The 113,370-nt window shown below is 69.9% G+C and carries 97 protein-coding genes and 1 tRNA gene (1 of these 98 cut by a window edge); 57 read left to right on the forward strand and 41 right to left on the reverse strand.

The genetic code is table 11. The annotated features are described in order from the left end of the window. The coding region (locus ACFOGJ_RS09150; protein ID WP_379899563.1) for an ATP-binding protein at positions 1 to 1,867 on the forward strand (1,867 nt) is incomplete at its 5' end. Between the two features lie 165 nt (positions 1,868 to 2,032). Next, positions 2,033 to 3,118, forward strand: a complete 1,086-nt coding sequence (recA, locus tag ACFOGJ_RS09155; protein WP_379899564.1) for a recombinase RecA — start codon at positions 2,033 to 2,035, stop codon at positions 3,116 to 3,118. Positions 3,119 to 3,238: 120 nt separating this feature from the next. Here recA and ACFOGJ_RS09160 read toward each other — a convergent pair whose 3' ends face one another. Further along, complete coding sequence (locus ACFOGJ_RS09160) at positions 3,239 to 4,195, reverse strand: LysR family transcriptional regulator (protein ID WP_379899565.1); 957 nt, start codon at positions 4,193 to 4,195, stop codon at positions 3,239 to 3,241. A 148-nt stretch (positions 4,196 to 4,343) separates the two neighbouring features. Between ACFOGJ_RS09160 and ACFOGJ_RS09165 the strand changes: the two genes are divergently transcribed. The 4 genes from ACFOGJ_RS09165 (at position 4,344) to ACFOGJ_RS09180 (ending at position 9,732) form a co-directional block, all read left to right on the forward strand. Continuing rightward, the gene (locus ACFOGJ_RS09165; protein ID WP_379899566.1) at positions 4,344 to 5,618 is read left to right on the forward strand and encodes an aromatic ring-hydroxylating oxygenase subunit alpha; all 1,275 of its coding nucleotides are present in this window, start codon (positions 4,344 to 4,346) and stop codon (positions 5,616 to 5,618) included. A 249-nt stretch (positions 5,619 to 5,867) separates the two neighbouring features. Further along, the gene (alaS, locus tag ACFOGJ_RS09170) at positions 5,868 to 8,519 is read left to right on the forward strand and encodes an alanine--tRNA ligase (protein WP_379899567.1); all 2,652 of its coding nucleotides are present in this window, start codon (positions 5,868 to 5,870) and stop codon (positions 8,517 to 8,519) included. Positions 8,520 to 8,551: 32 nt separating this feature from the next. Next, positions 8,552 to 9,010, forward strand: coding sequence for a DUF411 domain-containing protein (locus ACFOGJ_RS09175; RefSeq protein WP_379899568.1), 459 nt, complete (start codon positions 8,552 to 8,554; stop codon positions 9,008 to 9,010). 53 nt (positions 9,011 to 9,063) lie between these two features. After that, positions 9,064 to 9,732, forward strand: a complete 669-nt coding sequence (locus tag ACFOGJ_RS09180) for a class I SAM-dependent methyltransferase (RefSeq protein WP_379899569.1) — start codon at positions 9,064 to 9,066, stop codon at positions 9,730 to 9,732. On the opposite strand, the gene ACFOGJ_RS09185 is transcribed toward ACFOGJ_RS09180, so the two are convergent. The 4 genes from ACFOGJ_RS09185 to ACFOGJ_RS09200 form a co-directional block, all read right to left on the reverse strand. Next, complete coding sequence (locus ACFOGJ_RS09185; RefSeq protein ID WP_379899570.1) at positions 9,696 to 10,484, reverse strand: AraC family transcriptional regulator; 789 nt, start codon at positions 10,482 to 10,484, stop codon at positions 9,696 to 9,698. The genes ACFOGJ_RS09180 and ACFOGJ_RS09185 overlap by 37 nt on opposite strands. Before the next feature lie 119 nt (positions 10,485 to 10,603). Beyond that, positions 10,604 to 11,050 carry a DUF2000 domain-containing protein gene (locus tag ACFOGJ_RS09190; RefSeq protein ID WP_379899571.1) on the reverse strand — a complete coding sequence of 149 codons (447 nt, stop codon included), beginning with the start codon at positions 11,048 to 11,050 and terminating at the stop codon, positions 10,604 to 10,606. 150 nt (positions 11,051 to 11,200) lie between these two features. After that, a complete protein-coding gene (locus ACFOGJ_RS09195) occupies positions 11,201 to 12,415 on the reverse strand; it encodes an NADP-dependent isocitrate dehydrogenase (RefSeq protein ID WP_379899572.1) in 1,215 nt (404 codons plus the stop codon). Between the two features lie 182 nt (positions 12,416 to 12,597). Further along, a complete protein-coding gene (locus ACFOGJ_RS09200; protein WP_379899573.1) occupies positions 12,598 to 13,152 on the reverse strand; it encodes an LOG family protein in 555 nt (184 codons plus the stop codon). A gap of 238 nt (positions 13,153 to 13,390) precedes the next feature. Between ACFOGJ_RS09200 and ACFOGJ_RS09205 the strand changes: the two genes are divergently transcribed. Continuing rightward, the gene (locus tag ACFOGJ_RS09205; RefSeq protein WP_379899574.1) at positions 13,391 to 13,837 is read left to right on the forward strand and encodes a c-type cytochrome; all 447 of its coding nucleotides are present in this window, start codon (positions 13,391 to 13,393) and stop codon (positions 13,835 to 13,837) included. Positions 13,838 to 13,928: 91 nt separating this feature from the next. Here the strand turns inward: ACFOGJ_RS09205 and ACFOGJ_RS09210 are convergent, their stop codons facing one another. Continuing rightward, complete coding sequence (locus ACFOGJ_RS09210) at positions 13,929 to 14,615, reverse strand: cytochrome b/b6 domain-containing protein (RefSeq protein WP_379899575.1); 687 nt, start codon at positions 14,613 to 14,615, stop codon at positions 13,929 to 13,931. Positions 14,616 to 14,791: 176 nt separating this feature from the next. On the opposite strand from ACFOGJ_RS09210, the gene ACFOGJ_RS09215 reads away from it, so the two are divergent. After that, a complete protein-coding gene (locus ACFOGJ_RS09215) occupies positions 14,792 to 16,735 on the forward strand; it encodes a LysM peptidoglycan-binding domain-containing protein (RefSeq protein ID WP_379899576.1) in 1,944 nt (647 codons plus the stop codon). Positions 16,736 to 16,754: 19 nt separating this feature from the next. On the opposite strand, the gene ACFOGJ_RS09220 is transcribed toward ACFOGJ_RS09215, so the two are convergent. Further along, on the reverse strand, positions 16,755 to 17,159 hold the full coding sequence (locus ACFOGJ_RS09220) for a hypothetical protein (RefSeq protein WP_379899577.1): 405 nt from the start codon (positions 17,157 to 17,159) through the stop codon (positions 16,755 to 16,757). 349 nt (positions 17,160 to 17,508) lie between these two features. On the opposite strand from ACFOGJ_RS09220, the gene ACFOGJ_RS09225 reads away from it, so the two are divergent. Continuing rightward, positions 17,509 to 19,323, forward strand: coding sequence for an ABCB family ABC transporter ATP-binding protein/permease (locus ACFOGJ_RS09225; protein ID WP_379899578.1), 1,815 nt, complete (start codon positions 17,509 to 17,511; stop codon positions 19,321 to 19,323). 7 nt (positions 19,324 to 19,330) lie between these two features. Here ACFOGJ_RS09225 and ACFOGJ_RS09230 read toward each other — a convergent pair whose 3' ends face one another. The 3 genes from ACFOGJ_RS09230 to ACFOGJ_RS09240 form a co-directional block, all read right to left on the reverse strand. Then, positions 19,331 to 22,510, reverse strand: a complete 3,180-nt coding sequence (locus ACFOGJ_RS09230) for an efflux RND transporter permease subunit (RefSeq protein ID WP_379899579.1) — start codon at positions 22,508 to 22,510, stop codon at positions 19,331 to 19,333. Positions 22,511 to 22,625: 115 nt separating this feature from the next. Further along, positions 22,626 to 23,726 carry an efflux RND transporter periplasmic adaptor subunit gene (locus ACFOGJ_RS09235; protein ID WP_379899580.1) on the reverse strand — a complete coding sequence of 367 codons (1,101 nt, stop codon included), beginning with the start codon at positions 23,724 to 23,726 and terminating at the stop codon, positions 22,626 to 22,628. Between the two features lie 45 nt (positions 23,727 to 23,771). Next, a complete protein-coding gene (locus tag ACFOGJ_RS09240; protein ID WP_379899581.1) occupies positions 23,772 to 24,311 on the reverse strand; it encodes a PadR family transcriptional regulator in 540 nt (179 codons plus the stop codon). A gap of 276 nt (positions 24,312 to 24,587) precedes the next feature. Here ACFOGJ_RS09240 and ACFOGJ_RS09245 point away from each other — a divergent pair, with 276 nt between their 5' ends. The 8 genes from ACFOGJ_RS09245 to ACFOGJ_RS09280 all read left to right on the forward strand — a co-directional run bounded on the left by ACFOGJ_RS09245 (position 24,588) and on the right by ACFOGJ_RS09280 (position 33,233). Continuing rightward, positions 24,588 to 25,226, forward strand: coding sequence for a DUF938 domain-containing protein (locus tag ACFOGJ_RS09245; protein WP_379899582.1), 639 nt, complete (start codon positions 24,588 to 24,590; stop codon positions 25,224 to 25,226). Beyond that, on the forward strand, positions 25,223 to 26,092 hold the full coding sequence (locus tag ACFOGJ_RS09250; RefSeq protein WP_379899583.1) for a methyltransferase domain-containing protein: 870 nt from the start codon (positions 25,223 to 25,225) through the stop codon (positions 26,090 to 26,092). Before ACFOGJ_RS09245 ends, ACFOGJ_RS09250 begins: the two co-directional genes overlap by 4 nt. A gap of 5 nt (positions 26,093 to 26,097) precedes the next feature. Continuing rightward, positions 26,098 to 27,483 (forward strand): hypothetical protein, encoded by a 1,386-nt coding sequence (locus ACFOGJ_RS09255; RefSeq protein WP_379899584.1) that lies wholly within the window; start codon positions 26,098 to 26,100, stop codon positions 27,481 to 27,483. Beyond that, positions 27,480 to 29,036 carry an acyl-CoA synthetase gene (locus tag ACFOGJ_RS09260; protein ID WP_379899585.1) on the forward strand — a complete coding sequence of 519 codons (1,557 nt, stop codon included), beginning with the start codon at positions 27,480 to 27,482 and terminating at the stop codon, positions 29,034 to 29,036. Before ACFOGJ_RS09255 ends, ACFOGJ_RS09260 begins: the two co-directional genes overlap by 4 nt. Positions 29,037 to 29,236: 200 nt before the next feature. Then, positions 29,237 to 30,001, forward strand: a complete 765-nt coding sequence (locus ACFOGJ_RS09265; protein ID WP_379899586.1) for a MauE/DoxX family redox-associated membrane protein — start codon at positions 29,237 to 29,239, stop codon at positions 29,999 to 30,001. A gap of 70 nt (positions 30,002 to 30,071) precedes the next feature. Continuing rightward, positions 30,072 to 31,244 (forward strand): acyl-CoA dehydrogenase family protein, encoded by a 1,173-nt coding sequence (locus tag ACFOGJ_RS09270; protein ID WP_379899587.1) that lies wholly within the window; start codon positions 30,072 to 30,074, stop codon positions 31,242 to 31,244. A gap of 10 nt (positions 31,245 to 31,254) precedes the next feature. Continuing rightward, positions 31,255 to 32,463: a CaiB/BaiF CoA transferase family protein gene (locus ACFOGJ_RS09275; RefSeq protein WP_379899588.1), complete on the forward strand. Its 1,209-nt coding sequence runs from the start codon at positions 31,255 to 31,257 to the stop codon at positions 32,461 to 32,463. Between the two features lie 5 nt (positions 32,464 to 32,468). Next, the gene (locus ACFOGJ_RS09280) at positions 32,469 to 33,233 is read left to right on the forward strand and encodes a GntR family transcriptional regulator (protein ID WP_379899589.1); all 765 of its coding nucleotides are present in this window, start codon (positions 32,469 to 32,471) and stop codon (positions 33,231 to 33,233) included. A 27-nt stretch (positions 33,234 to 33,260) separates the two neighbouring features. Here ACFOGJ_RS09280 and ACFOGJ_RS09285 read toward each other — a convergent pair whose 3' ends face one another. Further along, a complete protein-coding gene (locus ACFOGJ_RS09285) occupies positions 33,261 to 34,343 on the reverse strand; it encodes a hypothetical protein (protein ID WP_379899590.1) in 1,083 nt (360 codons plus the stop codon). 135 nt (positions 34,344 to 34,478) lie between these two features. On the opposite strand from ACFOGJ_RS09285, the gene ACFOGJ_RS09290 reads away from it, so the two are divergent. The 4 genes from ACFOGJ_RS09290 (at position 34,479) to ACFOGJ_RS09305 (ending at position 39,831) form a co-directional block, all read left to right on the forward strand. After that, positions 34,479 to 35,321 carry an SDR family oxidoreductase gene (locus ACFOGJ_RS09290; RefSeq protein WP_379899591.1) on the forward strand — a complete coding sequence of 281 codons (843 nt, stop codon included), beginning with the start codon at positions 34,479 to 34,481 and terminating at the stop codon, positions 35,319 to 35,321. A 46-nt stretch (positions 35,322 to 35,367) separates the two neighbouring features. Continuing rightward, entirely contained in the window at positions 35,368 to 37,557 is a 2,190-nt protein-coding gene (locus ACFOGJ_RS09295) for an adenylate/guanylate cyclase domain-containing protein (RefSeq protein ID WP_379899592.1), read from the forward strand. A gap of 181 nt (positions 37,558 to 37,738) precedes the next feature. Further along, positions 37,739 to 38,107, forward strand: coding sequence for a lactoylglutathione lyase (gloA, locus tag ACFOGJ_RS09300; protein WP_379899876.1), 369 nt, complete (start codon positions 37,739 to 37,741; stop codon positions 38,105 to 38,107). A gap of 8 nt (positions 38,108 to 38,115) precedes the next feature. Then, the gene (locus ACFOGJ_RS09305; protein ID WP_379899593.1) at positions 38,116 to 39,831 is read left to right on the forward strand and encodes a thiamine pyrophosphate-binding protein; all 1,716 of its coding nucleotides are present in this window, start codon (positions 38,116 to 38,118) and stop codon (positions 39,829 to 39,831) included. A 23-nt stretch (positions 39,832 to 39,854) separates the two neighbouring features. On the opposite strand, the gene ACFOGJ_RS09310 is transcribed toward ACFOGJ_RS09305, so the two are convergent. The 6 genes from ACFOGJ_RS09310 to ACFOGJ_RS09335 form a co-directional block, all read right to left on the reverse strand. Then, positions 39,855 to 40,640 (reverse strand): 2-keto-4-pentenoate hydratase, encoded by a 786-nt coding sequence (locus ACFOGJ_RS09310; RefSeq protein WP_379899594.1) that lies wholly within the window; start codon positions 40,638 to 40,640, stop codon positions 39,855 to 39,857. Positions 40,641 to 40,720: 80 nt separating this feature from the next. Further along, on the reverse strand, positions 40,721 to 41,761 hold the full coding sequence (locus ACFOGJ_RS09315; protein WP_379899595.1) for an oligopeptide/dipeptide ABC transporter ATP-binding protein: 1,041 nt from the start codon (positions 41,759 to 41,761) through the stop codon (positions 40,721 to 40,723). Continuing rightward, positions 41,758 to 42,843, reverse strand: a complete 1,086-nt coding sequence (locus ACFOGJ_RS09320) for an ABC transporter ATP-binding protein (protein WP_379899596.1) — start codon at positions 42,841 to 42,843, stop codon at positions 41,758 to 41,760. Before ACFOGJ_RS09320 ends, ACFOGJ_RS09315 begins: the two co-directional genes overlap by 4 nt. Before the next feature lie 35 nt (positions 42,844 to 42,878). After that, complete coding sequence (locus ACFOGJ_RS09325; protein WP_379899597.1) at positions 42,879 to 43,889, reverse strand: ABC transporter permease; 1,011 nt, start codon at positions 43,887 to 43,889, stop codon at positions 42,879 to 42,881. Further along, on the reverse strand, positions 43,889 to 44,881 hold the full coding sequence (locus tag ACFOGJ_RS09330) for an ABC transporter permease (protein WP_379899598.1): 993 nt from the start codon (positions 44,879 to 44,881) through the stop codon (positions 43,889 to 43,891). The genes ACFOGJ_RS09325 and ACFOGJ_RS09330 overlap by 1 nt, the downstream gene beginning before the upstream one ends. Before the next feature lie 92 nt (positions 44,882 to 44,973). Then, entirely contained in the window at positions 44,974 to 46,635 is a 1,662-nt protein-coding gene (locus tag ACFOGJ_RS09335; RefSeq protein ID WP_379899599.1) for an ABC transporter substrate-binding protein, read from the reverse strand. 290 nt (positions 46,636 to 46,925) lie between these two features. Here ACFOGJ_RS09335 and ACFOGJ_RS09340 point away from each other — a divergent pair, with 290 nt between their 5' ends. Continuing rightward, positions 46,926 to 47,663, forward strand: coding sequence for an SDR family NAD(P)-dependent oxidoreductase (locus ACFOGJ_RS09340; protein ID WP_379899600.1), 738 nt, complete (start codon positions 46,926 to 46,928; stop codon positions 47,661 to 47,663). Between the two features lie 77 nt (positions 47,664 to 47,740). On the opposite strand, the gene ACFOGJ_RS09345 is transcribed toward ACFOGJ_RS09340, so the two are convergent. Then, positions 47,741 to 50,875, reverse strand: a complete 3,135-nt coding sequence (locus ACFOGJ_RS09345) for a PAS domain-containing protein (RefSeq protein WP_379899601.1) — start codon at positions 50,873 to 50,875, stop codon at positions 47,741 to 47,743. Between the two features lie 227 nt (positions 50,876 to 51,102). Between ACFOGJ_RS09345 and ACFOGJ_RS09350 the strand changes: the two genes are divergently transcribed. Then, entirely contained in the window at positions 51,103 to 51,729 is a 627-nt protein-coding gene (locus ACFOGJ_RS09350) for a VOC family protein (protein WP_379899602.1), read from the forward strand. A gap of 44 nt (positions 51,730 to 51,773) precedes the next feature. Here the strand turns inward: ACFOGJ_RS09350 and ACFOGJ_RS09355 are convergent, their stop codons facing one another. Then, complete coding sequence (locus ACFOGJ_RS09355; RefSeq protein ID WP_379899603.1) at positions 51,774 to 53,489, reverse strand: methyl-accepting chemotaxis protein; 1,716 nt, start codon at positions 53,487 to 53,489, stop codon at positions 51,774 to 51,776. 242 nt (positions 53,490 to 53,731) lie between these two features. On the opposite strand from ACFOGJ_RS09355, the gene ACFOGJ_RS09360 reads away from it, so the two are divergent. From ACFOGJ_RS09360 to ACFOGJ_RS09390, 7 genes are all read left to right on the forward strand, one after another. Beyond that, positions 53,732 to 54,919 carry a MalY/PatB family protein gene (locus ACFOGJ_RS09360; protein WP_379899604.1) on the forward strand — a complete coding sequence of 396 codons (1,188 nt, stop codon included), beginning with the start codon at positions 53,732 to 53,734 and terminating at the stop codon, positions 54,917 to 54,919. A 10-nt stretch (positions 54,920 to 54,929) separates the two neighbouring features. Next, positions 54,930 to 55,700: a gamma-glutamyl-gamma-aminobutyrate hydrolase family protein gene (locus ACFOGJ_RS09365; RefSeq protein WP_379899605.1), complete on the forward strand. Its 771-nt coding sequence runs from the start codon at positions 54,930 to 54,932 to the stop codon at positions 55,698 to 55,700. 226 nt (positions 55,701 to 55,926) lie between these two features. After that, positions 55,927 to 56,868 (forward strand): ABC transporter permease, encoded by a 942-nt coding sequence (locus ACFOGJ_RS09370; protein ID WP_379899606.1) that lies wholly within the window; start codon positions 55,927 to 55,929, stop codon positions 56,866 to 56,868. Positions 56,869 to 56,918: 50 nt separating this feature from the next. Continuing rightward, on the forward strand, positions 56,919 to 57,920 hold the full coding sequence (locus tag ACFOGJ_RS09375; protein WP_379899607.1) for a sugar ABC transporter substrate-binding protein: 1,002 nt from the start codon (positions 56,919 to 56,921) through the stop codon (positions 57,918 to 57,920). A gap of 60 nt (positions 57,921 to 57,980) precedes the next feature. Further along, positions 57,981 to 60,191, forward strand: coding sequence for an ABC transporter permease (locus ACFOGJ_RS09380; protein ID WP_379899609.1), 2,211 nt, complete (start codon positions 57,981 to 57,983; stop codon positions 60,189 to 60,191). 4 nt (positions 60,192 to 60,195) lie between these two features. Continuing rightward, positions 60,196 to 61,329 (forward strand): hypothetical protein, encoded by a 1,134-nt coding sequence (locus ACFOGJ_RS09385; RefSeq protein WP_379899610.1) that lies wholly within the window; start codon positions 60,196 to 60,198, stop codon positions 61,327 to 61,329. After that, positions 61,326 to 62,855, forward strand: coding sequence for a sugar ABC transporter ATP-binding protein (locus ACFOGJ_RS09390; protein ID WP_379899611.1), 1,530 nt, complete (start codon positions 61,326 to 61,328; stop codon positions 62,853 to 62,855). The genes ACFOGJ_RS09385 and ACFOGJ_RS09390 overlap by 4 nt, the downstream gene beginning before the upstream one ends. A 26-nt stretch (positions 62,856 to 62,881) precedes the next feature. Here ACFOGJ_RS09390 and ACFOGJ_RS09395 read toward each other — a convergent pair whose 3' ends face one another. After that, entirely contained in the window at positions 62,882 to 63,520 is a 639-nt protein-coding gene (locus tag ACFOGJ_RS09395; RefSeq protein WP_379899612.1) for a TetR/AcrR family transcriptional regulator, read from the reverse strand. Positions 63,521 to 63,591: 71 nt separating this feature from the next. On the opposite strand from ACFOGJ_RS09395, the gene ACFOGJ_RS09400 reads away from it, so the two are divergent. The 4 genes from ACFOGJ_RS09400 to ACFOGJ_RS09415 are packed head-to-tail and all read left to right on the forward strand — an operon-like array spanning position 63,592 to position 67,407. Next, on the forward strand, positions 63,592 to 64,407 hold the full coding sequence (locus tag ACFOGJ_RS09400) for a cyclase family protein (RefSeq protein ID WP_379899613.1): 816 nt from the start codon (positions 63,592 to 63,594) through the stop codon (positions 64,405 to 64,407). Further along, positions 64,404 to 65,348: a fumarylacetoacetate hydrolase family protein gene (locus ACFOGJ_RS09405; protein WP_379899614.1), complete on the forward strand. Its 945-nt coding sequence runs from the start codon at positions 64,404 to 64,406 to the stop codon at positions 65,346 to 65,348. The genes ACFOGJ_RS09400 and ACFOGJ_RS09405 overlap by 4 nt, the downstream gene beginning before the upstream one ends. A 19-nt stretch (positions 65,349 to 65,367) precedes the next feature. Then, positions 65,368 to 66,834, forward strand: coding sequence for an amidohydrolase family protein (locus ACFOGJ_RS09410; protein WP_379899615.1), 1,467 nt, complete (start codon positions 65,368 to 65,370; stop codon positions 66,832 to 66,834). A 33-nt stretch (positions 66,835 to 66,867) separates the two neighbouring features. Further along, positions 66,868 to 67,407 (forward strand): cupin domain-containing protein, encoded by a 540-nt coding sequence (locus ACFOGJ_RS09415; RefSeq protein ID WP_379899616.1) that lies wholly within the window; start codon positions 66,868 to 66,870, stop codon positions 67,405 to 67,407. Between the two features lie 6 nt (positions 67,408 to 67,413). Here ACFOGJ_RS09415 and ACFOGJ_RS09420 read toward each other — a convergent pair whose 3' ends face one another. Both ACFOGJ_RS09420 and ACFOGJ_RS09425 read right to left on the reverse strand, forming a co-directional pair. Further along, positions 67,414 to 70,050 (reverse strand): beta strand repeat-containing protein, encoded by a 2,637-nt coding sequence (locus tag ACFOGJ_RS09420; RefSeq protein WP_379899617.1) that lies wholly within the window; start codon positions 70,048 to 70,050, stop codon positions 67,414 to 67,416. Positions 70,051 to 70,282: 232 nt separating this feature from the next. Further along, positions 70,283 to 70,356: transfer RNA gene (locus ACFOGJ_RS09425), tRNA-Gln, on the reverse strand. 419 nt (positions 70,357 to 70,775) lie between these two features. On the opposite strand from ACFOGJ_RS09425, the gene ACFOGJ_RS09430 reads away from it, so the two are divergent. The 10 genes from ACFOGJ_RS09430 to ACFOGJ_RS09475 all read left to right on the forward strand — a co-directional run bounded on the left by ACFOGJ_RS09430 (position 70,776) and on the right by ACFOGJ_RS09475 (position 79,965). Continuing rightward, on the forward strand, positions 70,776 to 72,098 hold the full coding sequence (locus ACFOGJ_RS09430; RefSeq protein WP_379899618.1) for a Ppx/GppA phosphatase family protein: 1,323 nt from the start codon (positions 70,776 to 70,778) through the stop codon (positions 72,096 to 72,098). 18 nt (positions 72,099 to 72,116) lie between these two features. Next, positions 72,117 to 72,896: an RlmE family RNA methyltransferase gene (locus tag ACFOGJ_RS09435; protein WP_379899619.1), complete on the forward strand. Its 780-nt coding sequence runs from the start codon at positions 72,117 to 72,119 to the stop codon at positions 72,894 to 72,896. Between the two features lie 103 nt (positions 72,897 to 72,999). Continuing rightward, positions 73,000 to 74,466 carry an IMP dehydrogenase gene (guaB, locus tag ACFOGJ_RS09440; RefSeq protein WP_379899620.1) on the forward strand — a complete coding sequence of 489 codons (1,467 nt, stop codon included), beginning with the start codon at positions 73,000 to 73,002 and terminating at the stop codon, positions 74,464 to 74,466. 38 nt (positions 74,467 to 74,504) lie between these two features. After that, positions 74,505 to 75,803, forward strand: a complete 1,299-nt coding sequence (locus ACFOGJ_RS09445) for an RsmB/NOP family class I SAM-dependent RNA methyltransferase (protein WP_379899621.1) — start codon at positions 74,505 to 74,507, stop codon at positions 75,801 to 75,803. Between the two features lie 136 nt (positions 75,804 to 75,939). Next, entirely contained in the window at positions 75,940 to 76,491 is a 552-nt protein-coding gene (locus ACFOGJ_RS09450; protein WP_379899622.1) for a tetratricopeptide repeat protein, read from the forward strand. Positions 76,492 to 76,709: 218 nt separating this feature from the next. Then, complete coding sequence (guaA, locus tag ACFOGJ_RS09455; protein ID WP_379899624.1) at positions 76,710 to 78,311, forward strand: glutamine-hydrolyzing GMP synthase; 1,602 nt, start codon at positions 76,710 to 76,712, stop codon at positions 78,309 to 78,311. A gap of 141 nt (positions 78,312 to 78,452) precedes the next feature. Then, a complete protein-coding gene (locus ACFOGJ_RS09460) occupies positions 78,453 to 78,659 on the forward strand; it encodes an AbrB/MazE/SpoVT family DNA-binding domain-containing protein (protein WP_379899626.1) in 207 nt (68 codons plus the stop codon). Beyond that, positions 78,656 to 79,063, forward strand: a complete 408-nt coding sequence (locus ACFOGJ_RS09465) for a type II toxin-antitoxin system VapC family toxin (RefSeq protein ID WP_379899627.1) — start codon at positions 78,656 to 78,658, stop codon at positions 79,061 to 79,063. Before ACFOGJ_RS09460 ends, ACFOGJ_RS09465 begins: the two co-directional genes overlap by 4 nt. Positions 79,064 to 79,285: 222 nt before the next feature. Continuing rightward, entirely contained in the window at positions 79,286 to 79,543 is a 258-nt protein-coding gene (locus ACFOGJ_RS09470; RefSeq protein ID WP_379899628.1) for a type II toxin-antitoxin system Phd/YefM family antitoxin, read from the forward strand. After that, the gene (locus ACFOGJ_RS09475) at positions 79,540 to 79,965 is read left to right on the forward strand and encodes a type II toxin-antitoxin system VapC family toxin (protein WP_379899629.1); all 426 of its coding nucleotides are present in this window, start codon (positions 79,540 to 79,542) and stop codon (positions 79,963 to 79,965) included. Before ACFOGJ_RS09470 ends, ACFOGJ_RS09475 begins: the two co-directional genes overlap by 4 nt. 52 nt (positions 79,966 to 80,017) lie before the next feature. On the opposite strand, the gene ACFOGJ_RS09480 is transcribed toward ACFOGJ_RS09475, so the two are convergent. Genes ACFOGJ_RS09480 through ACFOGJ_RS09505 form a run of 6 tightly spaced genes read right to left on the reverse strand, consistent with a single transcriptional unit; the run spans position 80,018 to position 88,797 of the window. Then, complete coding sequence (locus ACFOGJ_RS09480) at positions 80,018 to 81,019, reverse strand: NADPH:quinone oxidoreductase family protein (RefSeq protein WP_379899630.1); 1,002 nt, start codon at positions 81,017 to 81,019, stop codon at positions 80,018 to 80,020. Continuing rightward, positions 81,019 to 81,813 carry a crotonase/enoyl-CoA hydratase family protein gene (locus tag ACFOGJ_RS09485; protein ID WP_379899631.1) on the reverse strand — a complete coding sequence of 265 codons (795 nt, stop codon included), beginning with the start codon at positions 81,811 to 81,813 and terminating at the stop codon, positions 81,019 to 81,021. Before ACFOGJ_RS09485 ends, ACFOGJ_RS09480 begins: the two co-directional genes overlap by 1 nt. Before the next feature lie 33 nt (positions 81,814 to 81,846). Then, positions 81,847 to 83,073 (reverse strand): Wadjet anti-phage system protein JetD domain-containing protein, encoded by a 1,227-nt coding sequence (locus ACFOGJ_RS09490; RefSeq protein ID WP_379899632.1) that lies wholly within the window; start codon positions 83,071 to 83,073, stop codon positions 81,847 to 81,849. Further along, a complete protein-coding gene (locus ACFOGJ_RS09495) occupies positions 83,070 to 86,612 on the reverse strand; it encodes an SbcC/MukB-like Walker B domain-containing protein (RefSeq protein ID WP_379899633.1) in 3,543 nt (1,180 codons plus the stop codon). Before ACFOGJ_RS09495 ends, ACFOGJ_RS09490 begins: the two co-directional genes overlap by 4 nt. Further along, a complete protein-coding gene (locus ACFOGJ_RS09500; protein WP_379899634.1) occupies positions 86,612 to 87,298 on the reverse strand; it encodes a DUF4194 domain-containing protein in 687 nt (228 codons plus the stop codon). The genes ACFOGJ_RS09495 and ACFOGJ_RS09500 overlap by 1 nt, the downstream gene beginning before the upstream one ends. Continuing rightward, the gene (locus ACFOGJ_RS09505) at positions 87,295 to 88,797 is read right to left on the reverse strand and encodes a Wadjet anti-phage system protein JetA family protein (RefSeq protein WP_379899635.1); all 1,503 of its coding nucleotides are present in this window, start codon (positions 88,795 to 88,797) and stop codon (positions 87,295 to 87,297) included. Before ACFOGJ_RS09505 ends, ACFOGJ_RS09500 begins: the two co-directional genes overlap by 4 nt. Before the next feature lie 541 nt (positions 88,798 to 89,338). Here ACFOGJ_RS09505 and ACFOGJ_RS09510 point away from each other — a divergent pair. The 3 genes from ACFOGJ_RS09510 to ACFOGJ_RS09520 are packed head-to-tail and all read left to right on the forward strand — an operon-like array spanning position 89,339 to position 92,092. Then, entirely contained in the window at positions 89,339 to 89,731 is a 393-nt protein-coding gene (locus ACFOGJ_RS09510) for a hypothetical protein (RefSeq protein WP_379899636.1), read from the forward strand. Positions 89,732 to 89,742: 11 nt separating this feature from the next. Further along, entirely contained in the window at positions 89,743 to 91,176 is a 1,434-nt protein-coding gene (locus ACFOGJ_RS09515) for a pyridoxal phosphate-dependent decarboxylase family protein (RefSeq protein WP_379899637.1), read from the forward strand. A gap of 16 nt (positions 91,177 to 91,192) precedes the next feature. Continuing rightward, complete coding sequence (locus ACFOGJ_RS09520) at positions 91,193 to 92,092, forward strand: hypothetical protein (RefSeq protein ID WP_379899638.1); 900 nt, start codon at positions 91,193 to 91,195, stop codon at positions 92,090 to 92,092. Positions 92,093 to 92,137: 45 nt separating this feature from the next. Here the strand turns inward: ACFOGJ_RS09520 and ACFOGJ_RS09525 are convergent, their stop codons facing one another. From ACFOGJ_RS09525 to ACFOGJ_RS09540, 4 genes are all read right to left on the reverse strand, one after another. Further along, on the reverse strand, positions 92,138 to 92,944 hold the full coding sequence (locus tag ACFOGJ_RS09525; protein WP_379899639.1) for a hypothetical protein: 807 nt from the start codon (positions 92,942 to 92,944) through the stop codon (positions 92,138 to 92,140). Between the two features lie 62 nt (positions 92,945 to 93,006). Beyond that, the gene (gene tcuB / locus ACFOGJ_RS09530) at positions 93,007 to 94,161 is read right to left on the reverse strand and encodes a tricarballylate utilization 4Fe-4S protein TcuB (protein ID WP_379899640.1); all 1,155 of its coding nucleotides are present in this window, start codon (positions 94,159 to 94,161) and stop codon (positions 93,007 to 93,009) included. Next, complete coding sequence (gene tcuA / locus ACFOGJ_RS09535; RefSeq protein WP_379899641.1) at positions 94,145 to 95,536, reverse strand: FAD-dependent tricarballylate dehydrogenase TcuA; 1,392 nt, start codon at positions 95,534 to 95,536, stop codon at positions 94,145 to 94,147. The genes tcuB and tcuA overlap by 17 nt, the downstream gene beginning before the upstream one ends. Further along, a complete protein-coding gene (locus ACFOGJ_RS09540; protein ID WP_379899642.1) occupies positions 95,533 to 95,967 on the reverse strand; it encodes a helix-turn-helix domain-containing protein in 435 nt (144 codons plus the stop codon). The genes tcuA and ACFOGJ_RS09540 overlap by 4 nt, the downstream gene beginning before the upstream one ends. A gap of 136 nt (positions 95,968 to 96,103) precedes the next feature. Here ACFOGJ_RS09540 and ACFOGJ_RS09545 point away from each other — a divergent pair, with 136 nt between their 5' ends. After that, positions 96,104 to 96,955, forward strand: a complete 852-nt coding sequence (locus tag ACFOGJ_RS09545; RefSeq protein ID WP_379899643.1) for a class I SAM-dependent methyltransferase — start codon at positions 96,104 to 96,106, stop codon at positions 96,953 to 96,955. 10 nt (positions 96,956 to 96,965) lie between these two features. Here the strand turns inward: ACFOGJ_RS09545 and ACFOGJ_RS09550 are convergent, their stop codons facing one another. Together ACFOGJ_RS09550 and ACFOGJ_RS09555 are read right to left on the reverse strand one after the other, a co-directional pair. Beyond that, entirely contained in the window at positions 96,966 to 97,784 is an 819-nt protein-coding gene (locus ACFOGJ_RS09550) for an aldo/keto reductase (protein WP_379899644.1), read from the reverse strand. 110 nt (positions 97,785 to 97,894) lie between these two features. Beyond that, positions 97,895 to 98,458 (reverse strand): hypothetical protein, encoded by a 564-nt coding sequence (locus ACFOGJ_RS09555; protein ID WP_379899645.1) that lies wholly within the window; start codon positions 98,456 to 98,458, stop codon positions 97,895 to 97,897. Positions 98,459 to 98,573: 115 nt separating this feature from the next. Here ACFOGJ_RS09555 and ACFOGJ_RS09560 point away from each other — a divergent pair, with 115 nt between their 5' ends. Together ACFOGJ_RS09560 and ACFOGJ_RS09565 are read left to right on the forward strand one after the other, a co-directional pair. Next, positions 98,574 to 99,092 carry a flavin reductase family protein gene (locus ACFOGJ_RS09560; protein ID WP_379899646.1) on the forward strand — a complete coding sequence of 173 codons (519 nt, stop codon included), beginning with the start codon at positions 98,574 to 98,576 and terminating at the stop codon, positions 99,090 to 99,092. Positions 99,093 to 99,209: 117 nt separating this feature from the next. After that, positions 99,210 to 100,292, forward strand: coding sequence for an alkene reductase (locus ACFOGJ_RS09565; protein WP_379899647.1), 1,083 nt, complete (start codon positions 99,210 to 99,212; stop codon positions 100,290 to 100,292). 219 nt (positions 100,293 to 100,511) lie between these two features. On the opposite strand, the gene ACFOGJ_RS09570 is transcribed toward ACFOGJ_RS09565, so the two are convergent. Both ACFOGJ_RS09570 and ACFOGJ_RS09575 read right to left on the reverse strand, forming a co-directional pair. Next, the gene (locus ACFOGJ_RS09570) at positions 100,512 to 101,693 is read right to left on the reverse strand and encodes a Rieske 2Fe-2S domain-containing protein (protein ID WP_379899648.1); all 1,182 of its coding nucleotides are present in this window, start codon (positions 101,691 to 101,693) and stop codon (positions 100,512 to 100,514) included. A gap of 23 nt (positions 101,694 to 101,716) precedes the next feature. Then, positions 101,717 to 103,366: a thiamine pyrophosphate-binding protein gene (locus tag ACFOGJ_RS09575; protein WP_379899649.1), complete on the reverse strand. Its 1,650-nt coding sequence runs from the start codon at positions 103,364 to 103,366 to the stop codon at positions 101,717 to 101,719. Between the two features lie 208 nt (positions 103,367 to 103,574). Between ACFOGJ_RS09575 and ACFOGJ_RS09580 the strand changes: the two genes are divergently transcribed. The 6 genes from ACFOGJ_RS09580 to ACFOGJ_RS09605 all read left to right on the forward strand — a co-directional run bounded on the left by ACFOGJ_RS09580 (position 103,575) and on the right by ACFOGJ_RS09605 (position 109,672). Then, complete coding sequence (locus tag ACFOGJ_RS09580) at positions 103,575 to 104,138, forward strand: MarR family winged helix-turn-helix transcriptional regulator (RefSeq protein WP_379899651.1); 564 nt, start codon at positions 103,575 to 103,577, stop codon at positions 104,136 to 104,138. 1 nt (position 104,139) lies between these two features. Beyond that, complete coding sequence (locus tag ACFOGJ_RS09585) at positions 104,140 to 105,678, forward strand: ABC transporter substrate-binding protein (protein WP_379899653.1); 1,539 nt, start codon at positions 104,140 to 104,142, stop codon at positions 105,676 to 105,678. Positions 105,679 to 105,766: 88 nt separating this feature from the next. Next, the gene (locus ACFOGJ_RS09590; RefSeq protein WP_379899655.1) at positions 105,767 to 106,684 is read left to right on the forward strand and encodes an ABC transporter permease; all 918 of its coding nucleotides are present in this window, start codon (positions 105,767 to 105,769) and stop codon (positions 106,682 to 106,684) included. Positions 106,685 to 106,734: 50 nt separating this feature from the next. Further along, the gene (locus ACFOGJ_RS09595) at positions 106,735 to 107,646 is read left to right on the forward strand and encodes an ABC transporter permease (protein WP_379899657.1); all 912 of its coding nucleotides are present in this window, start codon (positions 106,735 to 106,737) and stop codon (positions 107,644 to 107,646) included. Then, positions 107,643 to 108,650 (forward strand): ABC transporter ATP-binding protein, encoded by a 1,008-nt coding sequence (locus ACFOGJ_RS09600; protein ID WP_379899659.1) that lies wholly within the window; start codon positions 107,643 to 107,645, stop codon positions 108,648 to 108,650. The genes ACFOGJ_RS09595 and ACFOGJ_RS09600 overlap by 4 nt, the downstream gene beginning before the upstream one ends. Further along, positions 108,647 to 109,672, forward strand: coding sequence for an ABC transporter ATP-binding protein (locus ACFOGJ_RS09605; RefSeq protein WP_379899661.1), 1,026 nt, complete (start codon positions 108,647 to 108,649; stop codon positions 109,670 to 109,672). The genes ACFOGJ_RS09600 and ACFOGJ_RS09605 overlap by 4 nt, the downstream gene beginning before the upstream one ends. Here the strand turns inward: ACFOGJ_RS09605 and ACFOGJ_RS09610 are convergent. Together ACFOGJ_RS09610 and ACFOGJ_RS09615 are read right to left on the reverse strand one after the other, a co-directional pair. Next, complete coding sequence (locus ACFOGJ_RS09610; RefSeq protein WP_379899663.1) at positions 109,648 to 110,370, reverse strand: class I SAM-dependent methyltransferase; 723 nt, start codon at positions 110,368 to 110,370, stop codon at positions 109,648 to 109,650. The genes ACFOGJ_RS09605 and ACFOGJ_RS09610 overlap by 25 nt on opposite strands. 83 nt (positions 110,371 to 110,453) lie before the next feature. Then, entirely contained in the window at positions 110,454 to 111,218 is a 765-nt protein-coding gene (locus ACFOGJ_RS09615; protein ID WP_379899665.1) for an N-acyl homoserine lactonase family protein, read from the reverse strand. A 106-nt stretch (positions 111,219 to 111,324) separates the two neighbouring features. Here ACFOGJ_RS09615 and ACFOGJ_RS09620 point away from each other — a divergent pair, with 106 nt between their 5' ends. Beyond that, positions 111,325 to 111,816 (forward strand): AAC(3)-I family aminoglycoside N-acetyltransferase, encoded by a 492-nt coding sequence (locus ACFOGJ_RS09620; RefSeq protein WP_379899667.1) that lies wholly within the window; start codon positions 111,325 to 111,327, stop codon positions 111,814 to 111,816. Between the two features lie 28 nt (positions 111,817 to 111,844). Here ACFOGJ_RS09620 and ACFOGJ_RS09625 read toward each other — a convergent pair whose 3' ends face one another. The 3 genes from ACFOGJ_RS09625 to ACFOGJ_RS09635 all read right to left on the reverse strand — a co-directional run. Then, positions 111,845 to 112,390: an MAPEG family protein gene (locus ACFOGJ_RS09625; protein WP_379899669.1), complete on the reverse strand. Its 546-nt coding sequence runs from the start codon at positions 112,388 to 112,390 to the stop codon at positions 111,845 to 111,847. A 67-nt stretch (positions 112,391 to 112,457) separates the two neighbouring features. Beyond that, positions 112,458 to 113,174, reverse strand: a complete 717-nt coding sequence (locus ACFOGJ_RS09630) for a gamma-glutamylcyclotransferase family protein (RefSeq protein ID WP_379899671.1) — start codon at positions 113,172 to 113,174, stop codon at positions 112,458 to 112,460. Positions 113,175 to 113,212: 38 nt separating this feature from the next. Next, positions 113,213 to 113,370, reverse strand: partial view of a winged helix-turn-helix domain-containing protein gene (locus tag ACFOGJ_RS09635; protein WP_379899673.1) — the final stretch only. Its footprint extends 1,000 nt past the window's final position; only the last 158 of its 1,158 coding nucleotides appear in the window; its start codon lies off the right edge, out of view — the gene reads right to left on this strand; its stop codon occupies positions 113,213 to 113,215.

Raw genomic sequence — 113,370 nt, forward strand, 5'->3', positions numbered from 1 at the left:
ACTGAACCGCCTGGCGGGTCTGGCGGGGGAAGTCGCCGCCATGCTTCCGGAGGCGGACCTGCGCCTGCTGGCCGCCGATCCGGACCACGCTGCCGGCGCAGGCGATGCCGCAGGCGCCGACGGCCAGGACAGGGAAGCGGCTGCGTTGCCGGCGCTGTGGCGGGCAGGCAGGACAGTGGCGGGTGCGCCGACATGGCGGGCGGTCGGGATGTCCGTCGGCCCCGGGCTGCCGCGCCTCTGGATCCAGCTGCGCGAGCACGGCGGCGCGGCGCTGCCGGGGGCAGGGACCGGCGGAGCGGGTTCCGGCGGCGCAGCCTCCGGCGGGCTGCTCCCCGCCGCCCTTGCCGGGCTGCCGGTCGGGGCCGTGCTGATCGACGGCGAAGGGACCGTGCTTGCGGCCAATGCGGCCTTTGCCGCCCTCTCCGGTCTGCAGAATGCGGAAGGCCGGGCGTTGGCCGATCTCGTGCCGGAGGCGGAGGGCGAGGCCCTGCGCCAGCTGCTCTCGCCAGCACCGGCGGCGCAGCAGGCTGCCGGCGCGGAGCCCGCCACCCTGCACTTTGCGGGAAGCCCGGACCGGTCGGTCCAGCTGATCGCCGGCCCTGGCGGCGATGCGGAACCGCAGCTGGTCCTGGCGCTGGACGTCACCGCGCAGAAGGGGGTGGAGCAGCAGGTCGCCCATGGCCAGAAGATGCAGGCGATCGGGCAGTTGGCCGGCGGCGTGGCGCATGACTTCAACAACCTGCTGACCGCGATGATCGGCTTCTGCGACCTGCTTCTGCAGCGCCATCCGCCGACCGACCAGTCCTTCGCCGACGTGCAGCAGATCAAGCAGAACGCGCTTCGTGCGGCCGGCCTTGTGCGCCAGCTGCTCGCCTTCTCCCGCCGCCAGACCCTGCGGCCGCGGCCGCTGGACGTCGGTGACGTGCTGGCGGACCTGCGCCACCTGATCAGCCGGCTGATCGGCGAACGGATCCGCCTGACCATCGTGCATGGGCGCAATCTCGGGATCGTCCGGGTCGACCGCGGCCAGCTGGAGCAGGTGATCATCAACCTGGCGGTGAATGCCCGCGACGCGATGCGCGACGGCGGCACCCTGTCGATCACCACTTCGGCGGAAGAGATCGCCGCCCCGCTGGACCGCGGCAGCGACCGGATCCCTCCGGGCCGCTATGTCCGCATCGACGTGGCCGATACCGGTACCGGCGTGCCGGCGGAACATGCCGATAAGATCTTCGACCCGTTCTTCACGACCAAGAAGCAGGGCGAGGGCACCGGCCTCGGCCTGTCCACGGTCTACGGCATCATCCGCCAGACCGGCGGCTTCGTCTTTCTCGGCCGCAACGGACCGGATGGCGCCACCTTCAGCATCCTGCTGCCGGAGGCCGTCCCCGAGGCCCGGGATGCCGGCGGCGCCGAGGGGGCGGAAGGGGTGGAGCGGCCCGCCCCGGCGCCGCGCGACCTGACGGGGCGGGAGACCCTGCTGCTGGTGGAGGATGAGGATGCGGTGCGCCTGTTCGCGGCGCGGTCGCTGCGCAACAAGGGCTATACGGTGATGGAGGCCGCCTCCGGCGAGGCGGCGCTGGAGCTGAGCCGTGCCTTCGCCGGGCCGATCCATGCCCTGGTGACCGATGTCGTGATGCCGAACATGGACGGTCCCACCCTGGCGCAGGAGGTGCTGCGGCAGCGGCCCGGGCTCGCCGTGGTGTTCATGTCCGGCTATGCGGAGGATGCGGTGCGCCAGACCCTGAGCGGCGGCGAACTGCCCTCCACCTTCCTGCAGAAGCCGTTCACCCTGAACGACCTGGCGGTCACCGTGCGGGCCGCGCTGGGCGGCGCCGAGTCGGCCCGCTGGCCCAGCAAGAGCTGATCACCGCCGCCGGGAGATGAGCGGGGGGCGGCTTTCCGTATCGCGAAAAGTCCTGTTGTGTTCCCGGAACGTTTGCAGTACATTTTTCTGTATCCGGTCGTTGGGTCACGCCGCCACGGTGACGGGTGCGCCGACCGGACGGCCATGGGATAGTGGGGCGGAACGATGTCTCAGACTTCTTTGCGGTTGATCGACGGGGGCGAAATGGACAAGAGCAAGGCGCTGGACGCCGCGCTGTCGCAGATCGAACGGGCCTTCGGAAAGGGCTCGATCATGCGGCTGGGCCAGCAGGACCGCGCGATCGACGTCGCCGCCGTGTCCACCGGTTCGCTCGGCCTCGACATCGCGCTTGGCATCGGCGGCCTGCCGAAGGGCCGGGTGATCGAGATCTACGGCCCGGAAAGTTCGGGCAAGACCACCCTGGCGCTGCACACGGTGGCAGAGGCCCAGAAGATCGGCGGCACCTGCGCCTTCGTCGACGCGGAGCATGCCCTCGATCCGTCCTATGCGCGCAAGCTGGGGGTGAAGGTCGACGACCTGCTGATCTCCCAGCCGGACACGGGCGAACAGGCGCTGGAGATCGCCGACACCCTGGTCCGCTCCGGTGCGGTCGACGTCGTGGTGATCGATTCCGTTGCCGCCCTGGTGCCGCGGGCGGAGCTGGAGGGCGAGATGGGCGATGCCCATGTCGGCCTGCAGGCCCGCCTGATGAGCCAGGCCCTGCGCAAGCTGACGGCGTCGATCTCGCGCACCAACTGCATGGTGATCTTCATCAACCAGATCCGCATGAAGATCGGCGTGATGTTCGGCAATCCGGAGACCACCACCGGCGGCAATGCGCTGAAGTTCTACGCGTCCGTGCGCCTGGACATCCGGCGCATCGGCGCGATCAAGAACCGGGACGAGGTGGTCGGCAACCAGACCCGGGTGAAGGTGGTGAAGAACAAGGTGGCGCCGCCGTTCAAGGTGGTCGAGTTCGACATCATGTACGGCGAGGGCGTGTCCAAGACCGGCGAGCTGCTGGATCTCGGCGTGAAGGCCGGCGTGGTGGAGAAGTCGGGCTCCTGGTTCTCCTTCGACAGCCAGCGGATCGGCCAGGGGCGGGAACAGGCAAAGACCTTCCTGAAGGAGAATGCCGAGATCGCGACCCAGATCGAGGCGGCGGTGCGGGAGAGTGCCGGACTGAACCCGGACTTCATGCCCATGGATGCCTCCGACGACAGCAGCGAGGACCAGGACGAGGCTGTCTGAGGCCGCGGTCAGGCCCGTCTCCCTTAAACGCGATCCCCAGAACACGATCCGCCGGGCCTCCGTCCGGCGGATCGGTTCGTTTCCGGCTACCGGCATCTGCCGGCCTCACCGCACTTCGCCTCAGCCGCCGGCGGCATTGTCCCGATCCAGGCTGCGAGACACCTGCTCGGCGAACTTCGCGGCGGCGACCGACAGCGACCGTCCCCGCAGCTGGCCCAGTGCGAGGGTGGCCGTTGCGGCATCGCGGCGGTCGACCTGCCGGAACACCAGGCCTGTCGCCGCCTGCTCCGGCAGGGGCGGCAGTCCGCTCATCACCTGGAAGCCGATCAGCGGTTCGCGCAGCAGGTAACTGCGGACGAACTCGAAAGAGTTCGAGGTCACCGCCACCTCCGCCTCCATGCCGGCCCGCCGCAGCGCGATCTCGAACAGATAGCGGCCGGCGGTGCTGCGGTCGGGCAGGATCAGCGGGTAGCGCAGGCAGTCGCGCAGGCGCACAGGGAGGTCCGGCCCAGGCTCTGTTTCCGCACCCGGCGCCGCCACCGCCCCGGCCAGCGGATGGCCTGCCGCCATCATCGCGCAGAGGGTCGGAGCGCTGGTGACCAGGGCCTGGAAGTCCTGCCCGGCCGGCGGCTGCAGGACCAGGGCCAGGTCGACCTCGTGGGCGTGCAGGGCGGCCACCGCCTCCCGATGGTCGATCACCCGGACCTCAAAGGACACCTGCGGGAACTGCTCGCGATAGCGGGCGATCTCGTGCGGGATGAAGTGATGCGCGAAGGCCTGGCTGCAGGCGATCGCCACATGGCCCCGCCGCATTCCCGAAAGGTCGGCGATCTGCGACCTCAACCGGTCGAAATCGGAGATCTGTTCCCGGATATGCCGCAGCAGCAGCTCGCCGGCGGCATTGGGTCGGACCCCGCCCGCCATCCGTTCGAAGATCTCCGTGCCCAGCTCCTGCTCGAAATCCTGGATCTTCCGGGTCAGGGCGGAGGGCGTGAGGTTCATCCGCTCGGCCGTCTTCCGGATCGAGCCCGTCTTCGCGACCTCTGAAATGTGCCGCAATGTCCGCAGATGCTTCATGTACCGCCCCGTCCCGACACCCGGCTGGTGAAATTGGTCCGTTGCGATTCTGGCACTGCGGTGTCCGAAAACCAGCACTATCTGGCATCGCCCGCCCTACCTAGCATCTGCACCAGGTCGCCAAGGAGCAGCGCAGAGAGGCAGAACCATGACCCTTGCACCCGACAGCCTGCACCCCGATGTCGCCGCGGTCCTGGACGGCCTGGCCGATAGCGCACAGCCGGTGGAGACGGCGCGGGTGCTGCCGCCGGAAGCCTATGGGTCGCCCGCCTTCCATGAGTTCGAGAAGGCGGCCGTGTTCCGCCGCTCCTGGCTCTGCGTCGGCCGGGTCCAGCAGCTGCCGGAGGCCGGCGACTATTTCGCCGTGACGATCGCAGACGAGCCGTTGCTGGTCGTCCGCGGCGACGACGGCGCCGTGCGGGCGATGAGCGCGCTGTGCCGGCACCGCGGACATCCGCTGAAGGAGAGCTGCAGCGGCAACGAGAAGCGCTTCGTCTGTCCGTACCATCGCTGGACCTATGGCCGCGACGGCAGCTTCGTCGGCGCGCCGCACATGAAGAAGGTGATCTCCCAGCGGGCACTGGCGGCGGAAAGCGCGCTGCCGCAGCTGAAGGTGGAGATCTGGCAGGGCTTCATCTTCGTGAACTTCGACGATGCGGCGGAGCCGCTGGCGCCGACCCTGACCAAGCTCGACCCGTATCTGGAGAACTACGACCTCGACGCCATGGTCACGATCCCGCCGCGCTTCGACCCGGAGCCGGGGCCGTGGAACTGGAAGATGCTGCTGGAGAACTATATCGAGCCCTATCACACCGAGTTCGTGCACCCGGTCATCCACGACTTCGCGCCCTCCACAGGGGTGCAGTTCGATCCCTGGTCCGACGGCGACAATGTGATCGTCCGCAGCGTGCCGTTCCGGGCCGCCGATGGCGGCCTGACCGAGCATGGCTGGGCGGCGCCGGCCGCCTTCCCGGTGATCGAGGGGCTGAACGAGACGCAGCGCAACCGGGTCGGTTTCGGCATGATCCCGCCGACGATGAACATTATCTTCACCCCGGACATGCTGTGTTATGGCCTGGTCTACCCGGCGGGGCCGACCGGCTTCACCGTCGGCGGCGGGCTGTTCACCGCCGGTGGCTGGTGCGTGCCGAAGGCGACGGCCGGGCTGCCGGACTTCGACGCGCGCGCGGCGCGGCTGATGGAAGGCTCCCGCCAGCTGGGCGCGCAGGACACAACCGTCAACCTGGCGATGCAGCGCGCCAAAGCCTCCGTTTTCGCCCCGCGCGGGCGCTACAGCCACCTGGAGGAGACCCTGAGCCAGTTCAACCGCTGGCTGGCGGTGAAGTACCGGGCAGAGGCCGGCCGCCGGGGCTGGTCGGCGCCGGTGCCCGGGATGCCGGCCGGGGTGGCGGCCGGCGACTGATCCGCGGCCGGCCGCGGCTGGGGCGGCCGCGCCGAACTGCCCCTCATGGACTTGTCGGAAGGGCGGGGCTAACTATGTGCGCTTGCGACGTGCCGGCATTTCCGGCTGCGCGTCGACGGCCGCCCGGACAAGCGTATTTGCCGGCCGGATACCGGTTCCACACAGTCAGCCCGTGGCGGTCGCCCGGCGCCAGGCTGCCCCGCGCCGGCGGGTGCGGCCGGGATGGCCGGACCCGCCGAAAGAGACGCCATGCCCAGTACCAACGAGATCCGCCAGACCTTCCTGGACAGCTTTGCCCGTCACGGTCACGAGGTCGTGCCCTCCAGCCCGCTGGTGCCACGCAACGACCCGACCCTGCTGTTCACCAATGCCGGCATGGTGCAGTTCAAGAACGTCTTCACCGGCGCCGAGCAGCGGCCCTACAGCCGGGCCGCAACCTCGCAGAAATGCGTGCGGGCCGGCGGCAAGCACAACGACCTGGACAATGTCGGCTATACGGCCCGGCACCACACCTTCTTCGAGATGCTGGGCAACTTCTCCTTCGGCGACTATTTCAAGGAACTGGCGATCGAGCTGGCCTGGAACCTGGTCACCGGCGAGTACGGGGTCGACAAGGACCGGCTGCTGGTCACCGTGTTCCACGAGGACCAGGAGGCCTTCGACCTCTGGCGCAAGATCGCCGGCCTGCCGGAGGAGCGGATCATCCGCATCGCCACCTCCGACAATTTCTGGTCGATGGGCGATACCGGCCCCTGCGGGCCCTGTTCGGAGATCTTCTACGACCACGGACCGGAGATCCCCGGCGGCCCGCCGGGTTCCCCGGACGAGGATGGCGACCGCTTCATCGAGATCTGGAACCTGGTCTTCATGCAGTTCGAGCAGCGCGCGCCCGACGACCGGATCGCGCTGCCGAAGCCGTCGATCGACACCGGCATGGGGCTGGAGCGGATCGCCGCGCTGCTGCAGGGCAAGCACGACAATTACGACATCGACCTGCTGCGGCATCTGATCCTGGCCTCGGCTGAGGCATCGGGCACCGAACCGGACGGGCCGCACAAGGTCAGCCACCGGGTGATCGCGGACCATCTGCGGGCCTCCTGCTTCCTGATCGCCGACGGCGTGCTGCCGTCGAACGAGGGGCGGGGCTATGTGCTGCGCCGGATCATGCGCCGCGCGATGCGGCATGCGCACCTGATGGGCTGCGAGGATCCGCTGATGTGGCGGCTGGTGCCGGCGCTGATCGGCGAGATGGGGCGCGCCTTCCCGGAACTGGGGCGGGCGGAGGTGCTGATCACCCAGACCCTGGAACTGGAGGAGAAGCGCTTCAAGCAGACCCTGGACCGCGGCCTGCGGCTGCTTGACGACGAGGTGCAGAAGCTCGGTTCGGGGGAGGTGCTGCCGGGCGAGGTCGCCTTCAAGCTCTATGACACCTACGGCTTTCCCGTCGACCTGACCCAGGACGCCCTGCGCAGCGAAGGCCGCGGCGTGGACATGGCGGGTTTCCAGGCGGCGATGGAGCGGCAGCGGCAGGAGGCCCGCAAGGCATGGGCCGGTTCCGGCGAGGCCGCGACCGAGGCGCTCTGGTTCGACCTGCGCGACCGGATCGGGGCGACGGAGTTCCTGGGCTATGACGTCGATGCGGCGGAAGGCATCGTGAAGGCCCTGATCCGCGACGGTGCGGAGGTCGAGGCGCTGCAGGCGGGCGAGGAGGGCGCGGTGATCGCCAACCAGACCCCGTTCTACGGCGAGTCCGGCGGCCAGATGGGCGATACCGGCACATTGCTTACGGCAGGTGGTGCCGAGTTCATCGTGACCGACACCCAGAAGCTGGCGGGCGACCTGCATGTCCATTTCGGCCGCCTGGCCAAGGGCAGCCTGAAGGATGGCGAAGTGCTGCAGATGCGGGTCGATGGCGGCCGGCGCTCCGGCCTGCGCTCGCACCATTCCGCCACCCATCTGCTGCATCGCGCGCTGCGCAACCGGCTGGGCGACCATGTCGCGCAGAAGGGCTCGCTGGTGGCGCCCGACCGCCTGCGCTTCGACATCAGCCACCCGGTGGCGATCGCCGCCGGCGACCTGGCCCAGGTGGAGGAGGATGTGAACCGTCAGATCCTGGCCAACCGCGATGTGCAGACGAAGCTGATGACCCCCGACGATGCCATCGAGGCGGGCGCGATGGCTTTGTTCGGCGAGAAATACGGCGACGAGGTCCGCGTGGTCTCGATGGGGGCGGAGGACGAGACGGCGGCGCCCTATTCTGTGGAACTCTGCGGCGGCACCCATGTGCGCCGGACCGGCGATATCGGCCTGTTCAAGATCCTGGGCGAGAGCGCGGTCGGCGCCGGCGTCCGCCGCATCGAGGCGGTGACGGGAGAAGCCGCGCGCCGCTGGTACGCGGCACGCGACGCGGCGCTGGCGGAGACCGCTGCCGCGCTGCGGGCGCCGGCTGAGGAAGTGCCGTCCCGCGTTGCGCGCCTGCTGGAGGAGACCCGCGCCATGGAGCGGGAGATTGCCAGCCTGCGGCGCAAGCTCGCCACCGGCGAGGGCGGCACCGACCGGCGCGAGGTCGCCGGTGTCACCCTGGCGGCGAAGCGGCTGGAGGAGGTGCCGGCAAAGGACCTGCGCGGCATGGCTGACGACATCAAGCGGCAGATCGGCACCGGCGTGGTGGCGCTGGCCGCCGACAATGACGGCAAGGTGGCGCTGGTGGTGGCGGTCACCGACGACCTGACGGGGCGCCTCTCCGCGGTCGACCTGGTGCGCGCAGGCGCCGCAGCGGTCGGCGGCTCCGGCGGCGGCGGACGGCCGAACTTCGCCCAGGCCGGCGGCCAGGATGCCGGCCAGATCGACGCGGCCTTCGCCGCCGTGGAAGAGGCGATGAAGGCGGGGCTGGCGGCGTGAAAGGGCAAGGGGCCGTGCGCGGCGGCGCCCCGATGCGGCGCCGCCGGTTCCTGATGCTGGCCGGCGCGGTCGCGACCCTGCCGGCGGCATGGCTGTCGTTCCCCGCACCGTCCAGTGCCGGCATGCCTGTCCTGGAGGTGTACAAGACCCCGTGGTGCGGCTGCTGCGGCGCCTGGGTCGAGCATATGCGCATGGCCGGGTTTGCCTCGCGGGTCACCGAGCAGGAGGACCTGCAGCCGCTGAAGGCGCGGCTCGGCGTTCCGCCGGCGCTGCAGTCGTGCCACACCGCGCTTGCCGACGGCTATGTCGTCGAGGGCCATGTGCCGGCCGCGGATGTCGCGCGGCTGTTGCGGCTGCGGCCCGACGCCTTCGGCCTCGCGGTGCCGGGCATGCCGATCGGCTCGCCCGGCATGGAGACCGGTGCTCCGGCGCAGCGCTACGACGTCATCCTGTTCTCCGCGCGGGGGGAGGAAGTCTTCGCCCGCCATTGACGGCGCGCTGCCCCTGCCGCCGTTTTGGGTCCAAACTCTGCAGGGGGGACGCGATGAGCGAAGAGAGTGGCAAAGAGGATCCGCGCCGCGACCACTGGCGGCGGGTCTGGCGACAGAAGCAGCCGCAGCAGACGAGCTGGTACCAGGCGGAGCCGGAGATCTCCCTGGCCCTGATCGACGCCGCTGCACCGGCCCTCGACCGGCCGGTGATCGATATCGGCGGCGGCGCCTCGCTGCTGGTGGATGCGCTGCTGGCCCGCGGCCATGGCGATGTCACCGTGCTCGACATCGCGCCGGAGGCGTTTGACCATGCCCGTGCCAGGCTCGGCGCCGCGGCGGCCCGGGTGCAGTGGATCAGTGCCGATATCACGACCTGGCAGCCGTCGCGGCGCTATGCGCTCTGGCACGACCGGGCGGTGTTCCACTTCCTGACCGGTGCTGCCGACCAGGCCGCCTATGGCCGTGCCCTTGAGGCCGGTCTGGCGGCGGATGGTCAGGCGGTGATCGCAACTTTCGCATCCGACGGACCGGAGAAATGCTCCGGCCTGCCGGTGCGCCGTCACGATCCGGCCTCTCTGGTCGCCGCCCTGGGCGGCGGCCTGGAGGTGCTGGAGGTCCGGCGGGAGGCGCATCCCACGCCAGCCGGCATGCGGCAGTCCTTCCTCTGGTGCCGGCTTGCCCGGGCTCAGGACAGGGAGGGTGCCTGCCAGGCGGTCCGGTAGGCCCCCGGCGTGACGCCGAGGCTGCGCCGGAAGCTGCGCGTGAGATGGGCCTGGTCGGCATAGCCGCATGAAGCCGCGATGTCGCCCAGCGGCCGGCCGGCACGGATCATGGCGGTGGCGCGCCGCAGCCGGATCTGCCGCTGGTAGCCGTGCGGCGTCAGTCCGACCTGCCGCTCGAAGGCGCGGAACAGGCGGAAGGGCGGCAGCCCGGCGGCTGCGGCTACCTCCGCCAGGCGCACCCGGTCGTCGAGGCGGCTCTCCAGATAGTCGCGGGCGGCACGGATCGCAGCGTCCTCCCGACCGGGCACCGGCGGGCGCAGCGGCCCGCAGGCATGACGGGCGAGGAGGCGGGCGGCGAAGCAGGCGAATTGTTCCGCCTGCCAGAGGCGTGAGCGGCCGTCTTCCGAGCCACGATGCAGACCGGCGAAGATCCGGGTCACCTGCGGGTCCCGGATGATCGGCCCGGCCAGTCCGGCCAGCCGTCCATCGGCGCACTCCAGTACCGTCTGCATCGCGGCGATGTCGACATAGAGGGTGCGCAGCCGCCAGCCATCGCCATCGACCGGCCAGCCGGCATGCGGTTCCTCCGCATCGATGGCGTAGAGGTCGCCGGCGCGCGCTGTGAACTCGCGGCCGCGCATCCGGATCCGGATTGCCCCGCGGGTGATCAGCGCCAGGCAGGCACGGTCGTGCGTATGCGGATCGTATGCATAGCCGGCGAAACTTCCCCGCAGCAGCTCTGCATCGCCCATTTCAGGAGCGCGCCAGATCCTGGCCTGGACCCTTCCGGTCTGCCGCGTCATATCGCCGGCCGCATCGCCCAGTCCCTCCGCCCAGTCCCTCCGAACGGTCCCGCCGCCCGTCATCGCCTTCAGCTCAGCAGCGGCAGCCGGCCGACGACCTTGGCGACCGCGTTGCGCGGGCCGTAAAGGGCAAGCCCGAGATATGAGAGCCGGTCCGCCGGCACCGCGCGGAGCATGGCGCCGAAGGCGTCATAATCCGTGGTCTCCTGCCCCTGCACGGGAAAGTCTACCAGGTCGAGGTCGCGCGCCAGTGCGCTCTCGCGCAGACCCGGCAGCGCATCGCCTGGGGCCCCGAGAACGGCGATGCCGATCGGGATCAGACCCGGATGCTGCTGTCCGGACCCGTCGAGCAGTGGGGCGCCGGGCAGCCCGGGATGCCGGGCGCCCAGGGTCAGGGCCAGTACCGCGGCGGCATTCGCGGCGCGGCCGGACGGCAGGTCGCGATCGACGACGATGGCGCAGCGCATCGGCCGGACGACGGCGTCATCATCGGGCAGGCGTGTTTCAGCGGGCATGTGCGGTCCTCCGGCTGGATTGGACCGGCAATCCTGCTGCCGCCGCATCGTCCTGTCTTGAACCCTGTTGCAGGGCCGGGCCCGAAACGAAACGGGCGGGCCCTCGGCCGAGGGCCCGCCCGCCTGTTTCCGGCGATGCCGGATCGAGGGTCAGTCCAGCGCCTTCTGCAGGCCCTGGTCCAGCTTGTCGAGGAACTGCTGGGTGGTCAGCCACTTCTGGTCGGGGCTGATCAGCAGCGCCAGGTCCTTGGTCATGAAGCCCGCCTCGATGGTGGAGACGCAGACCTTCTCCAGGGTCTCGGCGAAGACCTTCAGGCGGTCATTGCCGTCCAGCTTGGCGCGATGCTCCAGGCCGCGGGTCCAGGCGAAGATCGACGCGATCGGGTTGGTGGAGGTCGGGTTGCCCTTCTGGTGCTCGCGATAATGGCGGGTCACCGTACCGTGCGCGGCCTCGGCCTCGACCGTGCGGCCGTCCGGCGACATCAGCACGGAAGTCATCAGACCCAGCGAGCCGAAGCCCTGCGCCACGGTGTCGGACTGCACGTCGCCGTCGTAGTTCTTGCAGGCCCAGACGAACTTGCCGTTCCACTTCAGGGCGCAGGCGACCATGTCGTCGATCAGGCGATGCTCGTAGGTGATGTTCTTCGCCTTGAACTTGTCGGCGAACTCCGCGTCGTAGACCTCCTGGAACAGGTCCTTGAAGCGGCCGTCATAGGCCTTCAGGATCGTGTTCTTGGTGGACATGTAGAGCGGCCAGCCGCGGTCGAGCGCGAAGTTCATGCTGGCGCGGGCGAAGTCCCGGATCGAGCCGTCCAGGTTGTACATGGCCATCGCCACGCCGGATTCCGGGAAGTCGAAGACCTCGTGCTCGATCGGCTCGCCGCCGCCCTCGGGCACGAACTTGATGGTCAGCTTGCCCTTGCCCGGGATCTTGAAGTCGGTGGCGCGGTACTGGTCGCCGAAGGCATGGCGGCCAATCACGATCGGGTCGGTCCAGTGCGGCACCAGGCGCGGCACGTTGGAGCAGATGATCGGCTCGCGGAACACGGTGCCGCCCAGGATGTTGCGGATCGTGCCGTTCGGCGACCGCCACATCTTCTTCAGGCCGAATTCCTCCACCCGCTGCTCGTCCGGGGTGATGGTGGCGCATTTCACGCCGACGCCATGCTTCCTGATCGCCTCGGCGGCATCGATGGTGATCTGGTCGTCGGTCTTGTCGCGGGCCTCGATCCCCAGGTCGTAGTACAGCAGCTCGACGTCCAGATAGGGGAGGATCAGCTTCTCCTTGATGAACTGCCAGATGATGCGGGTCATCTCGTCGCCATCGAGTTCGACGACGGGATTCTCAACCTTGATCTTGCTCATGCTCCCCTCGGTGCTGAATTGGAACCGGTGCGGTGCGACGGCCGTGGCCCGGCAATGCGGCCCGCCGTTGCAGTCGTATGTCGCGGCGGCTTATAGCATCGGCACCTGCCGGCGGAAAACCGACCAGGACGGGAATCCCTCCGCCGGCCGGGGATGCCGCCTTCCGCCGCCCTGGCCCGGGGCTATTTTTCTGCGCCGAGCGCGGCCAGGACCGCATTCGCATCCGGGGCGAAGGACAGGTAGCCGTGCACTGCCTCGCCGGCGAAGCCGGCTTGCACGATATGGTCCAGCATGTCGGCCAGCGGGCGCCAATAGCCCTCGCGGTCGAGGACGACGATCGGCTTGTCATGCAGTCCCAGATGCCGCCAGGTCAGGATCTCGAATCCCTCGTCCAGGCTGCCGATGCCGCCCGGCAGCAGGACGAAGGCGTCGGACAGCGCGTACATGCGCTCCTTCCGCTGGTGCATGGTCTCCACCACCTCCAGGGTGGAGAGGCCCGGGTGACCGACCTCGATCTCTTCCAGGATGCGGGGAATGACGCCGATCGCCGTGCCGCCGCCGGCCATCACCGCGTCGGCGATGACGCCCATCAGGCCCACCCGGCCGCCGCCATAGATCAGGGTCATGCCGTTGCGCGCCAGGCCGGCGCCCAGCGCGCGCGCGGCCTCGGCATGGCCCGGGTCATGGCCGGTGCGGGATCCGCAGAACACGCAGACGGTGCGGATGTCGGAAGGCAAGGCGTTCTCCTGGACTGGGAAAGAGGCGACCGGGAAAGCGTTGACATAGACAGGGGCGGGGGACGGCGTCCAGACCTCATTCGCCGCCGCACACGTTCGCGTGACCGGCGGGGGGCCCGCTTGCCCCGCTGCAGCTGCCCGCTGCCTAATCGCGGCGGGCCGCAGAAGCCCAGGGGCGATGTCGCTGGAGCGGACCCGCATTCCGGTGCGGGCCGGAACTGAACGCAAGGAGCCGGGAATGGGGCGCAGGACGGGAATCTTCGGGCATGTCGCGGCGATTGCCGCCGCCGCGGCGATGGTCGCCGCCAGCGGGGGGGCGATGGCCGACGTGCTCGCGGAGCGCGAGGCCGGGTTCAAGCAGAACCTGAAGAACATGAAGGCGATGGCGGCTTCGCTGAAGGCGGGCGAGGTCAAGGCCATGCAGGCGCCGGCGGAGGAGATCGCGGCCTATGCCGCGAAGATCCCGGACCTGTTCCCGGCCGGCTCCGGCGAGGGCGATACCGAAGCGTTGCCGACGATCTGGCAGGACTGGGACGATTTCACCGCCAAGGCGAAGGCCAATGGCGACGCGGCGATGGTGCTCGCCAAAGCGGCGGCAGGCGGCGATGCGGCGGAAGCGGGTGCGGCACTGAAGGCACTGGGCGGCACCTGCGGTGCCTGCCACGACAAGTTCCGCAAGGAGTGACCCTGGCGGCCGGCAGCCCCGCCCGCGGCGGACAGGGGGTGCCGGCCCCATATCCGCAAGGGCCGGCCCCCGTTGCGGAATGCCGCGGCGGTCAGAACGGCTGCAAGGCGTCCAGGACGAGCGCGGTCGCCGCCGTCACGACGATCAGCACGGCCAGGCCCAGCCAGGCCGGGACGAAATGCTTCTCGCGGCGGTCCGCGGTACCGTCGGCCGGCCATGAGGCTCGCCCGGTGAGCATCGGCAGGATCAGGTTGTCCCGCTTGACGATCCAGTAGAGCAGGACGGCGAGGATGTGCACGATGGCGAGCGCCAGCAGCAGGTTGAACAGCAGGTGGTGCAGACTGGTGAGGGTCTTGGCGAGGCCCTCCGGCGCGAACTGACGCAGCGGCCCCTCGAACAGGATGTCGTCGCTGGCGAACAGGCCTGTGACGACCTGGGCCGTCACGATCAGAAGCAGCAGCGCCACCATGGCGCCGCCTGCCGGGTTGTGGCCCTGCCAATGTCCGGTACTGCCCTGCAGCACACCCTTCAGATAGCGCAGGATCGCGCCCGGCCCGCGAACGAAATCGGCGAACCGTGACGTCCGGCTGCCCGCGAAGCCCCAGAGCAGGCGGAACAGCAGCAGCCCGGCAAGCAGATAGCCGCTCAGGGCATGGATCTCCCACGCCTCGTTCTCACCGGAGATCCAGGAGACGACCAGCAGGACCGCCATCGCCCAGTGGAAGAGCCGGGTGGCAGGGTCCCAGATGCGGATCCGGGCGGTCGGGCGATCGTCCATCCATGCCTCTCGACGCGGCAGTGCCGGCAAACCGTTGGGCTGCTTTCGAAAAATCCTGAACTGAATGATAATGCCGATGCAACGAAACCGGCACCTGCCGCCTGCGCCCGGGCCCGCATGCGGTTGCCGCATATGGTTTGCGTGGCGGGATCCTTCTTCCGACCGGAGTGTGTTGAGTGAATCGCAGTCGCGTCATCATTGCTGTCGGGATCGTGGTCCTGATCCTGATCGGCCTGTTCGCATGGCTGGGCGGCGACGATCCGGCCGAATCCCCGGTTGCCGGACGGCCACAGGAAGCGGGCCAGGACAGCACGACCGCCGCATCGTCAGACACGGCTTCTCCGGCAGAGACGGGTGCTGCCACCGGAACCACGACCGACGGCCAGGTAGGGACGGACGTTGACGGCGAGAGCGGTGGCGAAGGCCGCGAAGCCGCCGAGGCTGCACCTGACGAGACGGCCGCGCCCCAGGCCGCGGCCGTCGAGAGCGGCGGCGAGACGACGGCAGCGCGGCCGGTGGCCACGTCGCCGGAGACCAACGGTCCGGAGTCCGCTGGACCTGAGAGCGCGACGAATAGCGGTAATGCCTCCGACAGGTCGGCGACGGCGAGCACCGCCGATGACAGCGGGATCGCCAGCCGGGCCCCGTCTTCGGGCGCGGATGCGGCCTCCGGGCAGGTGGCCGAGGTGACCGAGGCGCCGGATGCGGGCACCCGCCCGGCCGCGGCGGACGCAGGCGGCGACGGCTCCACCGGGGGCATGGGCTCGGGGACGGTCGCTGAAATGCAGCCGCCGCGGCGCGATGCGCCCGCGGAGCAGGCGCAGTCCACCACACAGCCGGCGGAGGAAACGCCGGCATCCGGTACCACGGCCGTGCCGAAGCCGGAGGCGGACGAACAGCCGGCGGCCGGGGAGCGCGAGGTCGCAGCCCTGCCGCCGGAGCGGACGGCGCCGGAGCGGCAGTCTCCCGACCGGCAGCCGGCCGCTCAGCAATCCGCCGGTCAGCAATCGGCAGGGCAGCAATCGGCAGGGCAGCAATCGGCGGGACAGCAATCGGCGGGGCAGCCGCCGCCGACGGCCGATGAGCCGCGCGCCGGCGATGACCGCCCGTCCGGGAGCCGCGATGCGCGTGACGATGCAGGACGCCCTGCCGGCGAGACGCCGGAACAGACGACCGCCCTGGAGCATCGGACCCGCGAAGGAACAGGAAGCGCGACTTCCGATACGTCCGGCACACGCGCCGGCCCGTCCGACCAAGTCAGCGGGGCGGTAGGGGCACCGCTCCCCAGCTTCGACATCGTACGGATCAGCCAGGACTGCCGCGCCGTGATTGCCGGCCGGGCGATGCCGCGTGCCGTGGTCGAGGTCAGCCTGGGGGAGGACCTGCTGGGTCAGGTGACAGCGGACCGCCGCGGCGAATGGGTGCTGATCCCGGACCAGCCGCTGCGCCCGGGGCCGGGGGAGATGCGCCTGTCGGTCACGCCGCAGGACGGCCCGTCGGTGACCGGGCGCGAAGGCGTGATCGTGTCGGTGCCCGATTGCGGCGGCGGCGAGGGCGAGGGGCAGGAGATCATCGCGGTCCGGACGGACGACCGGGACAGCCGGCCGAGCCGGGTCCTGCAACTGCCCGGCATGAGCGGCCCGGGCGGCGACCTGCGGCTGGATGCCGTCGACTATGACGAGGCCGGCAAGCTGATCCTGTCCGGCCGTGCGGAACCGTCGACCCGGGTCAACATCTACGCCAACAACGCGCCGGTCGGACAGGTCCGTACCGACGATGAGGGGCGCTGGTCCCTGCTGGTCGACGATAAGGTGCCTCTGGGCCCGCAGACCCTGCGGCTGGACCAGGTGGGCGCGCGCGGGACGGTGAAGTCGCGGGTGGAGTTTCCATTCAGCCGGGCCAGTTTCAGCGACCTGGACCTGAACGACCGCAACGTGATCGTGCAGCCCGGCAACAGCCTCTGGCGGATCGCCCGCCGGGTCTATGGCGAGGGCCTGCGCTATACGGTGATCTACAAGGCGAATGCGGAGCAGATCCGGGATCCGGACCTGATCTATCCGGGCCAGATCTTCAGCCTGCCCGGCGAGGGCGGGGAGGGAGAGGCCGCCAGCCGCGGCTAGGGGCTGCCCTGCCGTCCAGTCAGACAGCCCCGGTGCGGACCTCGTCCACCAGGCGCGCCATCGGCCGGGCGTCCAGCAGCATCACCACCGTCTTCGCCAGGATCGCCTCCGCGCTGAGCGGCCCATCGAAGGGCTTGCGCAGGATCAGGGTCAGCCGGCCGCGGTGAAGGGCGAGCTTGCGGTCGTCGCTGCGGCTCTGCCAGCGCAGCAGGTCCTTCAGGCGGCCGCGCTGTTCGGATGCCTCGGAGGTGAAGGGCAGGGGGCCCAGATCGGCGAAGGCGGTCAGGTGCATGTCGTCGTCCTGGCCGTCGCAGCGCACGCGGACGGAGCGGCCGTGCCAGGCAAAGGTGAAGACCGTCGGCAGGCCAAGCCGCAGGCCGGCCAGCCTGTCTTCGGTATCCTCCAGGATGTTCTTTTGGGTCATGGCACGTCCGCTTGCGCAGGACCGCCCTCCATTGGCGGCCTTTCCGATCGACTGGACTATATCGAGGAGTCCGTTTGCGAAATCCTAACGGCGCACGCACCCTTGTTCCGAGAGCCGTCATGTATCATTCCGAGACAAACTGCCAGCGCCGATCGGCTGCACCCGTTCGTCCTTCCGACAGGGGATGTGCGTGAAGGGACGGGAGGACGGACCGGCTGACCGGTGGCGCGCCACTTCCGGTACAGGGGGAACGCAGGAGACCGGGCCAGGGGAAGCGGGTCTGCAGGACGGACCGGCGCGGGAGGCGGACGGCGAGTCCCCTGCGACGCCCCGCAGTCTGCGGGAGACGGTGGGCCGCCTGGGCCACTATCTCTGGCCGGCCGGCCGGCCCGACCTGAAGCGCAGGGTCGTCGTCGCGGTCGTCAGCCTGGCGGCGGCGAAGCTGGCGACCGTGATCATGCCGATCTTCTACGGTCGTGCGGTCGACGCCCTGTCGCCGGGAAGCCTGTCGGCGGACGGCGACGCGGCCAAGGCGGTCGCCCTGCCGCTCGGCGTGATCCTGGCCTATGCGCTGGCCCGGTTCGGCATGCAGGGCTTTGCGCAGCTGCGGGACTTCGTCTTCGCACGGGTCGCCCAGTCGGCGGTGCGCCAGAGCGCGGTCGATGCCTTCCGTCACCTGCATGCCCTGTCGCTGCGCTTCCACCTGGAGCGCCGCACCGGCGGCCTGAGCCGGGTGATCGAACGCGGCACCAAGGGCATGGAGTTCGTCCTGACTTTCATGCTGTTCAACATCGTGCCGACCCTGCTGGAGATCGCCCTGGTGGTGGTGATCCTGGCGGAGATGTTCGACATCTGGTTCGCGGTGATCACCCTCGCCTCGGTCCTGGGCTTCGTCGGCTTCACCCTGACGGCGACGGAATGGCGTCTGAAGTTCCGCCGCTCGATGAACGAACGCGACACGGAAGCGAATACCCGTGCGGTGGACTCCCTGCTGAACTACGAGACGGTGAAGTACTTCGCCAACGAGAAGCTGGAGATCGACCGCTACGAAGGCGCGATGCGCGCCTATTCGCGCGCCGCGGTGGCCAGCCGCGGCAGCCTCGCCGCGCTCAATGCCGGTCAGGCCGCGATCATCGCCGCAGGCCTGGGCGGCGTGATGCTGCTGGCGGCGCTGGGGGTGATGCGGGGCAACCTGACCATCGGCGAGTTCGTGGCGGCGAACACCTACCTGATGCAGCTGTTCATGCCGCTGAACTTCCTGGGCTTCGCCTATCGCGAGATCAAGCAGGGGCTGGTCGACATGGAGCGCATGTTCGACCTGATCGATACCCCACCGGAGGTCCGCGACGCGGCCCAGGCGGTGCCCCTGCAGGTGACCGACGGGGCGGTGGCGTTCCGGGACGTGGATTTCGCCTACGACCCCCGGCGGCCGGTGCTGTGCGGCGTCAGCTTCGAGGTGCCGGCCGGCCGCAAGATGGCGATCGTCGGGCCGTCGGGCGCCGGCAAGTCGACGATCACGCGCCTGCTCTACCGCTTCTACGATATCGGCAGCGGCCGGGTGGAGATCGACGGCCAGGACATCGCGACCGTGACCCAGGACAGCCTGCGCCGGGCGATCGGGATCGTCCCGCAGGACACCGTGCTGTTCAACGACAGCATCGGCTACAACATCCGCTACGGCCGTCCCGAGGCCAGCGACGCAGAGGTCGAGGCGGCGGCGCGGGCGGCGCAGATCCACGACTTCGTTGCCGGCCTGCCGGACGGCTATGACACCCTGGTGGGGGAGCGCGGGCTGAAACTCTCCGGCGGCGAAAAGCAGCGGGTGGCGATCGCCCGGGCGCTGCTGAAGGATCCGCCGGTGATGGTGTTCGACGAGGCGACCTCCGCGCTGGACAGCGAAACCGAGAAGCAGATCCAGTCCAGCCTGGACCGGGTGGCGGCGCGGCGCACCACCCTGGTGATCGCCCATCGCCTGTCGACGGTGGTGGATGCCGACGAGATCCTGGTGCTGATCGACGGCCGCATCGCCGAGCGCGGCCGCCATGCGGACCTGCTGTCCCAGGGTGGCGCCTATGCCGCCCTCTGGGCCCGGCAGCAGCGCGACCCGGCGGCGGAGGAGACCGCGGCACCGGGGCAGGAGGCCAGCGCGGCCGCCAGCAGCTGAGCGACCGCTATTCCGCCGGTTCCGCCGCGCCGCCTTGCCGCCCGGCGGCTTTCGCCTGCCTGCGCTCCGCCCGCCGCTCCCGGCGCCGGGCGCGGCCGGCCGTCACCTTCGCGCCGAGCGCCAGCATGGCCGGGGTGAAGACCAGGGTCAGCAGGGTGGCGAAGACCAGGCCGAAGGCGACGGCGGTGGCCAGCTGCACCCACCACTGGGTCGACGGGGCGCCCATGCTGACGGTGCGGTCCACGAAGTCGATATTGGCCTGCAGCACCATCGGCATCAGGCCGACCACCGTTGTGATCGTGGTCAGGGCGACGGGACGCAGGCGCTGCACGCCGGTGCGGATCACCGCCTCGATCGGCTCGATCCCGTCGTCGCGCAGCTGACGGAAGGTGTCGATCAGCACGATGTTGTTGTTCACCACCACGCCGGCCAGCGCGATGATGCCGATGCCGGTCATCACGATGCCGAAGGTCTGGCCGGTCACGATCAGGCCGATGATGACGCCGATCGTCGACATGATCACCGCGGTCAGCACCAGGAAGGCGTGGTAGAAGCTGTTGAACTGGGTGACCAGGATGATGGCGATGGCGAACAGCGCCACCAGGAATGCCTGCGACAGGAAGGCCTGCGCCTTCTGCTGCTCCTCGTCGGCCCCCTTGAAGGTATAGCTGACCCGCGGGTCCATCTCCTGCGTCGCCAGCCAGGCGGCAATCTCCTTCACCTTGGTGTCGGGCAGCACGCCGGGCTCGGTATTGGCGCGGATCGTCACCACGCGACGGCTGTCGACCCGGTTGATCTCGCCGCGCTTGGGGATCGGCCGCCGCTCCACGAAGTTGCTCAGCGGCACCGAGCCCATGTTGGTGACCACCCGCAGCTGGTCGAGCTGGTCGAAGGTGCGGTCCTCGCGCGGCAGGCGGACCCGGATCTCCACCTCCTGGTCGGCATCGTAGGGGCGGTACTCGCCGACCATGATGCCGTTGGTGACCAGCTGCACCATCGCGCCGATGGAGGCGATGTCGGCGCCGAAGCGGCCGGCCTTCTCGCGGTCCACCTGCAGTTCCCAGTCGATCCCCGGCGGCGGCCGGCTGTCCTCCAGGTCGACCAGCCCGTCCACCGTCTCCATGTAGGCGCGGACCTTGTCGGCCACCGGGTCCAGCAGCTCCGGGATGCGGCTGGAGAACTGCAGCTGCACGTCCTTGCCGGTCGGCGGGCCGGCCTCCGGCTCGCGCGGCTCCACGAAGATGCCGGCCAGGTCGGCGGTCCGCTCGCGGATATCGGCCAGCACGGTGTCGGAGGGCCGGCGCTGGTCCCAGTCCTTGAACTCCAGCTGGATCGTGCCGATCACGTCCGGCGACACGTCCTGTCCCTGCGGCGGCGCGCCGGTGCGGGCATAGACAGACTTGAAGTCCGTCATCGGCAGGATGCGGCGCTCCACCTGGCGGACCAGGACGTCCTTCTCGTCGGTGGCGTAGTTGCCGCGGGCATGGACATAGACCAGCGCCTGTTCCGGCTCCACGTCGGGAAAGAACTCGACGCCGTTGCCGTGGCTGCCATACCAGGTCCAGACGCCGATCAGGACCGCGACGGTGATGCCGGCGACGATCACCGCATGCCGGGTCGCCCAGGCCAGGAGCCGGGCATAGGCGGCGGTGGCGCCGCGCAGGTTGCCCAGGTCGCCGTCGCCGCCGGCGGCGATCAGGTTTGCCGAAGGCGCGGCGGGCGCCTTGCCGATCAGGCCGCCCATCACCGGCATGAAGATCAGCGCCACCAGGAGCGAGCCGGTCAGGGTCGCGATCAGGGTGATCGGCAGGTAGACCATGAACTCGCCCACCACGCCGGGCCAGAACATCAGCGGCGCGAAGGCGGCGAGGGTGGTGGCGGTCGACGCGATGACCGGCCAGGCCATGCGGCGCGCCGCATCGGCATAGGCCTGCCGCGGCGTCAGCCCCTCCGCCATGCGGCGGTCGGCGAATTCGACGACGATGATCGCGCCGTCGACCAGCATGCCGACCACCAGGATCAGCGCGAACAGCACGACGATGTTCACCGTCAGCCCGGCGATCGACAGGGTCAGGATACCGATCAGGAAGGAAGTCGGGATCGCCAGGCCGACCAGCAGGGCGGAGCGCACGCCCAGTGCCGCGACGACGACGATCATCACCAGCAGGACGGCGCTGATGACGTTGTTCTCCAGGTCGCCCAGCATGGTGCGGATCTGGGTGGAGGCATCCTGGGTGAAGGCGTATTGCAGCCCGTCGGGCCAGCCGCGGCTGTCCTCGGCGACGACCCGCTTCACCTCCTCGATGGTCTCGATCACGTTCTCGCCGATGCGCTTCTTCACCTCCAGCGCGATGGCGCTGCGGCCGTCGGTGCGGGCATAGCTGGTGGCATCCTTGAAGGTGCGCTGCGCCACGGTGACATCGCGCAGGGTGACCACCGCGTCGCCATTCACCTTGATCGGCAGGCTCAGCACGTCCTCCGCGCCCTCCACCAGGCCCGGCACCTTGAGGGAGAAGCGGCCGGAACCGGTGTCCAGCGCGCCGGCGGGAATCAGCTGGTTGTTGCGGGAGACGGTGTTGATCAGCTCCTGCTGGCTGATGTTGTAGGTCTCCAGCTTCACCGGATCGATGACGATCTCCAGCAGGTCCTCCCGGTCGCCGCCGATCTGCACTTCCAGCACGCCGGACAGGGACTGCAGGTTGTCCCGCAGGTCGCGGCCGATGCGGATCAGCTGCCGTTCCGGGATCTCGCCGAACAGGTTGACGACCAGGACCGGGAAGAGCGCGACATTGACCTCATGGACCTCTGGCTCCTCCGCCTCCGCCGGCAGGTCGCGCTTGGCGATGTCGACCTGGGCGCGGACATCATCCAGCGCCTTGTCGGCATTGAAGCCCGCCTCGAACTCAAGCAGGACATTGCCGAAGCCCTCCGCCGCGGTGGAGCGCATCTCCTTCACGCCCTCGATGGACTGCAGCTCCTTCTCCAGCGGCCGCACCAGCAGGCGCTCGGCATCCTGCGGCGAGATGCCGTCGTAACGCACCAGGACGTAGATGATCGGGATCGGGACGTCCGGATCGGATTCCTTGGGGATCGTCAGATAGGTGCTGAAGCCCATCAGCAGGATCAGCACGAGCAGCATCAGGACCATCCGCGAACGGTCCATGGCTGCATTGATGATCGCGTTCATCGGTTCCTGTCCCCGCATCCGCCGGCAATGCGGCCGGTGCCCGCCTTCCGGCGCGGCCCGGCCGAACCTGCAACCTTCATTTCTGCCGGCCCCGCGCCGGCACCCGAATGGGCGCTCAGCTGCCGGACTGTTCGCGCACCACCCGGACCTGGTCGCCGGCAGCGACCAGTTCCTGTCCGACGGTGATCAGTTCCGCCTCCGGCGGCGGGCCGGAGACCCAGACGCCTTCGCCTTCGTCGCCCAGGATCTGCACCGGCTGGAAGACGACGCGGCCATCCGGGCCGATCATGCGCAGGCCGATGGTGCCGGCGGCATCCAGGGTCAGGATCGCAGGCGTGATGAAATGCGCGTCGCTGGTGCCGACCTCGAAGGCGATGTCGGCCGTGACGCCTTCCAGCAGGCGGTGCTGCGGATTGGGGATCTCCAGCTCCACCCGGAAGGTCCGGGTCTCCGGGTCCGCACTGCTGCCGATGCGCCGGATCCGGCCCTCGACGACCTGCCCGGTCGCCAGGCGCGCACCGCCCACATCGCCGACATTGAGGCGGCCGACATTGGCCTCCGACACCTGGCCGACGATCAGGAAGGGGTCCTCGTCGATGATGCGGGCAATCTGCGTGCCCTTGTCGACGAAGGCGCCGATCTCGACCCAGCGCTCCTCGAGCACGCCGTCGAACGGGGCGGTGATCAGCAGCTTGTCGAGCTCGACCTCCATCGCCTTCACCCGGGCCCGCGCGGCGTCCAGTTCGGCCCGGTCCTGCGCCAGCGAGGCGTCGGCGCGGAAGCCCTTCTTGTTCAGGCTGGAGGAAGCCTGGTGCTCGATCTCGCGCTGTCGCAGGGTCGCCCGGGCCTCCTGCAGGCGATGCTCGCGGTCGTCCAGCGCGATGCGGACCAGCGGCTGGTCCTTCGTCACCCGGCTGCCCTTCTCGGCCATCACCTCGGAAACCCGCCCGGGCAGCTCCGCCTTCAGGTCGACCTGGCGCACCGCTTCGGTGCGGCCGCGGACGATGACCCGTTCCCTGTAAGGGGCGGCGGTGCTGACGCGGGTGCGGACAGACGGCACGGCCGCCTCCTCGGGCGGCGCGTTCCCCGCTGCCGCCGCCGTCTCTTCGGCGACGGAGCCATTGCCGGAATCGGCTGTCAGGCCCAGCTCGCCGGAGGCGATCCATGCGATGGCCGCGACGGCCAGGACAAACGCGATCAGGTAGCTGCGAACCATGAGAGGTTCTTCCTTCTGGCTGCGACTGCGGGCCGGCGGGCGCGGTCAGTCGGCGGCCGAGGAGGCGCTGGCCAGCAGCGCCTCGCCCTCGACGAGGTGGCGGTTCTCTTCCAGGTATTGCAGGCCTGCGCGGTACATCGCGTGTCCCAGGCCGACGACGAAGGCCTTGCCGGCATCGCCCTCGGCGCATGCCCGCTGCAGGTCGTCCAGCATGACCCGGTACTCCTCGACCCGCTTGTCGATCAGGTCGGAGACATGGCGGGGCGGCAGCAGGTCGGCGAACATCATCGTCGCCACGAATTCCGACCGGTAGCGGTCGCGGCCCGGCGGCTGCATCAACTCGTCGAGGAACGCCATGCGGCCGGCCGGGGTGATCGAATAGACCTTCTTGTCCGGCCGCTTGTCCTGTGCCTGCTCGGTGCAGCGTACCAGCCCCTCCTCGGTGAGCTTGTTCAGGGCGGGGTAGATCGAGCCGTAGCTGGCGTCGAAGAAATGGCGCAACTGGCCTTCGAAGATCTTCTTGATCTCGTAGCCGGATGCGTCGCTCTGGGTCAGCAGCCCGAGGCAGAGGGTCCGGATATCCATGTCTCTCCCGATGAAGAGTCAGGCGCCGGCGCAATTGGCCGGCACGAAGGCGGTGTGTCGATCACCGATACGGCGGAAATATATCATTGCGATATATACAGTCAAATAATATGGCGTGCCGAAACAGGTATATCGGGACTGCGGCGCTGTTTGAGAAGGGTTGGACGACATCGCCCTGCGCGGGCCAGACTGTACAGGCGAGATTGTGAGGGCTGGACAGGGGCCCGACGGCTGGGCCGCCAGGGCCTGTCCGGGTGGCAATCGGGAGGGGGAAGCTTGCAGAACAGGGCTGGGATCGCGGCGGCGGCGGATCGCAACAAGGAACCCATCCTGGCCGCCCTGCAGCCGCTCCTGGCAGCGGCGGTCCTGCCCCGGCCGGAAGGGGCACGGCCGCTCCTGCTGGAGGTGGCCAGCGGCACAGGCCAGCATGCCGCGCATTTCTGCGCAGCGCTGCCCCACCTGTACTGGCAGCCGACGGATCCGGACCCATCCGCTTTGGCCTCCATCGCCGGCCACCGGGAGATCGCGGCGCGGGACAATTTCCTGGCGCCGCTGCAACTGGACGTGACGGCGGCGGACTGGCCGCTGGCGCGGGCGGATGCCCTGTTCTGCGCGAACATGATCCACATCGCCCCCTGGGAGGCCGCGATCGGCCTGGCGGCAGGTGCCGGCCGCCTGCTGCCGGCCGGCGCGCCGGCCATTCTCTACGGTCCCTACCGTCGCGACGGTGCCCATACAGCGGACAGCAACGCCGCCTTCGACGAAAGCCTCAGGGCGCGCGACCCGCGCTGGGGCGTGCGCGACCTGGAGGCCGTCGCCGAGCTGTTCGAGGCTGCCGGCTTCCTGGCACCGGACGTGGTCGAGATGCCGGCCAACAACCTTCTGCTCTGCTTCCGGAAGGCGGCGCGGGCATGAACGCGGCCACCGGGGGCGAGCGGGCCGACGGGGGCCGGCCCGGCACGGCGGATGCCGGCCGGCTGGTGGCGCCCGACCGGCAGTGGCAGCCGGACCTCTATCTCCGCTATGCGGCCTATCGGGAACGGCCGGCGCATGACCTGCTGGCACAGGTGCCGGACCTGCCCGAGGATCTGGCCGGGGGGCTGGTGGTGGATCTGGGATGCGGTCCCGGCAACGTGACCCCGCATCTGGCGGCGCGCTTCCCGCTGGCCAGGCTGCTGGGGGTCGACAACGCACCGGCCATGCTGGCGCGGGCGCGTCAGCTGGACCTTGCCGCCACCTGGCAGGAGGCCGATGTCGCGACCTGGACGCCGCCCGAACCGGCGGCGCTGATCTTTTCCAACGCCGTTCTGCAATGGCTGCAGGATCATCACCGCCTGCTGCCGCGCCTGGCCGGCTGTCTGGCGCCGGGCGGAATCCTCGCGGTGCAGATGCCGGCCTATCTGCGGGCGACCTCGCTGACCCTGGTGCATGACGTGGCGCAGGACGGCCCCTGGGCAGCGGCACTGGAGGGGCGGCTGCGGGTGAACCCGGTCGCCGAGGCCGCTGTCTACTATGACCTGCTGGCGCCCGCCTGCGACACCCTCGACCTGTGGGAGACGGTGTACCAGCATGTGATGGACGGTCCCGACGACATCGTCACCTGGAGCCAGGGCACGGCGCTGCTGCCGGTGCGCGAGGCGCTGGATGCCGGCGGCTATGCCGCCTTCGTCGAGGCCTATCGCGCCGCGGTGCACCGCGCCTATCCGCGCCAGCCCGACGGCCGGGTGCTGTTTCCCTTCCGGCGGCTTTTCCTGCTGGGTCGCCGGCGCAGCGGCGGATAGCCGCCATGGCGGACGGGGGCGAGGACGAGGCCGCACGGCTGGCGCGGGAATACGCCGCCTGGGGCCATGCCGCCGTGGACTGGCTCGACCGGGTCGGCGCCTGCGTCCAGGGGCGACTGATGCCTGGCGATGTCGCCAGCCTGAAGTCCGATTTCGAATTGCTGGCGGAGAGCCTGCGCGACCTCGGACGGCGCCTGGCGCGCAGCGTCGTGGCCGAGGCGCCGCCGGTGGACTTCGCAGCGCTGGAGCACCGCATCGCGGAACTCCAGATCCCGGCGCTTTGCGAGCGGATCCTGAAGCGGTTTCCGGCCCCGGGGGCGGCCGGGCGCGAGGAGGCGCGGCGGGAGGAGGTCAACCTGCCGGCCGCCGTCGACCTGCTGTTGTTCCTGGAAGAAACCGGCCCGCGGATGTTCCACCGGCGCATCAGCCGGCGCTACAGGCAGAAGCTCTGCGCCGACCTGGCAGGACTGGGGCTCAGCTATCATCGCCGGGTCATGGACGGCTTCGTCGCGCTGGGAGAGGGGGGGAGGGCGGATCCGGGCGGCTCGGACCTGCCGGGCACCGACCCCGGCGCCGGGCGCGACCGCCTGCGCAACGCAAATTTCGACCAGATCCGGATGGATCTGTTGCACTGGCTGCTGGAGGCGCTGGGGGACCGCCGCGCCGCGGAACAGATCCGGCATCTCTCCCGCATCACGGCGCGAACCGCGGTGCGCCATGTCGACCGGGAGATCACCGCCTACCTGGAAACGCACGACCCCTCCACCCGCATGCGGCTGCGCCCGGTGCTGGAGGCGGTCGACGAGGCGATCGCCCTGATCCGCGCCGTCCTGCCCCAGGACGCTGCCGCCGACGGTGAGGCGGGCGGCCCGCTGCAGTATTTCGTGCGCGACCTGGGGGAGGAGGTGGCCACACCCTTCGTCCGCCATATGGGCCTGCTGGTGATCGCCCTGTTCGAGGACCTGCAGGGTGCGAATGCGCGGCGCAGCCTGACCCCGGCGGCACTGCGCGGCGGCCTGCAGCGGATGGAGGAGGCGCTTGCCTTCTGCCGCCTGATCGATCATCCGATGGGCCGCGACGCCTACGCCCGGGCGATCCGGGTGATCCGGCGCCGTGGGGACGCTCTGGTGCAGCAACTCGGGCGGGAGGTGGCGGCAGTCTCTCCGGAGAATGGGCAAGTGGGGAACCGGCAGGCGGCCGAGGGGCAGGCGGCCGAGGGGCAGGCGGTGCCGGTGCCGGGCCGCGCGGCCGAGGCGCGGGCCGCCCTGATCGTCCTGCAGGAATTCGTGGAACGCTGGCGCCAGGGAGAGGCAGGACAGGAAGACGATGGCAGGCCGGGCCGAGGCCGCCATGGCAGTGATGACGAAGAGGATGAGGGACGGAAGCGATGACCATCAAGGTCTATGACTGGCTGGCGCACCATGCGCGGCGGACCCCCGAGAAGCTGGCGCAGCACGACCTGTTCAGCGGCCGCCGCTTCACCTACGCAGAGATGAACCTGCGGGCCGGCCGCCTGGCCGCCTGGCTGCGGGGCGAGGGCGGTCTGGCGCAGGGCGGCCGCGCCGCTGTTCTGTCGCACAACACCACCGACATGTTCGACCTGCAGTTCGCCTGCGCGAAGGCGGGCACCGTCTTCGTGCCGCTGAACTGGCGCCTCGCGGTGGCGGAGCTGGAGTTCATCATCAAGGATTGCACGCCGGAAATCCTGTTTTATTCCAGTGAGTTTTCCGAAGAAGCTCAGACACTGGGTAAGAATTGCGGCCTGTCGAGACTGGTGGAGCTGGATCCGCAGGGCCGGCCCGACAGCACCTTCGAGCAGCTGATCGCGGGCCAGCCGGAGCCGCTGCCGCATGCGGAACTGGTGCATGACGACCTGCTGACGATCATGTTCACCTCCGGCACCACCGGCCATCCGAAGGGGGCGATGATCACCCACGGGATGAGCTTCTGGAACGCGGTCAATCTGGGCGGCCCGGCCCATGTCACCACCGATACCTGCCACCTGGCGGTGCTGCCGCTGTTCCATACCGGCGGCCTGAACTGCTACGCCAATGTGGCCTTCCACGCCGGCGGCACGGTGCTGGTAATGCGCACCTTCGACCCCGGCCAGGCGCTGGACATGCTGCTGGACCGGCAGGGCGGGATCACGCATTTCTTCGGCGTGCCGTCGCACTACCAGTTCATGTCCCTGCAGCCGGCCTTCGAGAAGGCGGACTTCAGCCATCTGACGATCTGCGGCGTGGGCGGCGCCCCCTGTCCCGTCTCCGTCATCGAGCTTTATGGCCAGCATGGCGTGTCGATCCAGCAGGGCTACGGCATGACGGAGACCAGCCCGACCGTCCTGGTGCTGGATGCCGCGGACGGCATCAAGCGGGCCGGCTCCACCGGCCTGCCGGCGCTGCATACCGAGGTGCGGCTGGTGGACGAGCAGGGCCGCGACGTGACCCGTCCGGGCGAGATCGGCGAGATCTGGGTCAAGGGGCCGAACGTGACGCCGGGCTACTGGAACCGTCCGGACGCCAACCGGGAATCGATCACAGACGGCTGGCTGCATACCGGCGACGCCGCCCGCTTCGACGAGGACGGCTTCTACTATGTCGTCGATCGCTGGAAGGACATGTTCATCTCCGGCGGCGAGAACGTCTATCCGGCGGAGGTCGAGAACGTGCTGTCGCGCCTGCCGCAGGTGGCGGAAGCCGCGGTGATCGGCGTTCCCGACGAGAAGTGGGGCGAAGTCGGCATGGCGGTCCTGGTGCTGAAGGAAGGCGCCGAGATCGGCGAGGCGGAGGTGCTGCAGCATTGCGGCGCCAACCTGGCCCGCTACAAGGTGCCGAAATCGGTGCGCCTGGTGCCGGCCCTGCCGCGCAACGCCACCGGCAAGATCCTGAAGCGGGTGCTGCGCGACGATGTCACCGCCGAGGCGGGCGCCGCGGCGGCAAGCTGAGAGCCGCCGGTCTCTGCCGGCGCTTGGAACCCCTGGGGCCGGCCCGCCGTTGATGCGACACGGCTGGTGCCGCCCGACCGGGCCGCCTGCGCCGCCCTCTCCGCGATCCAGCCTGCGACCTCGGGTCGCCGTCCGCGGAGCGGTGCCGGCGGCATGCGTCCCGGTCGGACCGGTACCTGCGCAAGGACCGGATCGGATCAATGGCAACCGCAGAGACCAAGGACGTCCAGACTGCCACCCTCTACCGGATGGTGATGGACGATCATGTCTGCCCGTTCGGCCTGAAGGCCAAGGACCTCCTGGAACGGGAGGGCTATCGGGTCGACGACCATTGGCTGGAGACACGGGCGGAAACCGACGCCTTCCAGCGTGAGCATAGTGTCGAGACCACGCCGCAGACCTTCATCGCCGGCCGCCGGATCGGCGGCTACGACGACCTGCGGGAGCATTTCGGCAAGGACAGCGCGGACGAGGACGAGACCAGCTACCAGCCGGTGATCGCGATCTTCGGCGCCGGCCTGGCCATGGCGCTGGCGGTGGCCTGGGCCGCCGATCATCCGCTCCTGTCGGTCCGCACCCTGGAATGGTTCATCGCCATCTCGATGACCCTGCTGGGCGTCCAGAAGCTGCAGGATGTCGAGGGCTTCTCGACCATGTTCCTGAACTACGACCTGCTGGCGCAGCGCTGGGTGCGCTACGCCTATCTCTATCCCTTCGGCGAGGCGGCGGCCGGGATCCTGATGATCGCCGGTGCCCTGGTCTGGCTGTCGGCGCCGATCGCCCTGTTCATCGGAGCCGTCGGCGCGGTCTCCGTCTTCAAGGCGGTCTATGTCGACCGCAGGGAGCTGAAGTGCGCCTGCGTCGGCGGCGGCAGCAACGTGCCGCTGGGCTTCATCTCGCTGACGGAGAACCTGATGATGCTGGCGATGGGCATCTGGGTGCCGCTGAAGGCCTTCGTTCTGTAGCGGCCCGCTTGACAGCCGCGGTGCCGGTCGAAATTGTACCGTACAAATTTCGACCGGAAAGGGGGCAGCCATGGCGAGCGGCGCGGAACAGGCGGAACGGCAGTACGAGCAGGACAGGCTGGTGCTGGACAGCGTCGACCGCTTCCTGAAGCGGGACGTGGCGCCCTACGTCCATGCGCTGGAGAAGGACGACATCTACCCGGAGGAGATCGTCGCCCGGATGAAGGAGCTGGGCCTGTTCGGCGCCATCATCCCGGAGCAGTACGGCGGCCTGGGCCTGCGCCCCAGCCTGTATGCCAAGGTGATCGAGCGGATCTCCGCGGTCTGGATGTCGATCTCCGGCATCATCAACTCGCACCTGATCATGTCCCATATCGTCGCGCGCACCGGCACCGAGGCGCAGAAGGAGGCCTTCCTGCCGCGCTTCGCCACCGGCGAGCTGCGGGGCGGCCTGGCGCTGACGGAGCCGGATTGCGGCACCGACCTGCAGGCGATCCGCATGACGGCGAAGCGGGACGGCGACGATTATGTCGTGAACGGCACCAAGACCTGGATCTCCAACGGCATCCACGGCCAGTGCTTCGCGCTGCTGGTGAAGACCGATCCGACCGTCGAGCCGCGCCATGCCGGCATGTCGATGTTCCTGGCGGAAAAGGGCGAGGGCTTCGAGGTCAGCCGCAAGCTGGAGAAACTGGGCTACAAGGGCATCGACAGCGCGGAGCTGATCTTCCGCGACTATCGCATCCCCGCCGACCGCCTGATCGGCGGGGTCGAGGGGCGCGGCATGAAATGCGCCATTGCCGGGCTGGAGCTGGGCCGGGTGAACGTCGCCGCCCGCGGCGTCGGCATCGCGCAGGCGGCGCTGGACGAGGCGGTGCGCTATGCGCAGCAGCGCAAGACCTTCGGCAAGCCGATCTGCGAGCATCAGGCGATCCAGCTGAAGCTGGCCGACATGGCGACCCGGACCGAGGCGGCCCGGCTGCTGACCGAGAAGGCCGCCGACGCCCTCGACCGCGGCGACCGGTCGGACTACGAGGCCGGCATGGCGAAGCTGTTCGCCACCGAGGCGGCGGTGGAGAACAGCCTGGAGGCGATGCGCATCCATGGCGGCTATGGCTACAGCAAGGAGTTCATCGTCGAGCGGCTGTACCGCGACGCGCCGCTGCTGGTGATCGGCGAGGGCACCAACGAGATCCAGCGCATCGTCATCGCCAAGCGCCTGATCGAGCGGAACCCGGCGTGAGGATCCGGCGATGAGCGAGGGCAACTCCCATCTGCCGCTGTCCGACATGACCGTGATCGCGGTGGAGCAGTACGGTGCCGGCCCCTTCGGCTCCATGCTGCTGGCCGATCTGGGCGCCGACGTCATCAAGATCGAGAACCCCGCCGATGGCGGCGATGTCGGCCGCCTGGTGGGGCCGTTCTACTTTGGCGAAGGCGACAGCCATTTCCACCAGGCGTTCAACCGTAACAAGCGCAGCATCACGCTGAACCTGAAGCACCCGAAGGGCAAGGAGCTGTTCCGCGGCCTTGTCGCCGGGGCCGACGCGGTGCTGGACAATCTCCGTGGCGACCTGCCGGAGAAGCTGGGGGTGACCTACGAGGCGCTGAAGGACGCCAATCCGGCGATCGTCTGCGCGCATCTGTCGGCCTATGGCCGGGAGGGGCCGCGCAAGTCCTGGCCGGGCTACGACTATCTGATGCAGGCCGAGACCGGCTACCTGTCCGTCACCGGCGAGCCAGACGGGCCGCCGGCACGCTTCGGCCTTTCGATCGTCGACATGATGACCGGGCTGATGGCGGCATTCGCCCTGCTGGGCGCGGTGCATGGCGCGCGCCGCACGGGGCGCGGCCAGGACGTGGATGTCAGCCTGTTCGACACCGCGCTGCACAACCTGACCTACCTGGCGACCTGGTACCTGAACGGAGGTCATGTGCAAGGGCGGGTGCCGCGGTCCGGCCATCCCTCGCTGACCCCCAGCCAGCTGTACCGGACAAGGGACGGCTGGCTGTTCATCATGTGCAACAAGGAGAAGTTCTGGCCGCTGCTGGCCCAGGCGCTGGGCCATCCGGAATGGGCGACCGATCCGCGCCTGTCGAGTTTCAAGGCGCGGCTGGAAAACCGCGAACTGGTGACCGAACTGCTGGACGGGGCGCTGACGGCGCGCACAACCGACGAATGGATGGCGGAACTGGGCGGGCGCATCCCGGTGGCACCGGTCTACGATGTCGGCCAGGCGCTGGACAATCCGTTCGTGCGCGAGCACGACCGGCTGGGCGCCTTCGCCCGCCGGGAGGGTGGCGAGGCGGTGGAAATGCTGGGATCGCCGATCCGGCTGGGCGGGGGCCCGGTGCCCCGGCGGGCGGCGCCGGCGCTGGGTGCGGATACAGAGGCGGTGCTGCGCGGCCTGGGCGTCGACCCCGCGGAGATCGCCGCCCTGCGGCGCGACGGCACCATCTGAGCCGCATGGCCGGCCAGGCGATGCGGGAGCAGCCGCTCTACCGCGAGATCGTCGAGCGCCTGGGCGGCGAGATCGCCGACGGGCAGTATCGCCTGGGCAGCCGCCTGCCGACCGAGGCGGCGCTCTGCCACCGTTTCCAGGCCAGCCGCCACACCATCCGCGCCGCCCTGAAGCAGTTGCAGGAGACGGGCCTGATCCGGCGCCGCCAGGGCTCCGGCTCGGTGGTGGTGTCGGACCGGCCGCAGACCCGCTTCGCCTCTTCCATCGCCTCCATCGACGACCTGATGCAGTACGCAGCCAGCACGCGGTTGGAGGTCCTAGCGGCCGATCCGCCCCGGCCGGCCGCGGCACTGTCACAGCGGATCGGACGGCCGCTGGAGGGGCCCCGGCCACTCGAAGGTGAATGGGTGCGGATCCGCGCCCTGCGCCGCGCAGCTGCTCCGGCAGAGGGCGCGCCGATCGCCCTGACCGAGATCTGGCTGCCGGCCGCGTTCGCGGACGTGGCGCCGGAGATCGGCCGCCAGGGCCTGCCGGTCTGCCGCCTGATCGAGCGCAGGCACGGTGCCCGCGTGACCCTGGTGCGCCAGTCCATCGCGGCGGCGGCGGCGGAAGCCGGCGATGCCGCGCTCCTGGGTCTGCCGTCGGGGGCGCCGCTGCTGTGCATCGACCGGATCTACGAGGCGGCGTCGGGCGAGGTGCTGGAGGTGGCGCTGAACCGTCATCCGGCGGATCGCTTCAGCTATGGCCTGACCCTGCGCGCGGCCGGCTGAACCCGCTATCGCCGGCAGGACCTGTCGCTACTGCTGCGAGCGGGACGCGGTGCCGCGGCCGGTCTGCGGCGCCTCGCTCTGGTCGCCGATCGCCAGTTCCTTCAGGCGCTGGTCGATGGTCGGGCCGGAATAGCTCGGCCGGTCGACCTTCTCGGCGATGGCGGGGCGGCGGCCGCCCGTCGCCTCGCGCAGGGTCTGGCGCATGCCGGCGGCATGGGGCGCGTCCGTCGCCTGCGGGGTGGGCGCCGGTTTCGGCGCCGCGGCGCTCTGCGCGCGCAGCTGCTCCACCACCGATGCAAGTTCGTCGGACAGGTATTTCTGCGACGGGTCGTCCGACAGCTCGCGGACCAGATAGGCGATCTGCCGCCGCACGCTGGTCGGCATGCGGGCCAGGTTCGACAGCAGGGTCAGCTTGGCCAGCGGCTGGATGGTGCGGCTGCGCAGCACGGTCAGGACCATGCTCTCGTAGACACCGACCTTGATCGAATTGCCCTCCGACAGGGCGATGAAGCGCATCACGAAGGTCTGCGGGTCGACGGCGCCGTCCAGCAGCTGGCGCAGCAGTTCCCGCAGGTCCCGGACGCAGGCGGAGCGCAGGTCGCGGAAGCGTTCGTCGGCGACCTTGCGCATCAGCTGCAGGGCATGGCCCTCGAAGCCCTTTTCGCTGCCATATTCCAGGCAGTCGCGGACCTCCTTGTGGGCGGTCTCCACCGCCGTCTCCCGCAGCAGCTCGCCCACCAGGGAGCTGTGCTGCGCCCGCGGCGCCAGGCGGATGGCGGCGCTCAGGGAAAGCATCGGGGAGGGGTCCTGGCAGGCCATCACCGCCAGGCAGATGCTGTCGTCCAGCAGGCCCATCTGCGCCGCCGGATCGATGATCCGCTCCGGCCGCAGCAGCCAGTCCTGTTCGTCGGGCAGGGACAGGCCATAGCCGCCGCGATAGCGGTCGCGCAGGCGGAAGGCGAACTGCAGGCCCTTGTCGGACATGGCTTCCGCCTCGGAGACATCCTCGCCCACGAAGCTCTGCACGAAGTCGCGGTTGGTTTCCGCAAGCGGCTCCTGCAGTGCGGCGCGCACTTCGGCCACCCACTTCTGCTCAAACAGGGTCAGCATCTTCTATGCGGAACCGTTCCTCGTCCCCGGGAACCGGCGGGCCTGCCGCGCCAGTTATTCGGCTGACTTTACGCGGCCTGTCAGGCAAAAGGAACATGACCCGAAGGGCAAGCCCGCAATGGAGGAGCAGCTTTCATGACCGACTCACCTTTCCGCTTCGACGGCGCCCATGTCTTTGTCGCCGGCGGGACCAGCGGCATCAACCTCGGCATCGCCCTCGGCTTTGCCCGGGCGGGGGCGAAGGTGGCGGTGATGAGCCGGGACGAGGCCAAGGTCGCCGCCGCGCAGGAGGAGCTGCGGGCCGCCCAGGCGGCCGGCGGCGGCGATGGCGACGCGCTCGGCTTTGCGGCGGATGTCCGCGACTATGCCGCGGTCAGCGGCGCGCTGCAGGCCTCCCATGACGCGTTCGGCGATATCGACGTCCTGGTCAGCGGCGCCGCAGGCAATTTCGTGGCGCCGGCGACCGGCATGTCCTCCAACGGCTTCCGGGTGGTGGTGGAAATCGACCTGATGGGCACCTTCCACGTGATGCGGGCCGCCCACCAGTACCTCACCAAGCCGGGCGCCTCGGTGATCAACATCTCCGCCCCACAGGCCTATGTGCCGATGATGCTGCAGAGCCATGTCTGCGCCGCCAAGGCGGGAATCGACATGCTGACCCGCACCCTGGCGATGGAATGGGCACGCGACGGGATCCGGGTGAACTCCATCTCTCCCGGCCCGATCGCCGATACCGAGGGGATGCGCCGGCTGGCCCCGACGCCGGAAGCGGAGGCCGCCTCGAAGGCCGCCGTGCCGCTGGGCCGCTGGGGCGAGAAATCGGAGATCGCGGGCGTGGCACAGTTCCTGTCCTCGCCGATGGCGGCCTATATCACCGGCGTCATCCTGCCGGTGGACGGCGGCAACGCGATCGGCCCCTACAATCCGAAGGCCCTGGACCAGTTCCAGGAGATGGGCATCGCCGGCCGCAACGGCTGAGCGGGGTGGAGCGTATCCGCGACAGGCGCTGGGTGGCCGGCTTCGCATGACCGGGAAGGAGGACGCCGGCGGTCCCGGCGGGAATGCACGTGCGGCTTCCGGCCGCCGGCTGCACCTGCCGCTCTACGTCAACATCTTCTCGATCTTCCTGGTCCTGGCGATGTTGATCGTCGGCGGTGTGACCTGGTTCATGTACCGCTCCACCGCCGATGCCGCGCTGGAGACGGCGAACGACCTGATCGGCGAGGTCAGCGACAAGGTCGGCCAGCGCACCCGGCGCCTGTTCGGCACCGTCGAGGCGCTGACCGATGCCACCGTGCTGCTGCCCAGCCTCCAGGTGGCGCACGACCCCCGGCGGAACCCGATGCTGCCCTATCTGCGGCAGTTGCTGGACAGTCATCCGACGATCTATTCCGCCCTGCTGGGCTATGCCGACGGGACCGCGCTGCAGGTGATCGCGGTCCGCGGGCCGGAGATGGACGGCCTCCTCGCCACGATGGAGGCGCCGATCGGCACCCGCTTCATCCAGCGGCTGGTCTATCTGCGCGACGATGGCAACCGCCAGCAGGACTGGTCGTTCCTGGATGCCGGGGGGCGGCAGCTTGGCGCGCGCGCAGACGACGGCCCTGCCTTCGATCCGCGCCCGCGGCCCTGGTTCGGGGCTGCATTTGCCGGTTCCGCCCGTTACGTTACCGAGCCCTATACCTTCGCCAGCGTCGACACCCTGGGCATCACCATGTCGCGCCGTTTCGACGGGGAGAAGCCGGGCGTCTTCGGCCTCGATCTGACCCTGGACAGCCTGTCCGACTTCCTGGCGGAACAGACCGTGTCGCCGGAGGCGATCCTGGCGATCATCGATGCGGACGGTCATCTGCTGGCGCATGCGGAGCCGGACCTTGTCCTGCACGATCACGCCAGCCAGGAGTCGGATTCCGATCGCCGGGTGCATGTCTCCCACCTGCGGGACAGGGTGCTCGAACGCATGCACGAGGCCCTTCCGGATGGCGTCATGCGCCGCGATACGCACTTTCGCTTCGACGTCGATGGACGGGAATATCTCGGTACCGCCTCGCCGCTGGACACCACGCCGACGGACGTGAACCTGCTGCTGGTGGCGGCCCCGGTGTCCGATTTCATCGGGCCGATCGAACGGATCCAGCGTGACGCGTTGATTGCCGGCGGTGTTGCCCTGCTGCTGGCACTGCCGATGATCTGGCTGATCTCCCGCCGCATCGCCGCACCGCTGACGGAGCTGGCGGCCGAGGCGTACCGGATCCGCCGGCTCGACCTGGCGCCGGGCAGGGATGTGCATTCGTTCATCCTGGAAATCGACCGACTGGCGCGCTCGATATCGACGATGAAGGGGGCGCTGGGCGTCTTCGTGCGCTACGTGCCGCGCGGCCTGCTGGAAGAGATCATGGCAAGCGCCGCGGGGGCCGAACTGGGCGGCGAACGTCGACCGGTGACGATCATGTTTTCCGACATCACCGGCTTCACCGCGCAGTCGGAAACGATTGAGCCAGAAGAGCTTATGGCGCGGACTTCACTCTATTTCGAGGAAATGACCCGCGCCATATCCGACCATGGCGGGGTGATCGACAAGTTCATAGGCGATGCGGTGATGGCGCTGTGGAACGCGCCCCGGCCGCAGCCGGACCATGTCGCCACCGCCTGCCGCGGCGTGCTCGCCGCCCGCGACCGGCTGGAGCGGTTCAATGCCGACCTGGCCGCGCGCGGCCTGCCGCCGATGCCGACCCGCTTCGGCCTTCACAGCGGCGAATGCGTCGTCGGCAATGTCGGCTCCTCGGACCGGATGAACTACACCGCCATCGGCGCCAACGTGAATCTCGCCGCGCGGCTGGAAGGGCTGGCGGGGCGCTACGGCGCCGGCATCCTGGTTTCCGCCACGGTGCGCGACGCGGTCCTGGCCCATTTCCTCTTCCGCAAGGTGGCGCATGTTCAGCCGAAAGGTGTCGCGGCGCCGCTGCCGGTCTACGAACTGCTGGCGGAACGGGGCGAGGCGATAGCCGAACCGCTGGCCGCATCGCTGGCACTGTGGGAGGAGGCGATGGCGCTGCAGGATGCCGGCGACTACGAAGGCGCGGCGAGGCTGTTCGCCCGGCGGCTGGAAACTGCGCCGCACGATGCCGTTGCGGCCCGGGCCCTGGAGCGGAACCGCCGCCTGGCTGCGAGCGGCGCCGGTTGGGACGGCATCGACCGGTTCGACGAGAAATAGCCGCGCCGGCAGACCTGTAGACAAGGACGGCGCCCCCGAACAGGATGCCGCCATGCAGCCTGCCGGCGGGTCGGCTGTCACATCGGATCGAAGGAGAGAAGTCATGAGCGAGGCAGCAACCGCGCCGGCAACCGGCGGATCTGTTCTGGGCGCGGCCGCTCCGACCCGGCTGCTGCACACGATGATCCGGGTGCGCGACCTCGACGCCTCGCTGGACTTCTATACCCGGATCCTGGGCATGCGCCTGCTGCGCCGGGCGGATTTCGAGGGCGGCCGGTTCAGCCTGGCCTTCGTCGGCTATGGCGAGGAGGAGAACGAGGCGGTCATCGAGCTGACCCACAACTGGGACCAGGAAGAGGATTACGACCTGGGCACGGGCTTCGGCCATCTGGCGCTGGCGGCGGAGGATGTCTATGCCACCTGCGCGGCGATGGAGAAGGCGGGGGTGAAGATCCCGCGTCCTGCCGGGCCGCTGAAAGGGGGGACAAGGGTCATTGCCTTCATCGAGGATCCGGACGGCTACCGCATCGAACTGATCCAGCGCGACTGAGCCGGGGCATGGCCATGAATGAGGGGGCGGCGCCGAACCTGCAGCCGCGGACCGGCGGCCATATCCTGGTCGACCAGCTGCTTCTGCACGGCGTGGAGATGGCGTTCTGCGTCCCCGGGGAAAGCTATCTGGAGGTGCTGGACGGGCTGCACGATGCCGCGGACCGCATCACCCTGGTCAATGCCCGGCACGAGGCCGGCGCCGCCAACATGGCGGAGGCCTATGGCAAGCTGACGGGGAAGCCGGGGATCTGCATGGTCACCCGCGGCCCCGGCGCCTGCCATGCCGCGATCGGCGTGCATACCGCGGCGCAGGATTCCACGCCGATGATCATGCTGGTCGGCCAGGTCGGCCGCGACATGCTCGACCGCGAGGCGTTCCAGGAGATCGACTACCGGCAGATGTTCGGCCATGTCGCCAAATGGGCGGCGCAGATCGACCGCACCGACAGGATCCCCGAATACATCGCCCGCGCCTTCCACACCGCCACCTCCGGCCGGCCGGGGCCGGTCGTGCTGGCGCTGCCGGAAGACATGCTGACCGAGATCGCGGCGGTGCCCGATGCCGCCCCCTATGTCACGGTCGCGGCGGCGCCCCCTGCGGAGGCGCTGGAGCCTGTGCGCGCCCTGCTGCAGGCGGCGGAGCGGCCGATGCTGCTGGTCGGCGGTGCCGGCTGGAGCGACGAGGCCTGCGCGCAGATCCGCCGCTTCGCAGAGGCGAACGGCCTGCCGGCGGCCTGCTCGTTCCGCCGCCAGGACGTGTTCGACAACCGCTCCGACTGCTTCGCCGGGGATCTCGGCACCTCCGGCCCGCCGGCCCTGATCCGGCGCATGAAGGAGGCCGACCTGCTGCTGGTGGTCGGCGCCCGGCTGGGGGAGATGACGACCCAGGGCTATACCGTGCTGGATCCACCGGCACCGCGGCAGAAGCTGATCCATGTCCATGCCAGCGCGGAGGAGCCGGGCCGGGTCTTTGCGCCGGCTGTGGCGATCGCCAGCGCGCCCGCCGCCTTCGCCGCCGCGGTTGCCGATTGCGCCTGGGTGGAGCCGTCGCGCTGGCGCGCCTGGCGGGAGGCGGCGCGCGCCGATTTCCTGGAGGCGATCGCCCCGCCGGCCTATGATGGCGAGCTGGATGCCGGCCGGATCATGGCCGACCTGCGGGAGGTTCTGCCGGCCGATGCGGTGGTCTGCCTGGATGCCGGCAACCATACCGGCTGGCCGCAGCGCTTCCTGCTTTACGGGCGCCCCGGCCGGCAGCTCGGGCCGACCAGCGGCGCCATGGGCTATGCGGTGCCGGCGGCGGTCGCCGCCGCCCTGGCGGCGCCGGAGCGCCTGGTGGTCTGCGGCGTCGGCGATGGCGGCTTCATGATGACCGGGCTGGAAATCGCCACCGCCCTGCAGCATGGCGGCCGGCCCATCGTCCTGCTGTTCAACAACGGCATGTACGGCACCATCCGCATGCACCAGGAGCGCGAGCATCCGACCCGGATCGTCGGCACCGACCTGGCCAATCCCGACTTTGCCGCGCTGGCGCAGGCCATGGGGGCGCATGCCGAGACGGTCACCCGGACGGCGGATTTCCTGCCGGCCTTCGAGCGGGCACGGGCCTCGGGGCGGGCGGCCCTCATCGAACTGGCGATGGACCCGGAGCGGGTCTCCACCCGGCTCTCGCTCTCCGGCGTACGGGAGAAGGCGCTGGCGGCAAAGGCCGGCGGCCTGCCCTGACGGGCGGCCTGACAGCCAGGCGGTCAGACAGGCCGCTTGGCCGTCACCGTCAGGTCGAGTGCCATGACGCCGGGAAACTCTGCACGCGCCGACTGGCCGGCCTTCACCCGATGCACGCCGTTGGTCTGCCCGGTCAGGACGATGTCGCCCGCCTTCAGGCCGATGCCGCGGCCGGCCAGCAGGTTGGCGAGGAAGGCCAGCGCCGCCAGCGGCCCGCCGGGCACCGCCGCCGCGCTGCCTTCGCCGACGGTGGCGCCGTCCACCGTCATGCGGCTGAGCATGTCGGCGGGGGCCTTGTCCTGCCAGCCCTGGATCGCCGGGCCGACGATGGCGCCGCCATTGTTGCCCAGGTCGGCCACGGTGGGGCAGGGGCCGGCATCGCCGTTGCCGGCCACGACGCTGGAAGCGATTTCCACCCCGGCATGCAGCGAGGCGACGGCATCGGCAAGGCTGTCGGGGCTGAACGGCGCCGCGGACGGGTCGAGCGGCCGCGCCAGGCGCAGGACGAACTCGCATTCCAGGGCCGCGAAGCCCGGATAGACCGGCACCTGCAGGCCGCCCTCGGCGCCGGCCTCCTGCACCGAATCCGCGAAGATCGGCCCGGCCAGCCTGTCTGCGCCCAGTGCGTCGCGAAGCGGCGGCAGGATCATCGCCACCTTCCAGCCGGCCACCGCGCGTCCGCTGACCGCGACCGTCCGGTCCTGGATCGCATAGGCGGCGGCGAGATCGGCCGGCGCCTCCCCCGGAAAGGATGCCAGTTCCGTTGCCTTGCGCCGGGCTTCTGCCAGGGCCTTCGCCACCTGATCCACGCCTGTTCCTCCCTCGGCCGTCAGTCGATGCCGCGGCAGGCTAGCGGCAAACCGCCTGCGGGTCGCCCCCGAATACGGCGCTACCGCCGGCCGGCGCTCAGCAGGCGTTCGGTCTCCGCCTGGAACTCGTCGAAATAGTCCAGGGCGGCGCGCCCCTCCAGGGCGGTGCGGTGGTGGAAGCAGCAGACCGAATGCCCGCCGCCGATCGGGTCCGGCGGCGGCATCTCGTTGCGGCAGCGGTCGTCGACGAAGGGGCAGCGGCCGGCCAGATAGCAGCCCTTCGGCAGGTCGATCGGGCTGGGAATCTCGCCCTTCAGGTCGACCTCCGACACCCGCTTCAGCTTCGGGTTCGGCAGCAGGACCGAGGAGAGCAGGCCGACGGAATAGGGATGCCGCGGATGACTGAACAGCTCCGCCGAGGCGCCCTGCTCGACGATCATGCCGAGATACATCACCGCCACCCGGTGGCTGACATAGCGCACCGTCGACAGGTCGTGGGAGATGAACAGATAGGCGGTGTCCAGCTCCTTCTGAAGGCGGATCAGAAGGTCGATGATCTCCGCCCGTGCCGTCGGATCCAGGGCGGAGGTGGGTTCGTCCATCACGATCAGCGCCGGGTCGGTGATCATCGCCCGGGCGATGCCGACCCGCTGCTGCTGGCCGGCGCTGAGTTCCGCCGGGAACTGGTCCAGGGTGCTGTCCCGCAGGCCCACCCGGGCGGCGACTTCGGCCACCTTGCGCTTCCGGTTCTCCCGCCCCATGCCCATGGAGCGCAGCGGCTCGGCGATCGTCTCGGCGACGCGAATGCGCGGATCCAGGCTCTCCGCCGGCTCCTGGAAGACCAGCTGCATCCGCCCACGCAAATCGCGGGAGCGGATGTTGCGGCGGCGGTCGACGGGGGTGCCCTCGAAACTGATATGGCCGGCGGTCTGCGGGATCAGGCCCAGGACGCAGCGGCCGACCGTGGTCTTGCCCGAACCCGATTCGCCCACCAGGGCCAGGGTCTCGCCACGCGCGACCTCAAGGTTCACGCCGTTGACCGCCCGCACCACGCTGCGGCTGCCGCCGATCGGGAAATGCTTCACCAGGCCTTCGACCTGCAGGACGGGGGTGGTGCTCATTGCCCGGCCTCCCCCGCGTCGGAGGGGACACCGCCGGTTTCGCCGTCGTCGCGCAGCACCGGGAAGTGGCACCGCACCCGGTGGCCCGGTGCCAGTTCCCGCAGCTGTGGACGCACCCGGCTGCACTCCGCCTCCGCATGCACGCAGCGGGGGGCATATTCGCACCCCGTCGCGACATGGCTGGGGGCGTTGGAGGCGAGCGGCTTGTGCCATTTCTCCCGCAGCCGGGGATTGTGGGCGAAGGCCGCCAGCAGCATCACCGAATAGGGATGCATCGGGTTCTCGAAGAAGCTGAGGGTCGGCGCTTCCTCGACGATCTCCCCGGCATAGATCACCGCGACCCGGTCGCAGAAATGCGCCGTGATGCCGATGTCGCGGGTGATGAACATCATCGCCGCGCCCTGGTCGCGGACCAGCCGGCGCAGCAGTTCCAGCACCTGCGCCTGTACCGTCACGTCCAGGCCCGAAGTTGCATCGTCGGAGATCAGGAATTTCGGCGAGCAGACCAGCGCGATCGCCATCACCACCCGCTGCGCCATGCCGCCCGACAGTTCGTGCGGATAGGCCCTGAAGCGACGGGCCGGGTCGGGGATCTGCACCGCCTTCAGCATGTCCATCGCCATCTCGTCAGCCTCGGCGCGGCCGATCTTCAGATGCGCGCGGGCGACATTGGCAATCTGCCGGCCGACCGTGACCAGCGGGTCGAGCTCGCTGCGCGGGTTGGGGATCACCATGGCGATGTCGCGGCCGCGGATCGCGCGCAGCTCGTCTTCGCTGGCGGCGCGCATGTCGCGGCCATCGAACGTGACCGCGCCACCGTCGATGCGCCCCGGACGCACCAGCAGGCCCATGATCGCGCGGGCCAGGCTGGTCTTGCCGGAGCCGGATTCCCCCACCAGGCCGACGATCTCGCCCGGGGCGATCTGCAGGTCCAGTTCATGCACCGCGCGCACCGGCTTCGCCGCATAGACCGGGTAGCTGACCTTCAGTCCCTGCACCGACAGGATGGGCGGGCTCCCGCCTTCTGTCGTCCGGTTCTGGTCTGCCGCTGCGGCGGTGCTTTCGGGGCCGGCCATACTCATCTCGGTCGCTGCATCCTGTGACTCAATCCTGCTTCCTAGTCCCGGATCCGGGGGTCGATGGTGAAATAGATCAGGTCGACCAGCAGGTAGATCACCAGCGACAGGATCGCGGAGAACAGCACGAAGCCCAGCACCGGGTTGATGTCGGCGTTGAGGACGCCCTGCACGGCGTACTGGCCGGCGCCGCCCCAGGAGAAGACGATCTCCACCAGCACCGCGCCGCCGATCAGGAAGCCGTAGAGCACGCTGACGATGGTGACGACCGAGGGCAGGGAGTTGCGGAACGCCTGCCGGATCACCTGGCCTTCGGGCAGGCCGCACATCTCCGCATAGCGGACGAAGTCGGATTCCAGCATCCGTTCCATGGTCGACTGGGTCATCTTCAGGATCGGCCCGGCATTGATCACGCCCAGTGTGATCACCGGCAGCATCAGATGGCCCAGCGCCGACCAGAGCGCCGCCCAGTTGCCGTCCAGGATGCTGTCGATGATGACGAAGTTCGTCACCGGCGGCGGTGCCAGGACCGCGATCCCCATGCGGCCCAGCGGCGGCGGCGCCCAGTTCAGCAGGGTGTAGAAGAAGTAGATCAGCACCAGCCCCAGCCAGAAGTCGGGCAGGGCGCCGGCCAGCAGGCCGTAATAGTCGGAAAACTTTTTTACTACCGAGCGCTTGAAGTAGGCCGCGGCGACGCCGAGCGGGATGCCGATCAGCAGCGCCAGCAGCAGCGACAGGGTGATCAGCTCCAGGGTCGCGGGGAAGCGCTGCAGCAGGTCCTCCAGCACCGGCCGGGTGGTCTGCCAGGAGGTGCCGAGGTCGCCCTCGAACAGGCCGGTCAGGTAGATCCAGAACTGGTCCAGGATGGTGCCGTCCAGGCCGAGCTGGCTGCGCATGCTGGCCAGCTGTTCGTCGCTGGCGAAGGGGCCCAGCATCAGCACTGCGGGGTCGCCGGGGATCATCTTCACCAGCAGGAAGCTGACCAGGATGATGCCCAGCAGCTGCGGCAGGATGAAGATCAGGCGCTTGCCGATATAGCGGGCGATGCGCATCAGGCGGCCTCCGCGGGGGCGGCCCGCCGTTCCATGCTGCCGGCCAGGGCCCGGCGCCGGGCCGGGTCGGCCAGGATCTCCACGCTGGCGCCGACCAGGGCGAAGCCGAAGACGGTCAGGGCCAGCGCGATGCCGGGAAAGACCGACGGCCACCACTGCCCGGTGATGATGTTCTGGAAGCCCATGGCGATCATGCTGCCCCATTCCGGGGTCGGCGCCTCCACTCCCGCGCCGACGAAGCTGAGCGCCGCGGTGAGCAGGACCGACCAGCCGATATTCACCGACAGCTGGCTCAGGATCGGCGCCATGGCGTTCGGGATGATGTGGCGGATCATGATCGACAGGTCCGAGGCGCCGGAGACATAGGCCGCCTCCACGAAGCGCATGTTGCGGATCGAGAGGACCTGGCTGCGCATCAGCCGCAGGTAGATCGGCGCATTCACGAAGGCGATGGCGGCGATGATGCTCTGCAGGCTCTGGCCGAAGATCGCGACCAGGGCGATCGCGAAGACGAAGACGGGAAAGGCCTGCAGCACGTCGGCGGAGCGCATCACGAAGCCGGCGCCGAAGCTGCGTACCCCGCCCAGCTGCTGGTAGTAGCCGACGACGGTGCCGATGAAGGTGCCGATCACGGCGGAGAGCAGGGTGCCCACGATGGCGATCGTCAGGTCGACCCGCGGCGCATAGATCAGCCGGCTCAGCACATCCATGCCGGTGGCATCGGTGCCCAGCCAGTGGTTCCAGCTGGGCGGCTGCAGATAGTCCTCAGGGTTCGCCGTCTCCGGCGGGTAGGGGGCGATCCAGGGGGCGAAGACCGCCATCAGGACGACGGCGATGACGATCACATAGCCCAGCGCGAACATCGGCCGGGTACGGAGGAATGCCAGCAGGAAGCGCATCCCGAAGGCGAAGGAGCCGCCGGTCTTCCTGCCCGCGCCTTCCGGTGCGGCTCCTGGCGGCGGTACGGCGGGGATTCCCGCGGACTCGACCATGCTACGGATTCACTTTGCGCCTGTTAGATGGTGGGAGGTTCGACGGGCTACCGGCCGGGGGCGGACATTGCCCCCGGCCGGCGCGCCGACGGTCAGGCGTCGCGATAGAAGTCCTGGAAGCGGATGTTGTTGGAGGTGTAGTAGGTCCAGCCCTTGAGGTCTTCGCGCCGTGCCATCGAATAGTTGGTGAAGGCGACGAAGACCCAGGGGGCCTCCTTCATCACGATCTTCTGGACCTCGTCCATCATCTCCAGCCGGGCATCGTTGTCGGCGGTGCGCGCGGCGGCATCGATCAGCTCGTCCACCTTCGCGTTCGTGTAGTTGCTGTAGTTCACGAACGACTTGGAGTGGAAGTACAGGTTCATCGAGTAGCCGGGATCCGGGCACCACGGGCTGTCGTAGTAGAAGATCATCGGCTGCTCGCGCTGCGAGACGAAGTTGTAGAAGGTCGCCGCCGGCACCTTCCGGAGCTGCAGGTCGACGCCGATCTCCTTCAGCGCCGACTGGTACAGGATCGCCGTCGGCTCCTGCACCGGGTCGCCGGCATTGTAGGACAGCACCGTCTTGAAGCCGTCGGCCATGCCGGCCTTCTTCAGCAGCTCCTTCGCCTGGGCGAGGTCCTGCTTGTGGAACTCGTAGTACTTCTCGTTGAAGCCCGGATAGAAGGCGGGCAGGGCGCCGTTGAGGGGCTGCGCCAGGTCCTGGAAGACCGTCTTCAGCACCTGCTCCTGCGGGAAGGCGAAGTTCATCGCGCGGCGCACGTCGACATTGTCGAACGGCTTGATCTTCGCGTTCAGCTCGATCCACAGCATGAAGGTGGCGGGGATCGTGTCGACCGCCACGCCGGGCGCCTTCGACAGCCGGATCAGCTCCAGCGGCTGCAGGTACTGGGCGATGTCGACCGCGCCGCCCTGCAGCAGCTGCGCCCGGTTGGCCGACGTCGGCACCTCCTTCATGATCACCGTGTGCATGTAGGGCTTGCCGCGGTAATAGTCGTCGCGCGCCTCGAACACGCATTGCTGGCCGCGGACCAGCTGCGTGATCTGGTAGGGGCCGAAGCCGGCGGTGTTGTTCTCCAGGAACTTCTTCGCCCAGGGATCGTCGTCGGTCGCCATCTCCTTGCACTTCACCGAATCGTAGATCGGGCTGTACAGGTTCGGCTGGATCTTCAGCAGCAGCGGGTTCGGATTGTCGAGGGTCAGGGAGACGACGTACTTGCCCTCGGCCTTGATCTGGTCCGGCCGAATGAAGCTGATGGTATTGGCGAAGAAGGCGCCGATCGCCTCCAGCCCGAGCTTGCGGTGCCAGGTCCAGACCACGTCCTCGGCGGTCAGCTCGTTGCCCCAGTTGCTCTTCACGCCTTCGCGCAGTTTGAACTTGATCCAGCTGGAATCCGGCGCGATCTCCCAGCTTTCCGCCAGCTTGCCGACCATGTTCACCCGGCCGGGCTTGTCGGGATAGTCGGCAATATCCTCGCGCTGCGCGTCGGGGTCGGCCGGCGCCGGAATCTTGGCGAACTCCACCAGGCTGTCATAGCAGGCGGCGATCGCCTCGAAGGTGCCGAGCGAGACGTCGAACTCGCTGTCCAGGCTCTGCGGCGTTGCCGGGGAGGCGATGACCAGGGTGTGCGGCGGCGAGGCGGCAAAGGCGTTCCGGGCACCCATCGGGCCGGGCAGGAAGGCGCCCAGGGTGCCGCCGAAAGCGGCCAGGCCGCCAGCCGCGGCACTGCCCTTCAGCAGGGTCCGCCGGTCCATCGAAAATGCGGACGGAAGGATGAGATTCTTGTCTTTCATGGTTGCCCCCGTTGTTCGGCGGGCGTGCCACAGGATTCGCAGCGCCCGCTCTGAAGCCACACGCCCCGGGATCCCGGCCTGGCTGCCGCCAGGCCCCGGGTCGCCGTCTGCCGTAACCCCCGCGAGTTTCTTGTACTGAAAATTTTTTGCTTGCCCGCAGCTTACCCCGATATTCCTAATGCAGGCGAGTCCGGATTCGCATAGGCATGCAACGGGCACCGCATCGAGGCTTCTGGGAGAGGGGAGAAGGCATGTTCAGGTTGGACGGCAAGGTCGCTCTGGTAACGGGCGCGGGCAGCGGAATCGGCGAGGCGGTGACGCGCACCTTCGTCGGCGCCGGCGCCAAGGTGGCGCTGGTGGACCTCAACCTCGAGGCGGCGCAGGCGCTGGCGGGCGAACTGGGCGATGCGGCCTATGCGGTCCAGGCCGATGCCGCGGACGAGGCGCAGATCACCGACGCCTTTGCCAAGGTGAAGGGGCATTTCGGCCCGGTCGACATCCTGTTCGCCAATGCCGGCATCGATTTCACCAGCCCGGTGGCGGAGATGTCGGTGGAACAGTGGGACCGGATGATCCACGTCAATCTGCGCAGCGTGTTCCTGGCGTCGAAGCTGGCGATTCCGGACATGAAGGCGAAGGGTTGGGGCCGGATCATCTGCACCTCGTCGCAGCTGGCGCATAAGGGCGCGCCAACGATGGCGCATTACTGCGCGGCCAAGGCCGGGGTGCTGGGCTTCGTGAAGAGCCTGGCCTACGAGGTCGCCCGCGACGGCATCTCGGTGAATGCGCTCTGTCCGGGGCCGATCAACACCCCGCTGCTGCGCTCCATCCCGCAGGACTGGCTGGAGATGAAGAAGGGCGAACTGCCCGCCGGCCGCTTCGGCGAGGTGGGCGAGGTGGCGCCGGCGGTGCTGCTCCTGGCCTCCGACGAAGGGTCCTATTTCTGCGGCGCCAGCATGAATATGAACGGCGGCGACTACATGCTCTGAAAATAGACGCTCTGACCGGCAGCCCCGGCGGTGCCGGGGCACGGGAGCTCCGCCGCCCGGGCCGGGTGGCGGCAGCCTCAGTCCGGCAGGGCAGCCAGCAGGGCGGCTGACAGGCGCCTCTCGTCATAGGGCTTGACCAGCAGCACCGGGGCTGGGGCGGGCATGTCGGCGACCTCCGCCGGCATCTCGTCCCGGCCGGTCGCGAAGACGATGCCGGTCCGCGGATGGCGGCGGCGGACCTCGACCGCAAGCTCGCCGCCCGGCCGGTCCGGCAGCCCGACATCGGCGAACAGCAGGTCGACCGGGCCGTCGCTGTCCAGCGCCGCCAGGGCGGCACCGGCATCGCCGGCCTCCACCACCTGGTGGCCGAGATCGGCGAGCATGTCCGCCGTCGACCAGCGGATCATGGCATCGTCCTCCACCAGCAGGATCCGCAGGCCGGCCGCAGGCGCGGCGGGGATATCGGCGCCGTCCACTCGCCCTTCTGCGGCCCGGACCTCGACCGGCTGCCGGCCCACGCTGTGGGCATCCGCCGTTCCGCTGTTGCGCCGCAGCACCTCGCGGATCTTGTGGGCCAGGTCCTCGCGCGCATAGGGCTTGCTCAGCAGCTCGACGTCGCGGTCCAACCTGCCGCCATGGACGATCGCGTTCTCGGTATAGCCGGAGGTGAACAGAACGGCGATTCCCGGCAGCAGGGCCTTTGCCTTGCGGGCCAGCTCGGTGCTGCGCAGGGGGCCGGGCATCACGACATCGGTGAACAGCAGGTCGATCGCCGCGCCGCTCTCGATGACGATCAGGGCGCTCTGCGCGTCCTTCGCCATCAGCACCCGGTAGCCGAGGTCGGACAGCATGTCGACCACCGTGGTGCGGACATTCTCGTCATCCTCCACCACCAGGATCGTCTCGCTGCCGCCGGTCACCGGCCCGCGGTCGCGGGGCGCCGGCGCATCCTCGGCCTGGTCGCTGCGCGGCAGGTAGATCCGCACCGTCGTGCCTTCGCCGGGTTCGCTGTAGATCTTCACATGGCCGTCCGACTGCCGCACGAAGCCGTAGACCTGGCTCAGGCCGAGCCCGGTCCCCTGGCCCTCGGGTTTCGTGGTGAAGAACGGCTCGAAGGCCTGGTCCAGCACCTCGGCGGCCATGCCGCGGCCGGTATCGGTGACGGCCAGCATCACGTACTGGCCGGGCGTCACGTCATGGCGGCTGGCATAGCCTTCGTCCAGATAGGCATTGCCGGCTTCCAGGGTCAGCCGGCCATGACCGTCCATCGCGTCGCGGGCGTTGATCGCCAGGTTCAGCAGCGCGTTCTCCACCTGGGTCGGGTCCGCCAGCGTGTTCCACAGGCCGCCGGCAAGAACCGTCTCCAGTTCGACCCCTTCGCCCAGGGCGCGGCGCAGCATGTCGTCCAGCCGCGCGATCAGGCGGCCGGCATTGATCACCTTCGGCGCCAGCGGTTGCCGCCGGCCGAAGGCCAGCAGCTGCGCCGCCAGCTTGGAGCCGCGCGCGACGCCGGCCAGCGCGTTCTGCAGCCGCTCCTCCGCCTTCTCCCGGCCGGCGACGTCCTTGGACAGCAGCTGCAGGTTGCCCGCGATCACCTGCAGCAGGTTGTTGAAATCGTGCGCGATGCCGCCGGTCAGCTTGCCGACCGCTTCCATCTTCTGGGCATGGTGCAGGGCCTCCTCGCTCTCGCGCAGTTCCGCGGTGCGGGCCGCGACCTGCTCCTCGAGGGTGGCGTTCAGCGCCTGCAGCGCGTTCTCCGCCTCCCGGCGCTGTGCGATCTGGCGCTCCGCGGCCTGGAACAGGCGCGCATTGTCGATCGCCACAGCCGCCTGCGCCGCAAGGCCCAGCACCAGCCGTTCGGAGCGGTCGCTGAACATGCCCGGCTCCGGATGGCCGAAGAACAGTCCGCCGATGACGTCGCCGGAGCGGGACTTCACCGGCACCGCAAGATAGCTGCGCACCGGCAGATGCCCCGCCGGCAGGCCGTGATGCGGACCGCTGCGGCCGTAGCGCGGATCGACCAGCACGTCGGCGCAGCGCACCACCTCCTCGCCGCGATAGGTGGGGCCGAAAAGCTCGGTGGCGCGCGGCATCGGGAAGCCCTCGAACGCCTCGGCCGGTGCGCCCGACAGGGCATAGAGGGTATAGGCGGCGCCGATCTCCGCCTCGACATTGTAGAAGAAGGCGCCGTAGCGGGCGCCCGACAGCTCGACCCCGGCATCGGTGATCTTGGTCACCAGCCGGTCGAGGTCGAGTTCGGCGGCAACCTCCGCGCCGGTGCGGTTCAGCACTTCCAGGGCGCGGGTCTCCGCCCGACGCGCCGCCTCCGCCTGTTTCTGGCGGGTCAGGTCATGGCCCTGCACGAAGATGCCGGAGATCTGTCCGGCGCCGTCGCGGATCGGCTGGTAGACGAAATCCAGGAAATGCTCCTGGGGCGGGCCGCCGCCGGGATCCTCCAGCAGGATCCGCTCGGCCTGCCCGACATAGGGCCGGCCGGTGGCATAGACCTGGTCCAGCAGCCGCACGAAGCCCTGGCGCTCCACTTCCGGCAGCACCTCCGCCACCGACCGGCCCAGCAGCTGGCGCGGACCGACCAGCCGGGCATAGGAGTCGTTGGCCAGGGTATAGACATGCTCCGGCCCTTCCAGGACCGCCATGAAGCTGGGCGCCTGCTGGAACAGCTGGCGCAGCTGGTCGCGCTCCTGCGCCAGGGCGCGGCTGGTCTCCTCGATGCGCTGCGCATGCCGCAGCACCGAGCCCTCGACCTGGGTGGTGACGGCGCTGTGCCGCGGCGCGCGGGCCGCCAGGCCGCGCAGGACCTGCAGCTCGGTGACGTCGACGGTGTGCTGCAGGATCAGCCGCACCGCGCCGTCATCGCCCAGCAGCGGCGTATGGGTGGCACTCCAGAATCGCTCGTCGAAGCCGCCGTCGGGGCGCGGGATCGCATAATGGATCAGCGGGATCTGGTCGGCCGAGCGGGTCTGCACCACCCGCTCCAGCGAGGTGCGGAGCTGCCGGTGGCTTTCCGAAGCCGGGTCGCTGGGAAAGGCCTCGAACATGTTGCGGCCGACCAGTTCATCCCGGGTCCGCATGGTGACCTGCAGATAGGCCTGGTTCATCCAGACCAGCCGGAAGGAGGCGTCCATCAGCACGTAGGGATTGGGGGCCGCCTCGAACAGGATGTCGAAGGCGATGTCGTCGGTCTGAATCACGGTGCGGGATTTCGCATCAGGCTGGGGCAGGGCATGCTCGGGCGGCGGCGGCGTCCGGTGGCGGGAATGACCGCCTGTGATAGCCGGGCGGAAGGCAAAACCAAAGATCTTCCGCGACGCGCGCGACCGCCGCCCCGGCCCAGGCTATACTTTCCGACCAGGATACACTTGTCGCACCGGCGGGGCGACCATGCGGGACGCCGGACAAGAAGAGGGGAGTTGCAGCGATGCGTGAAGGTGTTCGGCGGATGGCGCGGGCCGCCGCGATACTGGCGGTCCTGTGCGGGGGCGCAAGCCTGGTGGCGGCAGACGACGCCAGGGCCCAGGGTATCCCGGGCATGCGCGGGCATGACCATACCGGCATCACGGTGCCTGACATGGCGCAGGCGGTGACCTTCTTCACCGAGGTCCTGGGCTGCGCCAAGGCGATGTCATTCGGGCCGTTCCGCGACGATACCGGCAGCTTCATGCAGGACCTGCTCGGTGTGCATCCCCGCGCGGTGATTGAGGAGATCACCCTGCTGCGCTGCGGCTTCGGCTCCAATATCGAGCTGTTCAAGTACACCGCGCCGGACCAGGTCGACGCCACGCCGCGCAACAGCGATATCGGCGGCTATCACATCGCCTTCTATGTCGACGACGTGGCCGCCGCAAAGGCCTATCTGGAGGGCAAGGGTGTCGCCACCCGGCTCGGCCCGCTGCCGGTGGAGCAGGGGCCGGCCGCCGGCCAGACGATCATGTATTTCCAGGCGCCCTGGGGCCTGCAGTTCGAGGCGATCAGCTATCCGGACGGCATGGCCTACGAGAAGGAGGCGGAAACCATCCTCTGGTCGCCGAAGGCACCGGCGGAGTAGGGATCAGTGGAGTAGGGGCGACGCGGGACCCGGCGCACCCCGCGTCAGGCCGCGTTGATTTCCTTCAGGAAGCGATCGACACGGTTGCCGAGCGCTTCCGTCTGCCGCGACATCTCCTGCACCGAGGCCAGCACCTCGGCCGCGGCACTGCCGGAGGTCTGTGCTTCGGCACTGACCCCGTCGATGTTGCGGGTCACGTCCTGCGAACCGGAGGCCGCCTCCTGGATGTTGCGGGAGATTTCGCCGGTGGCGGCGCTCTGTTCCTCTACGGCCGCCGCGATCGACGAGGCCGTCTCCTCGATCTGGGCGATCGTGCTACGGATCGAATCGATCGCACCGACGGCGTCCCTGGTCTCCGTCTGCACCCGTGAGATATGGCCGCCGATCTCGCCGGTGGCCTTGGCGGTCTGGGTCGCCAGCGACTTCACCTCCTGCGCCACGACGGCGAAGCCCTTGCCGGCTTCCCCGGCACGGGCCGCCTCGATCGTCGCGTTCAGGGCCAGCAGGTTGGTCTGTTCGGCGATGTCGCGGATCAGGTCGACCACTGTGCCGATCTTCTCAGCGGCCTCTGCCAGGCTCTGCACCTGCCGGTTGGCATTGCTGACCTCCTCGACCGCCGACTTCGCCATGCCGGTCGATTTCGCCACCTGGCTGCCGATTTCCGCGGTGGAACTGCTCAGTTCCTCCGTTGCGGCTGCAACCGTCTCCACGTTGGAGGCGGAGGCTTGCGCGGCGTTCGAGGCCGCCCTGGCCTGGGCGCTGGTCCGTTCGGCGATCTCGGACATCGACCGCGCCGTGCCGTCCAGCCTGCTGTTGGCCTTCCTTACGGAGGCGACGACCTCGCCCACCTCCGCCTGGAAGCGGTCGGCAAGGTCGCGCATCGCGCGCTGCTTTTCCTCCTGCGCCCGTTCCTCGGTGCTCTGCCGCTCGCGGCGAAGCCGCTCCGCCTCCACGGCATTGTCCTTGAAGACCTGGACGGAGCGGGCCATCTGGCCGATCTCGTCGTTGCGGCCGGCGAAGGGAATCTCGACCGACAGATTGCCGTCGGCAAGCTGGCGCATGCTGGCCGTCATGCCGGACAGGGCGCGTACGATGCCCATGGTGACGATCGCCAGCAGCGGCAGCAGGATCGCCAGCGCGACGAGGTAGGTGATGACCGCGCCGGTGACGGAGCCGTCGACCGTTGCCTCAGTCTCGTCGAGCGCCTGTGTGACGGCGGCAGTGCCGGCCTGCTTCACCAGGCGAAGGGTTTCTGCCACACGCTCGCCGCTGTCGTCGATGATATCGTCCAGCCTGGCAAAGGCCTCCGGCCCTGCATTGCTGGAGATCGCCTGCGCCAGGTCGACCTGGATCGCCCGCGCCACCGCGTCGAAGTCGCGGGCGAAGCCCTGAGCCAGGTCCGGGCGGCCGACCGCGGTCGCCAGGTCCCGCACGGTCGATGCATTGCCGCGGATCAGGGTGACCGCATCGTCGATCACCTGCTGGCGCTCCGGCTGGATGCTGCCTTCTTCCTTGTCGATGATGGAGTCCATCGCCGCCAGCAGCATCTCGGTATTTGCCAGCTGAAGGTCGGAGACGGTCGTGATGTCGCCCTGCAGCATGCGGGTGCGTTCGGTGGCATCTGCCACGTCGCCGCCGGCGGCAAACTGAATGGCAAACAGCACCGACAAGGCAATCACGGCACAGGCGGCCATACCCATCATGCGGGCGCGGATCGAGAGCGAACCGAACATCATCACTACCCCTCTGGTACCAGCCAAAGCGCGGGACCTCCTGCGCGCACCGGAAATGCAAACACTTGTGTCGAGGCGATAGTTTGGATTGCGAGGGTTTCCAATTGGTTGCGGGGAACGCGAAGAAGGCGGTGCGAAGGCCCGCAATCCGGCCCTGCCCGGCGAATGGCTGGATTTGTGACCACCGCCTCCTTTAGAAATGTGCGGTCCCGGCGCGGCGCCGTGCCGCCGCGCCGGGCCGCGCAGCAGCAACGAGGACCGGCCCCTTCATGTTCGATTTCGACCGCATCATCGACCGCCGCGGCAGCCACGCGGCGAAGTGGGACAGCATGGCGAAGCTGTCCGGGATCACGGCCGAGGATGCGATCCCGATGTGGGTGGCCGACATGGACTTCGCCGCGCCGCCGGGTGTGACCGAGGCGCTGATGGAAGAGGTCGCGCGCGCCACCCACGGCTATTATGCCGATACCGGCTCCTGGGCCGCGGCGCTGGCGGAATGGGCGGGGCGGCGCCACGGGCTGGCGGTCGATCCGGCCTGGGTCAGCCCGACCCCGGGCATCGTCTCCGCCCTGGGCCTGATCCAGCAGGCGGTGAGCGAGCCGGGCGACGAGATCGTCGTCTTCCCGCCGGCCTACCATGCCTTCCGCAAGATCATCCGCGCCAATGGCCGCAGCATCCTGGACGTGCCGCTGGAGGAGCGGAACGGCCGCTATGTCATGGACCTGGAGGCGATGACGGCGAAGCTGACCCCGCGCAGCCGCGCCGTGTTCCTGTGCAGCCCGCACAACCCGGGCGGCACCGTCTGGACGGCGGAGGAACTGGGCGCCCTGGCGCAGCTCTGTATCGAGCGCGACCTGGTCCTGGTCTCCGACGAGATCCACTGCGACCTGGTGTTCGACGGCGCGCGGCACGTGCCGACCCTGACCGCGGCGCCGGAGGTGGCGGACCGGCTGATCACCTGCATGGCCGCGACCAAAACCTTCAACCTGGCCGGCGCCCATGTCGGCGCCTGCATCACCACCAACCCGGCGCTGAAGGCGAAGCTGGACGCGCGGATCAATGCCGCCGGTCTGGGCTCCTACAATGGCTTCGGGATGACCGCGACGGAGGCCGCCTGGCGCACCGGGGAGTCCTGGCTCGACGCGCTGCTGCCCTACCTGCAGGGTAATCGCGACCTGCTGGACGCGCGCATCGAGGCGGCGGCGCCGGGCGCCCGCTCGATGCGGCTCGACGCCACCTATCTGGGCTGGGTCGATTTCTCCGGCACCGGCCTGCCGCCGGAGGAGGTGGCGCGGCGGGTCGCGGAGGGCGCGCGCATCTTCGCCAGCCCGGGGGAGCAGTTCGGCCCGGGCGGCGAGAGCTGGATGCGCTTCAACTTCGCCACCCCGCGGCCGATCCTGGAGGACGCGCTGGGCCGGCTGGAGGATGCCTTCGGCGACCTGAGGGCGGCAGCATGAGGGCGGCAGCATGACCAGGCCCGTCGTCGGCGTGATCGGCAACCACCACCTGATCGAGAACCGCTTCGCCTGCCAACTGGTAGGGGAGCGCAATCTCTGGGCCCTGGCCCAGGTCTGCGGCGCGCTGCCGCTGACCTTCGCCGGCTGTCCGGAGATCACCGACATGGAAGCGCTGCTGGCGACCGTCGACGGCATCGTCCTGACCGGCGCCCGCGCCAACGTGCACCCCTCCCGCTTCGGCTTGGCGGAGGATCCGGCCCACGAACCCTACGACGCCCGGCGGGACTCGCTGGCCCTGGCGCTGGTCGAGGCCTGTGTCGACCGCGGCGTGCCGCTGCTGGCGATCTGCCGCGGCTTCCAGGAGATGGCGGTCGCCTATGGCAGCACCCTGCACCCGGAGATCCGCAACCTGCCGGGCCGCATGAACCACCGCATGCCGCGTCTGCCGAACGGCGAGATCCATCCCGACCAGGAGGTGGTGTTCGCCGACCGCCACGAGGTCCGCCTGGCGCCCGGCGGTGCTTTCGCGCGGATCATGGGCCGCGACCTGATCCGGGTGAACTCCCTGCACGGCCAGGGCATCATGCAGGCCGGCCCGCGGGTGGTCGTGGAAGGCGTGGCCGAGGACGAGACGATCGAGGCGATCCGGGTCGACGGCGCCAAGGGCTTCGCCCTCGGCGTGCAATGGCATGCCGAGTACGACCCGCAGACCAACCCGGTGAACCGCGCCCTGTTCGAGGCCTTCGGCCAGGCAATCTCAGGATACAGCAAGGCGGCGTGACGCCTGCCGCCGGTTGGGGCGGGAGGCGGACAGGCGAACGATAGATTCGCATACCCCAGGAATTGCTTGTACGTCCGTCCAATTTTTCCTACGATGCCTGCAACGAACGGCCGGAGCGCCGGATCATCGGGGAGGGGACATGGAAGCGGAGGTTCTCCAGACGTCCGGGGGCAGGCCGGCAGGACGCGGCCATCTGCTGCGGCTCCTGCGGACGCAGGAAGGCATCGTGCTGTCGCTGACGGCGGCGCTCGTGTTCCTGTTCAGCGTCGCCCTGAAGGGCTTCCTTGCCATCGGCAATATCGAGAACCTGCTGTTCAACGTCTCCCTGCTCGGGATTCTCGCTGTCGGCATGGGGGTCGTGGTGATCGGCCGCGGCGTGGACCTGTCGCAGATCGCGATCATGGGCACCAGCGCCGCCCTGGTCCTGTCGCTGCTGAACGGCGGCACGCCGCTGCCCTGGGCGCTGCTTCTGTCCGCCCTTCTGGCGCTGGCGATGGGCGCCTTCAACGGGATCATGGTGGCCTTCGTCGAGATCCCGGCGCTGTTCGCGACCCTGGCGACCGGCATCCTGTTCTTCGGCTTCGGCATGGTGTTCCTGCTCGACGGCGCGGTGCAGTACCTGCCGGCGAAGCAGCAGGGTCTCGCGCAGCTGGCGCAGGGCACCCTGCTGGGCGTGCCCTACCCGGCGCTGATCTTCATCGGCTTGATGGCGGCGGTGCAGCTCTGGCTCAACCGCACGGCGCTGGGCTTCCTGGTCTATGCGCAGGGCGACAATGCGGAAGCGGCCCGCCTCAGCGGTGCGCCGGTGCGGCCGCTGACCGTGCTGACCTACATGATTTCCGGCGCCATCGCCTGCCTCGCCGGGCTGATTTTCGCCACCGCTTCCGCGGCGATCGACATGCGCGTGGTGCAGTCGACGATGATCTTCGACGTGATCCTGGTCGTGGTCCTGGGCGGGATCAGCCTGGTCGGCGGCCGCGGCTCAATGTGGAGCGTGCTGGCGGGGGCTTTGCTGATCGCGACCCTGCTGGACGGCATGGTCATCCTCGATGTCAACAGCGACGTCCAGGACGTCATCAAGGGCTTCGTGCTGGTGGGGGCGGTCCTGCTGGACCGGGCGCTCCACCGGGTGGACGAGGAGACGGCCAAGCAGGGCGACACCCTGTAGGCCGCAACGACGCGGGGCGCATGCACGCCCCGGCCGCAGTGGAGGAAGGAATGCAAACGAAACTGGTGAAGGCACTTTTCGGCGGTGCGCTTGTATTGGCATTGGCCGGCGGCGCGGTGGCGCAGGAATCCCGCCTCAAGAGCTCAGCGGAGATGTATGACAGCTTCGTCGAGGCGACGAAGGGCAGGACCATCGCCTGGGTGCCGCAGGCGACCGGCATGCCGCTGACCGACGGCTGGACGCAGGTGATGCGTCAGGAGGCCGCGGATCTGGGCATGACCCTGGAGATGCGCGACGCCGCCTTCTCCAGCACCAAGATGACTCAGGCGGTGAATGCGCTGATCCTGGAAAAGCCCGACGTCCTGGTGGTGCACAATTTCGACGTCCAGCTGCTGGCCCGCGCGCTGCGCAAAGCGGAAGAGGCGGGCATCTACGTCGTGCAGCTGAACATGGTGTCGAACTACAAGACCGACGCCTTCGTCGGCGGCAACTGGCGGGAGATCGCCCGCGGCATGGGCGAGGATATCGTCGCGCGCTGCAGCAGGGACCAGGGCAAGTCCGGCAAGGTGGCCCATATCCAGGGCGACCTGACCTCCGATGTCAGCATCCTGGAGAGCGAGGGCCTGAAGGCCGCCTTCGAAGGGCATGACGGTATCGAGATCGTCGTCGACCAGGCCGCCCAGTGGGACCCGAACAAGGCGCGCGAGATTACCGCCAGCGCGCTGCAGCAGCATCCCGACCTCTGCGCCATTGTCGGCCATTGGGGGCCGATGACCATGGGTGCGGGCCAGGCCGTCAAGGCGGCCGGCAAGTCCGACCAGGTCACCATCTATTCCACCGGCGAGAACCCGCAGTTCATCTGCGATGCCATCAAGGACGGCGTCCTCGACCGCTATTGGAGCGTCGACAACCTGAAGCAGGGCCGCGACGTGATGCTGACCATCAAGTACCTGCTGCAGATGAACCAGCCGCCCGGCACCTTCAGGCTGGCCGGCTATTCGCCGGTGGAGATCCTCGACAAGGACAATGTCGAGCGTCGCTGCTGGAAATAGGCGTGAAGGGCGGCCGGTCCCGGCCGGCCGCCGCCATCTGAACCATTTCACGGAAATGCGATGAACATCCTGGCGCCGATCGGCGGGCGGGGGGAGGGCTGGGGCCGCCTGTGGGCGCCGCGCCAGCAGCTCGCCGAACTGATGATGAAGCGGTGGTTCGAGACGATCGTGCCCTTCGCGGCGCTGCTCGCCGTCGTCGCGATCTTCTCGATCCTGATCCCGAACTACCTGTCGGTGGACAGCATGCTGCTGCTGGGCCGGGAGTTCGCTGGCTTTGGCCTGGTCGCGCTGGCGATGGCGATCGTGCTGATCGGCGGCGGCATCGACATCTCCGTCGGCTCGACCTTCGCCCTGGCCAATTTCGCCACCTTGTTCCTGCACCTGGTGCTGGAATGGCCGCTTGGCGGCGTGATCCCGGCGGTGGTCCTGCTGGGCGCCTTCCTGGGGGCGGTGAACGGCGTGCTGATCGGCTTCCTGCGGGCCCGCGCGCTGCTGACCACGATGGCGACCCTGATCATCTTCCGCGCCACCTACGACCTGCTGATCTTCAACTACGCGACCGACATCGCCACCGGCTATTCGGACTCCGACTTCTGGTACTTCCTGGGCGAAGGCTTCGTCGCCGGCCTGCCGGTCAATCTCGTCGTCCTGCTGGGCATCGCGCTGCTGGGCCACCTGGTGCTCAGCCGCTCGCGCATCGGCTGGCATGTCACCGCGGTCGGCGCCGGCCGCCTGGCCGCGCGCCATGCCGGCCTGCCGGTGCGCAGCCTGGTCTGCGGCACCTACATCACCTCCGGCATGCTCGCGGCCCTGGCCGGCATGTTCTATGCCGCCCGCATCGTCAGCCCCAGCCGGGATGCCGGGCTGGGCATGGAGATGGAGGCGCTGACGGCCGTCGTGCTCGGCGGGGTCAGCCTGCTGGGGGGCAAGGGCTCCATGGGGCGCGCCCTGATCGGTGCGCTGACGGTCCTGCTGCTGACCAACGGCCTGGTCCGCTACGGCGTCGAGGCCGGCGTCAACTTCCTGCTGCTGGGCGTGCTGCTGCTGATCGCGGTCGGCATCGACGTGAAATGGCTGAAGAACCTGCACCGGGCGATCGCGCGCTTCTACACCGATCCCGCACCGGTGGCGCTGAAGGCACCGGCCGCCGGCTCTGTCGCTGCGCTGAACCACGACCTGCGCGGTGCCTATTTCATCGGCTTTCGCGGCCAGGATTTCCTGGGCCAGGAGGACTATATCCTCGACGACCGGGAACTGCGCCTCGCCGCACCGGAGGATGTCGCGATCGACGCCGAGGGCCGGGTCTATACCGGCACCGCCGGCGGCCTGGTGATCCGCTATTCGGGTCCGCATTTCAGCGACCGCGAGGTGTTCGCCAATATCGGCGGGCAGGTCCGCGGCCTCGCCTTCCGGGGGGCGGACCTCTACTGCTGCGTCGCCGGGCTGGGGCTCTACCGGGTGCGCCCCGACGGCAGCCACGACCTGCTGACCAACCGCACGGGCACGACCCTGCTGCGGCTGCGCGACGATTCCCGGCTGATCCTGCCCTGCGACCTCGACATCGGCCCCGACGGCCTTGTCGTCTTTTCCGAGAGCAGCGTGCGCTACGACATCGGCAGCTGGATCACGGAAGCCATCGAGTGCCGCCCCAACGGCCGCCTGCTGGCCTACGACCCGGCCAGCGGCCGCACCCGGGCATTGCTGAACCGGCTGGTCTTTCCCAGCGGGGTCTGCTTCGACGCGGATGGCCGCTCGGTCCTGTTCGCGGAGACCTGGCTGGCCCGGATCTCCCGGCTCTGGCTGAGCGGCCCGCGGGCGGGGCAGGTGGAAACCTTCGCCGACGACCTGCCCGGCTTCCCGGCCAATATCAATGCCGACCCCGAGGGCGGCTATTGGATCGGCATCCTCGCGCTGCGCACGCCGGTGCACGAGCTGGCGCTGCGCCATCCCGGCCTGCGCTACCGCATGGTCCGCCGGCTGCCGGGCGACGAATGGCTGGTGCCGAACTTCAACTGCGGCGGCGCCCTGCATCTGGATGCGGCGGGAGCGATCACCCGCGCGCTCTGGGACCCGCCGGGCCGCGGCCAGAACTATCCGGCCATCACCTCGGCACGGCGTCACGGGGCCTATCTCTATCTCGGCGGCATCCTCAACAACCGGATCGGGCGGATCACCCTGGATCCTTCGCAGGCGGAGTGGCAGAGCCCGAACGTGCCGTCCGTCCCGCCGGTGGATATCGCCGCGCCCGAACCGGCCGGCGCGGCGGAGTAGCGCAATGGCCATGCAAATCCTTTCCGGTCTGCTCGGGCGCCCGGGCCGCCATGCCGCACAGGACAGCGCCCCCGTGCTGGACGGGCCGCTGCGGCCCAACCAGCAGCTCGACCTCTGCCGGATGCTGGACCGCCACCTGAAGGCGCCGGACGATGTCGCCATCGGGCCCCGCGGCCTGCCGCTGGTCAGCGATGGCCCTCGGGTCCTGGAGATCGGCGGCCACTGGTACGCGCCGATGCGCACCACCTTTGCCGAAGTCGGCGGACGGGCCGGCGCCCTGTGCCGGTTGCCGGACGGCGGCCTGGCCATTGCTGTCGATGGCGATCGCCTGGCCGTCAGGGGCGGCAGACATGACGGATGGGCGGTCGACCGCATCGGCGACCGGCGCCTGCGGTCGGTCACGGCCCTGGCGGCGCTGGACGGCGACCGGATCGTCGTCGCGGAAGGCAGCGCGGAACAGGATCTCGGACACTGGCGGCACGACCTGCTGGGCCGCGGCAGCAGCGGCCGGGTGACCCTGCTGGACCTGCGGAGCGGCGCGGCCGAGACCCTGGGCGCCAGCCTGGCCTGGCCGGCCGGCGTCGCGGTCGCGCCGGACGGCACGGTGATCGTCGCGGAGGCCTGGCGGCACCGGCTGCTTCGCCTGGGCGGCCGCGGGAGTGGGGGCGCCGCGCCGCAGCCGGTCCTGGCGGAGCTGCCGGCCTATCCGGGCCGGTTGGCCGCGGACGGGCAGGGCGGCTGGTGGCTGACCTGCTTTGCGGTCCGCACCCAGCTGGTGGAGTTCCTGCTGGGCGAGCCGCGCTTCCTGGCGGAGATGATGCGGACCGTGCCGGAAGCCCACTGGGTGGGACCGGCGCTCAACACCACCGACGATCCGCTGGAGCCCCTGCAGATGGGCGGCATCCGCCAGATGGGGATTAAGAAGCCCTGGGCGCCGCCGCGCTCCTACGGGCTGGTGGTGCGGCTGGACGGGGAGTTCGACCCCACCGGCAGCCTGCACAGCCGCACCGACGGCAAGCGGCACGGCATCACCGGTGTCGCGGTGACGCCCGACGGCAAGGTCTGCCTGGTCTCCCGCGGGCACGGCAAGCTGCTGCTGCATGGCGACGACCGGGAAAGCGAAGAGGGCGCGGCATGACCGGCGGACATCTGATCGAGGTGCGCAACGCCAGCAAGGCCTATGGCGGAGTGCGTGCGCTGAGCGATGTCAGCATCCACCTCGACCGCGGCGAGATCCTCGGCCTGGCGGGGGAGAACGGCGCCGGCAAGTCGACCCTGTGCAAGGCGCTGGCCGGCGCGGTGGAGCTGAGCGAGGGCGAGATCCTGATCGACGGGCGGCCGCAGCGCCTGGGCAGCCCCGCCGACGCGCTGCGGGCCGGCATCGTGATGGTCTATCAGGAGACCAGCCTGGTGCCGACGATGACGGTGGCGCAGAACATCCAGCTGGGGGCGGAGCGGCCGTTCAACCGGCTGCGGGTGCTGTACCGGGAGACGCAGGCCGTCCTCAGCGGCATGAACTTCCATGTCGATCCGACCGCCCTGTGCGGCAGCCTGGGCGCCGGCCAGCGGCAGATGGTGGAGATCGCGCGGGCGATCTTCCACGACGCCAAGCTGGTGATCTTCGACGAGCCCACAGCGTCGCTGGCGCCGGCGGAGAAGAAACAGTTCTTCCGCCTGCTGCGCCGGCTGAAGGCGGACGGCCGCGCGGTGATCACCATCTCCCACGCGCTGGAGGAGGCGCTGAAGGTCTGCGACCGGATCGCGGTGCTGCGCGACGGGGCCCATATCGTTACCAAGCCTGCCGCCGCCTTCAGCCGGCAGGAGCTGATCACCCACATGGTCGGGCGTGCCGTGGAGGACAGCTATTACGGCTCGCTGATGAGCTCGCGGGAGCGTTTCATCGCCGCCGGTCAGCAGGCGGCGCGCAAGCTGCCCCGTACCCTGCGGGTGGAGAATCTCTGCTACGGCGGGGTGGTGCGGAACATGTCCTTCTCCGCCCGCGCGGGCGAGGTGACGGGTATCGCCGGGCTGATCGGCGCCGGCCGCACCGAGGCGGCGAAGGTGATCTCCGGCGTCTTCAAGCGCGACATGATCAACGGCGGCCGGGTCTTCCTGGACGGAAAGCCGGTCCGCTACCGCACGCCGAAGCACGCGATGCGCGACGGCATCGTCTATGTCACCGAAGACCGGAAGCTGAACGGCTATTTCGAGACCATGGACACGGCGCGCAACGTCTATGTCGGCTGGCTGGCCGCCTATGCCGGCGCCTTTTCCGGTGCCTCCGGGGCCCGCGCGCGCGGGGTGGCGCAGCCCTGGCTGGAGCGGCTGCATGTGCGCAGCCTGGCGCGCGACGCCCGCCTGGTGGAGCTCTCCGGCGGCAACCAGCAGAAGGTGGTGATCGCCAAGTCGCTCTGCCAGAAGCCGCGGGTGGTGTTCTTCGACGAACCCACAAGGGGCGTCGACGTGGGCTCGATCCCGGAGATCCATGCCTTCATCCGCGCGCTGGCGGCGGAGGGGATCGTGGTGGTCGTGATCTCCTCCTACCTGCCGGAGGTGCTGAGCGTGTCCGACCGGATCCTGGTCGCCCGCCAGGGCCGCATCGTCGAGGAACTGCCCGCGCATGAGGCGACGCAGGACAAGATCATGTATGCGGCGGCGTCATGACCGCCTTGCCTCCCGCAGGCGCCGGATCAGCTGCGGCTGCCGACCGCCTGCAGCCCGGCGGTGACGAAGGGGATCATCTCCGCGCAGGCGGCGCCGATGTCGGACGACCGGACCCGGCCGCCCGACAGGCCGTCGATCCGGCCGTTCTCCGCCAGGGTGCCGGCCATCACGCAGACCATGAAGGTGAAGCCCCACAGCACCTGCGCCTCGCTGGCGCGCGGCATCGAGCGCTGCATCTCGCGCAGGAAGATCCGCCCGGGCGGATCGAACAGGTCGACGATGGCGGTGGTCACATGCGGGTTCGCCGACATGCGGGCGACCAGCCGTGCATAGGCCTTCCAGCCGGGCCCGCCGGTGAGGCTGTGGTGCACATAGGGCTCGATGAACGCCTCGACGATGCGGCGCAGCGGCAGCGGCTCGCCGCCATTGGCGTCGAGCGCGGCCTGCAGCCGGTCCAGGCGGCTCTCGCTCAGCACGCTGACCCGGCGCTCGATCACCTCGTAGTACAGCTTTTCCTTGTTGCCGATGTGATAGGTGACCAAGGACAGCTGCACCTCCGCCGCCGCGGCGATCTGACGGATGGAGACGGCATCGTAGCTGGTCTCCGCGAACAGCAGCTCGGCCGCGTCGAGGATCTTTTCGCGGGTCGGATGAACCTGGGGCATGGGTCGGGACACGTCTCTCGATTTCTTAATCGTACGTACAATCAATCAGTCACGCCAACAAGGAGCGCAGGATGAGCGCGAATGCCAGCGCGATGTTCCGGGGCCGGCGGATCGTCGATCTCTCGATCGCCATCGAGAACGAGATCATCTCCGACCCCGTGCCCTTCAACCCGAAGGTGGAATATCTGGACCATTCGATGACCGCGGACCAGATGGCCGGATTCTTCCCGGGCCTGCGGACCGAAGACCTGCCCGACGGCGAGGGCTGGGCGGTGGAGCGGGTGGAACTGATCACCCACAACGGCACGCATCTGGATGCGCCGTACCACTTCGCCTCCACGATGGACAGGGGGCAGCGCGCCATCACCATCGACGAGGTGCCGCTGGACTGGTGCATCGGGCCGGGGGTGAAGCTGGACTTCCGCGCCCTGCCGGACGGCCATGTCGTCACCGCGGCGGAGGTGGAGGCCGAGCTGGCGCGGATCGGCCACGACCTGCGCCCCGGCGACATCGTCGTCGTCAACACCCGCGCCGGCGATGCCTATGGCGGCGACGGTTATGTCGATGCCGGCTGCGGCATGGGCTATGAGGCGACGATGTACCTGCTGGAGCGCGGCGTCCGGGTCACCGGCACCGATGCCTGGTCGTGGGACGCCCCCTTCACCTACACCGCAGACAAGTGGGTCGCCGATCGCGACCCCGGCATCATCTGGGAAGGGCATCGGGCCGGCCGCGACATCGGCTATTGCCACCTGGAGAAGCTGCACAACCTGCAGAGCCTGCCGGGCAGCGGCTTCGACATCATCTGCCTGCCGGTGAAGATCAAGGCGGCTTCCGCCGGCTGGACCCGGGCCGTGGCCCTGGTGCCGGAGGAGGGCGCGGCATGAAGCTGGCAACTTTCGAGGCGGGCGGGGCGCCGCGCATCGGCAGCGTCCATCCGGAGCGCAACGAAGTGGTCGACCTCGCCGCCGCCGCGGCACAGACGGGACGCCCCGGCCCGTTCGGCGATATGCTGGCGCTGATCGATGCCGGGCCCGACGGCCTGGCGGCCGCGGCGGCGCTCGATGCCGACCCGCCGGCGGCGGCCGTGCTGGCGCTCGATACGGTGCGGCTGCTGGCGCCGATCCCGCTGCCGCGGCGGCTGCGCGACTGCCTGGTGTTCGAGGAGCATCTGCTGAACAGCGCGAAGCTGCTGGAGGAAAAGACCGGCAAGGGCTTCGACATCCCGGAGGTCTGGTACCGGCAGCCGATCTACTACAAGGGCAATCCCTACTCGGTGATCGGCACCGGCCAGGACGTGATCTGGCCGGCCTATTCGCAGGTCATGGACTATGAGCTGGAGCTGGCCTGCATCGTCGGCCGCGGCGGTGCGGACATCCCGGTGGAGCAGGCGCGGGCGCATATCTTCGGCCTGACGGTATTCAACGACTGCTCTGCCCGCGACGCCCAGGCGGACGAGATGCTGGGCACCCTGGGCCCCGCCAAGGGCAAGGATTTCGACACCGGCAACGTGCTGGGCCCCTGGATCGTCACCCTGGACGAGATCGGCGAGATCGGCAGCCTGAAGATGACCGCCCGGGTGAACGGCGAGGTCCGGGGCGGCGGCAGCGCCGGCGCCATGCATCACGGCTTCGAGCAGATCATCGCCTATCTGTCGAAATCGGAGCGCCTGGTTCCGGGGGAGGTGATCGGCTCCGGTACCGTCGGCACCGGCTGCGGCCTGGAGGTCGGCCGCTATCCGCAGTCCGGCGACGTGGTGGAGCTGGAGATCGACCGGATCGGGACCTTGCGCAACCGCTTCCTCATGCCAGAGCGGAAGAATGGCTGAACCCGAAAGGACGAGACAGATGCAGGACCGTCCCTTCCTGATCCGCGGCGCCGCGGTGCTGAGCATGGACCCCGCCATCGGCGACCTGCCGGCGGGCGACATCCTGGTGCAGGGCGACCGGATCGCCGCGATCGGCCATTGCCTGGACGCGCCCGAAGGGGCGGAGATCCTGGATGCGGCCGAGATGATCGCGGTGCCCGGCTTCGTCGACACCCACCGCCATGTCTGGCAGACGCAGCTGCGTTCCGTCGCCACCGACTGGAGCCTCTGCGACTACACCATCAACATGCGGTCGGTCTTCGCCTCCTTCTACCAGCCGGAGGATGTCTGGCTGGGCAACCATATCGGCGCGCTGGAGGCGCTGAACGCCGGCATCACCAGCGTCGTCGACCATTGCCATATCGTGAACTCGCCCGAGCATGCGGATGCCGCGGTGCAGGGCCATCGCGATGCCGGCATCGGCGGCGTGTTCTGCTACGGCATGTTCCGCAACGCCAGGCATCATCCCGGCGCACCGATCGACGTGGCGGAGCTGATCGGCGAGATGTGGGGCGATGTCGAGGACTGGCGCTTCGCCGATGCCGAACGGCTGCGCGGCAACGGCTTCGGTGCGCACGACCGGCTGCGCTTCGGCCTGGCGACCAACGAGTTCGAGCTGAAGCCCTATGACGAGGTGCAGGCGGAGCTGCGGCGGGTGATCGCCATGGAGCCGCAGCGCATCTCCATGCATGCCGGCATGGGGGCGCTGGCGAAGGACAACCGGATGGTGAAGCATTTCCTGGCCGACGGCCTGCTGGACGAGCGCGCCCTGTTCGTCCATGGCGGCGGCTTCACCGACGAGGAACTGCGCATCCTGGCCGACCATGGCTGCGCGATCTCCGCCACCCCGGACACCGAGATGCAGATGGCGATGGGCCATCCGGTCGCCTACCGCTTTGCCGATGCCGGCGGCCGCGCCTCCCTGGGCATCGACATCGTCTCCAACATCGGCGGCGACATGTTCTCGCAGATGCGGCTGATGCTGCAGGCGCACCGGGCCTGGCTGAACGCCTGGGCAGAGCAGGACGGCCGCACGCCGGGCACGGTGACGGTGCAGGCGCGCTCGATCCTGGAGATGGCCACCATCGGCGGCGCCCGGGCGATCGGCATGGACGATTGCCTGGGCAGCCTCAGCCCGGGCAAGTTCGCCGACATCGCGCTGATCGATACGCGGGCGATCAACATGACGCCGATGATCGACCCGGTCGGCGCGGTGATCTTCTATGCCAACCCGTCCAATGTGGACACGGTGCTGGCCGGCGGCCGCATCGTGAAGCGCGGCGGCCAGCTGACCGGCATCGACTGGCCGGCGCTGCGGCGGCGGCTGATCGCCTCCAGCGACCGGGTGCTGTCGAAGGCGCAGCGGATCCCGCTGGAAAAGATCCAGGCGCTGTGGACCGCGCCCTGGTATTTCGACCGTCGTGCCGCCATCGAGGCGGTGTCCTGACGGAAGACAACGATTCACATGGGGGAGCCATCGATGACCCAGTCCTTCCGCCGCATCGTCACCGTGAATGACGAAAACGGCCGCTCGCGGATCCTGCTGGACGAGCAGACGCCCCACCAGATCGCGCTGCTGGGTGATGCCGGCCTGCGCGACTTCTGGCGGCATGTGCCGGGCGCCGACATGACGGCCACCCGGGAAGAGGCCGACATGACAGTCCGCCTCAACCCGCCGAAGGGCGGCTCCGTCTTCCGCTTCTTCCAGGTGCCGCCGGAAGGCGCGGCGGCGCAGCTTTCGGAAGAACAGCGCTACGACCTGTTCGGCAAGGCCTTCGAGGCGATCGGCGCCAGCGGCGACCTGGTCGACCGGACCCGCCATCCCGGCATGCACAAGACGAAGACCATCGACTACATCATCCTGCTGGAGGGCGAGGTCACCCTGCTGCTCGACGACGGCGAGGTCGACATGAAGCCGTTCGACGTGGTGGTGCAGCGCCAGACCAACCATGCCTGGGTGAACCGCGGCACGGAGACGGCGACCCTGGTCGCGGTGCTGAACGATCTTGGCGAGGGGTGAGCGGCCCTAATCGGCCACCGTCACCTGGCCGTTGCCGAAGCTCTGCGACACGGCGGTGCTGCCGCCGGTGAGCTGGATCTGCACCCCCTGCAGCGCGATCGCCGCGTTTTCGTAGGCGGTGGCGGCGACCGTCGGCAGGGCCGCGGCTCCGGCCGGGCTCCCGGCATTGTCCAGCGCCAGCACGCCGCCGGTCAGGCGCACGGTGGCGCTGCCCAGCGCCTGGATCGCGCCGAGGCCATCGGTGGATGGGCCGGAAAGACCCTGCAGGAGCGCGGTGTTGGTCAGGGTCACCGACGCCATGTCGGCGGCGACGATGGCGGCGAGCGGCGTGTCCAGCCGGTTGCCGAAGCTTTGCACCGCCCGCAGGGTGCTGCCGGTGATGGTGATGCGGCTGGCATCCTCCGCCTCCAGCGGGTCGGGGACGGTCAGGGCATTGCCGGCGGTCGCGAGGATGGCGCTGTCCTGCACCGTGATCGCGGAGCGGCCGAGGCTCCACAGCGGCACCGCGCCGGACGGCTCGGTGATTTCGGGCCCGCCGGCGAAGGTGGTCGCCAGGCTGCTGCCGCGCACCGTGACCTGCGCATCGTCCAGGCTGGTGACGATTGTGCTGCCGGACTGGGTCGCGGAGCTGCCCTCGTTGACGATGACGCTGTCCAGCACGGTCAGCCGGCTGTTGCCGGCGGCGCTGAGGCTGTTCACGAAGGCGCGGCCGTTGGTGCTGCTGTCGCTGGCATGGAGGGTGGAGCCGGTGATCGTGACCTGCACATTGTCCTGGATCTGGACCTGGGTCACGCCCTGGCTGTCGCCGCTGCCGCTGTGGCTGGCCGTCAGGCGGGAGGCGGTGACGGTCGCGGTCGCGTCGCCGCCCAGCGCCAGAGATCCGGCGCTGGCGCCTGTGCCGGTGGCCGTCGCAACGAGATCGCTGTTGGCGATGGCGATGCTGTTGCCCGCCACCGAGGCGTCGACCAGGTTCGCCGCGCCGAAGCCGTTCTCGCCGGCGAGGATGGCGCCGAGCCGGCTGGCCGTGACGGACACCGTGCCGCCGCCCGGCCCGTCCAGGTAGATGTCGAATGCACCGGCATCGGCCGTGCCGCTGGCCGCGGCAGCCAGACTGCTGTCCTGCACCACCAGGCTGCCGCCACCGGCCAGGGTGCCGAGGATGGCGAAGGCGCCGCGATTGCCGTCGCCGCTGGCGGTGGCGCTGATGCTGCTGCCGGAGATCGTCAGGCCGGCGGTGCCGGTCAGCCGGATGCCGGTGGCGACCGGCAGGGCGGTGTCGCCGCCATTGCCCACGGCGATGGAGACGCCGCTGAGGCTGGCGCTGGTGGCGCCGGAAAGGTTGAGGCCGGCCAGATAGGGCGGGTCGGCGGGGGACGTGCCGCCGCCGCCCACGGTCAGGCCGGCGAAGGTCAGTCTGCCGGCATCGGCGGCGATGATCGCGGCTGGGAACAGGCTGCCATTGTTGCGCAGGACCAGGTTTTCCAGCCGGTTGCCGCCATTGCCGTCGGCACCGGCGATGAGGATGCTGCCCGCCAGCAGCAGCGGCCGGTCGCCGCCGGTCGCGGCGCCGGCATAGCTGGCCGTGCGGCCGAGCAGCGACTGGCCGCCGTAGAGCTGGATGAAGCTGCCCGCCGGCAGGCTGTAGGTGCCGGGCCGCAGGTAGAGCGCCGGCGCGTCCCGCGCACCGCTGCCGGCGGCCAGCGCCGCGATGCCGGCGGTCGTCGCCGCATCGAGGCTGGAGCAGGGCTGCGCGTAGCTGCAGGCGGCGGTGCCGGCGGCCGGGTCGTAGGCCGTGCCGGCAGGGTCGAAGAACCAGATATTGTCGCGATAGGGCAGCGGGTCGCTGACCGGCGCCGTCAGGTGGCTGACCGGCACCGCGTTGGCGGTGTCGAAGGCGGCGATGTTGTGCTGCACCGGGCGCCGCCGCCAGTCCGGCGCCGGGGTCGCGGCGGCGGGCGCGCCGCCGAAGCGGAAGCTGAGGGTCAGGCCGATGCGGTTGCGGTCGACGCTGTCATAGCCATAGTCGAGCGCGGCGCTCAGGCCCGGCACGATCTCCGCCTGCAGGCCCGCGACGGCGCCGTTGCGGGCCTCTGTCCGGGGCGTGAAGCGATAGCCGCCGAGGCGCAGGCCCAGGTCGTGCCGGCCGCCGAGGCGAAGGCTGCCGACGAGGTCGGCGCCGGTGCCGATCTCGTCAACCGGGGCGATCATGCGGTCGTACTGCTGGTGGCCGCTGAAGCTGGTATAGCTGCTGTCGCCGCTCTCGCCGGCCCAGCTCGCGGTGCCGGTCATGCGGGTGCGCTGGCCCACCGGCAGGTAGAGATTGGCGGACAGCTGCCAGCGCGGCGCCAGCAGTTCCAGGCCCGGCGAGACGGTGACGAAGCGGCTGCCGGCGGCGGAGCGGTCATAGGCGGCGAAGCCGTACCCGCCGAGCATCAGGTGCTCCGACAGCGCGTGCCGCCAGGCCGGACCGGCCTGTGCCGACCAGCCATTGCCGGCCAGCGAGCCGGCCCCCTCCAGGTTCAGCAGCAGCAGGTCGCCGCCGCTGTCGGCGAGCGGCAGCTGCAGGCCGCCGCGCAGCAGCCGGTCATCGGTGGAGACGGTGCTGCCGAGCGCGACCTGCGGCGGGCCGGCGGATGCCGCCATGGCCGCGCCGGCGGGCAGGGCGGCAGACAGCAACGGGATGACGAGTGCGGGAACGAGGGGGGACGGGATGACGGGCCGCCGCGCCATCGCGCCGCGAAGGCGCCCGCCGCGCGATATTTCCGGAATGCCTGCCTCCCCCGCATGGACATGCGCTGCGATCACGCCCGTCAGAGTGGGTCGCGCCGGCTGATGTCCGCAAGTGCGCAAACGGCAGGGGGAGGGTTGGAAAGCGTGGCTGGGGGACCTGGATTCGAACCAGGGCTCTCGGAGTCAGAGTCCGATGTTCTACCGCTAAACTATCCCCCAGCAGGGGCTGCCGGCCCGGCGCGTTGCACCGGTCGGCTGCGGGGCGCGAAACCTATTTCGGTCGCCCGTGCTTGTCAACGCAGTCGGGTAGCCTTTGGCCGCCGCCGCGCCTGTCGCTGACTTATGCCACCAAAGGATGGTTTGCAAGCGCCCTGCCTTGGGATATGGGTGGGTTAACGCCTTGTGTGCTTGCCGGGGCCGCCCATGGCGGTCCGGCCAGACGGCTGCGCCGATGCGCGCCATGCCCGATCCGCCGTCATGGGGGTCTGCATGCGCATGCGTCCGGGCCGCGCCGTCCGCCCCCGCCGGTCGGAGAAGGTCCCGCATGACCGTTTCCGACCGCCGGCGCGGCCGCCACCGGGCAGGGTGGGCGGCCCGTGCCGGGCCGCGCCCGCGGTCGCGTTCAGGAGGGTGCCGGGGTGACAGCCGATCCGGTTACGTTGCGCAATCCGCCCGCCGCTGCCGCCGATGCCGAGCCGGCACCGGCACCGGTCGAGGCGCGACCCGCCGAGGCGACAAGGCCCGACGGCCGCGCCTCCCAGACCGAGCCACAAGCCATTGCGGCGGACGCAGCCGCCCGTCCGGGCCGGCCGCGGCGCCGGCGCCCGCGCCGCGGGCAGTTCTTCGCCGCCCTGGACCTGGGCACCAACAATTGCCGCCTGCTGGTGGCGCAGCCCGACCGCGACGGCTTCGTCGTCGTCGACGCCTTCAGCCGCATCGTCCGCCTGGGCGAAGGCTTGCGCGAATCCGGCCGGCTGTCCGACGAGGCGATGGAGCGGGCGGTCCGCGCCCTGCAGATCTGCGCCGGCAAGCTGCGCCGCCGCCAGGTCACCCGGGTCCGCGCCATCGCCACCGAGGCCTGCCGCCGCGCCAGCAACGGCGCCGAGTTCCTGGACCGGGTGCAGAAGGAAACCGGCCTGCGGCTGGACATCATCACCACCGGGGAGGAGGCGCAGCTCGCCCTGGCCGGTTGCGCGCCTTTGCTGGACTTCGGCCATCGCCGCGCACTGGTCTTCGATATCGGCGGCGGTTCCACGGAACTGAGCTGGGTGGCGCTGGACCCGCGCCGGCCGGTCGGCGACCCGGAGCGGATCAGGAGCCTGGGCTGGTTCTCCCTGCCCTGGGGGGTGGTGAACCTGTCGGAGCATTGGAGCGAGACCGGCGATCCGGACGAGCCGCTGCTGACCGCCTATGGCCGCATGGTGGACCATATCGGCGCGCAGCTGGCGGCGCAGAAGGCGCGCTTCGACTGGACCGACGAACTGGCCGCCGGCGCGGTGCAGCTGCTCGGCACCTCCGGCACGGTGACCACGGTGGCCGGCGTGCTGCTGGACCTGCCGCGCTACGACCGTTCCGCCGTGGACGGCCGCTGGCTTGAGGTGGCGGAGGTCGAGCGCATCTCCCACAGCCTGGCGCGGCTGCCGGTGGAGGAACGCGCCGACCATCCCTGCATCGGCACCGAGCGGGCCGACCTGGTGGTCGCCGGCTGCGCCATCCTGGAGGCGATCCACCGGCTGTGGCCGGCCGCCCGGCTGCGGGTCGCCGACCGCGGCGTGCGCGAGGGCCTGCTGCACGGCCTGATGAAGCATCATCGCGGCGGGCGCCGGCGCTCCGGCCGTGGCCGCCGCCGGCGCGGGCCCGGAGGCGAGAACCGGGGCAGCGAGAACCGGGGCAATGCGGAGAGGACCGCCGAGAACCGCGGCAATGACGGCAGGGGCGGCGGCGACGCCGCCTCGGCCTGACGCGACGGGCAGCCCGACATGACCAAACCGCCGGGAAAGCGGGCGGGGAGCAGCCGCCGCAGTTCCACCACGATCGCGCAGGGTGCCGGCCGGCAGCTCACCCAGCGGGTAAAGACCGCGCGCGGGCGCAAGACCTCCTCCCAGCGCTGGCTGCAGCGACAGCTGAACGATCCCTATGTGGCCGCCGCCCAGGCACAGGGCTACCGCTCCCGCGCCGCCTGGAAGCTGGCGGAGATGGACGACCGCTTCCGCCTGCTGAAGCCGGGCCTGCGGGTGCTGGACCTGGGCGCCGCGCCGGGCGGCTGGACCCAGGTGGCGGTGGAACGCTGCGGCAAGCGCGCGCGGATCCTGGCGGTCGACATCAACGAAATGGACCCCGTGCCCGGCGCGGCGGTGATGCAGGCCGACATGCGCGACCCCGATGCCGCGGCACGGGTGCGCGCAGCGCTGGACGGCGCGGCGGACCTGGTGCTGTCGGACATGGCGCCGCCGGCCACCGGCCACCGGCAGACCGACCATCTGCGCATCATGGCCCTGTGCGAGGCGGCGCTGGACCTGGCCTGCCAGGTGCTGGCGCCGGGCGGCACCTTCCTGTGCAAGGTGCTGCAGGGCGGCGCGGAGGAGGGGCTGCTGCAGCGGATGAAGGCGGATTTCGCCCAGGTCCGCCATGCCAAGCCGCCGGCCAGCCGCAGCGACAGCTCCGAAGCCTATGTCATCGCCCAGGGTTTCCGGGGAGAGGGCGGCACCGGTCCGGGCGACTCCGACGATCCGCAGGACCCCGATCCGGGCAGGGACTGACGGCCTGCAGGGCCCGTCCTGCCGCCCTTCGCATGCCGCTTCTGGCCAGGGCGGCCCGGCATCGCTATATCACCCGCCATCGCTGCGCAGATTGGGGGCCGAGATGGTCGATTTCCGGGAAGCCTTGACCTTCGACGACGTGCTGCTGGAGCCTGCGGAATCCGAGGTCCTGCCGGGCGCCGTCGATACCCGTTCCCGCGTGACCCGGAACGTGATGCTGGGCATCCCGCTGCTTTCCGCCGCGATGGACACAGTGACCGAGGCGCCGCTGGCGATCGTCATGGCGCAGGCCGGCGGCATCGGCATCGTCCACAAGAACATGTCGATCGAGGAGCAGGCCAACACGGTCCGCACCGTCAAGAAGTTCGAATCCGGCATGGTGATCAACCCGGTCACCATCGCGCCGAATGCCCGCCTGGCCGACGCGCTGGCGCTGATGGACCGGCACGGCATCCACGGCATCCCGGTGACCGAGGAGCCGTCGAACAAGCTGGTCGGCATCCTGACCAACCGCGACGTCCGCTTCGCCACCGACAACGACCAGCCGGTCAGCGAGCTGATGACCAAGAAGGACCTGGTCACGGTAAAGGAGGGCTGCAGCCTGGAGGAGGCGAAGCGCCTGCTGCACAAGCACCGGATCGAGAAGCTGCTGGTCGTCGACGACGACTATCACTGCATCGGCCTGATCACGGTGAAGGATATCGAGAAGGCGCAGAACTATCCCAATGCCTGCAAGGACGACCAGGGCCGGCTGCGGGTCGGCGCCGCCACCTCCGTCGGGCCGGACGGCCTGGCGCGGGCGGAGGCGCTGATCGACGCCGGGGTCGACGTGCTGGTGGTCGACACCGCGCACGGCCATTCCCGCGGCGTGCTGGATGCGATCAACGAAATCAAGCGACGCTCGAACTACACCCAGGTGATCGGCGGCAATGTCGCCACCCGCGACGGTGCCAAGGCGCTGATCGAGGCCGGCGCCGACGCGGTGAAGGTCGGTATCGGCCCCGGTTCGATCTGCACCACCCGGATGGTGGCCGGGGTCGGCGTGCCGCAGATGACCGCGATCCTGGACGCGGTGTCGGTCGCCCGCGACTACGACATCCCGGTGATCGCCGACGGCGGCATCAAGTATTCCGGCGACCTGGCGAAGGCGATCGCCGCCGGCGCCGACTGCGCCATGATCGGCTCCCTGCTGGCCGGCACCGAGGAAAGCCCGGGCGAGGTCTTTCTGTACCAGGGCCGGTCCTACAAGGCCTATCGCGGCATGGGCTCGCTGGGCGCCATGGGCCGCGGCTCCGCCGACCGCTATTTCCAGCAGGAAGTGGGCGACAAGCTGAAGCTGGTGCCCGAAGGGGTGGAAGGCCGGGTGCCGTTCAAGGGACCGGCCGGCACCGTGGTGCACCAGCTGGTCGGCGGCCTGCGCGCGGCGATGGGCTATACCGGCAGCGCCACCATCCGGGAGATGCAGCGCAAGGCGCGCTTCCTGCGGATCACCGGCGCCGGCCTGCGGGAAAGCCATGTCCATGACGTGGCGATCATGCGCGAGCCGCCGAACTATCGCCCGGACCTGTAGGGGCGCCCGCCGCCCGATGCTCTCGTGACCTCGGCCAAGTGACTCCCGGAGCCCGCCTCGCTGCCGCTGCCGACCTGTTCGCGGCGGCGATGGCGGGCGACCGCCCGGTCGACCGCATCCTGCACGACTGGGGGCGGGCGAACCGCTATGCCGGCTCCGGCGACCGGCGGCGGATCCGCGAGATCGTCTATGCCGCCCTGCGCGACCGCGCCCGCCTGGCCTGGCGGCTCTACGGCCCGGCGGCGGAGGCCACCGGTCCGGGCGACCGGCTGATTCCGTTCGCTGCCGCCGGGCATATGGCAGCCGAACTGGAAGCCTTCTGCGGCAGCGGCCGCCATGCGCCGCCGCCGCTGACCGATGCCGAGCGCCAGGCGCTGGCGGATCTCGAGGCCGGCCGCCATGACGAAGCCATGCCGTTCTGGGCCGCCGCCAACATTCCCGCCTTCCTGGAGGACAGCTTCCGGCGGCGCTTCGGTGCGGATGCCGGCGCTGCGCTGGCCGCCCTCAACGGCCGCGCACCGCTCGACCTGCGCGCCCATGCCGGCCGCGGCGGGCGGGCGCCGATGCTGGCGCGCCTGCGGGCGGAGGGGCTGGCCGCGGAACCGGCACCGCTCGCCCCGCAGGGCATCCGCCTGCCGGAGGCCGCGACCGGCGGTCCCTTGCGCGACCATCCGCTGCTGCGCGACGGCAGCCTGGTGCCGCAGGACGCGGCCTCGCAGCTGGTCGCCCATCTGGTCGACGCCCGGCCGGGCATGACCGTCCTGGACCTCTGTGCCGGCGCCGGCGGCAAGATCCTGGCCATCGCGGCAGAGCTGCATGCCGTTGGGGAAGGGCAGGGCAAGGATAGGCAGGGCGGCCGACTGCTGGCGACCGACATCGCCGCCGACCGGCTGGACCGGCTGCGTCCCCGTGCGGCACAGGCCGGCGCGGAGATCGGGTTCCTGCCCTGGCCGCCGCCGGAGGAGCTGGCCGGCGCCTGCGACCGGGTGCTGGTCGACGCGCCCTGCTCGGGCACCGGCACCTGGCGCCGCGCGCCGGAGGATCGCTGGCGCCTGACCCCGGCGCGGCTGGCGGAGCTGCAGGCGGTGCAGGCGGATCTGCTGGAGCGCGCCGCCGGTCTGGTCGCCCCGGGCGGCATGCTGGTCTATGCCACCTGCTCCCTGCTGCCGGAGGAGGGGGAGGACAGGGTCCGGCCCTTCCTGGCGGCCCATCCCGACTTCGCAGCGCTGCCGGAAACATCGCGGGCCGGTGCCGCCGCCGGTCCCGGCAGGGTCCTGTCGCCGCATCGCGACGACACGGACGGTTTCTACGTCGCCCGGCTGGCCCGCAGGGGGTAGCGGCAGCGGCGCTGGCGCAGCTGTGAAGATCCTGCCCTGGACGGCGGGCAGACAGGATGCATCTGGCATCTATAATCCGTCCGTCGCCGGCCGGCACACCCACCGGCCGCGATCCGCCTCTGCCAGGGAGCCCATCATGCGCCAGCCGCCCATCCCGTCCCGCCGTCCCGTCGCCGCACCGTCGGCGCGACGCGCCTTCGCCGTGCTCGGCCTCTCGCTCGCCTTTGCCCTGGCGCTGCTGTTCGGCCAGGGCATGGCTCCGGCGCCGGCCTCGGCCATGGGCAACGACAACAACAGCTCTTCCGGCGGGCAGGCGATGGCCGCCGACCCCGACTTCACGGCGGGCCAGAAGGCGATCGAGATGAAGGACTGGCAGGCGGCGATCGACGCGCTGACCGCCTATGTCCGGCGCGAGCCCAATTCCGCCGACGCCTTCAACTATCTGGGCTATGCGCAGCGCAACCTGGGCAATTACGACGCCGCATTCGCCGCCTATGGCCAGGCGCTGAAGATCGACCCGGACCACAAGGGCGCGCACGAATATGTCGGCGAGGCCTATCTGCAGACCGGCAACCTGGCCAAGGCGGAAGAGCATCTGTCGAAGCTCGACGAGCTCTGCCTGTTCGGCTGCGCCGAATATACCGCCCTGAAGGAGGCGGTGGCCGCCTACAAGGCGAAGAATAGCTGATCCCCGATCCGCGTCGTCCCCGGGCCTGACCCGGGGACCCATTCCGCCAACCATGCGGCGGCGCCGGTGGCATGGACCCCATGGCCAGGCCATGGGACGACCCGGACGCCCGCGAGTCCCGTCCTCGCAGCCGGCTGCGGCGGGCCTCCGGTCCGCATCCCGTTTGCACCGCCACGCGCCGCTTGCAGCCGCCCGGCCGGCGGCCCTATACGGTCGCCATGACCGACAGCGCCCCCACCCCCGAGACTTTCGCCGTCGACCCGGTCGCCGCCGGGCACGACACCATCCTGATCGTCGATTTCGGCGCCCAGTACACCCAGCTGATCGCCCGCCGGGTGCGGGAGGCCGGGGTCTATTGCGAGATCGCGCCGTTCAACAAGGCGGCCGAGGCGCTGGCCCGGCTGGCGCCGAAGGGGATCATCCTGTCCGGCGGTCCCGCCTCGGTGGCGGAGGCCGGCACCCCGCGTATCGACGAGGCGGTGTTCGCGGCCCAGGTGCCGCTGCTGGGCATCTGCTACGGCCAGCAGGCGATGTGCGCGCAGCTCGGCGGCTCGGTCACCGCGCCGGAGCATCGCGAGTTCGGCCGCGCCTTCGTCGAGGTCACCGACGATTGCCCGCTGTTCGGCGGCGTCTGGGCGCCGGGCGCACGGGAACAGGTCTGGATGAGCCATGGCGACCATGTCGACCGGCTGCCGCCCGGCTTCCGCGCCGTCGGCGTCAGCGACGGCGCGCCCTTCGCCGCGATCTGCGACGAGGCGCGCGGCTATTACGGCGTGCAGTTCCACCCGGAGGTCAGCCATACCCCGCATGGCGGCGCGCTCTTGCGCAACTTCGTGCGCAATGTCTGCGGCTGTGCCGGCGACTGGACGATGGCGGCGTTCCGCGCCCAGGCGATCGCCGGCATCCGCGCCCAGGTTGGGCAGGGGCGGGTGATCTGCGGCCTGTCCGGCGGCGTGGACTCCTCCGTCGCCGCGGTGCTGATCCACGAGGCGATCGGCGACCAGCTGACCTGCGTCTTCGTCGACCATGGCCTGATGCGGGCGGGGGAGGCCGACGAGGTCGTGACCCTGTTCCGCGACCATTACAACATCCCGCTGGTGCACCGCGACGCGTCCGGCCTGTTCCTGGGCGAGCTGGCCGGGGTGACCGACCCGGAAGCCAAGCGCAAGACCATCGGCCGGCTGTTCATCGACGTCTTCGAGGCGGAGGCGAAAGCCGTCGGCGGCGCCGACTTCCTGGCGCAGGGCACCCTCTATCCCGACGTGATCGAGAGCGTGTCCTTCCACGGCGGCCCCAGCGTGACGATCAAGTCGCACCACAATGTCGGCGGCCTGCCCGAGCGCATGAACATGAAGCTCGTCGAACCCCTGCGCGAGCTCTTCAAGGACGAGGTCCGCGACCTGGGCCGCGAGCTCGGCCTGCCGGAGCGCCTGGTCGGCCGCCACCCCTTTCCGGGCCCCGGCCTGGCGATCCGCATTCCCGGCGAGATCACGAAGGAGAAATGCGACCTGCTGCGCAAGGTCGACGCAATCTACCTGGAGGAGATCCGCAATGCCGGCCTCTATGACGCCATCTGGCAGGCCTTCGCGGTGCTGCTGCCGGTGCGCACCGTCGGCGTGATGGGCGATGCCCGCACCTACGACCATGCCTGCGCGCTGCGCGCCGTGACCTCCACCGACGGCATGACCGCCGACGTCTTCCCCTTCGACCACGCCCTGCTGGGCCGCATGGCCACCCGCATCATCAACGAGGTCCGCGGCATCAACCGGGTGACCTACGACATCACCTCGAAGCCGCCGGGGACGATCGAGTGGGAGTGAGGTGGTGGTCGCTCGCCTGGCGGCGGTGCGTCTTGCGAACCCCGCGAGGGAGTAGATATTAGTAGTATCTACTTTTGGATCGGGTCTGCCATTTCGGGTTCCGAGAATGCGAAGCTGTTCAGGCATGGCGGCAGCCAGGCGGTGCGGCTGCCCAAGGCGTTCCGCCTGCCGGGGCGCGAGGTGCGGGTACGGCGGTTCGGGCAGGGGGTGATCCTGGAGCCGCTGGAGTTCGATGCCGATGCCTGGCTGGCTGCGCTTGCCGCCTACCGGGACGTGCCCTTCATGGACGAGGGGCGCGAGCAGCCGGAGATGCCGGCCGACGACGACGATGCTGCTCTCGATCCATGATCTGCCTGGACACGAACGTCGTTATCGCCGTCCTGAAACAGGCCACGGCCCGGGTCGTCGAGCGGTTTGCCGGGGAAATGGGGACGGGGGAGCTTGCCCTGTCCTCGATCGTCCTTTTCGAAGTGCACTATGGCGTCGCCAATTCCGGACGCAGACGGGAGAATGCCGAACGGCTGGCGATCTTCCTGCAGGCGCCGCTGGAGATCCTGCCCTTCGCGCCGGAGGACGCGGCCGAAGCCGGCGGCATGCGTGCGGCACTCAAGGCCGTCGGAACCCCGATCGACCCCTATGACCTGCTGATTGCGGCGCAGGCACGTCGCCGCGGGGCGGTCCTGGTCACCGCCAATCATGCGGAATTCACCCGGGTGCCGGGGCTGGCCCTGGAGGATTGGCGTGCCGGCTGAGAGGGCGGTCCCGGCCGCACGCCAGCAGCCGCACCGGCACGCCGCGTGCAGCGCTCCTGACCAGATAGATGGCCATATAGCCAACCCGGGTCAGCCCTGCCGGCGCCATGTCGGGCGGCACCGCCGTCCTCGGCCTGATCGGACGCCCTATCTTGTAGACACGTTGCTATTTTTCTATATTCCGGCCTTCGCCCGCTTTTGCAATCAGCGGTGGAGACATGGATGAGCATCACGACGATTTCCAGCCGAAGGTTCAACCAGGACGCCGGTGGCGCGAAGAAGGCGGCCGAGAAAGGGCCCGTCATCATCACAGATCGTGGCCGACCGGCGCATGTCCTGCTGAGCTATGGCGATTATCAGAAGCTGGTCGGCGGGCAGCGCAGCCTGCTTGAGATTGTCGCGCAGGACGAGGACGACGAGATCGATTTCGAGCCGCCACGCATGGACGACAGTTTCTCCCGTCCGGCTGAATTCGATTGAGCTATCTGCTGGATACCAATGTCTGGTCCGAACTGCGCAATCGCCGGCGTGGCGATGCCCATGTCCGGTCATGGGCAGAAGCCGTGCGCGAGGACGAGCTGTTCCTGTCTGTGGTGACTGTCTACGAACTCGAACTCGGCGTTCAGCTCATGGAGCGGCGCGATGCGCGGCAGGGCGCGCGGCTGCGGACCTGGCTGGAAGAACGGGTGTTGGCTCCGTTCGCGCGGCGGGTCCTGCCTTTTGACCTCGCCATCGCCCGGCGCTGTGCAGCCCTTCATGTGCCGGACCGGCGGCCCGAACGTGACGCGATGATCGCCGCCACGGCCCTGGTCCATGGCCTGACGGTCGTCACGCGCAATCGCGTCGATTTCGACCCGATGGGCGTTGCCGTGCTTGATCCCTGGCAGTCGCCCGGCGATTGAACCCGAAGCCGCTCGGCTGGACAATGCCGTTGTCGGTTTCTTTGCCCCGCCCTCAGGGCAGCAGCACCACCTTGCCGATCACCTTGCGGTCCTGCACCCGGCGCAGGGCGTCCGCGAACTGCGCCAGCGGCAGCTCGCGGTCGATCACGGGGTGCAGGCGGCCCTGCTCGAACAGCGCGAACAGCTCGTCGAACAGGGTGCGGACCCGGGCGCGCAGGGCGGGCGGGGCCTGGGTCTTTCCCCAGGCCATGTAATAGCCCCAGTAGAGGCCGATCAGGCTCAGGTTCTTCACCAGCAGGATGTTGGCCGGGACCTGCGGGATCCGGCCGGAGGCATAGCCGATGGTCAGGATCCGGGCCAAAGGCGCGACGCAGCGCAGGGACTGGTCGAACAGGTCGCCGCCGACCGGGTCGAAGACGATATCCACGCCGCTGCCGCCGGTCAGGTCGAGCACCGCCTCCCGGATCGGGCCGGCGCGATGGTCGATCACGGCGGCGGCGCCATGGGCGCGGGCGGCGGCAGCCTTGTCCGGGCTGCCCGCGGTGGCGATCACGCGCGCGCCCAGGGCCGCGCCGATCTCAACCGCCGCCAGGCCGCTGGCGCCCGCCGCGCCGTGCACCAGCAGTGTCTCCCCCGGCTGCAGTTGTGCGCGCCAGGCCAGCGCGCAATGCGCCGTGGCATAGATCGTCGGGAAATGGGTCGCGGCGGCGAAGCCGAGCCCGGCGGGAATGCGGAAGACATTGCCGGCGGCGGCGACGGCCTCCGCCGCGAAGCCGCCGGAGGGCAGGCCGGCGCAGACCCGGTCGCCCGGCTGCAGGCCGTGACCGCCTTCGCCGGACAGCTCGGTGACGATGCCGGCAATCTCCGTCCCCGGGGTGAAGGGCAGGTCCGGGCGGTTCTGGTGCCGGCCCTCGAGCACCAGCAGGTTGGCAAAGCTGACCCCCGCCGCCTGCACCGCGATCCGCACCCCGCCCGGCAGCATCGCCGGCGGCGGCACCTCCTCCAGCGCCAGCGCGTCGATGCCGCCGAAGCTGCGGGCGCGGACCGCACGCATCAGTCGGGGTCCGGGTCGTTGGCGGCGGCGCCATGGCGGCCGGCGCCGGCGGCGAAGCGTGCCGCGCCGGCCTGCGCCTCCAGGCGCTTCGCCGCCGCCGCCAGGTCCATCTCCTGCGCGAAGGCGTCGGGCAGGGAGAGGTCCCATTGCCGGATCGCGGACTGCCGGTCCGACCGCATGGCGATCTGCGGGAAGGCGGCGATTTCATGCGCCAACGCCACGGCCGCGGCCAGCGCCTGGCCGGGCGGCACCAGCCGGTCGACGAGTCCGATCGCCACCGCTTCCGCCGCGCCGACCTTGCGCGCGGTCAGCAGCATGTCGAGCGCACGCCCCGTGCCGACCAGCCGCGGCAGGCGGACCGTCGTGCCGTCGCTCATCGGCACGCCCCAGCGCCGCGACAACACCGCGAAGGTGGCGCCTTCCTCCGCCACCCGCAGGTCGCAGCGCAGCGCCACGCCGAGCCCGCCGGCACAGGCATAGCCGGCCACCGCCGCGATCACCGGCTTCGACAGGATGTCGTGGCAGGGGCCGTCCGGATCGCCCGCCCAGGCGCGGTACTGCTGGCCGGCAGCCAGCGCCTTCAGGTCGGCGCCGGCACAGAAATGCCCGCCGGCCCCGGTCAGCACGCAGGCGCGCAGCCCCTCGTCGGCGTCGAAGGCGCGCAGGGCCCGGGTCAGGGCGTCCGCCGCCTCGTTGTCCAGTGCGTTGCGGACCTCCGGCCGGTCGATGGTGACGATGGCGACCGGGCCGTCGGTCTCGAATTTCAGCTTCGCCGTGCCGGTGTCGAAGGCCATTCCCGTCCCTCCCGTTCGTGGTCCCGTGCGCCGCTACGGCGCCGCCGCATCGGCTTCCGCCGGTGCAGGGGCGAGGTCCGGCGGCGCCGGGTCGATCTCCTCCTGCTCCAGATGCCGTGCCGTGTCCGAGGCCAGGAAGGCGGCGAGCCCGGCAATGGCGCTGTCGCTGTCCGCCAGGGCCTGCAGGCCCGCGGCGGCGGCTGCGGGGGTGCCGCGGCCGGCGGTGGCACGGTCCATCAGGTGCGGCTGCAGCGGCCGTGCCAGCACATCTTCCAGGCAGCGGAAGATCCGCAGGCCCCAGGGGTCGATATCGCCCCAGTGGAAGAACGGCACCGTCGGCGGCAGGGCCGCGTCCAGCCGCGCCACCAGCGCCTGCACGGCGCGCGACGGGAAGCCGCCGGAATAGAGGATCAGGCCGTCATCCGCGATCTCGCGCGCATGGCGGTTGAAGCTCGCGAAATTCTCGATCGACAGCAGATAGGCGGGGGCGGTGGTGCAGGTCAGGGCCGCCACCTGCTCCGGCGCCAGGGCCGCATAGGGGCGCAGCGCCGACAGGTCGACCGGGCCGCCCGCCATGGTCACCGCCACCGGCCCGCGCAGGCAGATCGGTGCGGGGAACTTGCGGATGCCCAGCTCCTCCAGCAGGGCGGTCGGGTCGGCGCCCTCCAGGCCGTTGAGGGTGGCCAGGACCTGCGCCACCCGGCCGGCCTGCCCCTTGCGTTCCAGCGCCTTGCTGTCGCCGGCCGCGCGGCGGCAGAAGGTGCGCTGGTCGACATCCTGGTGCAGCCCGTCGACCCAGCCGCGGAGCAGGCGCAGGAAGCTGCCGGCGGTGTCGAGGTCGAAGGGCGCGATGCCGTACGGCGCCTCGCGTCGAGCCCAGCCGGTGGCCAGTTCGTTCGGGATCGCGGCGATAGTCGCCTCCCGGTCCTCGACCAGGCTGCGCAGGGCTCCTACCGCCCGGGCCGCGCGGTCGGCCGCCGGCTCCCGGCCGAGATGGCGGTAGAGCCTGGCCGGATCGATCAGCCGGACGCGGGCAACCTCGTGCCGGTCGAAGGGCCCGCGGCCACGTTCTACGGTAACGGCGCCGGCCGCCGCGGCAGCGTCCAGCGCATTTTCGAACGGTCGGTGGGCGGCATGGCTGGGCATCGCCTCATAGGCGGGATGCGCGATGATTGCCGCCTTGCGGTCGGGCTGGCTCTCGACCACGTCCAGCATCCAGGACAGCAAAGCCCCGGCATCGGCAAAGCGCGGGACGCTCATTCCGCCGCCCGGCTGCTTTCGCCCGAAACAGAAGTCGACGCAGAACCCGGCGCATCGGCTGTCCTCTCGGCGATCGCCAGCAGCTGTTCGCGGGTCAGGGTGGAGGGGTCCTCGCGCTCCACCGCCGCCCGCAGCTCCGGGCCGGGGGCATAGCTTTCCACCTGCGCCCGGTCGCCGCTGCGCCAGACCTCGTGGATCCGGTCCATGCGGGAGACCAGCGCGGTCTGGCCGCTCAGCGGCGCCGCGACCACCGGCTGCAGGCCGATGGCGGTGAAGAAGTCGAGCATGCGGCGCTGGTTGTTGGGGTCCATCTTGGAGAAGGCCTCGTCGAACAGGGCCAGGCCGGCGCCGCCGCTGCGCGGCGCCCGGGCGCCGCGATAGGCGGCGGCCAGCGCCGCGCCCATGGCGATGTAGAACGGGGTCTGGCTTTCCGCGCCGGAACCGGTGCCCTTTCGCGCCTGGAAGGAGACCCAGCGGTCGGTGTCGACCTGCGCGCTTTCGAGCCAGAACACCCAGTAGTTGCGATAATCCTCGAAGCCGGCGGCGTCGACCTCCTCCGACAGCAGCAGCCGCTTCACGCTCTCCACCGCCGGGGTCAGGCGGTCGCCCTCCTGCCTGCGGTCGTCGAACAGCGACATCAGGCCGTCCGGATCCTCCGCCGCCCGCTCCGCCAGCTGAATCACGCCCTCGTATTCGGCGGCCACCCGCTGGCGGAAGCGATAGCGTTCCTGGTGGAAGCTGCGCGGCCGGAGGATCGCGTTGATGCGGTCGATCTCTTGCCGGACGATCTCCATCCGGTCGCGCACGGCGGCCACGAACTCGGTCTGGAAGACCTTGCTCATCTCCCGCGCGGCGCGCTCCATCTGGCTCTCGAATTCCAGCAGCGCATGGCCTTCCAGATGGCCGATGCGGGCGCGGATGCGCTCGTCCGCCGCCGCCACCGACAGGCGCGCGCTCTGCAGCTCCTCGGCCTGCGGGGTCGCGATCCGGCGGCGATACTCGTCGACCCGGCTCCAGAACGCATCGCGGGCGGCATTGGCAATGGCTTCGCGCTGTCCCCGGCGCTGCTGCGCCTCGTGCGCCAGCACCTTCGGCTCGTCGTGCAGGCGGGACAGCCGCTCGCGGAACTGCCGGCGCATCTGCGGCCGGCCGGGCAGGCGCAGGCCGGCGCCGGCGGGGATGTTGCGCTCCGCCTGCTTCAGCTGCTCCAGCCGGTAGCGATAGCAGAGCCGGGAGCCGGGATAGTCCTCGCCGCGGTCCAGCTCCGCCTGCGCGGCGGCGGCATCGTTCTCCGCCTTCAGCTTCGTGGCCAGCGCCGCATCGCGCTCTTCCCGCAGCGCGGCGATGCGGGCGGCGAGGGCCTCGGCCTCGGCCTGCCAGTCCGGCGCGATGCTGCCCTCGATCTTGCGCCGCTGCGCGGCCAGAGCCTCCAGCCGCGCCTCGGCCAGGCCGCGTGCCTCGTCCAGATGATCGACCGGCCGGCGGCCGCCGGCGCCGGCCTCCAGCAGGCGGCGCAGCGCGTCGGCGGCGGCCTGGCGCTGCCGGATCTCGGCGGAAGCGCGCTGCACCTCGGCCTGCAGGCGCTCCATCTCCGCCGCCAGATGGCGCTCGGCGGCGGCGCCGACCTCGCGCCCCAGCAGCGGCGGGCCGCGGAAACCCAGCCGGCGCACGCTCAAGCCATCGTCGTAGTAGCAGTCGCGCATGATCGCCCGGCCGGGCGCGCGCAGCGCCTCGACCGTGTCGGCCAGCCGCACCTCGCCGATGCGGCGGCGCAGATAGCCCGCGACTAGCGGGTCGTCGGAGGTGACGATCGCCGCCATGCTGCCGGCTGCGGGGGCACCTTGCGGGACCGTGACCTTGTCTGTGCGCGCCACCCGGCAGCGGCGGAAGCGCTCGCCCTGGCGGCGCCAGAAGCGGATCGCCGGCTCCACCTGCGCTGGCGGCAGGATGATCGCTTCGCGCTCGGCCCCCAGCAGCGCCTCCGCGGCGTCGCGCCAGCTCTCGTCGGTGACGGAGACGAGGGCGCAGAGCACCTGCGGCGCCAGCCCCTCGTCCTGCAGCGCCTGCATGAAGGCGGCGGTCTCGCCGCCGATCGGCGCCTGGCCGCCGCGCAGCCGCTGCAGCATCTCCCGTCCCTGGTCGTAGCCCGCCTGCGCCTGCTCCATCGCCGCCGCGGCGCGGCGCGCCTCGCGCTCCAGATGCGCGGCGGCGGCGGCACCCTCCTTCGCGGCGGCGATCCCGTCGATGGCGCGGCGCAGTGCGCCGGGCGCGCGCGGGAAATCGGCCGGATCGGCGCCAGCCAGTGCTTCCGGACCCGCCAGGGCCTCCAGCCCGGCCAGCCGCTCCGCCAGGCCGCCGAGGCCGGCAGCGCCGGCCAGCAGCCCGGACCGCGCCGCCAGCACCGCGGCGGCGCAGTCCTGCCGCCAGAGATCGAGGTCGCGCTGCGCATCCTCGCGCTCCCGGCTTGCATCCTTTTCCTGCAGGCCGATGCTCTGCAACTGGCCGGCGGCGCTCTGCGCGATCTTCGCCTGGATGTCCTGCTGCGCGGCCTCGGCCTCGCGCAGCTCCGCATCGCCGCGCTCCAGCTCTTCCGCGGCCAAGGCCGCCTCGGCGCGTTTCTCGGACATCCGGACCCGGTTGCGCCGCAACAGGCGCCAGGCCTGCTGCGCCTCGGCGCGGCTCATCGTCCAGCCCTCGGCGAACCAGCCGGCCAGAGCCTCGAAATGACGCTCCGCCTCGCGCGCCGCCTCCTGCAGCAGGCCGATCTCGATGCGGATCAGCTTGATATGGCGGTCCACCTCCCGGTAGGTGGCGATGGCGGTGCGCAGCTGGGCGATGCCGATCGGCTTTTCCGGCAGCAGGAACTGCTTCACGAACTGGTCGTCGCTGCTGACCTGGCGATAGGCGACGGTCTTCACGAACGGCTTGGCGAAGACCGACGGCTGCGGGCTGCGGCCGCCGGCGTTCAGCGCTTTCATCCACTCGCCGATGAAGCGCTCCGGCCCGGTGGGCGCGAGGAAGGCGCCGCCGGGCTGCGCCGCCACCCGTCGGGCGATGCGTGCGGAGGCGTTCTCCCAGTCCCGCGGCAGCAGGTAGCGCTCGCCGTCTTCCTCCGCCTCCTCCACGAAATCGGCCAGGCCGAGCGCCAGCCCCTTCACGACGAAGGGACTGCTGCGTTCCGCCGGGTCGCCCAGGCTGGCGACCAGGTTGACGCCGAAGGTGACGTCGTGGCCGGTCTCCTCGTCCTTGAAATGCAGCGCGATCCAGGTCACGGCGCTGTCGCGCAGCGGCGGCTGCTCGGGCGCCACCATGCCCAGGCAGTAGCTGCGCACGGTGCGCCGGCTGCGCTCGTCGCCTGCGGCGCGGTTCAGCTCCCGCCAGCTGCCGTGATTGCCCAGCATCGCCACCTGGATCGCGTCCAGCAGGGTGGACTTGCCGCTGCGGTTCTCGCCGATCACGGCGGTGAGCCGGGAGAAGGGCAGTTCCAGCGGCTCGAAATTGTGCCAGTTGACCAGAACGAGGTGGTTCAGCAGGTACATCAGGGCGCCTCCGGGTCGGTTGCGGCTCCCGGAGCTGCTTCGGGCGGTGCATCGGATGCCATCTTGTCCAGCATCCGCTCCTCCTCGCCGGCGAACTGGCGCAGCGCCTCCCGCACATCGGCGGAGACGACCAGCTTGATCATCGGCCGGATGAAGACCTCGAAATCCAGGCTCTCCTCGTCGGCCTCGCCGACCGCCACGATGCCGCGCCGGCGCACCTCGCCGAGCAGCTCGCGGAACTCGGAATCCTTCATCCGCTCGCGCCCCAGCAGGGTGGCATAGCGGTCGAACAGCTCGCCGGTATCGGTGCGCACCACCGCGCCCTGCTCGACCTCGCCGACATTGATCTTCTCCTGGTAGACCAGGGCGGCGACCAGCAGCAGCAGGGTCTCCGCCTGGCGCATGCGGGGCAGGGCGCCGGCCAGGTCGGGATAGAGCCCCATATCGGGCAGCAGGCCGACCCACTGCTCGCCCTCGTTGCGGACCAGGCGGCGGCCGATGGCGTCGAACAGACCCTCGAAATAGCGCCAGTACCGATCGTCGACCAGCAGGTGGTAGTGCTGCGCGGCGCCGCGGTCGGCGGCGTGCAGGAACTGCCGGTCGAGCAGGGCGGCGGCGGCGCGGCGCAGCTTGCGGTCGTCATGCCCGGCCGCCTCCAGCTCCAGCAGTTCGCGCAGGATGCTCATGGCGCCTCTCGCCGGTCGGTGCCTGGCCCCGGGCCGCGGCGAAGGGCGAAGTTCGGACATTCGATCCAGGCGCTGCTGTGCAGCCCCGGCATCTCTTCCGCCAGGAAGCGGCCGTCCAGCAGCGCCGGGCCGGCATGGCGCCGTCGCCGCACCTCGTCGAACAGCAGGAAATCCTCCAGGCTCTCGAGCCGGATCACCCTGGCCTCGACCGCGCCGCCGGCGGGCACGCAGCGCTCCAGGAAGGCCGCCACTTCGGCATCGCTGCGCGGCGCGAACAGCCGGGCGAAGCGGCGCGCGAGGCTGCGGTAGACCTCTTCCGCCGGGTCGCGGCTGATCGGGGCGATGCGCTGCGGCGCGACCGGGGCCCGCGCGGCGCGCGGCTGCGCCGCCAGCTCGGCCGCCCAGGGGCGGTCGTGGCGGGGCAGGGCGCAGGGCCAGTCCGCCGGCGGCAGGCCGGCCGCCTCCCGCCGTTCCGCGATCGCATCCAGGCGGCGGATCAGATCGGCCACCTCCGACGAGAAGCTGTCGTCGGCGCGTTCCATGTAGCGGACGGTGTTGCGTAGCCGTTCCTCCAGCCGCGCGCGGAAGGCGTTCAGCCGGCCCATGAAATCGTCGACCGAGGCGAAGGTGCCCTCGATTTCGCCGAGATGGCCCTCCACCGCCAGCCAGGCCTCCGCCTCGTCCGGCGCGATGCTGGCCTGGACGTATTTCCGCGCGAGCTCCTGCCGTCGCTGCTCGTGTTGGCGCAGCTCGTCCACGCTGCGCAGGATCTCGTGCCGGTGGTGATAGGGATGGTCGCTGGTCAGCACGGCGCGGAAGTCGACGATCACCACCCGGTCGACGAACTCGTCGATGAAATGCCGCAGCCGGGCCTCCAGGTCGCCGCTGGTCATCAGGGAGCGCTCGACATCGCGCAGCGAGGCATGGATGGCGCGCAGCCGCCGGACGAAGCCGCCCGCGCTCTCCGCCGCCCGCGGCAGGGCCAGCAGCGACCGCTCCTCGCCGTCGAGGATGGCGCGCACCGCAGTGCGGATCTCCGCCACGACGCCGGCGAAGAGCTGCGACAGGCCGGCCTCGATCGCCACCAGCTGTTCCGCCAGGGCCATGGCGGCGGGCGGCATCTCGACCTGGGTGTTAAAGCCGAACGGCTCTTCCACCAGCCAGCCGGTCGCCAGCATCCGGGCATAGACATGGTTGCTGCGCTGGCCGACCGGGTCGCCGGCCTGGCTGCCTGCGGCCTGCCGCCGGATGCGGCGGCGGCCCAGCCGGCGCGCCGGCGGCGGCAGCTCGGCCAGCACCTCTTCGTCCGCCCAGAGCGCGGCATTGCCGCGCACGGTCTCGGCAATGTGCAGCAGCACGTCCTGGCGGAACGGGCTGGCGAAGCTGCTGCCGCTGTAGAACTCCCGGTACAGGGCGGCGATCACGCAGGCATAGAGCTGCCGGTTGCTGCCGGAGAACAGCAGGAAGATGTCGTCATGCAGCCGGCCGAAAAGGGGCATCGATCAGAACCGCCATGGCATTGGGCTTTGCGGGCCGGGCCGCCGGCCCGTCTGCGTGGTCGCACTCCTTGTCACCCTGCGGGCGAGAGATCAATATCGCCGGCGGCCCGCTTCCGACGCCGCCCCCGATGCCGCTGCCGATCCGCGTGTACTGGGCCACTGGAAGGGCGGATCATCGCCGTTCGCCACTGCCCCGGCCGGGCCGCGGTCCGTGCCGGTCCTCCGACTCGAAGAGCCCCTGCGGGATCAATCGCAACCGATCCTGCAGCCCGGCGACGCTGCCGGCGTCAGTCAATGGCCCGCTGGCAATGGCCCCTCCCTGCACCGACAGGCCGGCCAGGGATCTGCCGGCTGCACGTCATGGATGCATGACTACATCGTTCCAGTAATGTTCGCAAACCTGACTGCGTGGTCGCACGGGCCAGGATACCGTTCCGGAAAGGGGGACTGCGCGCCAGGGGGCCGTTGCGCGGAATAGTCGTTACCTTTGACAAATAAGAACATATAAGGAACATACGGATGCACGTTTCACGGGCGGACGATGGTAGCGACGCAGCTGAGCCTTCCATTCGCGGCACCCGCATTGCCGCCGCGCGACCTTTATTTCTTCGCCCTCCGGCCGGACGATCCGGCACGCGTTGCGATTGCCGAACTGGCCCGCTTCTGCCGGGGCGTAAACGGCCTTCCGGAGCGCTCGATCGCGGCGGATCGGCTGCATGCCAGCCTGCTGGTGGTCGAGGGCCGGCAGGGGTTCCGGCGCGGCGCCGTCGCCATGGGCATCCGCAAGGTTGCGCCAGCCTTCTACTGCGGCTGCGGGTTCTGTACGACATGTCCGGCGGGGCCGGTCGGGATCTGGCAGAGCAGATCCGGGCCGATGTCTGTTCTGGGCCTGCCAGGGCCGGCGGACGCCACCATGACTGCAGAAATCGGGTAGGGGGACGCGCTTTGAAACCTGAGGAATTCCGCCGCCACGGCCATGCCATTGTGGACTGGCTGGCCGACTACCAGGAGCGCATCCGGGACCTGCCGGTGCAGGCGGGCAGCAGCCCGGGCGATGTGAAGGCGCTGCTGCCGGCGATGCCGCCGCAAGAGGCGGAGCCGTTCGAGGCGATCCTGGCCGATATCGACCGGGTGGTGCTGCCGCACCTGTCCTTGTGGCAGCACCCGTCCTTCTTCGGCTATTTCCCGGCCAATGCGCTGCCCGCCGGCATCCTCGCCGACTTCCTCAGCACCGGGCTGGGCGTGCTGGGCCTGTCCTGGCAATCCTCGCCCGCAGTGACCGAGGTGGAGGAGGTGGTCGTCGACTGGTTCCGCCAGATGGCTGGCCTGTCGCCCGGCTGGTTCGGGGTCATCCAGGACACTGCCTCCACCGCCACCCTGGTGGCGCTGATCTGCGCGCGGGAACGGGCGACCGGCAACAGCTTCGACCGTGGCGGCCTGCAGGAGCAGGCGCCGCCGCTGGTCGTCTACACCTCTGCCAGCGCCCATTCCTCTGTGGAGAAGGCGGCGCTGCTGGCCGGCATCGGCCGCGCCCATGTACGGATGATCGCCATCGACGACGCCTTCGCGATGCAGCCAGAGGCGCTGGAGTCGGCGATCGCGGCGGACCTGGCGGCGGGCCACGTCCCTTGCGCCGTGGTCGCCGCGGTCGGCGGCACGGCCACCACATCGATGGACCCGGTGGCGGCGATCGCCGCCATCGCGCGCCGGCACGGCCTGTGGCTGCATGTCGATGCGGCGATGGCCGGCAGCGCGATGATCCTGCCGGAATGCCGCTGGATGTGGGACGGGATCGAGGGTGCCGACAGCCTGGTGGTGAACGCGCACAAATGGCTCGGCGTGCCGTTCGACTGCTCGCTCTATTTCGTGCGGGACGAGGCGCAGCTCCTGCGGGTGATGTCGACCAACCCGTCCTTCCTGCAATCGGCGGTGGACGACAGGGTACGCAATCTTCGCGACACGTCGATCCCGCTGGGCCGGCGGTTCCGGGCGCTGAAGCTCTGGTTCGTGATCCGCGAGCAGGGGGTGGCCGGCCTGCAGGCGCGGCTGCGCCGCGACATGGCGCTGGCGCAGGACCTCGCCCGGCAGGTCGCGGCGGCGCCGCATTGGCGCCTTGTCGCGCCGGTCGTCCTGCAGACCCTGTGTGTCCGGTTCGAGCCGCCGGAGGTGCCGGCCGGGCGGCTGGACGATTTCACGCGGGACTGGGCCGCCGCCGTCAATGCCTCGGGAAAGGCCTATCTCACCCCGGCCGTGGTGGCGGGTGCCTGGATGGTGCGGATCTCGATCGGCGCCCATACGACCGAGGCAGCGGATGTCGCAGCCCTGTGGGACCTGGTGCAGGCGGTCGCCGCGAAGCGCGCCATGGATTATGCGGCATGACGGGAAACCGGGCGACATGACCCGGAAGCGGGCGGTCCTTCTGGCCGGCTCCATTACCCACCTGAAGGCGGCGGTCGGCGGCGCCGTGGTGCTGACTGGGTCGCATGGCGCAACCTTTGTCGCCGCCTATGCGCTGCGCCTGGGGGCCGGGGCGCTGGTATGCCACGATGCCGGGCTGGGGCTGGAGCATGCCGGCATTGCCGGCCTCGCCATGCTCGACGCTCATGGCATCCCTGCAGCCGCCGTGAGCCATGACAGCGCCCGGATCGGCGATGCCGACGACATGCAGCTGCGCGGCCGGATCTCTGCCGCGAACGCGGCCGCCCGGTCGCTTGGCGTGGACGAAGGACAGGCCTGTCGCGATGCCGTCGCGCGCCTCGCCGCTGCGGCGGACGGCAGTCCTGTCGAAAACCAGGCAGGGTACAGCGCTGCGGTCGCCGCGGCGCAATCCGGGGAAGCGGGCGCGCAGGCGGATCACCGGCATGTCCTGGGGCTGGTGCGGTGCGCTCTGTTCCCGGAGCCGGTTGAGATCGTCTGCCTCGATTCCGCTTCCGATATCACCGCTGCCGATGCCGGCAAGGTCGTGCTGACGGGCTCGCATGGGGGCCTGCCGGCGGGCGAAACCGCCAGTGCCGTCAAGGCTGGCGTGCGGCTGGTCGCCTTCAACGATGCCGGGGTCGGCATCGACCGGGCCGGGATCGCGCGCCTGCCGGCGCTCGACGGTCTGGGCATTCCCGGCATTGCGGTCGCCGCCGCCTCGGCACGGATCGGCGATGGACGCTCCACCTACGGCACGGGGCGCGTCTCCCACGTCAATGCTCTCGCCGCCGATCTGGGAATCGCCCCCGGGGAAACGATCAGGGACATTCTTCGGCCCCAGTCTTCGGCCCCAGTCCGATTGAAGTTGGCCGATTGAAGTCGTCCGACTGAAGCCGGTCGCTCCACCCGGCCGGGCGCGGACTCAACGCCTGCCGTCGTCCTGGCTGCGGAGTTGCCGCAGGACCGCCTGCAGTTCCGACTGCAACCGGTCCGCGGGCAGGCCATCGTCGACCAGGTCCCTGTTCTGCAGGACCAGGGGAAAGTCCCCCAGCACGGTGATCGCGTTGAAGGCGGCGGAGACCTGCCAATAGGGCTCGCCCTGGCCGCCGGTGCGGGACGGGGTGGTCCGGTGCGCCTTCAGATCTGCCACGTATACGACATCCCTCTCGCGCTCCCGGCGGGCAAGAAGGACGGTAGGCACCGTCCGCGGTTCGTCGCTGGCCGGTGCGGTCGCGACGATATTGGCCATCGTTGCGAGCGCCTCCGCGTCCGAAGCGGGCCAGGACGTCTCGTCATTTGATGCGTCAAGCCGGTCGATATAGGCCTCCCGGCTCATCGAGCCCATGGTGCCGAACTGTCCGTTGGGACGCACCGGGACGGAGAGGACCATCATGCGTGCGGGGAAGAACGGGCCGTAGAAATACTCAAGATTGTCGACCCGGCGGAGCCAGTCGCAATCGGCAAGCCAGAGAACCAGGCCCAGACCCTCGTCGAATTGGGTTTTTACCGTCCTGGCGAAAAGATATTGCCTGACGGGCAGCGCGAGAGATGCGTGGTCGAGTTCGACCGGGCACAGGTCCTCGGGCGGAATGAAGTCGTAGCTCATGCCGCCCAGGTCCAGTCTGGCCTTGCGGTCCTGCGCCTCTGCGATGCCCCCGGCGACGAAGGGCAGCAGCGAGAACGCCAGCCCCGCGACCATGGCCGTGACGGATCTCGCGCCTTGCCCCATGCAATCGGTCCTCCAAGAGCCTTTCGCCGTCCGCGTATACCGTGCAGGATAGCATCGTTCCCTTAATGTTCCAATTGGCCGGCCTTCCGCTCCGCGGCGTAGAGCATCAGGGCGCCGAAGCGGTACAGGCCGTGCACGAACTTGCCGTAGGGCAGGGTGAGGAACAGGGCGAAGACGAAGCCCAGATGCACCGCCAGCAACAGACCCATGGCCGGGGTCTCGCGAAACCCCATCAGCAGCAGGCCGGTCAGGCCCGTCAGGCCCAGCATCGCGATGAAGGCGGTATCCATGCCGAAACGTGCCGGGTCGGCGAGCGGCGGGGTGCGGCACAGCTTGAGGTGCAGTAGGCCCGCCGTGCCGATTGTCAGCCCGATACCGCCGGGAATGCCGAACAGCTTCGGCAGGGACAGCAGGCCGTAGGGCGCCGGCCAGCCCAGCAGGTAGTGATAGGCCGTGCCCGCGACCGTTGCCGCGAAGCAGAGCAGGAAGCCGTAGAAGGTCAGGTGGTGGAACAGCCGCCGCCGGTCGCGCGGCACCGCGCCGGTGTCGTGGCAGCCGGCCCCGCCGCCGTCCAGATAGCGCAGCCTGCCGGCATCCCGCATCGCCTGCCACAGACTGCCGCCGGAAGAGGCGGCCGGGCTGGCGGCGCCGGTGTCGCGCCGGAATGCCCGGTAGCCCATGATCAGGGCCAGCAGGGCGTAGAGGCCTGCCGCGCCGAACAGGCCGGCCATCGCGGCGTGCGGCATCAGCGCGTAGAACGCACCAGAGCTGTCGAACAGGGCGGCCGGGTCGTGCGCCAGGACGAAGCCCAGCAGGAAGGCGGCCAGGCTTGCCGCCGCGATCGCCGCGACCGCCAGGCCGTTGCGGTCGAACAGCGGCCGCAGCGCGGCCGGCCAGGCATAGCTGCGGTAGGACGCGGCGCGCACTGCCGACAGGCTGCGCGGCACGTCGACGGCGAATTCATGCGGCGGCGCGAACTGGCAGTCGTAGAGGCAGGCGCCGCAGCCGTGGCACAGATTGGCCAGGTAGTTCAGGTCGCCGGCCGCGAAGTCGCGGCGCAGCTCCATTGCCGGAAAGACGGCGCAGAGCCCCTCGCAATAGCGGCAGGCATTGCAGATCGTCATCAGGCGCGCGGCCTCGGCCAGCGCCGCCGGTGCCGGCGGGGATACCGGCGGGGATACAGGCGGGGATACCGGGGCGCTATCTGCCATGGACATGGCGGGCCGCCGCCTCTCCCGCGATCTTTCCGAAGACGCTGCCGATGGTCATGCCGATGCCGGCGGCATAGCCGCGTCCCAGCACATTGCCGGCCATGATCTCGCCGGCGGCGAAGATGTTCTCCACCGCGCCGCCGCCGGCCCGCTGCAGTCGGGCATCGGCGTCGACCTTCAGGCCCAGATAGGTGAAGGTGATCCCCGGCCGCACCGGGTAGGCGTAGAAGGGCGGCGTCTCGATCCGCCGCGCCCAGTGGCTCTTCGGCGGGGAGAGGCCTTCCGTCCGGCAATCGTCCAGCTCGGTATGGTCGAACCGTCCCGGCCGCACCGCGGCGTTGAAATCCGCCACCGTCTGCTGCAGCGCCTCGGCCGGCAGCTCCAGCTTCTGCGCCAGCTCCGTGATGCTCGCCGCCGCGATCGGCGGGTAGAGGGAGGGCATGAACATGTGCAGGCAGGGCGCGTCGAAGACGATATAGGCGATCTGGCCGGGCTGCGCCGCGACCAGCCGCCCCCAGATCGCGTAGCGCTTCGGCCAGAAATCCTCGCCCTCGTCGTGGAAGCGCCGCGCCTCGCGGTTCACCACGATGCCGAACACCACACAGTCCAGCCGGGTGATGATGCCGCCGTCGAACCTGGGCGCGCGGGCATCGATCGCGACCGCATGGCACTGGGTGGGGTCGCCGAGGGTCGCCATGCCGGCATCCATCAGCAGCCGCAGCACATCGCCGCGGTTGTAGGGCGTGCCGCGGATCAGGAAGTTGTCGGCGGCCGCGCCCCAGCCTTCCTTCAGCCAGTCGAAATTCGCCTCGAAGCCGCCGGCGGCGGCCACCATGGCTTTGGCACGGACGGTCTCCACACCGCCGATGGTGGCGGCATGGAAGCGGCCGCCGTCGATGGCGAAGGCGGTGGCCGGCGCGTCATAGCGCAGCTCCACCCCCAGCCCTTCGGCCGTGCGGTACAGCGCGTTCAGCATCGCCCGGCCGCCGCCCAGGAAGAAGGAATTGGTCCGGCCCAGGCTCAGGGTGCCGCCGAGGGACGGCTGGAAGCGCACGCCCTGTTCGGCAATCCAGCCCAGCATCGGCTTGGACTGCGCGATCATCAGGCGGGCCAGATCCTCGTTGGTCTCGCCCTCCGTCACCCGCAGCAGGTCGTCCCAGAACTCCGCTTCGGTATAGGGGCCGGTCAGGTGATCGGTCGCGCTGTCATGGGCACAGCGCATGTTCCGCGTGTGGCGGGTATTGCCGCCGCGGTAGAATTCCGGCGCGGCTTCCACCACCCGGACGGAGGCGCCGGCGCGCCGCGCGGCGATGGCGGCACAGAGCGCTGCATTGCCGCCGCCAACAACAAGGATGTCGAGCTCTTCCGCCATCGCCGTCATGCGGTCCGCCTGCCGGGGATCGTCGGCCCCGCCTGGATCGCCCCCGAGGCGGCGGCCCGCATCAACCGCCGGAAGGTGGGGCATTCCATATGGCTCGGCGCGGGACAGGCGGCGGCATGCCGCAGTCCGTCGCGCATCGCCTGGAGGCGGCGGATGGTGCCGTCCAGTTCGTCGGCCTTGGCCGCCAGCCGGTCGCGGTCGATGCGCGGCTCCCCGTCGGGGGCGAACATCAGGGCGATCTCGTCCAGGCTGAAGCCGGCGGCGCGGCCGAGCGCGATCAGGGCCAGGCGCTCCAGGACGTCGCTGTCGAACAGCCGGCGCTGGCCGCGGCGGCCGATCGAGGCGATCAGCCCCTTCTCCTCGTAGAAGCGAAGGGTGGAGGCGGGCAGCCCGGCGCGCCGGGCCACCTCCGCGATGTCGATGCCGATCATGGCTGCGGTCCGATCCGGGCTTGACCTCAAGTGGACTTGAACTGGCAGGGTGCTGGGGATCGGCCCCCCAGGCAAGTGGAGGGGCCGGACGGATCATGACGGAAAGGAAGACGGACATGCACAAGGAACGGCGAGCATGACGGCGGCAGCGGAAAGCGGCAATCCCCAGGCGGATCGCTGGAACGGCGTGGCGGGGCGCAACTGGGTCGCCGCGCAGGCCATGCTCGACGCCTTGTTCGCGCCGCTGCAGGCGCGGCTGGTCGAGGTGGCGCGGGCGGAAGCGCCGGCGCATGTGCTGGACATCGGCTGCGGTACCGGCGGCACCACGCTCGCTGTCGCGCGGGCGCTGGCCGGCAGTGGCCGCTGCACCGGCATCGACATCTCCGCGCCGATGCTGGAGGCGGCCCGTGCGGGCGCTGCGGAGGCCGGTGTCGACGCGGCTTTCGTCCTGGCGGATGCCCAGGTGCACGACTTCCCGCCCGCGCAGTACGACCTTCTGCTGTCGCGCTTCGGCGTGATGTTCTTCGCAGACCCGGTGGCCGCGTTCGGCAACCTGCGCCGCGCGGCCAGGGGCGGTGCGCGGATGCTGCTGCATGCCTGGCGGGATGCGGCGGCGAACCCCTTCATGACGGCGGCGGAGCGGGCCGCGGCGCCGCATCTGCCGGACCTGCCGCCGCGCCAGCCGGACGGGCCGGGCCAGTTCGCCTTCGGCGACGAAGGCCGGGTCCGCGGCCTTCTGGCGGACAGCGGCTGGACGAAGATCGAGATCCGCCCGCTGGACCTGCCGCTTTCGATGCCGGAGGCCCATCTGGAGTCCTACCTGAACCGCCTGGGGCCGGTCGGGGCGATGCTGCAGGACGCCGACCCGGAGCTGCGACAGAGGGTGCTCGCGGCAGTGCGGCCGGCCTTCGCGCCGTTCGTCGCGGACGGACAGGTGCGCTTCACCGCCGCCTGCTGGGAGATCGAGGCCCGCAATCCGGGGCGATGAGGCGCCGCGGTCAGTCCCAGTCGGGTGCAAAGCCCGGATTGACGCAGCGCAGGTCCTTGCGCATCGCGGCGATGGTGGCGCGGTCGTCATCGTCCAGCGGGATGCGGAAGGCGTCCAGGTTGGCCTGCTGGCTGACGGGCCGCCGGGCCTTCGGGATCGGCACCACGATGTCCTGGTCCAGCAGCCATTTCAGGGCGACCTGGGTGGGGGAGGCGCCGTGCTTCCTGCCGATCCCGGCCAGGCCGGCATCCTCGGCCAGCCGGCCCTGCGCCACCGGGCAGTAGGCGACCAGCGGGATGCCCTTCTGCCGCTGGTAGGCGAGCAGCGCCGACTGGTCCAGGCAGACATGGTATTCGACCTGGTTGCAGGCGATCGGGGCGCCGATCCCCTCCACCGCCTGCCGCAGCAATGCGACGGGGAAGTTCGCCACGCCGACGGCGCGGATGCGCCCCTCTTCCTTGAGGCGCAGCATCGCCTCCAGGGTGGCGGCCAGGTTCATGTCGGGCGCCGGCCAGTGGATCAGGTAGAGGTCGACGCTCTCCAGGCCGAGCTTCCTCTGGCTGGTGTCGAAGGCGCGGCGCAGCGCGTCGGGCTTCAGGTTCTCCACCCAGGCCTTGGTGGTGACGTGGATCTCGTCGCGCGGCACGTCTGAGGCGGCGATAGCAGCGCCGACCGCTTCCTCATTGCCGTACATCTCCGCCGTATCGAGATGCCGGTAGCCCAAAGCCAGTGCGCTCTCCACCGCTTCCCGGCAGGAATCGCCGGTCAGCCGATAAGTGCCCAGGCCCAGCTTGGGGATCGCGATGCCCCCGGCTTCCAGTCGCTCCATGCCGCTCTCCCGTCGCTACCCGAACGATGCCAGACCCTGCCGGGTAGCATGGCGGGGCGGCAGCGGCCAGGCGTTCGACGAACGCCGGCCCTCGCCAGCCGCCGCGCCGGTCAGTCCTGCATCACGCCTTCCGACGTGGTCGGCCCGGAATAGGTCAGGGTCCAGGCATTGCCGCCTGCGTGGACGAGGTTCAGGTGGTTGCAGTAGCCCGGTTCCGCGATGTCGTCCGTCGAGATGTCGGGCGCGCTTTCCGGAGAAAAGCCGCCATGTCTGACCTGGCTGGCTGTCGAGGTCAGGTTGGCCGCCACCGGACAGGCCAACTGAACCGGCGCACCGGGAATGCCCGTCGGGGAGTCGGGGAGATGGACCGGGAAGGTCGGCTTGACGATGAAGGCGATCATCGGTGGCCTGTCCGTAAATTCATCCGTGCCGAACCATCCTCCTTCAGGCTTCCCCGTGCAGGAGCCGCTGGCCGCCGTGGCGGTCAGGCTCCCGGTGGTGCAGGTCCAGCCGGCGACCTTGCCGAAGCGTACCTCCGACAGCGCGACCTCGCCCGACAGGCTGACCTGCCAGTCGAGATCGACCGCGGCGGCAGCGGGGCGGGACATGGCGGTGGGCAGGCTTGCGGCCAGCAGGGTGGCGTAGACGATGGCGGGACCTGGGATGTGACGCATCGCGATGCTCCGGTGCTCGAGCCGGACCCCCGTCCGGCATGCAGTTTCTGGCGCAATGGGCATGCAAACAGTGTGCGGGTTCGGGGGGCATGATACGAACGGACATGAGCCGCAGATGGTGAAGCGCCCGGCCAAGGCCGATTTCCCGGTGTCCAACGTGCGCCGCTACCTGGAGCCGGGACCGATCGTCCTGGTCTCCTCCCGCTGGCGGGGGCAGGACAATGTGATGACCCTGGGCTGGCACACGCTGCTGGAATTCACCCCCGCCCTGATCGGGCTGATGATCGCCGGCGGCAATCACAGCTTCGACATGGTGCGGGACAGCGGCGCCTGCATCGGCAACACCTCCGGGGCGGCGGTCGACAAGTTCGCCCGCTTCGGCCTGACGGCAGGGCAGGGGGCGGTGGTGGACGTGCCGCTGATCGAGGAATGCCATGCCTGCTTCGAATGCCGGCTGCACGACGATGCCATGGTCGACCGCTACAACCTGTTCGTCTTCGAGGTCGTGAAGGCGCATATGGCGCCGGTGCCGAGGCATCCGCGGACCCTGCACTATACCGGCGACGGCGTGTTCATGACCGCGGGCAAGGCGATCAGCCGGCGGTCGAAGTTCCGCCCGGAACTTCTGGACTGACCGGTCCGGATTCTGCCGGCTGGGACTGGTTAACGAAGCCCGGCTGCGCTATGTGGGCGTCAGGGCCGGCCGGCCCGCACCTTTTCCACCCTCCCGACGTGCCGATCCGAGGTCCCCATGCCGAACCTGTTCGATCCCGTCACCATCGGCGAACTCAGCCTGCCCAACCGGGTGATCATGGCGCCGCTGACCCGCCTGCGCGCCGGCGACAGCCACGTCCCGAACGCGCTGATGGCGGAGTATTACGCGCAGCGCGCCTCCGCCGGGCTGATCATCTCCGAGGCGGTGCCGGTGAGCCCGCAGGGGATCGGCTATCCCGGCGTGCCCGGCATCTGGTCGGACGAGCAGGTGGCGGGCTGGAAGGTTGTGACCAGCGCGGTGAAGGCGGCCGGCGGGCGGATGCTGCTGCAGCTCTGGCATGTCGGCCGGATCTCCGACCCGGTGTTCCACAATGGCGGCCTGCCGGTGGCGCCCAGCGCGATCGCGCCGCGCGGCTCCGTCAGCCTGCTGCGGCCGAAGCGCGACTATGTCGTGCCGCGCGCGCTGGAAACGGATGAGATCCCGGGCATCGTGGCGGATTTCCGCCGCGGGGCGGAGAACGCCAAGGCGGCCGGCTTCGACGGCGTGGAAATCCACGGCGCGAACGGCTACCTGCTCGACCAGTTCCTGCAGGACAGCTCGAACCACCGGACCGACCAGTACGGCGGCAGCATCGAGAACCGCGCCCGCCTGCTGCTGGAGGTGACGGACACGGTCGTCGATGTCTGGGGGCCGGGACGGGTCGGCATGCACCTGGCGCCGCGCTGCGATGCCCACGACATGGGGGATTCCGATCCCGCCGCCCTGTTCGGCCATGTCGCGACGGAGCTGGGCCGGCGCCGCATCGCCTTCCTCTGCGCGCGGGAGAAGCTGGCCGAAGACAGCCTGGGACCGCAGCTGAAGAAGATCTTCGGCGGCGCCTATATCGCCAACGAGGCGTTCGACAAGAAGGCAGCGGAGGCCGCGCTGGCCGACGGTTGGGCCGATGCCGTGGCCTTCGGCAAGGCCTTCCTGGCCAATCCCGACCTGCCCGAACGGCTGCGGATCGACGCCCCCCTCAACCCGCCGCGGCCGGAGAGCTTCTATGCCCACACGCCGGAGGGCTATACCGACTATCCGCGGCTGGAACAGGCAACCGAACTGCAGGGCGCGGCCGGGTAGGGGGTTCGGCACCGCATCCGGTCGACAGAAACCTGGCAGTCGTCCTCGGGCCCGACCCGAGGACCGATCAACGGGCTGCTGAGCGCCCCATCGGTGCAACGGCGCGGCCCTGCCACGATCCTCGGGTCAGGCCCGAGGATGACGGGGCGGGAAGGGGCGACTTAGGTCGGGCAGGCTCGAAAGTCGCCAGCATTCTGGCAACGATCGAGCCTGCCTGCCTCACTCCGCGGCGACATCCTCGATGAAATTGCCGGACGGCGAGCGGACCCATTCCTCGCCTTCCTTGAAAGCGACACCTGCCGGATCGCCGCCCTCGGCGACGATGCGGACCTGGCGGCGCATGAAGCGGCGCAGCATGGAGATGCCGCGGTCCGACAGGGCCAGATGCTCGTGGCTGTGCCAGGTGATGTCGCCCTGGCTCTTCTGCGCCTCGTAATCGCCGGGGAAAAGCTGGTGCTCCTCCGGCGCCAGTTCCTCCCACAGCTTGCCGTTCATGCGCGAGCGGATCTTCTGCAGGTCGCCCCGCGCGGCCACTCGCCCGACGGTGTAGATGCGGAAGCTGGTATCGTCCATCGGCAGAACCCAGCCGATCAGGGTGCAGGGCCCGGCCGGGTCCAGGCGCGGGCTGGGCACCACGCGCAGGGTCGGCGCCGCGGTCTCGGTGATCCGGCGTAGCCGCTTGCCGTCGCCCAGGGTCCGGTAGCTGGTCACCCGCACGCCGGTCTCGTGCTCGGAGAATTCCACCTCCGGCAGCTGGTTCATCGCATCGACGAACTGCACGCCGGAAAAGGTGCCGTGCAGCACCGGCACGTGGAACGGGTCGACGATGTTCTCGAAATGCTGGAACCAGTTGAAGTCCGCGATCACCGGTCCGCCGGAGCCGATGGAGCGGTCGTCGGCATCCAGGATCTCGCCCTCGGCCAGGTTCTCCAGCAACTCGTAGCGGGGCAGCAGCGGCTTGCGGTCCAGCGGCCCCAGATAGGCCCAGACCAGGCCGTAGCGCTCCTCGACCGGGTACCAGGGCTGCGTGACATAGCCCCGGTTCACGCCCATTTCCGGTTCGCAGGGCTGTTCCAGGCAATGGCCTTCCGTATCGAACAGCCAGCCGTGATAGCAGCAGCGGATGCCGCGATCCTCGACCTTGCCGTAGAACAGCGAGGCGCCGCGATGCGCACAGCGCGGATGCAGCAGCCCGGCGCGGCCCTGTCCGTCGCGGAACAGGATCAGCTCCTCGCCCAGCACCTTCACCGCGCGGGGCGTGGGACCGGCATCGGCCGCCAGCCCGACCGGGTGCCAGAAGCGGCGCAGATACTCGCCCATCGGCTTGCCGCGGCCGACCTCCGTCAGCTCGACGATATGGCTGGGCGGCTTCATGTCGTAGGCGGTCTGCAGGCGGCTCATCTGTCGTCCCCCGGTCCGGTCTTTCAGTCTGGTTGCTCCGCCGGCGGCGGTTCCGCGAAGGAGCCGATGCCCAGTACGGCGGGCCAGGGCGTGTCCATCTCCCCCACCGGCACCTCCACAAGCAGCGGCGCGCCTTCGGCGGCGGCGATCGCCGATGCCAGCTCCTCCGGCGCGGCGATGCGACGATGCGCGATGCCGAAGGCGGCCGCCAGCAGGGCGAAGTCCGGATTGTCGATCTCCGCCGCATAGCTCTGGCCGAAGACACGGCTCTGGATCCGGTGGACATTGCCGAAGCGGCCGTCGGCGAAGACGATCGCGACGACGGGCAGGCCGAAGCGGCGCGCGGTCACCAGTTCCTGCAGGGTATAGGCGAAGCCGCCATCGCCGGAGATCGAGACCACCAGGTGGCCCGGCGCACCGGCCGCCGCGCCCAATGCGGTGGCATAGCCGAAGCCCAGGGTGCCCTGGTAGCCCGGCGCGATCAGTTCGTCGGGGCGGCCGACCGGATAGCTGACATTGGCCAGGTAGCCGACCTGGGTCAGGTCGGAGACCAGGATCCCGTCCTCCGGGATCGCGGATCGCAGGGCCTGGATCCACTCTGTCTGCGGCCGGATGCCCGCCAGCCGCGCCTCGGTGGCGGCGCGGGTCCGGCGCACCAGGTCGGCCATGCCGTTCTCCGCCCGGCCGCCGGCGACCAGGCCGGCCAGGGCCGCCAGGGTCGCCGGGCCGTCGGCCAGCACGACCTCGTCCGCGGGACGCGGTGGCCGCAGATGGGCGCCGTCCAGGTTCACATGTGCGACCCAGGCCCCGTCGGCCATCGGCCGGGTCGTGCCCGGCGCGGAGAGGCAGCGGGTGCCGACCGACAGGACCGCGTCGGCCAGCGGCAGCAGGCTCGCCATGGCGGCCGGCGACAGGGCCAGCGGATGCGCGTCGGGCAGCGCGCCGCGGCCGCCCTCCGTCGTCACCACGGCCGCGTCCAGCGCCTCCGCCAGCCGGCGCAGCGCGGCCGGGCCGTCGCCGCGGGCAGTGCCGCGGCCGGCAAGGATCACCGGCCGCTGCGCCGCCTTCATGCGGTCGGCGATGCGCTGCAGCTGCCCGGGATCGGCCTTCAGCGCAGTGGGAGCGGGCGGAACCACGGCACCGAAGGCGGCGCCGGTGGCCGCCTGCAGCACGTCGGGCGGCACCTCCACGCAGACGGGGCGGGGAATGCCGGCCGCCATCTGGCGGAAGGCCTCGTCGATCAGGCCGGGGATCTCTTCCGGGCTGCGCGCCAGGGCATGCCATTTGGTGACGCTGTCCAGTACCGCGGACTGGCCGGGGATCTCGTGCAGGCGCCCCTGGCCCAGGCCGATCGAGGCGCTGTCGATCTGGCCGGCGATGCACAGGACAGGGCTGCAGCAGGCATAGGCGGTGGCCAGGCCGGACAGGGCGTTCAGCAGGCCGGGGCCCGGGACCATCATGCAGACGCCTGGCCGGCTGGTGGCGCGGGCATAGCCGTCCGCCATGTAGGAGGTGGCCTGTTCATGCCGGGGCACGATGAAGCGGATCCGGTCCTGCCGTTCGCGCAGGGCGTCGACGGCCCAGTCGAGTTGTACGCCGGGCACGCCGAAGACCGTGGAGACGTCATGCTCCAGCAGCCGGTCTATCAGCAGTTGCCCGCCTGTGCGCCTCATGAATCTCCCCGTATTTTCAATAGCTTGTTCTGTGCCGCTGTGCCAGCTTCCGATCCCATTAGCATGCGGGTTTTCTTATTGCAATTGCAATAACGCTTGCCTAGACTCGCCGGCCGGAGAGGGGCGGGCCTGCGGCGCCGCCCCGTCGCACAGGCGATGGCGCCACGACAGAAGCGCCGGGACACCGAAGGGAGGATGGCTCGCGGCCGTGGATTACCTGTCCGATGACCTGCGCATTGCCGACTTCCTGTCGGTGCGCATCTCCCGTCTGGCGCGGTCGGTCGACAGGATGACCCGGCGGATCCTCGCCCACGAATTCCAGATCTCGCTGATCCAGTGGCGCTGCCTGGCACTGTTGAGCGAACGCGGCCCGATGACCGGGCAGGCGATGAGCGAGATCAACGACAACGACAATTCCCAGACCAGCCGTGCCCTGCGGGGCCTGCACGAGCGCGGCTTCGTCGACTGGGAGAGCGGTTCGCAGCGCCGCGCCGCCGGAACCGCGCATGTCACGGACGAGGGACGTGCCTTCTTCCATGCGATCGAGCAGCGGATGCGGGCCCGGCATCGCTGGCTGCTCGAGGCCCTGGAACCGGAGGAATGGGCCGGCTTCTACGACCAGATCAGGCGCCTGTCCCGTCATGTCCGGTCGGGCTGGCCGGATGCGCCGCATGCCCAGGACGGCGCGGCGGAGGCCCGCAACACCGCCAAGCCGCGCAAGGAAGCCGCAGCAACAAAGCATTCCGGAAGCCGGAAGCAGGGGAGGAAATGACATGAAACGCAGACTGGCATTGCTGGCGGCCTCGGCCGCTTTCGCATTCGGGATACAGGCCGCCGCCGCGCAGCCGGCGGAGGACAAGCTGCGGCTTGCCTTCGAGTTCCCGATCTCCACGGTGGACTGGTACCAGGACGCCAAGCCCGAGATCGAGATGGTGGCGGAGGCGGTCTTCGACAGCCTGATCTCCTACAACGAAGAGACCAACGCCTACGAGCCGCTGCTGGCGAAGAGCTGGGAGCGGGTCGATCCCGTCACCCTGCGCTTCGCCCTGCGTGACGACGTGAAGTGGCATGACGGCGAGGCGTTCGATGCCGACGATGTGGTCTACACGATCAACTGGCTGATCGATCCGGAGACCAAGATCCGCTTCAAGGCGAACTGGAAGTGGATCAAGGAGGTGCGGAAGATCGACGACCATACGGTCGAGATCGTCGCGAAGCAGCCGACCCCGCACGACATGATGCGGCTGGCCTATGGCACCCAGATGCTGCCGGAGCATGTCCATGGCAAGCTGCAGGACAAGATGGCGTTCCGCGACAATGTCGTCGGCACCGGCATGTACAAGGTGGCCGGCATCGACACCAATGCCGGCATCGAGCTGGTGAAGAACCCGGACTACAACCATGGCGGTCCGGCCAAGCCGGCCAGCAATGTCGGCACCTTCCACATCAAGTCGATCCCGGATGCCGGTGCCCGGACCGCCGCCCTGCTGGCCGGCGATGTCGACCTGCTGCGCAATACCTCCTACGAGGAGGCCGTTGCCCTGTCGGCCGATCCGCGCTTCGACATGGATGTGCTGCAGAGCGTGTCCTACATGTACCTGGCACTCGACGCGCTGGGGAAAAGCGGCAACGACGCCCTGAAGGACGAACGAGTGCGGCGCGCGATCATGGAAGCCGTCGACCGCAATGCCCTGCAGCGGGCGCGCACCGGCGGCGAGCCGGAGAAGCGCTCGCCGCAGGCGCTGTGCTGGGACTTCCAGGCCGGCTGCGCCTACAGCGAACCCCTGCCGCCCTTCGACCCGGCGCATGCGAAAAAGCTGCTGGCGGAAGCCGGCTATGGCGACGGCTTCGACGTGGTGGTCCACACCTTCGGCAGCACCCGCGACTATGGCGAGATCGTCGCCGGCTTCCTGAACCAGGTCGGCATCCGCGCCAGCGTGCAGCCGATGACCTTCGCCACCTTCCGCAAGCTGCAGGCGGAGGGCCAGCTCGGTGTCTTCGTCGGCGCCTGGAATGCCGGGGTCGGTCCGGATGTCGGCACCACGATGGGGCTGTTCTTCTCCGGCGACACGAAGGACTACTACCACGACCCGAAGCTGATCGAGCTGGCGGAGAAGGCGCAGGTGACGACCGACCCCGCGGCACGGGAGGCGATCGTGCGCGAGCTCCTCGATACCGCCGTGCAGAAGAGCTACATCATCCCGCTGTCGGGCATCCCGATCCCGGTCGTCCACCGCAGCGAGATCGAGATCGCCGGCGGGCGCAACATGCCCTATGCGTTCAGTCTGGGCGACCTGAACTGGAAGCAGTGACAGCACATCCCCCGACGGCCGCCCTGCGGGGCGGCCGTCAATCTTCCTTCACACGGCATGGCGTGTCGGGCGCGGGCGGGAGAGGCTGATGTCGCGTTTCATCGCCCGTCGCCTGCTGGTGTCGCTGCTGGTCGCGATCTCGGTCTCGATCATCGGCTTCACCTTGCTGCGCCTGTCCGGCGACCTGGCCAGGGAACTGGCCGGCGACAATGCCAGCGTCGAGGATATCGCCCGCACCGCGGCGCTCTACGGCCTCGACAAGTCCCTGGTCGCGCAATACTTCGACTGGCTGGGGGGCATGTTCCGCGGCGATATGGGCCGCTCGCTGTTCACCAACGAATCCGTGGCGGAGCTGATCGGCGAACGGATCTGGGTCACGGTGATCCTGGCCATCGGGTCGCTGCTACTGGCGCTGGGTATCGGCATTCCGCTGGGGGTGGTCGCCGCCTGGCGGCCGAACTCCCTGGTCGACCGCTTCGCCCTGACCCTGGCGGTCTTCGGCCAGGCGATCCCGAACTTCTGGTTCGGCCTGATGCTGATCGTGATCTTCGGCGTGCAGCTGCAATGGCTGCCGATCTCCGGCTCGGAGACGCCGGTGCATTTCATCCTGCCGGTGGTGACACTGGGCCTCTCGGTGATGCCGCAGTTCACCCGCCTGACCCGCAGTGGCATGCTGGATGCGCTGAACGCGAACTATATCCGCGCCGCGCGCAGCAAGGGACTGCCGGTGCGACGGATCCTGTTCCGCCACGCCCTGCCGAACGCGGTGCTGCCGATCGTGTCGCTGGCGGCGGTGACCTTCGGCTTCCTGCTGGGCGGCTCGGTGATCGTGGAATCCGTCTTCGCGCTGAACGGCATCGGCTATCTGGCCTATACCTCGATCCTGCGGCAGGACTTCCCCGTGGTGCAGTCGGTCGTGGTGATGGTCTCGTTGGCCTATATCGTGCTCACCTTCCTGGCCGACCTGGTCAATGCGCGGCTCGACCCGCGCATCCGGCCGACCTGAGCGCCGGGGCCCGGTCGATGCGCGATACTCCCAGAACGGTTCCCGCCAGGATGACCGCACAGTCGGTGCCGGCCGCCAGGCCTGTGCCGGAGGAACCGGCGACCCTGACCCCGAACCAGCTGATGCGCTACCGCGCGAAGCGGCATCCCGGCCTGCTTCTCGGCGGCGGCGTGACCCTGGCCATCGTGCTGGCGGCGCTGCTGGCGCCGTGGATCGCGCCCTACGACCCGATCCAGCAGGACCTGCTGGCGAAGCTGAAGCCGCCGGTCTGGGCCGAGGGCGGCAGCTGGGCGCATGTCTTCGGTACCGACATCTACGGCCGCGACTTCTTCTCCCGCATCCTCTACGGCGCGCGGGTCTCGGTCTTCATCGGCTTCTTTGCCGCCTTCGTCTCCGCCATCGTCGGGGCCGCGATCGGCGTGGTCGGCGGCTATTTCGGCGGCCGGGTCGATGCCGTGGTGATGTACCTGGTGAACGTGAAACTGGCCCTGCCGGGCCTGATGGTGGCGCTGGCGCTGGTTTCCGTTACCGGCGGCTCGATCCTGGCGCTGGTGCTGATCCTGGCCTTCCTGTTCTGGGACCGCTACGCGATCGTCTGCCGGACGGTGACCCAGCAGCTGCGCGGGCAGGAATTCGTGCAGGCCGCGGTCGCCACCGGCGCCTCTACGCCGCGGATCCTGTGGTCGGAGATCCTGCCCAACCTGTTCAGCCATATCGTCGTCATGATGAGCATGGAGATGGCGCTTGCGATCGTGGTGGAAGCGGCGCTGAGCTTCCTCGGCCTCGGCGTGCAGCCGCCGACCCCGTCCTGGGGCCTGCTGATCGCGGAAGGGCGGCAGTTCCTGTTCTTCAAGCCCTCGCTGATCGTGATCCCGGGCATCGCCATCTTCGTCCTGGTGATCGCGATCAACCTGCTGGGCGACGGCATCCGCGACGTGACCGCGACGGAGGGCAAGGGATGAGCGCCGCGCCGCTGCTGGAGGTCGCCGACCTGAATGTCCGCCTGGCCGTCCCGCACGGCCGGCTGCATGTGGTCAACAATGTCGACCTTCAGGTCGGCCGCGGCGAGACCCTCTGCCTGGTGGGGGAGAGCGGCTGCGGCAAGTCGATGGTGGCGCTGTCCCTGATGCGGCTGTTGCCGCGGGTGGCCGGCTGGAGCGCGGGTCATCTGCGCCTGGACGGGCAGGACCTGTCGGTGCTGGACGACCGCGCCTTCGCCGCGATCCCGGGCAACCGTATCGCGATGATCTTCCAGGACCCGATGACCGCCTTCAACCCGGTCATGCCGCTGGGCGAGCAGCTTTTCGAGGGCTTCCTGCGGCACCGCCGCGGCGACCGGCGGCAGGCGCGGGAGAAGGCGCTGCACCTGCTGGACCGGCTCAACGTCCCGGCTGCGGCGCGTCGGCTGAAGCAGTATCCGCACGAGCTGTCCGGCGGCCTGCGGCAGCGGATGATGATCGCCATGGCGCTGATGTGCGACCCGGCCCTGGTGATCGCGGACGAGCCGACCACCGCGCTCGACGTCACCATCCAGGCGCTGACCCTGCGCCTGCTGGCGGAGCTGCAGCGGGAGATGGATCTTGGCCTGATCCTGGTGACCCACGACCTGGGCCTGGTCTCGCGCATGGCCGACCGGGTCGCGGTGATGTATGCCGGCCAGATCGTCGAGACGGCCGACCGCCGCAGCCTGTTCGCGGAACCGCGCCATCCCTACACAAGGGGCCTGATCGACTGCGTGCCGGTGCCCGGGCGCCACCGGGCCGGCGGCCGGCTTGGCACCATCGAGGGCTCGGTCCCGATGATGCTGGAGGGCGTTCCCGGCTGCCGCTTCGCCAATCGCTGCGCCTTCGTGCGCGGCGCCTGCCGCGCCCAGGCGCCGCCGGTGCGGCAGGCGGGGGGCCGCAGCTGGCGCTGCATCTGGGAAGGGTTGCCGGCATCGGAAGATGCGCTCCAGGGGGCGTCATGACCGGCGAGGCCGCGCCGCTGCTCGAATTGCGCCATGTCGGCAAGAGCTTCCGCCTGCGCGGCGCCCTGTTCGGCCCGGCGCGGCAGCTCCATGCGGTGCGGGACGTATCGCTGCAGATTCCGCGCGGCAGCATCACCGCCATCGTCGGCGAGTCCGGCTGCGGCAAGTCCACCCTGGCACGCATGCTGCTGGGACTGGAAACGCCCAGCAGCGGCGAAATCCTGATCGATGGGCAACCGATCGGCGCGCTGGACCGGCGTGCCTTCGCCACCCGCGTCCAGCCGGTGTTCCAGGACCCCGTCTCGTCGCTCAATCCGCGCAAGACGGTGGCGCAGATCGTGCGCTTCCCCCTCGACGCCCATGGCGTGAAGCACCCGGCATGGCGGGCGGCCCGGGTGCGCGAGGTGCTGGAGCTTGTCGACCTGCCGCAGCGGCTGATGCATTCCTATCCCAGCCAGCTGTCCGGCGGGCAGTGCCAACGGGTGGCGATCGCCCGGGCGCTGGCGATCGGGCCGGAGGCGATCATCTGCGACGAGCCGACCTCCGCCCTCGACGTGTCGGTGCAGGCCCATATCCTGAACCTGATCCTGGACCTGTGGGAGCGGACGGGGACCGCCTTCGTCCTGATCAGCCACGACATGGCGGTGGTGGAGATCATGGCCCAGCGCATCGCCGTCATGTATCTCGGCCGGGTGGTGGAGGCGGGGGAGACCGCGCAGGTTATGCGCGATCCGCTGCATCCCTATACCCGGGCGCTGCTGTCGTCGGTGATGACGCCGGAACCTGAGGCCGGCCTGCCGGAGCCGGCCTTCAGCGGCATGGCGCCGGACCCCACCGACCCGCCGCCGGGCTGCGCCTTCCATCCGCGCTGCCCGCGCGCCTTCGAACTATGTGCGGTGCTGGAGCCGGTCCTCGGTAAGCCTGCGGGGGCCGTGCCTGAGGGGAAAGGGCGGCAGCTGGCCTGCCACCTGCACCCGCCGCCCGGCCCCGAGGCTGCTCAGGCGGATCGCGGGTCGCGGTAGAGGTCCAGCAGCATCGGCTGCTCGAAGACATAATCGCCCTCGTCGCTGCGGCCCTGTTCGAACAGGGCGCGGACCTCGTCGGTCTCCACCCGGTCGCGGCTGATATTGTTGAAGGTCTGGCCGGTCACCCGGGTCACCATCGCCGCGAAATCGGCGTGCCGCGGATACTGCACGAAGCGATAACGGTCCACCCGGCCGAAGCGCGGCTGCGCCACTTCCGACAGCGCCGCCTGGGCGGCGATCCGCACCTCCGTCTCGTCATGGAACGGGCGCATCACCTGGAAATGGCTGCCGGTCATGCCGGGCTCGACGACGCAGAGGAAGCCGCCCTCTGGCTTCAGCACCCGCGCCGCCTCGGCCAGGGCAGCCGCCATCAGCGGCTTCGGCACGTGATGCAGGGAGCGGAAGAAGAACACGCCGTCCAGGCTGCCGCTCTCCGCCGGCAGCCGCTCCGCGCCCGCCTCCACGAATGTCAGGCCCGGCAGGGGCTCCGCCGCGCGGTTCTTCTCCGCCTGGATCGGGTCGGGCTCCACCGCCAGCACCGTCGCCCCCAGGGCGCAGAGCCTGCGCGACAGGGCGCCTGCACCACAGCCGATATCGGCGACCTGCAGTCCGGCAACAGGCAGGAGATCGCTGACGGCGTCGATGTCGCTGCGTTCGCCGAGGTCGGTCCGGTCCGACGTGAAGGGCCTGTTCATGGCGGCATCCTTGGGTATGGCGGGAGGCCATCCTTCTGACCGAGTGCCACGCTCCTGACAAGTCGGTTGCCGGCAGACGGCCCTCAGCCCAGCCGGACCGGCGCCTGGGGCACGTCCTGCCAGAAGGCGGGGTCATGGCCGTACATCAGGCGGATACCTTGCGACTCCATGCGGCGCAGGTGGCGGAACACCGCCAGCATCGCCTCCGGGTCGGCAGCCCTGCCGGGCACCTGCATGCGGTCCAGCGATTCTTTCAGGTAGCAGGCATCGCCGCAGAGCAGGAACGCGCCGCCGGTCTGCGTCTGCACCCGCAGCGACTGATGGCCCGGCGTGTGGCCGTAGGTGGGCAGGCAGACGACACTGCCGTCGCCGAACACGTCATGCTCGCCCTCGACCTGGCGCAGGCGCTGGCCGGTGTCGAACTCGCTGTCGTAATAGCCGCGGCCCTGGCCGGAGACGGAGCGCGCATGGGCCAGTTCGCGCGCCTGCAGCAGGATGTCGGCATTCGGCAGCTGGGCGTTGCCGCCGCAATGGTCGAAATGCAGGTGGGAGTTGATGACCAGGTCGATCGCTTCGGGCGCAACCTCGGTGGCCGCCAGCCGGGCGGCGATCTCCTCGCCGGGCGCATAGTCGAAGCTGAAGACCTTCAGGGTCGGGGCACCGAGATGGGCGGCGGCATCGTGCTGGCAGTCGATATGCATGCCCGCGTCGAACAGCACGCGCCCCTTCGGATGCACGATCAGGTAGGCAGGCACCGGAATCGTCAGATGGCCGGGGGCGCCGCCCAGCAGCATGTCATAGGGCATCGTCATAACGCCGCAGGTATAGGCGTAGAGCTGGACCGGCATGTTTCCCCCGTGGACCAGTGCGCAATGCGATTGCGGGATAGAATGCCCGCGGCGCAGATCCCGGCAAAGGGCCGGGGCAGCACTGCGTGGAAGGATCGGCGGCAGGATGTCAGACGAAAGCCATTCGGTGCGGCGGCTCGGCCCCACCGACCTGGCCGATGCCCGTGAACTGCTCGACCTGTTCGGAACCGCCTTCGCGGAGCCGGCGACCTATGGCGGCGCGGTGCCGGACGACGCCTATCTGAGGCGGCTGCTGGGGCGGGAGCATGTGCTGGTGCTGGTCGCGGACCGGCCGGGCGGGATTGCCGGCGGCCTCGTCGCCTATGAACTGGAGAAGCTGGAACAGGCGCGCAGCGAGATCTACATCTACGATCTTGCGGTGGCGACGGCCTGCCGCCGGCGCGGCGTGGCAACCGCCCTGATCGGGGCATTGCAGCGGATCGCGGCCGCGCGTGGCGCCTGGGTGATCTTCGTGCAGGCGGACCATGGCGACGATCCGGCCATCGCGCTCTACACCAAGCTGGGCAGCCGCGAGGATGTGCTGCACTTCGATATCCCCGTGCCGCCCTCGGATGGCGGCATGCCCCGGAAGGCATAGCCGTTGTCGCCTGACAGCGCCTCACACTTCACGGCGATGCGCCAGTCCCCGCGATCAGGCAGACGAAGCCGGCGATCGTCAGGATCACCGTCGGATAGAAGGTGAGCGCGAAGCCGAAGGCCCGTGCCGCGGCGCCGCGGCGATAGCCGAGCACGAACAGCAGCCGGCCGATCACGAACAGGATCACCGCCGCCGGCACCGCTGCCATCCAGGCCCGCGGTGCGACCGCGGTCCAGAACAGATGCGCCAGCACCGCGATCACCGCCTGTTCCAAAGTGTTCTGCAGCACGGCCTGCAGCACATGGGCGCGGTCGGTGCCGGGGGTCAGACCGCCGCCGTCGATATCGGCCGGGGTGAAGAAGCGGTGCCGCGCCAGGTTGCCGATCGCCAGCACCAGGCAGGCCAGGACGGCGGCGTCCCATTGCAGGGTGAAGAGGATGCGCTGCGCCGGCTGCGCCAGCGGGGTCAGCGCCGCCGGCTGCCAGAGCACAGCGCCGGCCAGCACCACCAGCGAGAGCAGCAGGGCCAGAAGCATGTTGCGCAGCACGCCGCGCTGTTTCGTGTCGAGGGCCATGACGGGCACCTTCCGATCCGTTTCGCAGTGACAAGATTTCAGGTTCGGCCGCGAGCCACAACCGGGATCATTCGATGCGGATCCGGGGGAAGATCTCCGGCAGCGCGGCCTGCAGCAGCCTGTCGATCCGCACCGCGTTCTTGCGGTAGACGAAAGGGCGCCTGGGATAGATCCGGTCGTTCACCCAGTGCGCCGACCAGCCGGTTGTGCTGTCGATGCATTCCCGCGCGAAGCCGTCCAGGTCGTAGCGGTCCTGAAGTTCCAGGCAGCCGCTGACGAAGACGTCGACATAGGACTGGACGATCGGCGTCTCCGGGGTCGCCGCGCCGACATGGCTCTCCGGCGTGACATAGAGCCAGACCTGGCCGTTGGGCCGCGGCTGGCCGCCCAGCATCTTCAGGTCCGCGGGCGGAACCAGCGACCGGCAATAGATATATTCGCGCCTGTCGGTGCGGTGGATATCGGCCGCATCGTCCAGCCGGTAGATCGCCGCAATCATGCTGGCATCCGGGTCGGGACGGACGCCCAGATAGACCGGCTGCGGGCCGGGGTCGGTGCCGGGGTCGATCCAGCCCCGCCGGAACCCGGCCACCCGGACGGGCAGGCTGGGGCCGGACTGCTTCACCGTCCGCGCCTTCGATGCCGTTTCCATCAGGCTGCCATAGCCCAGGGTGTATTGCGGCATCTGCGGATCGGGGTCGGGATGGCAGTCGTCGGCCGCGGCGGGCAGGGACGCTAGAGACAATGCGATGCCGGCGGCCAGGGACAGGAGGCGAGGGTGCATGAGGCTGGTCCTTTCGTGATGCCGACGGGCGCTGCGCCTCATTCGCCGAACTGGAAACCTTCGAACCGGTGCAGCGCCTCCTCGATCCGGGCCTTCAGTCCGGCCGGCCGGCGGCCCTCGGTCCAAGTCCAGTTCTGTATCAGGAGGCTGCCGGCCTGCCGGTCTGCCTTGAGGTCCAGCGCCGCGACGATCCGCT

This window comes from Marinibaculum pumilum (assembly GCF_042646425.1).
GTDB classification, from domain to species: Bacteria; Pseudomonadota; Alphaproteobacteria; order Ferrovibrionales; family Ferrovibrionaceae; genus Marinibaculum; species Marinibaculum pumilum.

Coding starts and splice junctions, on each gene's coding strand:
- tcuB (WP_379899640.1), bottom strand. CDS start 94,161: ATGTCCATGGCAGATAGCGCCCCGGTATCCCCGCCTGTATCCCCGCCG.
- ACFOGJ_RS09390 (WP_379899611.1), top strand. CDS start 61,326: ATGACCGGCGGACATCTGATCGAGGTGCGCAACGCCAGCAAGGCCTAT.
- ACFOGJ_RS09565 (WP_379899647.1), top strand. CDS start 99,210: ATGCCGAACCTGTTCGATCCCGTCACCATCGGCGAACTCAGCCTGCCC.
- ACFOGJ_RS09590 (WP_379899655.1), top strand. CDS start 105,767: ATGTCGCGTTTCATCGCCCGTCGCCTGCTGGTGTCGCTGCTGGTCGCG.
- ACFOGJ_RS09305 (WP_379899593.1), top strand. CDS start 38,116: ATGGCCATGAATGAGGGGGCGGCGCCGAACCTGCAGCCGCGGACCGGC.
- ACFOGJ_RS09560 (WP_379899646.1), top strand. CDS start 98,574: ATGGTGAAGCGCCCGGCCAAGGCCGATTTCCCGGTGTCCAACGTGCGC.
- ACFOGJ_RS09450 (WP_379899622.1), top strand. CDS start 75,940: ATGCGCCAGCCGCCCATCCCGTCCCGCCGTCCCGTCGCCGCACCGTCG.
- ACFOGJ_RS09290 (WP_379899591.1), top strand. CDS start 34,479: ATGACCGACTCACCTTTCCGCTTCGACGGCGCCCATGTCTTTGTCGCC.
- guaB (WP_379899620.1), top strand. CDS start 73,000: ATGGTCGATTTCCGGGAAGCCTTGACCTTCGACGACGTGCTGCTGGAG.
- ACFOGJ_RS09625 (WP_379899669.1), bottom strand. CDS start 112,390: ATGGCCCTCGACACGAAACAGCGCGGCGTGCTGCGCAACATGCTTCTG.
- ACFOGJ_RS09585 (WP_379899653.1), top strand. CDS start 104,140: ATGAAACGCAGACTGGCATTGCTGGCGGCCTCGGCCGCTTTCGCATTC.
- ACFOGJ_RS09270 (WP_379899587.1), top strand. CDS start 30,072: ATGGCGAGCGGCGCGGAACAGGCGGAACGGCAGTACGAGCAGGACAGG.
- ACFOGJ_RS09185 (WP_379899570.1), bottom strand. CDS start 10,484: ATGGGCGATGCAGAGCTGCTGCGGGGAAGTTTCGCCGGCTATGCATAC.
- ACFOGJ_RS09630 (WP_379899671.1), bottom strand. CDS start 113,174: ATGCACCCTCGCCTCCTGTCCCTGGCCGCCGGCATCGCATTGTCTCTA.
- ACFOGJ_RS09525 (WP_379899639.1), bottom strand. CDS start 92,944: ATGGGGCAAGGCGCGAGATCCGTCACGGCCATGGTCGCGGGGCTGGCG.
- ACFOGJ_RS09495 (WP_379899633.1), bottom strand. CDS start 86,612: ATGTACCTGCTGAACCACCTCGTTCTGGTCAACTGGCACAATTTCGAG.
- ACFOGJ_RS09500 (WP_379899634.1), bottom strand. CDS start 87,298: ATGAGCATCCTGCGCGAACTGCTGGAGCTGGAGGCGGCCGGGCATGAC.
- ACFOGJ_RS09595 (WP_379899657.1), top strand. CDS start 106,735: ATGACCGCACAGTCGGTGCCGGCCGCCAGGCCTGTGCCGGAGGAACCG.
- ACFOGJ_RS09385 (WP_379899610.1), top strand. CDS start 60,196: ATGGCCATGCAAATCCTTTCCGGTCTGCTCGGGCGCCCGGGCCGCCAT.
- ACFOGJ_RS09570 (WP_379899648.1), bottom strand. CDS start 101,693: ATGAGCCGCCTGCAGACCGCCTACGACATGAAGCCGCCCAGCCATATC.
- ACFOGJ_RS09250 (WP_379899583.1), top strand. CDS start 25,223: ATGAACGCGGCCACCGGGGGCGAGCGGGCCGACGGGGGCCGGCCCGGC.
- ACFOGJ_RS09175 (WP_379899568.1), top strand. CDS start 8,552: ATGCGGCGCCGCCGGTTCCTGATGCTGGCCGGCGCGGTCGCGACCCTG.
- ACFOGJ_RS09395 (WP_379899612.1), bottom strand. CDS start 63,520: ATGCCCCAGGTTCATCCGACCCGCGAAAAGATCCTCGACGCGGCCGAG.
- ACFOGJ_RS09340 (WP_379899600.1), top strand. CDS start 46,926: ATGTTCAGGTTGGACGGCAAGGTCGCTCTGGTAACGGGCGCGGGCAGC.
- ACFOGJ_RS09320 (WP_379899596.1), bottom strand. CDS start 42,843: ATGAGTATGGCCGGCCCCGAAAGCACCGCCGCAGCGGCAGACCAGAAC.
- ACFOGJ_RS09615 (WP_379899665.1), bottom strand. CDS start 111,218: ATGCCGGTCCAGCTCTACGCCTATACCTGCGGCGTTATGACGATGCCC.
- ACFOGJ_RS09195 (WP_379899572.1), bottom strand. CDS start 12,415: ATGAGCAAGATCAAGGTTGAGAATCCCGTCGTCGAACTCGATGGCGAC.
- ACFOGJ_RS09350 (WP_379899602.1), top strand. CDS start 51,103: ATGCGTGAAGGTGTTCGGCGGATGGCGCGGGCCGCCGCGATACTGGCG.
- ACFOGJ_RS09165 (WP_379899566.1), top strand. CDS start 4,344: ATGACCCTTGCACCCGACAGCCTGCACCCCGATGTCGCCGCGGTCCTG.
- ACFOGJ_RS09620 (WP_379899667.1), top strand. CDS start 111,325: ATGTCAGACGAAAGCCATTCGGTGCGGCGGCTCGGCCCCACCGACCTG.
- ACFOGJ_RS09205 (WP_379899574.1), top strand. CDS start 13,391: ATGGGGCGCAGGACGGGAATCTTCGGGCATGTCGCGGCGATTGCCGCC.
- ACFOGJ_RS09405 (WP_379899614.1), top strand. CDS start 64,404: ATGAAGCTGGCAACTTTCGAGGCGGGCGGGGCGCCGCGCATCGGCAGC.
- ACFOGJ_RS09330 (WP_379899598.1), bottom strand. CDS start 44,881: ATGGTCGAGTCCGCGGGAATCCCCGCCGTACCGCCGCCAGGAGCCGCA.
- ACFOGJ_RS09480 (WP_379899630.1), bottom strand. CDS start 81,019: ATGCGTGCGGTCCGCGCCCGCAGCTTCGGCGGCATCGACGCGCTGGCG.
- ACFOGJ_RS09550 (WP_379899644.1), bottom strand. CDS start 97,784: ATGGAGCGACTGGAAGCCGGGGGCATCGCGATCCCCAAGCTGGGCCTG.
- ACFOGJ_RS09210 (WP_379899575.1), bottom strand. CDS start 14,615: ATGGACGATCGCCCGACCGCCCGGATCCGCATCTGGGACCCTGCCACC.
- tcuA (WP_379899641.1), bottom strand. CDS start 95,536: ATGACGGCGATGGCGGAAGAGCTCGACATCCTTGTTGTTGGCGGCGGC.
- ACFOGJ_RS09235 (WP_379899580.1), bottom strand. CDS start 23,726: ATGGTTCGCAGCTACCTGATCGCGTTTGTCCTGGCCGTCGCGGCCATC.
- ACFOGJ_RS09280 (WP_379899589.1), top strand. CDS start 32,469: ATGGCCGGCCAGGCGATGCGGGAGCAGCCGCTCTACCGCGAGATCGTC.
- ACFOGJ_RS09555 (WP_379899645.1), bottom strand. CDS start 98,458: ATGCGTCACATCCCAGGTCCCGCCATCGTCTACGCCACCCTGCTGGCC.
- gloA (WP_379899876.1), top strand. CDS start 37,739: ATGATCCGGGTGCGCGACCTCGACGCCTCGCTGGACTTCTATACCCGG.
- ACFOGJ_RS09505 (WP_379899635.1), bottom strand. CDS start 88,797: ATGCCCCTTTTCGGCCGGCTGCATGACGACATCTTCCTGCTGTTCTCC.
- ACFOGJ_RS09375 (WP_379899607.1), top strand. CDS start 56,919: ATGCAAACGAAACTGGTGAAGGCACTTTTCGGCGGTGCGCTTGTATTG.
- ACFOGJ_RS09435 (WP_379899619.1), top strand. CDS start 72,117: ATGACCAAACCGCCGGGAAAGCGGGCGGGGAGCAGCCGCCGCAGTTCC.
- guaA (WP_379899624.1), top strand. CDS start 76,710: ATGACCGACAGCGCCCCCACCCCCGAGACTTTCGCCGTCGACCCGGTC.
- ACFOGJ_RS09315 (WP_379899595.1), bottom strand. CDS start 41,761: ATGAGCACCACCCCCGTCCTGCAGGTCGAAGGCCTGGTGAAGCATTTC.
- ACFOGJ_RS09380 (WP_379899609.1), top strand. CDS start 57,981: ATGAACATCCTGGCGCCGATCGGCGGGCGGGGGGAGGGCTGGGGCCGC.
- ACFOGJ_RS09265 (WP_379899586.1), top strand. CDS start 29,237: ATGGCAACCGCAGAGACCAAGGACGTCCAGACTGCCACCCTCTACCGG.
- ACFOGJ_RS09275 (WP_379899588.1), top strand. CDS start 31,255: ATGAGCGAGGGCAACTCCCATCTGCCGCTGTCCGACATGACCGTGATC.
- ACFOGJ_RS09230 (WP_379899579.1), bottom strand. CDS start 22,510: ATGAACGCGATCATCAATGCAGCCATGGACCGTTCGCGGATGGTCCTG.
- ACFOGJ_RS09420 (WP_379899617.1), bottom strand. CDS start 70,050: ATGGCGGCATCCGCCGGCCCGCCGCAGGTCGCGCTCGGCAGCACCGTC.
- ACFOGJ_RS09415 (WP_379899616.1), top strand. CDS start 66,868: ATGACCCAGTCCTTCCGCCGCATCGTCACCGTGAATGACGAAAACGGC.
- ACFOGJ_RS09485 (WP_379899631.1), bottom strand. CDS start 81,813: ATGGCCTTCGACACCGGCACGGCGAAGCTGAAATTCGAGACCGACGGC.
- ACFOGJ_RS09295 (WP_379899592.1), top strand. CDS start 35,368: ATGACCGGGAAGGAGGACGCCGGCGGTCCCGGCGGGAATGCACGTGCG.
- ACFOGJ_RS09285 (WP_379899590.1), bottom strand. CDS start 34,343: ATGCTGACCCTGTTTGAGCAGAAGTGGGTGGCCGAAGTGCGCGCCGCA.
- ACFOGJ_RS09575 (WP_379899649.1), bottom strand. CDS start 103,366: ATGAGGCGCACAGGCGGGCAACTGCTGATAGACCGGCTGCTGGAGCAT.
- ACFOGJ_RS09240 (WP_379899581.1), bottom strand. CDS start 24,311: ATGGATATCCGGACCCTCTGCCTCGGGCTGCTGACCCAGAGCGACGCA.
- ACFOGJ_RS09600 (WP_379899659.1), top strand. CDS start 107,643: ATGAGCGCCGCGCCGCTGCTGGAGGTCGCCGACCTGAATGTCCGCCTG.
- ACFOGJ_RS09335 (WP_379899599.1), bottom strand. CDS start 46,635: ATGGACCGGCGGACCCTGCTGAAGGGCAGTGCCGCGGCTGGCGGCCTG.
- ACFOGJ_RS09180 (WP_379899569.1), top strand. CDS start 9,064: ATGAGCGAAGAGAGTGGCAAAGAGGATCCGCGCCGCGACCACTGGCGG.
- ACFOGJ_RS09470 (WP_379899628.1), top strand. CDS start 79,286: ATGAGCATCACGACGATTTCCAGCCGAAGGTTCAACCAGGACGCCGGT.
- alaS (WP_379899567.1), top strand. CDS start 5,868: ATGCCCAGTACCAACGAGATCCGCCAGACCTTCCTGGACAGCTTTGCC.
- ACFOGJ_RS09260 (WP_379899585.1), top strand. CDS start 27,480: ATGACCATCAAGGTCTATGACTGGCTGGCGCACCATGCGCGGCGGACC.
- ACFOGJ_RS09365 (WP_379899605.1), top strand. CDS start 54,930: ATGACCAGGCCCGTCGTCGGCGTGATCGGCAACCACCACCTGATCGAG.
- ACFOGJ_RS09610 (WP_379899663.1), bottom strand. CDS start 110,370: ATGAACAGGCCCTTCACGTCGGACCGGACCGACCTCGGCGAACGCAGC.
- ACFOGJ_RS09465 (WP_379899627.1), top strand. CDS start 78,656: ATGATCTGCCTGGACACGAACGTCGTTATCGCCGTCCTGAAACAGGCC.
- ACFOGJ_RS09540 (WP_379899642.1), bottom strand. CDS start 95,967: ATGATCGGCATCGACATCGCGGAGGTGGCCCGGCGCGCCGGGCTGCCC.
- ACFOGJ_RS09410 (WP_379899615.1), top strand. CDS start 65,368: ATGCAGGACCGTCCCTTCCTGATCCGCGGCGCCGCGGTGCTGAGCATG.
- ACFOGJ_RS09160 (WP_379899565.1), bottom strand. CDS start 4,195: ATGAAGCATCTGCGGACATTGCGGCACATTTCAGAGGTCGCGAAGACG.
- ACFOGJ_RS09400 (WP_379899613.1), top strand. CDS start 63,592: ATGAGCGCGAATGCCAGCGCGATGTTCCGGGGCCGGCGGATCGTCGAT.
- ACFOGJ_RS09255 (WP_379899584.1), top strand. CDS start 26,098: ATGGCGGACGGGGGCGAGGACGAGGCCGCACGGCTGGCGCGGGAATAC.
- ACFOGJ_RS09190 (WP_379899571.1), bottom strand. CDS start 11,050: ATGCCCGCTGAAACACGCCTGCCCGATGATGACGCCGTCGTCCGGCCG.
- ACFOGJ_RS09360 (WP_379899604.1), top strand. CDS start 53,732: ATGTTCGATTTCGACCGCATCATCGACCGCCGCGGCAGCCACGCGGCG.
- ACFOGJ_RS09220 (WP_379899577.1), bottom strand. CDS start 17,159: ATGACCCAAAAGAACATCCTGGAGGATACCGAAGACAGGCTGGCCGGC.
- ACFOGJ_RS09325 (WP_379899597.1), bottom strand. CDS start 43,889: ATGCGCATCGCCCGCTATATCGGCAAGCGCCTGATCTTCATCCTGCCG.
- ACFOGJ_RS09545 (WP_379899643.1), top strand. CDS start 96,104: ATGACGGCGGCAGCGGAAAGCGGCAATCCCCAGGCGGATCGCTGGAAC.
- ACFOGJ_RS09605 (WP_379899661.1), top strand. CDS start 108,647: ATGACCGGCGAGGCCGCGCCGCTGCTCGAATTGCGCCATGTCGGCAAG.
- ACFOGJ_RS09510 (WP_379899636.1), top strand. CDS start 89,339: ATGGTAGCGACGCAGCTGAGCCTTCCATTCGCGGCACCCGCATTGCCG.
- recA (WP_379899564.1), top strand. CDS start 2,033: ATGTCTCAGACTTCTTTGCGGTTGATCGACGGGGGCGAAATGGACAAG.
- ACFOGJ_RS09520 (WP_379899638.1), top strand. CDS start 91,193: ATGACCCGGAAGCGGGCGGTCCTTCTGGCCGGCTCCATTACCCACCTG.
- ACFOGJ_RS09490 (WP_379899632.1), bottom strand. CDS start 83,073: ATGAGCGTCCCGCGCTTTGCCGATGCCGGGGCTTTGCTGTCCTGGATG.